111 protein-coding genes (2 of these 111 cut by a window edge) are annotated in these 115343 nt (G+C 40.3%); 69 read left to right on the top strand and 42 right to left on the bottom strand.

Annotated elements, in window-relative coordinates:
• A protein-coding gene (locus tag Q0A08_RS09790) for an SDR family oxidoreductase (protein ID WP_438466763.1) crosses the window boundary here: on the bottom strand, nt 1-661 show its 5' portion. The gene continues 77 nt to the left of window position 1, outside the view; only the first 661 of its 738 coding nucleotides appear in the window; its start codon is at nt 659-661; its stop codon lies beyond the left edge, outside the window.
• 68 nt (nt 662-729) lie between these two features.
• On the opposite strand from Q0A08_RS09790, the gene Q0A08_RS09785 reads away from it, so the two are divergent.
• Nucleotides 730-1386 carry a TetR/AcrR family transcriptional regulator gene (locus tag Q0A08_RS09785; RefSeq protein WP_438466761.1) on the top strand — a complete coding sequence of 219 codons (657 nt, stop codon included), beginning with the start codon at nt 730-732 and terminating at the stop codon, nt 1384-1386.
• 315 nt (nt 1387-1701) lie between these two features.
• On the opposite strand, the gene Q0A08_RS09780 is transcribed toward Q0A08_RS09785, so the two are convergent.
• From Q0A08_RS09780 to Q0A08_RS09770, 3 genes are all read right to left on the bottom strand, one after another.
• A complete protein-coding gene (locus Q0A08_RS09780; protein WP_438466759.1) occupies nt 1702-2079 on the bottom strand; it encodes a DUF427 domain-containing protein in 378 nt (125 codons plus the stop codon).
• Nucleotides 2072-3064, bottom strand: a complete 993-nt coding sequence (locus tag Q0A08_RS09775; RefSeq protein ID WP_438466758.1) for an SDR family NAD(P)-dependent oxidoreductase — start codon at nt 3062-3064, stop codon at nt 2072-2074. The genes Q0A08_RS09780 and Q0A08_RS09775 overlap by 8 nt, the downstream gene beginning before the upstream one ends.
• Nucleotides 3065-3313: 249 nt before the next feature.
• Nucleotides 3314-3997 carry a type 1 glutamine amidotransferase domain-containing protein gene (locus Q0A08_RS09770; RefSeq protein ID WP_438466756.1) on the bottom strand — a complete coding sequence of 228 codons (684 nt, stop codon included), beginning with the start codon at nt 3995-3997 and terminating at the stop codon, nt 3314-3316.
• A 191-nt stretch (nt 3998-4188) separates the two neighbouring features.
• On the opposite strand from Q0A08_RS09770, the gene Q0A08_RS09765 reads away from it, so the two are divergent.
• Nucleotides 4189-5091, top strand: coding sequence for a LysR family transcriptional regulator (locus Q0A08_RS09765; RefSeq protein WP_438466754.1), 903 nt, complete (start codon nt 4189-4191; stop codon nt 5089-5091).
• A gap of 20 nt (nt 5092-5111) precedes the next feature.
• Here Q0A08_RS09765 and Q0A08_RS09760 read toward each other — a convergent pair whose 3' ends face one another.
• Nucleotides 5112-6020 carry a DMT family transporter gene (locus Q0A08_RS09760; protein ID WP_438466752.1) on the bottom strand — a complete coding sequence of 303 codons (909 nt, stop codon included), beginning with the start codon at nt 6018-6020 and terminating at the stop codon, nt 5112-5114.
• A 125-nt stretch (nt 6021-6145) separates the two neighbouring features.
• Between Q0A08_RS09760 and Q0A08_RS09755 the strand changes: the two genes are divergently transcribed.
• Nucleotides 6146-7051 carry a LysR family transcriptional regulator gene (locus tag Q0A08_RS09755; RefSeq protein ID WP_438466751.1) on the top strand — a complete coding sequence of 302 codons (906 nt, stop codon included), beginning with the start codon at nt 6146-6148 and terminating at the stop codon, nt 7049-7051.
• A gap of 82 nt (nt 7052-7133) precedes the next feature.
• Here Q0A08_RS09755 and Q0A08_RS09750 read toward each other — a convergent pair whose 3' ends face one another.
• Nucleotides 7134-7598 (bottom strand): hypothetical protein, encoded by a 465-nt coding sequence (locus Q0A08_RS09750; protein WP_438466749.1) that lies wholly within the window; start codon nt 7596-7598, stop codon nt 7134-7136.
• A 266-nt stretch (nt 7599-7864) separates the two neighbouring features.
• Here Q0A08_RS09750 and Q0A08_RS09745 point away from each other — a divergent pair, with 266 nt between their 5' ends.
• From Q0A08_RS09745 to Q0A08_RS09720, 6 genes are all read left to right on the top strand, one after another.
• On the top strand, nt 7865-8140 hold the full coding sequence (locus Q0A08_RS09745; RefSeq protein ID WP_438466747.1) for a hypothetical protein: 276 nt from the start codon (nt 7865-7867) through the stop codon (nt 8138-8140).
• 188 nt (nt 8141-8328) lie between these two features.
• Nucleotides 8329-9027 (top strand): pseudouridine synthase, encoded by a 699-nt coding sequence (locus Q0A08_RS09740; RefSeq protein ID WP_438466745.1) that lies wholly within the window; start codon nt 8329-8331, stop codon nt 9025-9027.
• A 60-nt stretch (nt 9028-9087) separates the two neighbouring features.
• Nucleotides 9088-9297, top strand: coding sequence for a DUF3565 domain-containing protein (locus Q0A08_RS09735; protein WP_438466743.1), 210 nt, complete (start codon nt 9088-9090; stop codon nt 9295-9297).
• An 85-nt stretch (nt 9298-9382) separates the two neighbouring features.
• On the top strand, nt 9383-9529 hold the full coding sequence (locus tag Q0A08_RS09730) for a hypothetical protein (RefSeq protein WP_438466741.1): 147 nt from the start codon (nt 9383-9385) through the stop codon (nt 9527-9529).
• Nucleotides 9530-9580: 51 nt separating this feature from the next.
• Nucleotides 9581-10309 carry an START domain-containing protein gene (locus Q0A08_RS09725; RefSeq protein ID WP_438466739.1) on the top strand — a complete coding sequence of 243 codons (729 nt, stop codon included), beginning with the start codon at nt 9581-9583 and terminating at the stop codon, nt 10307-10309.
• Nucleotides 10310-10422: 113 nt separating this feature from the next.
• Complete coding sequence (locus Q0A08_RS09720; RefSeq protein WP_046016146.1) at nt 10423-10719, top strand: TfoX/Sxy family DNA transformation protein; 297 nt, start codon at nt 10423-10425, stop codon at nt 10717-10719.
• Between the two features lies 1 nt (nt 10720).
• Here the strand turns inward: Q0A08_RS09720 and Q0A08_RS09715 are convergent, their stop codons facing one another.
• Nucleotides 10721-11419: an NUDIX hydrolase gene (locus Q0A08_RS09715; protein WP_438466737.1), complete on the bottom strand. Its 699-nt coding sequence runs from the start codon at nt 11417-11419 to the stop codon at nt 10721-10723.
• A gap of 116 nt (nt 11420-11535) precedes the next feature.
• Between Q0A08_RS09715 and prs the strand changes: the two genes are divergently transcribed.
• From prs to Q0A08_RS09625, 18 genes are all read left to right on the top strand, one after another.
• Nucleotides 11536-12390, top strand: a complete 855-nt coding sequence (prs, locus tag Q0A08_RS09710) for a ribose-phosphate diphosphokinase (protein ID WP_438466735.1) — start codon at nt 11536-11538, stop codon at nt 12388-12390.
• Nucleotides 12391-12400: 10 nt separating this feature from the next.
• On the top strand, nt 12401-14011 hold the full coding sequence (locus Q0A08_RS09705; protein ID WP_438466733.1) for a nicotinate phosphoribosyltransferase: 1611 nt from the start codon (nt 12401-12403) through the stop codon (nt 14009-14011).
• Between the two features lie 32 nt (nt 14012-14043).
• Nucleotides 14044-14595: an NADAR family protein gene (locus Q0A08_RS09700; RefSeq protein ID WP_438466731.1), complete on the top strand. Its 552-nt coding sequence runs from the start codon at nt 14044-14046 to the stop codon at nt 14593-14595.
• 307 nt (nt 14596-14902) lie between these two features.
• Entirely contained in the window at nt 14903-16093 is a 1191-nt protein-coding gene (locus tag Q0A08_RS09695) for an RNA ligase RtcB family protein (protein ID WP_438466729.1), read from the top strand.
• Nucleotides 16090-16716 carry a peptide chain release factor H gene (gene prfH, locus Q0A08_RS09690; RefSeq protein WP_438466727.1) on the top strand — a complete coding sequence of 209 codons (627 nt, stop codon included), beginning with the start codon at nt 16090-16092 and terminating at the stop codon, nt 16714-16716. The genes Q0A08_RS09695 and prfH overlap by 4 nt, the downstream gene beginning before the upstream one ends.
• 312 nt (nt 16717-17028) lie before the next feature.
• Complete coding sequence (locus Q0A08_RS09685; RefSeq protein ID WP_438466725.1) at nt 17029-18033, top strand: hypothetical protein; 1005 nt, start codon at nt 17029-17031, stop codon at nt 18031-18033.
• Between the two features lie 127 nt (nt 18034-18160).
• On the top strand, nt 18161-18676 hold the full coding sequence (locus Q0A08_RS09680) for a ClbS/DfsB family four-helix bundle protein (protein WP_438466724.1): 516 nt from the start codon (nt 18161-18163) through the stop codon (nt 18674-18676).
• Nucleotides 18677-18962: 286 nt separating this feature from the next.
• Entirely contained in the window at nt 18963-19382 is a 420-nt protein-coding gene (gene rbsD / locus Q0A08_RS09675) for a D-ribose pyranase (protein ID WP_046016149.1), read from the top strand.
• Nucleotides 19383-19426: 44 nt separating this feature from the next.
• Nucleotides 19427-20932: a ribose ABC transporter ATP-binding protein RbsA gene (rbsA, locus tag Q0A08_RS09670; protein WP_438466721.1), complete on the top strand. Its 1506-nt coding sequence runs from the start codon at nt 19427-19429 to the stop codon at nt 20930-20932.
• On the top strand, nt 20929-21921 hold the full coding sequence (rbsC, locus tag Q0A08_RS09665) for a ribose ABC transporter permease (protein ID WP_438466719.1): 993 nt from the start codon (nt 20929-20931) through the stop codon (nt 21919-21921). The genes rbsA and rbsC overlap by 4 nt, the downstream gene beginning before the upstream one ends.
• A 104-nt stretch (nt 21922-22025) precedes the next feature.
• On the top strand, nt 22026-22904 hold the full coding sequence (gene rbsB / locus Q0A08_RS09660; RefSeq protein WP_438466717.1) for a ribose ABC transporter substrate-binding protein RbsB: 879 nt from the start codon (nt 22026-22028) through the stop codon (nt 22902-22904).
• A gap of 226 nt (nt 22905-23130) precedes the next feature.
• On the top strand, nt 23131-24132 hold the full coding sequence (locus tag Q0A08_RS09655) for a substrate-binding domain-containing protein (RefSeq protein WP_438466715.1): 1002 nt from the start codon (nt 23131-23133) through the stop codon (nt 24130-24132).
• A 44-nt stretch (nt 24133-24176) separates the two neighbouring features.
• Entirely contained in the window at nt 24177-24575 is a 399-nt protein-coding gene (locus tag Q0A08_RS09650; protein WP_438466713.1) for an ACT domain-containing protein, read from the top strand.
• Nucleotides 24576-24663: 88 nt separating this feature from the next.
• A complete protein-coding gene (locus Q0A08_RS09645) occupies nt 24664-25365 on the top strand; it encodes a helix-turn-helix domain-containing protein (protein ID WP_438466711.1) in 702 nt (233 codons plus the stop codon).
• 65 nt (nt 25366-25430) lie between these two features.
• A complete protein-coding gene (gene fabA, locus Q0A08_RS09640; RefSeq protein ID WP_438466709.1) occupies nt 25431-25925 on the top strand; it encodes a bifunctional 3-hydroxydecanoyl-ACP dehydratase/trans-2-decenoyl-ACP isomerase in 495 nt (164 codons plus the stop codon).
• 170 nt (nt 25926-26095) lie between these two features.
• Nucleotides 26096-26899: a substrate-binding periplasmic protein gene (locus Q0A08_RS09635; RefSeq protein WP_438466707.1), complete on the top strand. Its 804-nt coding sequence runs from the start codon at nt 26096-26098 to the stop codon at nt 26897-26899.
• 54 nt (nt 26900-26953) lie between these two features.
• Nucleotides 26954-27433, top strand: a complete 480-nt coding sequence (locus Q0A08_RS09630; protein ID WP_438466705.1) for a GNAT family N-acetyltransferase — start codon at nt 26954-26956, stop codon at nt 27431-27433.
• A gap of 177 nt (nt 27434-27610) precedes the next feature.
• On the top strand, nt 27611-28285 hold the full coding sequence (locus Q0A08_RS09625; protein WP_438466703.1) for a DUF6058 family natural product biosynthesis protein: 675 nt from the start codon (nt 27611-27613) through the stop codon (nt 28283-28285).
• A 29-nt stretch (nt 28286-28314) separates the two neighbouring features.
• Here Q0A08_RS09625 and Q0A08_RS09620 read toward each other — a convergent pair whose 3' ends face one another.
• Nucleotides 28315-29097 (bottom strand): substrate-binding periplasmic protein, encoded by a 783-nt coding sequence (locus Q0A08_RS09620; RefSeq protein WP_438466701.1) that lies wholly within the window; start codon nt 29095-29097, stop codon nt 28315-28317.
• 400 nt (nt 29098-29497) lie between these two features.
• On the opposite strand from Q0A08_RS09620, the gene Q0A08_RS09615 reads away from it, so the two are divergent.
• Both Q0A08_RS09615 and Q0A08_RS09610 read left to right on the top strand, forming a co-directional pair.
• Nucleotides 29498-30031, top strand: coding sequence for a cysteine hydrolase family protein (locus Q0A08_RS09615; RefSeq protein WP_438466699.1), 534 nt, complete (start codon nt 29498-29500; stop codon nt 30029-30031).
• A gap of 48 nt (nt 30032-30079) precedes the next feature.
• The gene (locus tag Q0A08_RS09610) at nt 30080-30538 is read left to right on the top strand and encodes a hypothetical protein (RefSeq protein WP_438466697.1); all 459 of its coding nucleotides are present in this window, start codon (nt 30080-30082) and stop codon (nt 30536-30538) included.
• A 31-nt stretch (nt 30539-30569) separates the two neighbouring features.
• Here Q0A08_RS09610 and Q0A08_RS09605 read toward each other — a convergent pair whose 3' ends face one another.
• Nucleotides 30570-31472, bottom strand: a complete 903-nt coding sequence (locus tag Q0A08_RS09605; RefSeq protein ID WP_438466695.1) for a LysR family transcriptional regulator — start codon at nt 31470-31472, stop codon at nt 30570-30572.
• 161 nt (nt 31473-31633) lie between these two features.
• On the opposite strand from Q0A08_RS09605, the gene Q0A08_RS09600 reads away from it, so the two are divergent.
• The 4 genes from Q0A08_RS09600 (at nt 31634) to Q0A08_RS09585 (ending at nt 35899) form a co-directional block, all read left to right on the top strand.
• Entirely contained in the window at nt 31634-31909 is a 276-nt protein-coding gene (locus tag Q0A08_RS09600) for a DUF1330 domain-containing protein (RefSeq protein WP_438466693.1), read from the top strand.
• 181 nt (nt 31910-32090) lie between these two features.
• Nucleotides 32091-32381, top strand: a complete 291-nt coding sequence (locus Q0A08_RS09595; protein WP_438466691.1) for a hypothetical protein — start codon at nt 32091-32093, stop codon at nt 32379-32381.
• 401 nt (nt 32382-32782) lie between these two features.
• A complete protein-coding gene (locus tag Q0A08_RS09590; RefSeq protein WP_438466689.1) occupies nt 32783-34678 on the top strand; it encodes a methyl-accepting chemotaxis protein in 1896 nt (631 codons plus the stop codon).
• Between the two features lie 189 nt (nt 34679-34867).
• Nucleotides 34868-35899 (top strand): oxidoreductase, encoded by a 1032-nt coding sequence (locus Q0A08_RS09585; RefSeq protein ID WP_438466687.1) that lies wholly within the window; start codon nt 34868-34870, stop codon nt 35897-35899.
• A 105-nt stretch (nt 35900-36004) separates the two neighbouring features.
• Here the strand turns inward: Q0A08_RS09585 and Q0A08_RS09580 are convergent, their stop codons facing one another.
• Nucleotides 36005-37438 carry a PLP-dependent aminotransferase family protein gene (locus Q0A08_RS09580; RefSeq protein WP_438466685.1) on the bottom strand — a complete coding sequence of 478 codons (1434 nt, stop codon included), beginning with the start codon at nt 37436-37438 and terminating at the stop codon, nt 36005-36007.
• Nucleotides 37439-37686: 248 nt separating this feature from the next.
• On the opposite strand from Q0A08_RS09580, the gene Q0A08_RS09575 reads away from it, so the two are divergent.
• The 7 genes from Q0A08_RS09575 to Q0A08_RS09545 all read left to right on the top strand — a co-directional run bounded on the left by Q0A08_RS09575 (nt 37687) and on the right by Q0A08_RS09545 (nt 42177).
• A complete protein-coding gene (locus Q0A08_RS09575; RefSeq protein ID WP_438466683.1) occupies nt 37687-37890 on the top strand; it encodes a DUF1127 domain-containing protein in 204 nt (67 codons plus the stop codon).
• Nucleotide 37891: 1 nt separating this feature from the next.
• A complete protein-coding gene (locus Q0A08_RS09570) occupies nt 37892-38503 on the top strand; it encodes a LysE family translocator (RefSeq protein ID WP_438466681.1) in 612 nt (203 codons plus the stop codon).
• Between the two features lie 101 nt (nt 38504-38604).
• Complete coding sequence (locus tag Q0A08_RS09565) at nt 38605-38946, top strand: GIY-YIG nuclease family protein (protein ID WP_438466679.1); 342 nt, start codon at nt 38605-38607, stop codon at nt 38944-38946.
• Between the two features lie 154 nt (nt 38947-39100).
• Nucleotides 39101-39913 (top strand): alkaline phosphatase family protein, encoded by an 813-nt coding sequence (locus Q0A08_RS09560; RefSeq protein WP_438466677.1) that lies wholly within the window; start codon nt 39101-39103, stop codon nt 39911-39913.
• A gap of 2 nt (nt 39914-39915) precedes the next feature.
• The gene (locus tag Q0A08_RS09555; protein WP_438466675.1) at nt 39916-40626 is read left to right on the top strand and encodes an HAD family hydrolase; all 711 of its coding nucleotides are present in this window, start codon (nt 39916-39918) and stop codon (nt 40624-40626) included.
• A gap of 9 nt (nt 40627-40635) precedes the next feature.
• On the top strand, nt 40636-41517 hold the full coding sequence (locus Q0A08_RS09550) for a LysR family transcriptional regulator (RefSeq protein ID WP_438466673.1): 882 nt from the start codon (nt 40636-40638) through the stop codon (nt 41515-41517).
• A gap of 264 nt (nt 41518-41781) precedes the next feature.
• Nucleotides 41782-42177, top strand: a complete 396-nt coding sequence (locus tag Q0A08_RS09545) for a VOC family protein (RefSeq protein WP_438466671.1) — start codon at nt 41782-41784, stop codon at nt 42175-42177.
• A 16-nt stretch (nt 42178-42193) separates the two neighbouring features.
• On the opposite strand, the gene Q0A08_RS09540 is transcribed toward Q0A08_RS09545, so the two are convergent.
• Both Q0A08_RS09540 and Q0A08_RS09535 read right to left on the bottom strand, forming a co-directional pair.
• The gene (locus Q0A08_RS09540) at nt 42194-44215 is read right to left on the bottom strand and encodes a RecQ family ATP-dependent DNA helicase (protein WP_438466669.1); all 2022 of its coding nucleotides are present in this window, start codon (nt 44213-44215) and stop codon (nt 42194-42196) included.
• Between the two features lie 67 nt (nt 44216-44282).
• Nucleotides 44283-45374, bottom strand: coding sequence for a serine/threonine protein kinase (locus tag Q0A08_RS09535; protein ID WP_438466667.1), 1092 nt, complete (start codon nt 45372-45374; stop codon nt 44283-44285).
• A 60-nt stretch (nt 45375-45434) separates the two neighbouring features.
• Here Q0A08_RS09535 and Q0A08_RS09530 point away from each other — a divergent pair, with 60 nt between their 5' ends.
• On the top strand, nt 45435-47192 hold the full coding sequence (locus Q0A08_RS09530; protein WP_438466665.1) for an ABC transporter transmembrane domain-containing protein: 1758 nt from the start codon (nt 45435-45437) through the stop codon (nt 47190-47192).
• Nucleotides 47193-47336: 144 nt separating this feature from the next.
• Here Q0A08_RS09530 and glgX read toward each other — a convergent pair whose 3' ends face one another.
• The 4 genes from glgX to Q0A08_RS09510 all read right to left on the bottom strand — a co-directional run bounded on the left by glgX (nt 47337) and on the right by Q0A08_RS09510 (nt 56803).
• Nucleotides 47337-49424 (bottom strand): glycogen debranching protein GlgX, encoded by a 2088-nt coding sequence (gene glgX / locus Q0A08_RS09525; RefSeq protein WP_438466663.1) that lies wholly within the window; start codon nt 49422-49424, stop codon nt 47337-47339.
• 74 nt (nt 49425-49498) lie between these two features.
• The gene (gene glgB / locus Q0A08_RS09520) at nt 49499-51667 is read right to left on the bottom strand and encodes a 1,4-alpha-glucan branching protein GlgB (protein WP_438466661.1); all 2169 of its coding nucleotides are present in this window, start codon (nt 51665-51667) and stop codon (nt 49499-49501) included.
• A 63-nt stretch (nt 51668-51730) separates the two neighbouring features.
• On the bottom strand, nt 51731-54850 hold the full coding sequence (locus tag Q0A08_RS09515; protein WP_438466659.1) for a glycoside hydrolase family 15 protein: 3120 nt from the start codon (nt 54848-54850) through the stop codon (nt 51731-51733).
• Nucleotides 54851-55168: 318 nt separating this feature from the next.
• The gene (locus Q0A08_RS09510) at nt 55169-56803 is read right to left on the bottom strand and encodes a methyl-accepting chemotaxis protein (RefSeq protein ID WP_438466657.1); all 1635 of its coding nucleotides are present in this window, start codon (nt 56801-56803) and stop codon (nt 55169-55171) included.
• A gap of 283 nt (nt 56804-57086) precedes the next feature.
• On the opposite strand from Q0A08_RS09510, the gene Q0A08_RS09505 reads away from it, so the two are divergent.
• The gene (locus tag Q0A08_RS09505) at nt 57087-57503 is read left to right on the top strand and encodes a YqaA family protein (protein WP_438466655.1); all 417 of its coding nucleotides are present in this window, start codon (nt 57087-57089) and stop codon (nt 57501-57503) included.
• Between the two features lie 122 nt (nt 57504-57625).
• Nucleotides 57626-58468, top strand: a complete 843-nt coding sequence (locus tag Q0A08_RS09500; protein ID WP_438466653.1) for an SPOR domain-containing protein — start codon at nt 57626-57628, stop codon at nt 58466-58468.
• 104 nt (nt 58469-58572) lie between these two features.
• Here Q0A08_RS09500 and Q0A08_RS09495 read toward each other — a convergent pair whose 3' ends face one another.
• From Q0A08_RS09495 to Q0A08_RS09460, 8 genes are all read right to left on the bottom strand, one after another.
• A complete protein-coding gene (locus Q0A08_RS09495; protein WP_438466651.1) occupies nt 58573-59199 on the bottom strand; it encodes a LysE family translocator in 627 nt (208 codons plus the stop codon).
• Between the two features lie 155 nt (nt 59200-59354).
• Nucleotides 59355-60161, bottom strand: coding sequence for an AraC family ligand binding domain-containing protein (locus Q0A08_RS09490; RefSeq protein WP_438466650.1), 807 nt, complete (start codon nt 60159-60161; stop codon nt 59355-59357).
• Between the two features lie 191 nt (nt 60162-60352).
• Entirely contained in the window at nt 60353-61129 is a 777-nt protein-coding gene (locus tag Q0A08_RS09485) for an electron transfer flavoprotein subunit beta (RefSeq protein ID WP_438466648.1), read from the bottom strand.
• Nucleotides 61119-62345, bottom strand: coding sequence for an electron transfer flavoprotein subunit alpha/FixB family protein (locus tag Q0A08_RS09480; RefSeq protein ID WP_438466646.1), 1227 nt, complete (start codon nt 62343-62345; stop codon nt 61119-61121). The genes Q0A08_RS09485 and Q0A08_RS09480 overlap by 11 nt, the downstream gene beginning before the upstream one ends.
• Nucleotides 62345-64327: a (Fe-S)-binding protein gene (locus Q0A08_RS09475; protein WP_438466644.1), complete on the bottom strand. Its 1983-nt coding sequence runs from the start codon at nt 64325-64327 to the stop codon at nt 62345-62347. The genes Q0A08_RS09480 and Q0A08_RS09475 overlap by 1 nt, the downstream gene beginning before the upstream one ends.
• A 144-nt stretch (nt 64328-64471) precedes the next feature.
• Nucleotides 64472-66529: an FAD-dependent oxidoreductase gene (locus Q0A08_RS09470; protein WP_438466642.1), complete on the bottom strand. Its 2058-nt coding sequence runs from the start codon at nt 66527-66529 to the stop codon at nt 64472-64474.
• Between the two features lie 133 nt (nt 66530-66662).
• A complete protein-coding gene (locus Q0A08_RS09465; protein WP_438466640.1) occupies nt 66663-67205 on the bottom strand; it encodes a DUF5943 domain-containing protein in 543 nt (180 codons plus the stop codon).
• Complete coding sequence (locus Q0A08_RS09460) at nt 67205-68179, bottom strand: dipeptidase (RefSeq protein WP_438466639.1); 975 nt, start codon at nt 68177-68179, stop codon at nt 67205-67207. Before Q0A08_RS09460 ends, Q0A08_RS09465 begins: the two co-directional genes overlap by 1 nt.
• Before the next feature lie 442 nt (nt 68180-68621).
• Between Q0A08_RS09460 and Q0A08_RS09455 the strand changes: the two genes are divergently transcribed.
• The 3 genes from Q0A08_RS09455 to Q0A08_RS09445 all read left to right on the top strand — a co-directional run bounded on the left by Q0A08_RS09455 (nt 68622) and on the right by Q0A08_RS09445 (nt 70431).
• A complete protein-coding gene (locus Q0A08_RS09455) occupies nt 68622-69068 on the top strand; it encodes a hypothetical protein (protein WP_438466637.1) in 447 nt (148 codons plus the stop codon).
• A 51-nt stretch (nt 69069-69119) separates the two neighbouring features.
• Complete coding sequence (locus tag Q0A08_RS09450; RefSeq protein WP_438466635.1) at nt 69120-69464, top strand: MerR family transcriptional regulator; 345 nt, start codon at nt 69120-69122, stop codon at nt 69462-69464.
• A gap of 88 nt (nt 69465-69552) precedes the next feature.
• On the top strand, nt 69553-70431 hold the full coding sequence (locus Q0A08_RS09445; RefSeq protein ID WP_438466633.1) for a PhzF family phenazine biosynthesis protein: 879 nt from the start codon (nt 69553-69555) through the stop codon (nt 70429-70431).
• 91 nt (nt 70432-70522) lie between these two features.
• Here the strand turns inward: Q0A08_RS09445 and Q0A08_RS09440 are convergent, their stop codons facing one another.
• The 3 genes from Q0A08_RS09440 to Q0A08_RS09430 form a co-directional block, all read right to left on the bottom strand.
• Nucleotides 70523-72361 (bottom strand): hypothetical protein, encoded by a 1839-nt coding sequence (locus Q0A08_RS09440; protein ID WP_438466631.1) that lies wholly within the window; start codon nt 72359-72361, stop codon nt 70523-70525.
• On the bottom strand, nt 72358-73800 hold the full coding sequence (locus tag Q0A08_RS09435) for a hypothetical protein (protein ID WP_438466629.1): 1443 nt from the start codon (nt 73798-73800) through the stop codon (nt 72358-72360). The genes Q0A08_RS09440 and Q0A08_RS09435 overlap by 4 nt, the downstream gene beginning before the upstream one ends.
• A gap of 171 nt (nt 73801-73971) precedes the next feature.
• Nucleotides 73972-74847, bottom strand: a complete 876-nt coding sequence (locus Q0A08_RS09430) for a carboxylate/amino acid/amine transporter (protein ID WP_438466627.1) — start codon at nt 74845-74847, stop codon at nt 73972-73974.
• 139 nt (nt 74848-74986) lie between these two features.
• On the opposite strand from Q0A08_RS09430, the gene Q0A08_RS09425 reads away from it, so the two are divergent.
• Both Q0A08_RS09425 and Q0A08_RS09420 read left to right on the top strand, forming a co-directional pair.
• On the top strand, nt 74987-75925 hold the full coding sequence (locus Q0A08_RS09425; protein ID WP_438466625.1) for a LysR family transcriptional regulator: 939 nt from the start codon (nt 74987-74989) through the stop codon (nt 75923-75925).
• An 83-nt stretch (nt 75926-76008) separates the two neighbouring features.
• Nucleotides 76009-76623 carry a LysE family translocator gene (locus tag Q0A08_RS09420; RefSeq protein WP_438466624.1) on the top strand — a complete coding sequence of 205 codons (615 nt, stop codon included), beginning with the start codon at nt 76009-76011 and terminating at the stop codon, nt 76621-76623.
• Between the two features lie 61 nt (nt 76624-76684).
• Here Q0A08_RS09420 and Q0A08_RS09415 read toward each other — a convergent pair whose 3' ends face one another.
• From Q0A08_RS09415 to Q0A08_RS09405, 3 genes are all read right to left on the bottom strand, one after another.
• Nucleotides 76685-77404 (bottom strand): hypothetical protein, encoded by a 720-nt coding sequence (locus Q0A08_RS09415; RefSeq protein WP_438466622.1) that lies wholly within the window; start codon nt 77402-77404, stop codon nt 76685-76687.
• A 103-nt stretch (nt 77405-77507) separates the two neighbouring features.
• Nucleotides 77508-78434 (bottom strand): leukocidin family pore-forming toxin, encoded by a 927-nt coding sequence (locus tag Q0A08_RS09410; RefSeq protein ID WP_438466620.1) that lies wholly within the window; start codon nt 78432-78434, stop codon nt 77508-77510.
• 565 nt (nt 78435-78999) lie between these two features.
• On the bottom strand, nt 79000-79932 hold the full coding sequence (locus tag Q0A08_RS09405) for an endonuclease I family protein (protein WP_438466618.1): 933 nt from the start codon (nt 79930-79932) through the stop codon (nt 79000-79002).
• Nucleotides 79933-80393: 461 nt separating this feature from the next.
• On the opposite strand from Q0A08_RS09405, the gene Q0A08_RS09400 reads away from it, so the two are divergent.
• The 3 genes from Q0A08_RS09400 to Q0A08_RS09390 all read left to right on the top strand — a co-directional run bounded on the left by Q0A08_RS09400 (nt 80394) and on the right by Q0A08_RS09390 (nt 83583).
• Nucleotides 80394-80597 carry a hypothetical protein gene (locus Q0A08_RS09400; RefSeq protein ID WP_438466617.1) on the top strand — a complete coding sequence of 68 codons (204 nt, stop codon included), beginning with the start codon at nt 80394-80396 and terminating at the stop codon, nt 80595-80597.
• Nucleotides 80578-81315, top strand: coding sequence for a hypothetical protein (locus tag Q0A08_RS09395; RefSeq protein WP_438466615.1), 738 nt, complete (start codon nt 80578-80580; stop codon nt 81313-81315). Before Q0A08_RS09400 ends, Q0A08_RS09395 begins: the two co-directional genes overlap by 20 nt.
• A 561-nt stretch (nt 81316-81876) precedes the next feature.
• On the top strand, nt 81877-83583 hold the full coding sequence (locus Q0A08_RS09390) for a methyl-accepting chemotaxis protein (protein WP_438466613.1): 1707 nt from the start codon (nt 81877-81879) through the stop codon (nt 83581-83583).
• 52 nt (nt 83584-83635) lie between these two features.
• Here the strand turns inward: Q0A08_RS09390 and Q0A08_RS09385 are convergent, their stop codons facing one another.
• Both Q0A08_RS09385 and Q0A08_RS09380 read right to left on the bottom strand, forming a co-directional pair.
• Nucleotides 83636-84487 carry a substrate-binding periplasmic protein gene (locus tag Q0A08_RS09385; protein WP_438466611.1) on the bottom strand — a complete coding sequence of 284 codons (852 nt, stop codon included), beginning with the start codon at nt 84485-84487 and terminating at the stop codon, nt 83636-83638.
• A 245-nt stretch (nt 84488-84732) separates the two neighbouring features.
• Nucleotides 84733-85230: a MarR family winged helix-turn-helix transcriptional regulator gene (locus Q0A08_RS09380; protein WP_438466609.1), complete on the bottom strand. Its 498-nt coding sequence runs from the start codon at nt 85228-85230 to the stop codon at nt 84733-84735.
• A gap of 155 nt (nt 85231-85385) precedes the next feature.
• Here Q0A08_RS09380 and Q0A08_RS09375 point away from each other — a divergent pair, with 155 nt between their 5' ends.
• The 5 genes from Q0A08_RS09375 to Q0A08_RS09355 all read left to right on the top strand — a co-directional run bounded on the left by Q0A08_RS09375 (nt 85386) and on the right by Q0A08_RS09355 (nt 91397).
• Nucleotides 85386-85997 carry a LysE family translocator gene (locus Q0A08_RS09375; RefSeq protein WP_438466607.1) on the top strand — a complete coding sequence of 204 codons (612 nt, stop codon included), beginning with the start codon at nt 85386-85388 and terminating at the stop codon, nt 85995-85997.
• Nucleotides 85998-86393: 396 nt separating this feature from the next.
• A complete protein-coding gene (locus Q0A08_RS09370; protein ID WP_438466605.1) occupies nt 86394-88385 on the top strand; it encodes an ATP-binding protein in 1992 nt (663 codons plus the stop codon).
• A 28-nt stretch (nt 88386-88413) separates the two neighbouring features.
• Nucleotides 88414-88842, top strand: a complete 429-nt coding sequence (locus Q0A08_RS09365) for a response regulator (RefSeq protein ID WP_438466603.1) — start codon at nt 88414-88416, stop codon at nt 88840-88842.
• A 12-nt stretch (nt 88843-88854) separates the two neighbouring features.
• The gene (locus Q0A08_RS09360) at nt 88855-89574 is read left to right on the top strand and encodes a sensor histidine kinase (protein ID WP_438466601.1); all 720 of its coding nucleotides are present in this window, start codon (nt 88855-88857) and stop codon (nt 89572-89574) included.
• 8 nt (nt 89575-89582) lie between these two features.
• Entirely contained in the window at nt 89583-91397 is a 1815-nt protein-coding gene (locus Q0A08_RS09355; RefSeq protein WP_438466599.1) for an EAL domain-containing protein, read from the top strand.
• Nucleotides 91398-91431: 34 nt separating this feature from the next.
• Here Q0A08_RS09355 and Q0A08_RS09350 read toward each other — a convergent pair whose 3' ends face one another.
• On the bottom strand, nt 91432-92016 hold the full coding sequence (locus Q0A08_RS09350) for a TetR/AcrR family transcriptional regulator (protein ID WP_438466597.1): 585 nt from the start codon (nt 92014-92016) through the stop codon (nt 91432-91434).
• A 163-nt stretch (nt 92017-92179) separates the two neighbouring features.
• On the opposite strand from Q0A08_RS09350, the gene Q0A08_RS09345 reads away from it, so the two are divergent.
• Nucleotides 92180-92545 (top strand): hypothetical protein, encoded by a 366-nt coding sequence (locus Q0A08_RS09345; RefSeq protein ID WP_438466595.1) that lies wholly within the window; start codon nt 92180-92182, stop codon nt 92543-92545.
• A 42-nt stretch (nt 92546-92587) separates the two neighbouring features.
• Nucleotides 92588-92983 (top strand): GFA family protein, encoded by a 396-nt coding sequence (locus Q0A08_RS09340; protein WP_438466594.1) that lies wholly within the window; start codon nt 92588-92590, stop codon nt 92981-92983.
• Here the strand turns inward: Q0A08_RS09340 and Q0A08_RS09335 are convergent.
• The 3 genes from Q0A08_RS09335 to Q0A08_RS09325 form a co-directional block, all read right to left on the bottom strand.
• Nucleotides 92980-94140: a hypothetical protein gene (locus Q0A08_RS09335; protein WP_438466593.1), complete on the bottom strand. Its 1161-nt coding sequence runs from the start codon at nt 94138-94140 to the stop codon at nt 92980-92982. The genes Q0A08_RS09340 and Q0A08_RS09335 overlap by 4 nt on opposite strands.
• Before the next feature lie 247 nt (nt 94141-94387).
• Nucleotides 94388-95764, bottom strand: a complete 1377-nt coding sequence (locus tag Q0A08_RS09330) for a class II fumarate hydratase (protein WP_438466591.1) — start codon at nt 95762-95764, stop codon at nt 94388-94390.
• A gap of 24 nt (nt 95765-95788) precedes the next feature.
• The gene (locus tag Q0A08_RS09325) at nt 95789-96127 is read right to left on the bottom strand and encodes a hypothetical protein (protein ID WP_438466589.1); all 339 of its coding nucleotides are present in this window, start codon (nt 96125-96127) and stop codon (nt 95789-95791) included.
• A 729-nt stretch (nt 96128-96856) separates the two neighbouring features.
• Here Q0A08_RS09325 and Q0A08_RS09320 point away from each other — a divergent pair.
• From Q0A08_RS09320 to Q0A08_RS09305, 4 genes are all read left to right on the top strand, one after another.
• Nucleotides 96857-98218, top strand: a complete 1362-nt coding sequence (locus Q0A08_RS09320) for an 8-oxoguanine deaminase (protein WP_438466587.1) — start codon at nt 96857-96859, stop codon at nt 98216-98218.
• A 184-nt stretch (nt 98219-98402) separates the two neighbouring features.
• Nucleotides 98403-99851, top strand: coding sequence for a uracil-xanthine permease family protein (locus Q0A08_RS09315; RefSeq protein WP_438466585.1), 1449 nt, complete (start codon nt 98403-98405; stop codon nt 99849-99851).
• A 329-nt stretch (nt 99852-100180) separates the two neighbouring features.
• Entirely contained in the window at nt 100181-100513 is a 333-nt protein-coding gene (locus Q0A08_RS09310) for a YkgJ family cysteine cluster protein (protein ID WP_438466583.1), read from the top strand.
• 276 nt (nt 100514-100789) lie between these two features.
• The gene (locus Q0A08_RS09305) at nt 100790-101692 is read left to right on the top strand and encodes a diguanylate cyclase (RefSeq protein WP_438466581.1); all 903 of its coding nucleotides are present in this window, start codon (nt 100790-100792) and stop codon (nt 101690-101692) included.
• Nucleotides 101693-101721: 29 nt separating this feature from the next.
• On the opposite strand, the gene Q0A08_RS09300 is transcribed toward Q0A08_RS09305, so the two are convergent.
• Both Q0A08_RS09300 and Q0A08_RS09295 read right to left on the bottom strand, forming a co-directional pair.
• Nucleotides 101722-103062, bottom strand: coding sequence for a diguanylate cyclase domain-containing protein (locus Q0A08_RS09300; protein WP_438466579.1), 1341 nt, complete (start codon nt 103060-103062; stop codon nt 101722-101724).
• Nucleotides 103049-103966, bottom strand: a complete 918-nt coding sequence (locus Q0A08_RS09295) for a cytochrome-c peroxidase (RefSeq protein WP_438466577.1) — start codon at nt 103964-103966, stop codon at nt 103049-103051. Before Q0A08_RS09295 ends, Q0A08_RS09300 begins: the two co-directional genes overlap by 14 nt.
• Before the next feature lie 285 nt (nt 103967-104251).
• Between Q0A08_RS09295 and Q0A08_RS09290 the strand changes: the two genes are divergently transcribed.
• Nucleotides 104252-104923 (top strand): NADPH-dependent FMN reductase, encoded by a 672-nt coding sequence (locus Q0A08_RS09290; protein ID WP_438466575.1) that lies wholly within the window; start codon nt 104252-104254, stop codon nt 104921-104923.
• A gap of 80 nt (nt 104924-105003) precedes the next feature.
• On the opposite strand, the gene Q0A08_RS09285 is transcribed toward Q0A08_RS09290, so the two are convergent.
• Complete coding sequence (locus Q0A08_RS09285) at nt 105004-105888, bottom strand: LysR family transcriptional regulator (protein WP_438466573.1); 885 nt, start codon at nt 105886-105888, stop codon at nt 105004-105006.
• 142 nt (nt 105889-106030) lie between these two features.
• Here Q0A08_RS09285 and Q0A08_RS09280 point away from each other — a divergent pair, with 142 nt between their 5' ends.
• The 3 genes from Q0A08_RS09280 (at nt 106031) to Q0A08_RS09270 (ending at nt 109393) form a co-directional block, all read left to right on the top strand.
• Nucleotides 106031-106852 (top strand): glutathione S-transferase N-terminal domain-containing protein, encoded by an 822-nt coding sequence (locus Q0A08_RS09280; protein WP_438466571.1) that lies wholly within the window; start codon nt 106031-106033, stop codon nt 106850-106852.
• Between the two features lie 153 nt (nt 106853-107005).
• A complete protein-coding gene (locus Q0A08_RS09275) occupies nt 107006-107290 on the top strand; it encodes a hypothetical protein (protein WP_438466569.1) in 285 nt (94 codons plus the stop codon).
• 405 nt (nt 107291-107695) lie between these two features.
• Nucleotides 107696-109393: a hypothetical protein gene (locus tag Q0A08_RS09270; RefSeq protein ID WP_438466567.1), complete on the top strand. Its 1698-nt coding sequence runs from the start codon at nt 107696-107698 to the stop codon at nt 109391-109393.
• A 143-nt stretch (nt 109394-109536) separates the two neighbouring features.
• Here the strand turns inward: Q0A08_RS09270 and Q0A08_RS09265 are convergent, their stop codons facing one another.
• Nucleotides 109537-110496 (bottom strand): manganese-dependent inorganic pyrophosphatase, encoded by a 960-nt coding sequence (locus Q0A08_RS09265; protein WP_438466565.1) that lies wholly within the window; start codon nt 110494-110496, stop codon nt 109537-109539.
• A gap of 439 nt (nt 110497-110935) precedes the next feature.
• On the opposite strand from Q0A08_RS09265, the gene ald reads away from it, so the two are divergent.
• Both ald and Q0A08_RS09255 read left to right on the top strand, forming a co-directional pair.
• Nucleotides 110936-112054 carry an alanine dehydrogenase gene (gene ald, locus Q0A08_RS09260; protein WP_438466563.1) on the top strand — a complete coding sequence of 373 codons (1119 nt, stop codon included), beginning with the start codon at nt 110936-110938 and terminating at the stop codon, nt 112052-112054.
• A gap of 300 nt (nt 112055-112354) precedes the next feature.
• The gene (locus tag Q0A08_RS09255; RefSeq protein WP_438466561.1) at nt 112355-112762 is read left to right on the top strand and encodes a DUF2007 domain-containing protein; all 408 of its coding nucleotides are present in this window, start codon (nt 112355-112357) and stop codon (nt 112760-112762) included.
• A gap of 97 nt (nt 112763-112859) precedes the next feature.
• On the opposite strand, the gene Q0A08_RS09250 is transcribed toward Q0A08_RS09255, so the two are convergent.
• Complete coding sequence (locus Q0A08_RS09250; RefSeq protein WP_438466559.1) at nt 112860-113735, bottom strand: amino acid ABC transporter substrate-binding protein; 876 nt, start codon at nt 113733-113735, stop codon at nt 112860-112862.
• A gap of 340 nt (nt 113736-114075) precedes the next feature.
• Here Q0A08_RS09250 and Q0A08_RS09245 point away from each other — a divergent pair, with 340 nt between their 5' ends.
• Nucleotides 114076-114621, top strand: coding sequence for a hypothetical protein (locus Q0A08_RS09245; RefSeq protein ID WP_438466557.1), 546 nt, complete (start codon nt 114076-114078; stop codon nt 114619-114621).
• Between the two features lie 123 nt (nt 114622-114744).
• On the opposite strand, the gene Q0A08_RS09240 is transcribed toward Q0A08_RS09245, so the two are convergent.
• A protein-coding gene (locus tag Q0A08_RS09240) for a class II histone deacetylase (RefSeq protein WP_438466555.1) crosses the window boundary here: on the bottom strand, nt 114745-115343 show its 3' portion. It continues 568 nt past the right edge of the window; 599 of the gene's 1167 nt are visible here — the last part of the coding sequence; the start codon falls outside the window, past its right edge — the gene reads right to left on this strand; its stop codon occupies nt 114745-114747.

The following is a 115343-nucleotide window of genomic DNA, read 5'->3' as shown; positions in this document are numbered from 1 at the left end:
CAGGAAATAGATGGAATTGACCTTCTGCTAAGGCTGAAATAACACCTTCGGCAACCGTATTTGCTGATTCACCCTCTGTCATGCCTGCTTTTGCAGCCATATCAGTATCAATAGGCCCAGGGTGTACACTTAAAACTTGAATGTTTTTATCTAAAAGCTGCTCTCTTAACCCTTGAGTAATGGAGTAAGAAGCCGCTTTTGAGGCTGAGTAAGCATCAACGCCTGAGAAGTTACGAATAGAAACGATGGAATTTAATTGTACAAGTGCGCCTCCACCATTTGCTTCGATGACAGGCGTTAATGTTCTTGCAATTCGGACTAAACCAAATAAATTAATATCTAATTGTTGTTCTAATGCTTGATCAAACTCCTCTTCGAATAGATCTGCAAGTTCTAAAATACCTGCATTGTTAATCACGATTTCAACATCCTTTGCAGATGTTGCAAGTGCTTTAATTTCTTCAGAATTGCTCATATCAAGCTTAAGAGTGACGACCTTATCACCATATTTTTCGACAAGATTATAAGTGCTGCTTAGGTCTCTTACGGCTAAATAAACTTTTTTAGCCCCATGTTTTAATAAGCTTTCGGTGATTGCTTTGCCTATGCCACGATTTGCGCCAGTTACTAATGCCACTTTATTTTCAACTAATATGCTCATTTTAAATCCTTAAAATACGAATTGTACCGATCGGTAAGGTTGAGCTATTCTGTACCTATCGGTATAGTTTGGTCAAGTGGTTTGATGAAAATAATTTTGAGGCAAGTATGGCGGGTGGTCGTAAGAAAGAATTTGATAAGCAGGAAGCCTTAGTTGAGGCGATGAAGGTATTCTGGAAAAAGGGCTACCTTGGTGCTTCACTCACAGATTTGATTCAGGCAATGGGTATTAATAAGCCCAGTATGTATGCGACCTTTGGAAATAAAGAGCAGTTGTTTTTAACCGTGACAGAGCATTATCTGACAGATTTTGCTGCGCCTTCTGTTGTTCATTTATCAGATGAAAGTCTGACTCCTAAGCAAGGGTTGAAAGCATTTCTCATGGCAAGTATTGAAAACCAATGTCGTGATGACACACCTAGAGGGTGCTTTATATCCCTTTGTTCAGTTGAGGCAAAAGGAGATAACCTTCCAGAACAGGCTGAGTCTTGTATTAAAAAAGCAGGTGAAGATACCTTATTTACCTTGCATGCTTTTTTTACCAAACATCATTTAACTCATCATCAAGCGAACTCTAATGCAAAGCGACATAGTCAAACACCACAAGATAAAGCATTGGCAGTTTTTACTTTGTTGCAAGGAACCGCAACCATGGCCAAACTAGGAAAAGCCCCCTATGAGTTAGAGGCAATGGTAGACATGTTGTTAGATGGTATGGAGATCTAAGGAGCCTGAGATTAAGTCACCTCTTCTCAGTCTGTTCTTTTTAATGTGTATAGGAAAAAGTATCAAGCAAGGTGTCACTTTGCGTTTATTAATTGAAAATCAGTGTAGGTATCTTTCGAGAAGTAACAACGCAGAATGTTACTTGTTCTGAAATGCCGCTTAACTATTTTTCAAAGACTTGCAGGGCATGGCCTAAAAGTCCTATCTTTACGTTGAGGGCCTTATCAATAGAATGACTATTAAGTTGCACCCCTCGCCATAAACCTAGCGGCTTTTATTCACCCGCTGAGGCGGGTGGATTTATTCGCAGGCTCCTTAACCAATAAGCTCGATTTCTACTTTATTTTGATAAAAAGCGAGATGTCCAATTAAGCTTTCACATTCAAAGAAAGGTGTTTTATAACCCCAAGCAAGGTTTTCGACTGTCTCTTTTTCAAGCTTTAAAGACCAATAGCTTGCATGGCCTTTATAAGGGCAATAGGTAGTGTGCTTATTCTCAGCTAGAAGAGGCATCTTGATATCTTTTATTGGAATGTAAACAACCTTATTTAATCCCGCTTCATCCAAGATAAGTAAATGATTACTCAGTGCAATAACCTCTCCCTTAAAGCTTACTTTTACTGTTTTATCTGATGAGGAGATAACTATTTTATGATGAGGATTATCGATAAATCCCGGTGCCTTTTTAAGCATATTTAACCTCTTCTATATCTGTTAGATAGTCGAAATCAATTGGATAAAGTGTTGTTAAAATTGACCAAAATTCTGCTTGAAGAGCCTTATCGGTAAAGGCTTTGTTCATAGGCTTTTGATCTGTAAGAGGACCAATTGTTTTACCTTCCGGTGCACCAAGTAGATCGCCATTTCTACCTATACTGCCATTGAGGCAAGCGACTAGTTTACTGGCTGCTAGACTTGGGCTTTGCGCCATGCCAAATTTAGCCATTATTTTGAAAGCAACTTTTTGTGCGAACCAATCCTGCCATTTAGGTAATCCCGATGTACCGCCCGTTCCATAAATGAATCCGGGAGTAAACCAAATTGACTCAAAGTGAGGTTGGCAAATGTGACTTAAATGTTGTGACCACAAAGCGGCAAGTAGTTTTGATGCTCCCAAAGCATTCATTGGGTTGTATTTTTCTGATGATCTTGCAAAGACATAATCTTGTAGGGCCTGAATAGAAGCGAAGCTAGGTTTGGTTATCATACCTTTTATACCTCTTGCACCTTCACCACCAATGACAACAACCCTAGCGCCATTAGTAATGAGCTGTCTTTTTAGAAGGTGCGCTAATGTGACATGTCCACCTATAACATTTTGGAAAAGAGTCTTTTCATACTCTTTGCCTTGCCAAGAAATGGTCTGACGTTGATTATCAAATACAGCGCCACCTGCACCTAAACAAACAATATCAAAAGCTTGGGTGGGTAAGAGGTTAATGGCTGTTTCAATTTTAATTGGATTTGTCATATCAAAACCTGCAATAAAATTGAGTTTAGCTTCTATACCTGTGCCTAATTCTTCCACCAGCTCTTGTTTAATTTGTTCTAGTTTGTCTATATTTCTACCCGCGACAGTGATCTTACCTAAATTTTGGGCTAATAAGAGCTTAAGTGTTTCTTTTGCAAGCCCTCCAGTACCACCTGTAAAAAGGATATTTTGTGTGAGTGTTGGCATGATCGCCTCCTATGGTAAATGGTCTAAATAAAGGCAGTCTATGCTCAAAGTTGAATTGTTTTTAAGTATATCGGATTAAAACTAATCCAAGTGTTGCTTAAATGGCTTTTAATGGTTTGAAAATAGACCGTAATAGAACGAAAGGAAGGTGGCTAAGGGGCGGGAAAATATGTTTGATAAATTTTTAATCGGGTAGCAAATGATACTACCCGATCCATAGAAAAATGAGTTTTTTCTATGATTTAAATGCTAAAGGCGTGCAATTAACTTTTCAGCTGCTTGTTCAGAACTTGCAGGGTTTTGGCCTGTGATAACCAATCCATCTTCCAATGAGAACACATTCCAATCATCTGTTTTTTGATAGTTAGCGCCACGTTTGATCAATTCATCTTCTAATAAGAAAGGCACGATATCTGTTAGCTGTACGGCATCTTCTTCTGTATTACTAAAACCTGTTACGGCTTTGCCTTTTACTAGGAATTCACCTTCTGCATCTTTCAGGTTTAGAAAAGCAGCGCTGGCGTGACAAACCGCAGCAATCGGTTTTTGTGCAGCAACAAAGCTTTCCAACAAACGAATAGAGTCAGTATTATCGGTTAAATCCCATAGTGGACCATGGCCGCCTGGGTAGAAAACACCATCAAATTCATCTTGTTTTACATCTGCCAATATTAGGCTATTAGCAAGTTTTGCTTGAGTGTCGCTATCGGCATCAAAACGGCGAGTTGCATCGGTTTGAAAATCCGCTAATTCGCTTTTCGGGTCAATGGGTGGTTGGCCACCTGCTGGAGACGCCAAAGTAACTTCAATGCCTGCATCAATAAAAGCGTAATAAGGGGCTGCAAACTCTTCTACCCAAAAGCCTGTTTTCTCACCTGTATTGCCAAGTTCTGAGTGAGATGTGATTACCATAAGTACGGATTTAGTTGTCATGTTTCTACCCTAATAATTGTTAAAAATTTAAATATGAATATCGAATGACAGGCAGTTTAGAGTTAAGAGGTAAGTTTAACAATAAGAGTAAATTTGACTTCATTGGTTTAATTATTGATACAATGCCTGAGCTATTAAACAAAAGTTCTTTAATAAAAGCCCTAATAAATATGCAGGTGTGAGGTAAGGCGATGGATGTGTCATTTGAGCAGCTAAAAAGTATGGTGGTTTTTGCTCAAGTTATAGAGCAGGGAAGCTTGGTGGGGGCAGCCAAGCATTTATCCTTATCCCGAGCGGTTGTTAGCTATCACCTTAAAAAGTTAGAGCAGCAACTAGGTGTGAAACTTCTGAATCGCTCGACCCGTTCCATTGGTTTAACCCAAGAAGGGGAGGCTTATTATCAAAGATGCCGTGTTATTGCTCAGCAAGCCCATGAAGCCAATCAAGCGATAGAGAACCTAAAAGACGAGCCAGAAGGTTTGCTTAAAATCACCTGTCCTGTGAATGTTGGTTTGCAGCTTATCGTGCCTGCTTTAAACGGTTTTCGTGATCTTTACCCAAAAATAGAGCTCGATCTTATGTTGAGTGATGATGTAGTCAATATTATGAAACAAGGCATAGATTTGGCGATTCGTGGGGCCGAACTAACAGACTCGGGTCTGCAGGCAAGTAAGCTTGCCAGTTTGCAAAACTGTTTATGTGCCGCGCCTGACTACCTTAACAAACAAGGGCGCCCTGATACGCCAGATGACTTGATTCAGCACGACTGGGTTGTTTATAAACTAGCGGCTAACAGCGTGAGTTTAACCAAGGGAAACCGTACTTTTGATATCAAGGTTAGCGGCAGTATTAGCACTAATAATGCCGCAGCACGTACCGCTTTTATTGAAGCGGGCCAAGGCATAGGGCGAGTTCCCTTGTATGATGCTGGTCCTAAAATAAAAGCCGGCAAACTAGAGCGAGTATTAGCCTCTTATAAATTATCTGATATCGAACTCTATGCGGTATTTCCACCAGGAACAGGCGAGACTAAAAAGCTCAGGCTCTTGCTCGATTATTTAAAGTCTCATTTGGCGAAAATAGCGAGTTACTAACTTTCGTTTTGGCTAGGATTTTAGCTCTTAGCCTTTATTTGAGTGGCGTAACTGATACTGATAAATATCAGTGCACCGCCTATTGCTTGTACCCAGGTAAAGCCTTCTCCTAAGAAAATAATGGCGAACAGGGCACCAAATAAAGGCTCGCTTCCCATTAGCAGTGATACTTTCGTAGCTGAAATTCGACGCACAGCATAATTTTGAATGAAAAAAGCGAAGAGAGTGCAAAAAAGCACCAAATACAGGGTTATCATCCAAAATTTGGTATCTTTAGGAAGCTGTATTTGTTCTATCGGTAGGCTGATAAACGCCAAGACTAACGCCCCCAAACCCACAATAAGAGATTGAATCGAGGTTAAGCTTAAGTTTGTAATCGTTTTATTCTGACATAAAGCCTTAGTGAGAATGACCATTAACCCTCTTAGAAACGCCGCTCCTAAAATCAAGCAATCTCCTTGATTCATAGTAATATCCAAGCCTTCTTTATGGGTGAGTGCTATCACTCCCACCAGACTCATCAAGGCTAATAAATAGAGTCTTTTATCCATCCTCTGCTTTGATAAAAAACCTTCTAAGCCAGCTGTAATTATGATGGAAAGGCTAATTAAAAAAGCGGCATTGGCTGCGCTAGTGAGAGAGACCCCATAGACTTCACAGCAAAAAATACCTAAGAGTAAAAAGCCAGTAGGTAGAGCGATCAGCCAATCTTTATTTCGACCTTCTTTAAAGTCTTTCAAGGTGACATAGAGCAAAATTAAATGGGTTGAAAGGAAGCGGATAGCAATAAATAAAAGCACAGAGGTATAAAGCAAAGCCGACTTAGTAAGCCCATAGCTTGTCCCCCAGAATAGGGCGACCAATAATAAAAGTAGCTCCTCTTTAACAAAGAACCTGAGTATAGGATGAGTGATGGTTAAGCTTTTCATATAGACCTCTTGGTAGATCGATGCCTCAATAATTGAGGGAAATCGGCAATCGTGTTTGACAAGAGATAGCTTAATTAATAACTTCAAGGAGATAATCTGGTAAAAATGCAAAGGATAATTGCGATATGGATACAAATAAAGTGATCTCTTTATTAACTGAAATGGCTGTTTTTGTCGCTGTGGTAGAGCAAGAGAGCTTTTCTAAAGCAGGTGAAAAGCTGAATTTAGCACCTTCTTCAATCAGCCGTTCTATTGCAAAATTAGAAGCAGCATTTGGTACAAAACTGTTAGAAAGAACCACGAGAAAAGTAAAACTTAACCCGAAAGGGGCACAAGTATTTGAACAATGCCAGTCTATGCTAGCCTCTGCTAAATTGGCTGCAAATGCTGCTCAGTCTTTGGCGGGGGAAGTCTCTGGTGTGTTGCGTGTTGCAGCGCCAAAAGCCTTTGCAAAACAAGTGATTAGTCCAATAGTGCTAGACTTTGCAGAGGCTTATCCTAAAGTCACGGTAAAGCTAATGGCGGTAGATCATTTTATTGATCCGATCAGTGAAGAAGTTGATGTGATTATTCACTTTACTCACCACCCGATTGAAGGCTTAGTGGCTAAACACTTATCAACAACCAAGCTGATTGTGTGCGCTAGCCCTGATTACCTAGCAAAAAATGGTATTCCCAAAACACCTGATGATTTAAAGCTGCATGACTGTATTACCCTAGGGGAGGTCGCTGGCGATGATATTTGGCGCTTTCAAAAAGCTGGAGAAAAGGTCAAAGTTCAAGTGCCTGAGTCCTTTTCGGTAAACCACACCCAAGTAAGGCGCGATGTGGCATTAAGAGGCCTAGGAATCGCAACGTTTCCAGACTTTGCCATTCAAGAAACAATCGAAAAAGGTGCACTTATTCCTGTGTTAACGGATTGGCAAGTTTTGGAAAGATACCAAGGGGATATTGTCGCTCAATATGCTCAATCTAAATTTGTGCCTGTCCAGATCCGTACTTTTATTGAATTCTTACATGCTAGGTTTTAGTTCTTATTACCTTTCTTCTTTATTTTCTGTTCTTTCTTCAGGTTAATCGCTATTCATCCAACGCTTTTTTATCTATGACTCTTTATAAGCTTTTAGAGGAAAGTGACTTTCTACCTCTTTTTAAGGTCATCGCATCGCGAATATTTAGACCCATTAGAGTTAAGTTAATAAAGCCTGCCAATAGCTCAATAGTCTGAAGGGTATAAAAAAGGCTATTAAATTCACCATTAATAGCCATATTCTTCAGAAAATACGCCGCCGGCAATAAGACCAACAAACCATTTAGCGCCACAAAAGGCATGCGCTTTTTCTTTGCACCAATCGGGCCAGAAGTGACCTTGGGTGCCATCTTCATTCCCGTCATACCTGTGATAGCCATCAGTGGAATAAGAAACCAGATCGCAACAAAAATGTTGCTTTTAACACTGATAACAGCTGTTTTATCACCGAACATATCGACAAAAAGCGAGCTAACAAAAAAAGAAGCAATCAAGATAAAGGCGATTAAACCAGAAATTTTATGAATGAGTGGAAGTAACTTTTTCATCTTAATACCTATGAGAAAAACAGTTGTTAATGCAATTGTTGCTTATGCAACTGTGTTTTGTCAAATCATTTAGGCTCACTTTTTATTGAATTTTTGCCTTTATGAATAAAGATTCACCTTAGGGATAGATAAAAAACAGTTATGAAAGGCAAAGCTTGGTATGCTCAATGAAAGAATTGCAATTAAGTCTTTATCAGCCAGACTGGTTATTTAACTAGAATGAGTTGTTATCAGGTCTGAAGCACTAAACTGGCAAGAGGCAAGTAATGAGACGATTAAAAGCATTTTTGATTTATTTAGCCATGACCAGTTTAAGCACCGCATTAGTTGCTTCTCCGACCAAACATGACTTTGAAAAATGTAAAAAGCTTGCCGTTTCTTATTTAGACTTTTGCTTACAGGGAAGCGAAAATAAATGTTGGGAAAAGTCCAAAGCGAGCCATAAAGCCTGTCGTATTAAAATCATGAAAAGTTATCAAGATATGGGGCCTAAACGTAAAGCCGAAGAGAACAAACTCAAGCTACTCAATAAAATGACCTAGCTAAGTCTAAATAGTTGAGTCGAGGCTGTGAATGAAAGGAGACGAGCCTTCTTGCTTGCCAAAGAGATCTTTGGATAATAGCCCTCTCTAGATAATAACTATTTCAAGATAAAACAGCTTTGTTATCTACTTTTACCCTAATGTTTAATGGTTAAACCTACCCATGATCTGCCCACCAGAGATTCACCATGCGCCTTGATAAATTTGTTTGTAAAAGTACCGAATTAACCAAAGCCGAAGCGCATGCTTTTATCGAACAAGGGTTGGTGCAAGTAAATCATAAAGTAGTGACCGACATTAAGTCTCAAGTACACCAGAATAATCAGGTTAGCCTTAACCAAATAGCGCTTAACTTACGTCCGTTTCGCTATATTCTCATGCATAAACCTGCCAATACCATTTGCTCAAATTTGGATGAGATTTATCCCTCTCTTTTTAACTTTCTAGAAATAGATCATAAAGAAGAGCTGCATATTGTTGGCCGTTTAGATGCTGATACCACAGGTATGGTCTTGATTACGGATGATGGGCATTGGTCTTTTAATATCACAAGACCAGAGAAAGACTGTGTGAAAGAGTATAGAGTCGCTTTATCCCAGCCTCTTGCAGAAAGTGCAATTGAGAGGTTTCAACAAGGGGTTAAGCTTCAAGGAGAGGCTGAGTTAACCTTGCCTGCCAAGCTATCCTTTATCGATGAAAAGAATGTCACATTGGGTATCACTCAAGGAAAGTTTCATCAGGTTAAGCGTATGTTCGCCGCAGTGGGTAACCGTGTTATTCAGTTACACAGACAGAAAATAGGCTCTCTTAAATTAGACCTTGAAGAAGGTCAGTGGCGTTATTTAACCCAAGCAGAAATTGATAGTTTTAAAACCCATGAAACTTAAAACATAATGTTAGGGTCCAACTTATTATCTGAAGTCAGGGGTTAAAGGAGAAGAGTAAGCGTGAAACAAGGTATAAAGGCTTACCATCAAAATGAAGAGGCGGATTGGGTTGCGGTATTAGCGTGTGGCCATTTTCAGCATGTACGCCATAAACCGCCTTTTACTAATCGACCTTGGGTGATAACACAAGAAGGGCGAGACAGTATGCTGGGTTTTGAGCTTAACTGTAAAAAGTGTGACCTTGGTGCACCAAAGGATGAGTCAGATTAACTTATTAATCGAGTGAGATAAGCGGTAGACTCGTTTAACTTTGCATTGTTTTATTAATGACGTTTCAAGGAATGAGGAGAGTTATATGGAAATCATGGGAATACTTGGCTTTTTTTTCGGACTGGTTGCTTTTGCATATGCCCATAAGAGCAAAGCGGATATCGCTAAATTAGAGCAAGACATTGAAGGGCTCAAAGCCATGCTCGAAAAAATTCAAACGGATAAGAGTTAGCGATTAATGATGTGTTTAAGGCTGAACTCTAACAACACGAGGTATTAAATATTGAAAGCAGAGATAAAAAATACCTTGTTAAAGTTGATGGGGAGTAGGTGTTTTAAACCCTTTATTTTGGGTCTGACAATCTTGTTTGCCCCTTTTATCACTTCCAGTTTGTTAGCCGCTGAAGCTGCATCTAAAAAGGTTGAAGATACGCCATGGACCCTATGGAAAGAGGCTGACAAGTTAAGCCTTTCATTTCGGCCTTATAAAAAGACAGGTTTAATCGAAATACAGGCACAAGCTCGTTTACCTTCTAGCCTGTCTGGCTTCTTATTATTTTTACAAGATTACCCACTTATCCCTAATTGGCTAGATAATGCCAAAGAGGCCTATTTGATAGAACAAGTATCAGATACAGAGAACCTCTTTGTGACTCGTTTTAAACGTATTTGGCCTGTTTCGGAAAGAGAAATGGTGATTCGTTCACGTTATTGGCAAAACCCTGATCTCTCGGTAGAGCTAGCGGTACAAGACGCTAGTCACGAAGTCGACAACCCATTAAATATTATTCGCATAAAACTGATTAAAGCCCATTGGTTACTTTCTCCTATTTCATCTAAGGAGATACAGATTCAACATACTATCATTGCGGACCCCGGTGGCAGCGTGCCTTTATGGTTAGCGAATAAAGTTTCTTTAAGGTCCATGTGGAACACGCTAAATGCCATGGATAAACAACTCAGCACATCCCCTTGGCAGCAAATGCCTATCCCTTGGATTAGAGAAAAGTAATAATAAAGCGCTAGACTCTAGCGATAAGACATTAAAGGTTTACTTAACCTAAGTTTTAATAAGCCTCACGCATTTTAATTACAAACAATTTACCTATTACAAAGTATTCTAACATGCCTTCTTCCAATACATTAAAACCTTCGAATAAAAGAATCAGAGACCTAAAAGGGTTTGGACCAAAAAGTGAAGAAATCTTCGCCAAAGTCGATATACATAGCGTTGAAGACTTCATGAATGCAGAACCCTTTGAGCTTTACGCTAGGCTAAAACGTGAAGTAAAAGGCACTGGTCTTAATTCAATTTATGCCATCATTGGCGCAAGAGAAGATCTGCACTGGCAAGAGGTGGCTCGTACACAAAAATCCGAAATACTCATGCGTTTAGATGACATGGGCCTAGCTCCAAAATAAGTTAGCTGCTTAAGTTGCGTTCAAAATTGATAATATCCACACCTTCTTTTAGTTTGTATAGCTGAGCAAGACGCCCACCAGATTTTACTTTTTGATCTAGTTCTTCAAACATGTCAGAGGCTTCAACTCTTCTTATTAAGCTTTTTCTTTGTATTGGCTTTTCAATAATGGCCTCAATAACAGACTTCAATTGTCCAATGGTGAAGGTTTCAGGCAGGCAATAAACAGGCAACATAGAATACAGCGCTTTTTGCTGTAGACGATATTTTGCACTTTCAATTATCTCTTTATGATCAAATGCGATATTTAATTTGTCTATTTCTTCAATATCTATCCATCGTGCTTCTTCTACCGTATCGATATGAGTTGAAACTACTTGCTCAGCGATTAAGGCAAAATATACAAGTGTTACACTGAACCCTCTTGGGTCTCTATCTATGCCGGAAAATGTTTGTAATTGCTCTAAATATTGTGGGGATAGGTTTGTTTTTTCTTTTAATTTTCTTAGGGCTGTTTCATCTGTTGATAGGTCGATTTCAACATCTACAAACCCACCTGGTAATCCCCATTGTTGAGTAAAAGGCTCATTAGCCCGTTTTACCATAAGAGTTTTGAGTCTGTTCTCTGCCACAGTAAATAGAACGCTATCTACTGTAAAAAGAGGGTTTTTAAATTTGTTTATTTCATAAGAATTCATCATAAAGATAATTTTATTATATTTAGTGTCTTAGTGACACAATTTATTGTTGCAAATATTTTGAATGCTTGTTAGTTTATATTGTGTCACTGAGACACAAACTTAATTAAGGGAACAAAATGAAAATATTTAGCTACGACAATAAAGGAAATAAATCATTGATTGAGTTTGATCGCTTTACCTTTTCTGGTGGAGAAGAGCATGTACGCTTTAATCCAGAGGACTTTTTAGCAACAGTTAAAGTTGAGATTTTTGAACGCCTTATTAACTCGTCAAAACTAATGCGTTTAATGCTGGCTGTAGATGCACTAAGAAGACTTTCTCATGATGCTATCTCCATTGAGCTCGTAATCCCTTACTTTCCTTATGCAAGACAAGATAGAGTTTGTGTTGAAGGTGAAGCTTTAGGATCAGCCGTAATGGCAAGCTTTATAAATAATTTAGGTTTTTCAAAAGTAACAATCTGGGATGCTCACAGTGATGTATCCCCAGCCCTATTAAAAAACATTGTAAATGTTTCTCAGATTAGCCTGTTAGAAAAATGTGATGAATTAAGACAACGACTAGCTAGAGGTGAGCTAGCATTGGTCTCACCAGATGCTGGGGCTAGTAAAAAAACCATGAAAATTGCGGAGGAATTTGGTGGTGAGCTTGAGGTTATTCAAGCGCAAAAAATTAGGAATCTAAAGACAGGTGAAATACTTAAAACTGACATTCTTGGAGAAGTCGAAGGTAAAAAAATACTGATTGCTGATGATATCTGTGATGGGGGACGCACATTTATTGAATTAGCTAAAGCCTTGAAAAAAAAGGGGGCTATTGAAGTGTCACTATTTATAACCCACGGTATTTTTTCTAAGGGGTTAAGCGTATTCGAAGGTCTTATTGATGCTATCTACACAACAGACTCTTTTCGGTCAGCTGAAGAGTACCCTTCAAATAGTAAAATCAAACTAAACATTATTGAGATGTAAGGAAGCGACTATGACAATCTCTGCAGCAAGTATGCAAAAAGACGTTTATAAAGAATTTCACAGCCGTGCTTACCATCCTGATGTCACAGAGGTATATGCAAATTATACCTCTCGTAGCGGAAAACTTAGTAATATCGAAAATAATAATAAAGTTGCTTTTGTGGGGCTTCAATATTTTATTAAAAGTTACTTACAAGATGAATGGAGTGAGTTTTTTAATACCGATAAAGCTAGCGCGGTGGCTAATCATCAGCGAATTATGAGCGCAATGTTGGGTTATCAGGTTGATGTGTCCTATTTAGAAGCCTTGCATGATTTAGGATATTTGCCTTTAAAAATAAAAGCAGTTCCTGAAGGTTCTTTAGTCCCATATCTGGTACCGCCTATGACAGTTGTAAATACTAAAGAAGGGTTTCAGTGGCTGACAAACATGATTGAAACTGTTTTAAGTTGTGAAAACTGGCCAATACAAACCAGCGCGACAACCTCTGTGGCTTATTTAAAAGTATTTAAAGAATTTGCTAAAAAAACAGGTCTACCTATGGACTTTGTTCCTTTTCAAGGTCATGACTTTAGCTTTCGAGGAATGTTCGGCAAACAAGCAGCTGCCATGAGTGGCTTTGGGCACTTAGCGTCTGGATTGGTTGGAACAGACACAATCCCAGCAGTCTTATTTGCTGAAAAATACTACGGAGCAGATGTTGATCAAGAGTTAGTTGGATGCTCTGTTGATGCAACTGAGCACTCAGTGACTTGTTCTTGGATCATAGAAGGGGAAATAGAGTTCTTTAAATACTTGATGAGAGAGCAGTCCCCTAAAGGAATTCTCAGCGTTGTTTCTGATACTTGGGATTTTTGGACCTTAGTTACCGATTATCTACCTCAACTAAAAGAAGAAATCATGGCTCGTGATGGAACTTTAGTCATTCGGCCTGATTCAGGTGACCCTGTTAAAATCTTAACTGGTTACAAGGTATCTCCTGTGCCTGATTACAGTGAGTTAGCGAAGACACAAAAAGATGCTGAGCTTGATGTGATAGAAAAAGGATATGAGGCTTATCGCTGGAAAGGTGCGTTTTTTAGTGCTGAAGCTGGCAATGTTGGAAGTGATAAGCCAATCGAGTTAATGGCTTGTGAAGTGAAAGGGCTTATTGAATGCTTATGGGATACATTTGGCGGTTCAGTGACAGATAAAGGTTTTAAATTACTTGATGAGCATATAGGCGCAATTTATGGAGATGCAATTACTCTAGTCCGTCAACGTCAGATCTTACAACGTTTAATGGATAAGGGTTTTGCATCAAAAGTTGTCTTAGGCATTGGTTCTTATAGCTATCAATACGTCACTCGTGATACCCATGGCTCTGCTGTGAAAGCGACAAGTGTTGTTAAAAATGGTGAGCGTATTGCCATATATAAAGACCCTAAAACGGATACTAAGAAAAAGTCTGCTAAAGGCTTATTAAAAATTGAACGAGTAGAGGGTGAACTAACTTTATTCGACGATGTAACCGAAAAAGAAGAAAGTGAAGGGTTGTTAGAGGTTGTTTTTGAAGATGGAAAGTTAGTCAAAGAAACAACACTGAGTCAAATTAGAGATTTGATTAATACACAGTTATAAAAAGGAGGGTGCAATAGCATCGATTATTAATAATGGATATAAGAAGTAATAAACAATTAATTGATGGTCTATCTCAAGGTTTAAAAATAGAATTTATATACTTTTGGGGGCATCGAAATAGCACAAATAAACTAAATAAAAGTTGCTTTAGTCAATGGTATGAATCTGCTTTTGAAGCTGATGGGATTCAATACTTAACTGCTGAACATTATATGATGCATGCAAAAGCGTTATTGTTTGATGATGCTCTGGCTGCTGAAAAAATACTCTCAGTGAAAACGCCTAAGGAAGCAAAATCTATTGGACGTGAGATACAAAACTTTGACAATGAAGCTTGGATATCTCATAGGTTTGATATTGTCGTTCGAGCTAACTTAGCTAAGTTTTCATCAAGCGCAGAGTTAACAAGTTTTTTGTTGAGCACGGGTGATAGTCTTATTGTTGAAGCAAGCCCTGTAGATAAAATATGGGGCGTCGGTTTAGCTCAAAGTGACTCTCTTATAGGGTCACCAGCCAATTGGCAGGGCTTGAACTTATTAGGTTATGCTCTAATGGAAGTGCGAAGTAAACTCGCAAAAAGATAGTATTAATTTTTACAATGTAAATGTTTACTGGGCTAAATGTTTGCAATGTAAAACTAAACTGATTATGATGCGCTCGCCTCTTATTAAGGCATATTCAACATCATCAACTAACTGTAAAGGAGTAAAAAAACATGAAATATACATCATTATCCTTTGCAGGTCTTGTCCGATAAGTAGCAAAAAGCTATCCATTATTTTTAGCTTTTGAAAAAGCTAAGCCCCGGTCACTTCTTCGTTTAAAAAGACCTGCCAATACGTTTTTACGTTTTAAATCCTCATTTTCTAATAAAGAAAAGGAATTGGTATTATGGGCAAATCCGTCCAAAAAATCACAGAAAACGTTAGCCTTATTGCGTCTACAGATACGTGGATCGAAGGGTTAGCAATACAACAACTGATTAAAACATCAGAATTAATAGGTATGCAGCGAGTAGCCGGTATGCCTGACTTGCACCCAGGAAGAGGTTACCCAATCGGCGCAGCTTTTTTTACCACGAACAGAATTTACCCTGCACTTGTGGGCAATGATATTGGCTGTGGTATGTCTCTTTGGCAAACATCAGCGAAAGTATCAAAAGTTAACTTAGATAAATTAGCCAAGAAGTTTGCTCATGTTGAGCAGCCACTGGATGGCAACTGGGCAGAGAGTGTCAAAGCAAGAAAGTTGGAAAAAGGCATAACAACAAATGGCTATGACCAAGCATTTGGCACCATAGGCGGTGGTAATCATTTTGCTGAATTTCAGGCCATTGATGAAGTGTATGATCAAGAGGCGCTTAATGAATTAGGGCTTAACAAAAAGCACCTTCAGCTACTTGTTCATTCAGGGTCCAGAGGTTTAGGTCAATCAATTTTGGTTGAACATGTCACTAAGTATAATCATGAAGGCTTAATTATTGATACTGAAAAAACATACGATAATGGCTTTCAGGATTACATAGATAAACATGATGAAGCTGTTCGTTGGGCTGAGTTAAACCGTGAACTGATTGCTAAACGATTCTTAGAAGCTATTCAAGCAAACGGTGATTGCGTATTAGATATAAATCACAATTTAGTTTCTTCAAAAAACATAGATGGTTGTGATGGTTGGCTACACCGAAAAGGGGCAACACCTAGTGATAAAGGTTATGTCGTGATTCCAGGTTCACGAGGTGATTATAGTTATTTGGTGAAACCACTCGCAGATAATGAAACAAATGCTGAAAACGTCAATATGAGCTTATTTTCTTTAGCTCATGGTGCGGGAAGGAAGTGGAAACGCGGTGAGTGCCATTCTAGGTTAAGCCACAAATATAAGCGTGAAGACTTGTATCGTACAGCACTAGGTAGTCGTGTTGTCTGTGGCAATAAAGAACTTTTGTATGACGAAGCACCTCAGGCTTACAAGAAGTGTGAAACGGTTATCAGGGATATGCTTGATGCTGGGTTGATTGAGGTTATCGCTAAGTTAAAACCAGTATTAACCTTTAAAACCAATGGGAGTTGCTCGTCATGACATTACTGCAATTGTCATCTGGGCAGGGTCCTATTGAATGTTGTCAGGCCATTGGTTTAGCGATTAAAGCAATTGAAAAAGAGTGTCGAACTAAGGGGGTTGAGTTAACGATTGTCGAGACTGTCTTAGCAGAACATAAGGAGTGCTTTAAATCTGCTCTTTTAAAGCTTGAGTCTGAGGAGAACGAGAGAGCTAAGGTATTGGCTCTCTCTTGGCAGGGAGCGATGTTGTGGCATTGCCAAAGTAGTTTTAGACCTAAACATAAACGCAAAAATTGGTTTATTAATGGGCAAATGTTCGAGATCAATGAAACAAGGCTAGATAATGGCATGACATTTCAAGCATGCAGAGCATCTGGTGCTGGTGGTCAGCATGTCAATACTACCGACTCAGCTGTGCGTGCTACACACACTGAAACAGGTATCTCTGTGCGTGTTGAGAGTGAACGTAGTCAGCATGCCAATAAACGTTTAGCGAAAGCTTTGTTATTTCAGAAATTAGAAATGATGAAGCAGGAGCAAATGACTTCTCAAGAGAGAGTACGTTGGCAGCAGCATTGGGAACTTGAGCGTGGGAATCCTGTAAAAATATTTAGAGGGGAAAACTTTGTTCAAGTGATCTGAAAAAGTCGCAAGAACAAGACTGAGCAGGAGTAGATTATGACGAATTTACTTTTTGTTTGTAGTAGAAACCAATGGCGCAATCTAATAGGCGAGCAAGTCTGGAGAAAACATTAGTAGCCCAGCATAAGCTTTAGAATGAAAAAGTAATATTAGCTCGAATCGTGAATGGTCTGACATTTAGAGGAATTTCGAAATGCTTCGAATGGAAAAACTTAAATGAGATGTAAGAAAATAGAAAAGTTTGTCTTTATCTTTTTTATTCTAAAGTGAATTGAGTAGACTTGGAGTAATTCCAAGCTATTGAGACTCACTATGTACACGAATAAAGACTTAAACGATGCGGTGACGCAAGGGACTTTTACCCAGGAGGCGGTCGATAAATTTAAGTCCGATGTGGCGGCAAGAAAAGAGAGCGCCCAAGAGGATAACGAGAACTTTCGGTTAGTTGGGGGCTTTAATGACATCTTTGTTGTGATTGCTTGTGTTTTGCTTTTGAGTTCGTCACTTTGGGTGGTGGATTTACAAAGCAAAGCCCTAAGTTATGTGGTTTTTTCAGTTATCGCTTGGGGCTTGGCTGAGTTCTTTGTGCGTAAGCGTAAGATGGCACTTCCAGCGATTGTTTTATTGCTCTCCTTTGTCAGCGGTGTGTATTTTGCCAGTATGCACTTTTTTAGTTATTTGAGTTTTAACCAAGCATCCATGATATCTGCAGGTCTTGCTGGTGCCTTCACCTATGCCCATTGGCTGCGCTTTCGTGTGCCGATTACCATTGCTGCAGCGACAGGGGGCTTTATTATTTATGTGGTGGTGAAACTCTTACTGAATTATCAAGTAGCGCAAGACTTCATCCTCGCTTTGTTATTCACCTGTGGTTTTGTTGCTTTTGCTTTAGCCATGTTCTGGGATGCAAGAGATAGACGCAGAGTGACTCACAAGTCAGATGTCGCATTTTGGTTACACCTACTTTCGGCACCTCTTATTATCCATCCTGTCTTTACGGGTCTTGGTATTTCACAAGGAAACGAAAGTCTTACAAGTATGCTAATTATCGTTAGCCTTTATGTATTGATGACACTCATTTCTCTTATTGTCGATAGACGTGCTTTCATGGTGTCTTCTTTGGTTTATGTGATTTATGCCATTTTCGACGTGTTAAAAGTATATGGCGATGTGAGTTATGGCCTTGCCCTGACTGGCTTTATCATAGGGGCTGCTTTATTGCTTTTATCTGCACTTTGGCAAAAAGCCCGCGCTGGGGTCGTTGCTCGCTTGCCTGAGCAAGTAAGAAATTATGTGCCTGTTATCCCTAATTCATAAACGCTTTGTGACATTTGGCAATAGGGGCTGCTAGTTAGGTTCGGGTTTTAGCGTTAAGCTAGCACTAGATTCAAACCTAAGCTCAAAGGTCCTAATAAGGACGTTTACTCGCATACAGGATGGCAAAATGTCTACAGTCCCTAAGAACAAAGAAGAACTCGAATTAGCGATAGAAACCGCTTTTGATAAGATCTTTAAAGATTATCAAAGAGTGCCTGCAGAGTTGAGCCGTACCTTAGGTGTTGAGTCAGGCCATAAAGCCGGTTTGATCAGTGTGTCAGATAGCTTGGCTTACCTCATTGGTTGGGGGCAATTAGTATTAAATTGGCATCAACTCAAAGCTGATAATCAAGAGGTCGACTTCCCTGCGACAGGCTTTGCTTGGAATCAATTAGGCGAACTTGCCCAGCATTTTTATCACACTTATCAGGACTGGCAATACGATGATCTGTTGCAGGAGTTTGAATCTGTTACCCAACAGGTACTTTCTCTTATTAAAGCAAGTGATGCGCAAATCTTGTATCAAGCGGGTTGGTATAATGATTGGAGCCAAGGGCGCATGATTCAATTTAATACCTCTTCCCCCATGAAAAGTATGCGCACCAAAGTAAGGCGTTTTATTAAAATTCACAACCTCCCTTAGTTTCTTGATATTCAGTTCATATCTTATTGTTTTTAAATAACTAAATAGAAAACTATTTCGTTAGTTAAAAGCTCGCTCCTTACTTCTTCTGTTTAGTTCCTTCATTTGTTTTTCTACTTTCTTGTAAAAATATTGCAACTTTAAGGTGCATTTAAGAAAAATTTCACTTATATTTCGATTTATCGAAACGATTGCGCAAACGTTTCGACGATGCAAAAAGAGAGATACTTTACGCTTTGTTCCCCAAGAGCAAAGCGGTTTTTTTTAACAGGGTTAGGCCGGATAGATGAAAAAAAGTGCACTGATTAATGCGGAAATATCACACCTGATCGCCAAACTAGGTCATCAGCAAGAGATCACTATTTGTGATGCTGGTTTACCTATTTTAAGTGATAGCAAGCGTATCGATTTAGCCTTAATTCCTGGTGTGCCAGATTTTATTAGCAGTGTTAAAGCGACTTTGAGTGAAATGCAATTAGAAGGCGTAATTTTAGCCGAAGAGTTCATGGTTGAAAGTCCAGAATTGCATCAAGCACTACTCGATCTGATTAAAGAAGAGGAAGCGCTGATAGATAAAAAGATCTCCCTGAAATACGTGTCCCATGAGCATTTCAAAATTAGAAGCGCACAAAGTGAAGCTGTTATCAGAACGGGGGAGTTCACTCCTTACGCCAATGTGATTTTACAAGCTGGCGTCGTTTTCTAGTTTCTCTTTAATCGAATTTATCAAAACAAATAATAAGAATTGATATGAAACAAGCAATTTTAACCCTCAATAAAATTGAAAAATCCTTCCCTGGGGTAAAAGCCCTAGATGGTGCTTATTTGAATGTTTATCCGGGTAAAGTTATGGCTTTATTAGGGGAAAACGGTGCTGGCAAGTCGACCTTGATGAAGGTGCTGACGGGGATTTATCAAATGGACAAAGGTGGGATTGAATATCAAGGAAAGCAGGTTCGCTTTAATGACCCTCGCCACTCACAGCTCAGCGGCATTAGCATTATTCACCAAGAACTCAACCTTCTACCTGAGCTAACCATCGCTGAAAACATCTTCCTTGGGCGTGAAAAGACCAATGTCTTTGGTGCCATTAGCTGGAACAAGATGTACCAAGAAGCCGATGCACTTTTACAAAGATTGAACGTAAAGCATAGTGCCCGCGAAAGGCTAGGTAATTTGAGCCTAGGTGAGCAGCAAATGGTTGAAATAGCCAAAGCGCTGTCGTTCAAATCCCAAGTTATTATCATGGATGAGCCAACAGATGCGCTGACAGATACAGAAACAGCATCGCTATTTGAAGTCATAAAAGAGCTACGCCAAGAAGGCTGTGGTGTGGTCTACATTTCTCATCGGCTGAAAGAAATCTTCGAGATATGCGATGACATTACCGTATTAAGAGACGGTAAGTTTATCGCCGAACATCCTGTTGCCGATATAGACGAAGAAAGCCTGATAGAAAAAATGGTGGGCCGTCGTCTAGACGAGCTTTATCCACGTATTGGTGTACAAGACAGTAAGCCTTCTTTAGAGGTAAAAAACCTTTGTGCAGAGGGTGTAAAAGACGTGAGTTTTCGCCTTAATCAAGGTGAGATTTTAGGTGTATGTGGGCTCATGGGGGCAGGTCGTACCGAATTAATGAAGGTCATTTATGGCGCCCTAAAAAGGGACTCGGGTGATGTGCTCTTAGAAGGTGTGTTAGTAAATGCTAACACACCAAAGCGAGCCCTAGATTCAGGCATTGCTTATATTTCAGAAGACAGAAAAGGTGACGGTCTCGTGCTTGGTTTGTCGGTAAAAGAGAATATGTCTTTATGCTCTTTGTCAGATCTTTCCAAAGGCTTACATCTAAAGCATAAAGAAGAAGCTTCCTCTGTGGCGGAGTTTATCCGTTTATTTAATGTGAAAACCCCAAGTCAAAATCAAATCATTGGTAACTTGTCTGGCGGTAATCAGCAAAAAGTAGCGATTGCCAAAGGACTGATGACAGATCCAAAAGTGCTTATTTTAGATGAGCCAACCCGTGGCGTGGATGTGGGCGCCAAGAAAGAAATCTATCAACTGATTAACCAATTTAAAGCGAAAGGAATGAGCATTATTTTGGTCTCCTCTGAAATGCCAGAAGTGTTGGGAATGAGTGATCGTATTCTCGTTATGCATGAAGGGCGTGTGAGTGGTGAGTTTAACGCAGCGGATGCAAATCAAGAAAAGCTAATGGCCTGTGCTGTAGGTCGTCAATATAGTGAGGTAACCCAATGAGCTTATTGAATAAGCCAGCATCTGTGACTAACGAGTCATTAGGTAAAACAAACCTATTCAGTAAGGCTTGGTTAATCGAGCAGAAGTCGCTTATTGCGCTTATCTTACTGATAGTTATCGTTTCTTTTTTGAATCCTAACTTCTTTACCATGGGGAATATTCTCAATATTTTGAGACAAACCTCGGTCAACGCCATTATTGCTGTGGGTATGACGCTCGTGATTCTCACCGCAGGAATCGACTTAAGTGTGGGCTCTATTTTGGCTTTGTGTGGCGCGTTTGCTGCCACTTTAATCAGTTTAGAAGTCCCTGTCATGTTTGCTGTGCCTATCGCCTTAATTGCAGGTGCAGCCTTAGGAGCTTTTAGCGGCATTATTATCTCAAAGGGTAAGGTACAAGCCTTTATCGCGACTTTAGTCGGGATGACGTTATTACGTGGCATCACCATGGTTTACACAGATGGACGTCCTATATCGACTGGCTTTACCGATGTTTCCGACACTTTTTCCCTAATCGGAACTGGCTACCTTTTTGGTATTCCTGTGCCTGTCTGGCTCATGGTGTTTGTTTTTACCAGTGTTTGGTATCTGCTTAATCACACCCGTTTTGGTCGCTATGTGTATGCAGTCGGAGGCAGTGAATCCGCCACCCGTTTATCCGGCATAAATGTGGATAGAGTCAAAATTGGGGTCTACGCCATTTGTGGTTTGTTAGCCGCTTTGGCTGGGCTCATCGTTACCTCAAGGCTGTCTTCGGCTCAACCGACAGCGGGTATGGGCTACGAACTAGATGCGATTGCCGCTGTGGTACTTGGTGGTACCAGCCTTGCGGGTGGTAAGGGCCGCATTATGGGCACTCTCATAGGCGCGCTCATCATAGGCTTCTTGAATAATGCGTTAAATCTCTTAGATGTGTCTTCGTATTATCAAATGATAGCAAAAGCTGTCGTGATTCTGCTGGCCGTGCTGGTAGACAACAAAAACAAGTAACTCATCGTCACCCTGCCGCATTTATCTGAATGAAGGAATAGGTGGCAGAACCAAAGAGGGTGCCTTATTAGCCCCTTCTCATAACTCTAAAAAAGGTAAATAGAATGAAAAAGTTAGTAAGCATGGTATCTGCTGTTTTGGTGTCTGCCTCTGTCAGCTCAACGGTATTAGCACAAGACACCTTGGCAATGGTTGTCTCGACATTGAATAACCCCTTCTTTGTGGCTATGAAAGGTGGTGCTGAAATCGAAGCCGCTAAACTAGGTTATAAACTGATTGTTTTAGACTCTCAAAATGACCCAAGTAAAGAGCTAGCAAACGTAGAAGATCTAACGGTTCGTGGTGTTAAAGCTATTCTAATTAACCCAACCGATTCTGATGCGGTATCCAATGCTATTCGTATTGCTAACCGTTCTGATATACCTGTACTAACTTTGGACCGCGGTGCGACCCGTGGTGACGTTGTTAGCCACATCGCATCTGATAACGTAGCGGGCGGCGCAATGGCAGGTAAATACATTGCTGACAAGCTAGGTGCTAACGTTAAAGTGTTACAACTAGAAGGTATTGCTGGTACGTCTGCTGCACGTGAACGTGGTCAAGGGTTCATGCAAGCGGTTGATTCAAGCAATATGAACCTACTCGCTAGTCAGCCTGCTGATTTCGACAGAGCAAAAGGCCTAGACGTTATGGAAAACCTACTTGCGGCTAACCCGAATGTAGAAGCTGTTTTCGCTCAAAATGACGAAATGGCATTAGGCGCGCTACGTGCAATTAAAGCCTCTGGTAAAGATGTGATGATTGTTGGTTTTGATGGCACTGATGATGGTATTGCTGCGGTTAAACGTGGACTACTAGCCGCAACGGTTGCTCAACAACCTGGTCTAATTGGGTCTTTAGGTGTAGCAACAGCAGATAAAATTCTTAAACAAGAAACGGTTGCTAAGAACATTGCAGTACCGTTAAAAATTATTGCGAAATAAGCCTTTAGCGGATTAGTAATGAGAAAAGGGCTTTCATTATAAAGCCCTTTTTTTATGTGTGAATTGTGTAATAGATGCCTGTTAAAGAGTGACTATCTTTTTGATATTCGGTACTTTTATTCTGCAAACTACATTAAGTTTGAAGAAACTGGGTATACTGGTTTAATTGGATGAAAAGCGCCAAAAAAACTTAGAACCCTCAAGATGTTTTAAATAAGGTTAATCAATGGCGACAATAAAAGATGTAGCAAAGCATGCTGGTGTATCCACTTCAACAGTCAGTCATGTGCTTAATAAAACCCGCTATGTCAGTGAAGATGTATCTAAGCGAGTATTAGCTTCAGTAGAAGATCTTCGTTACGCCCCATCGGCTTTAGCCCGCAGCCTCAAAGTCAATAATACCAAGACATTCGGCATGCTAGTGACCACCTCTGCTAACCCCTTTTTTAGTGAAGTATTAAAAGGTGTTGAAAGACGCTGTTACGAGCAAGGCTACAACCTTATCTTGTGTAACACAGAAGATGATATCGACCGCATGAACGCCAACCTAGATACGCTGCTTCAAAAGCGTGTCGATGGACTTTTGCTTATGTGTAGCGAAGTAAACACCGAAGGTTTTTCGCTTTTCTCTCATCACAAACCCATACCAACCGTGGTAATGGATTGGGGCCCAACTGATTTTCCTTGCGACAAAATTCAAGATAATTCCCACCATGGGGGTTATTTAGCCACTCAATATCTTATCGAAAAAGGCCATAAAGACATTGGCTGCATCACAGGTGTGCTAGACAAACAAACTGCCATGCAGCGCTATTCTGGTTATCTAGAAGCCATGGAAGAAGCCACGTTAGCGGTCAATCAAGATTGGATTGCAACCGGTGATTTTGCTTGCGAAGGCGGTGAAAAAGCCTTCTTAGAAATCTATGAGAAAGGGCCATTGCCCAGCGCATTATTTGTATGCAACGACATGATGGCCATGAGTGTGATTAACGCTGCCAGCAAGAAGGGCATTCGCGTACCTGATGATCTATCTATCATGGGCTACGATGATATTAATCTTGCTAAATACATCACGCCTTCATTGACGACTATACATCAGCCTAAATACGACTTAGGCAAACAAGCAGTAGACATGTTGTTGAAAAAAATTGAGACTAACTCGGATAATAATCAAATCGTTGAGCTTGAACCTTGTTTGGTCGAACGGGACAGTGTGAAAAGCCTTTAAAGCTAGTTAGAATCCATCATAAACCTATGAAATGAGGCGTTATTATGTCAGGTGAAACGAATCTCGATACCTTGCTTTCAAGCATGCAACCTAATGTATTAGAGCAAGACTATGTTTTTTGTACTGTTCAAAATACTGACCTTGCTAACTGCCTCATCATGAAACCAATCGCCACCTTTATGGAAGAAGAAGGCCTCACCCTAGTGCTAGAACAAGCCATGGCAGATACTCATAAGCTTGCTTACGAATCTGTTTTTAGCTGTATCACACTGACTGTCCACTCAAGCTTAGATGCGGTTGGACTCACCGCCGCCGTTGCCACTAAACTTGCCGAACATGACATTAGCGCGAATGTGATTGCTGCTTATTACCATGATCATATCTTTGTTCAAAAAGAGAAGGCTGATGCAGCGTTGCAGGCGTTAAAAAGCTTTCAAGCTTAATTGCTAACAGAATATGAGTGGTATCTATCAGCCATTTCAGCCTAGCCTAAGCCCGCAAGGGCTCGCTAAGCAGGGCTTTAGATTAAAGATGGCACCCTCTAGCTACCCTCTAAGCCAAGTGGTTTATCGTTATTTACAAATCAGTGTGACTCAGGCTTCGCCATACCCTGTCATGCCTGACGGCACTCAAGCTCTCTACTTTTCAAATACGGGTGTATTAGTTGGAGGGGCATTTGATCATGCCCAGAATATGCAACTACTCGAACCCGGTGATTACTTTGGCGTGTGGTTTTATCCAGCGGCTTTAAGGTCTTTCTTTTGCTTAGACCTTGCTGAGATACAAAACCAATTGGTTGATACGGCTTTCATTTCTAGCCAGCAATTTCATGGCTTACAAGAAGAGATTTATCTGCAAGATGATTTCTCTAATCGGGTAAGTGTTTGTGAGACTTGGCTATTAAAACGTTTTATTCTAGTGAGCCCAAACAAACTTGATCACGCCTTATCTCTTATTCTTCAAAGCAAGGGAACTAGCAAAATACAGCATGTTTCAGATCAAATTGGTTGGAGTAGCCGTCATCTTAATCGTCAGTTTTTACAGCATACTGGGCTAAGTACAAAATCATTTTCACAAATTATTCGTTTACAGGCCGCATGGCGTGATCTGGCGAATGTCTCTCAATCCCCAATAGATACGGCATTAGACCTTGGTTACTTTGACCAAGCCCATTTTATAAAAAGTGTGAAAAAGCACTTGGGTAAAATGCAGTCATCTTTCGATTTTAGTTAATGTCCGATTTTTACAATCCATAAAGAGAATCAAGTTCTATGCTGCCTTTTTTAACGGAGGCAGATATGACATTTTCTAACGAAGCAGTATTAGCTCTTTCACAAGGTGATTATTTTGGCAAAGGCAATGCTCAGCTCCCCAGTGATCAAATGTTGATGATTGATGAGATTGACCAACTCAGCAAAGAAGGAGGGCGTTTTAATCGAGGTTATCTAAGCGCCAAGTTTAAAATAATGCCTGAGCATTGGTTTTTTGCTTGTCACTTTAAAGGTGACCCTGTGATGCCCGGATGTTTAGGTCTCGATGCGCTTTGGCAATTATTAGGTGTGTTTTTAGGTTGGTCTGGCCTGCCAGGAAAAGGGCGGGCTTTAGGCGTTGGGAAAGTGAAATTTAGCGGGCAAATTTATCCAGATGCAAAAGAAATACAGTATCAATTGGATATTAAACGAATCATTAAAAAGCCTTTAGCCATGGGAATTGCAGATGGAGTGGTATTGCTTAATGGGGAAGTGATTTATCAAGCAACCGATTTAAAAGTAGGGTTGTTAAAGCCTCTTTAGTTTTATTATCTCAGCTAAAAACTTTTGAATATCAATATTATATTAGTTAAATTGAATTTAAAGGGTGGATACAGCTTAATGAGTATTGGTTCACCTTTTAATTACTGATAGGATCAAAGAATAAGAGACGATGAACAGCATTCATTAATCCATTATAAATTGAGTTGTTAATGATAAGAAAAATTATAATTACCGGCTTACTCCTCAGCTTTAGTTTAGTGACTCTCGCCACGCAAAAACACACAGTTACCATCTATGGTGATGCTTCATACCGCCCTTATTCATGGGAAGAAAATGGTGTCTTTAAAGGTGTTTATATCGATGTGCTGACGCAAGCCTTTGATAAAATGGATGATTACCATGTGGATTTGGTTGCCGTCCCTTGGGAGCGAGGCTTAAACTTGCTCAACACAGGTAAAGCATTTGCGCTTTTTCCGCCTTATTATTACCCAAATCGACGTCCTTATATCGAGCCTTACTCAGCACCTATCTTCACCGAAAAAACCATCTTGGTTTGTAACAAAAGTGTCGATTCATTCAATCGAAAAAGATGGCCTGAAGACTATTTTGGTTTAACCATAGGGCAGAGCAGTGGTTACTTATTAGGTGGCGATGCATTTTTAGATGCCGTAAAAAATAAAAAAATATATATGTCTGAATCACTACGTGCAGAACAAAATTTATTAATGGTAGGAACAGGCAGAATAGATTGTTACGTGAACGATCAGCTAGCAATTGAAACTGAATTGGAAAGAATTAAAACACGTTTTTCTCATTATAATGCGCTGGAAAATATCGATTCAGGGAAAATGGTTTCTTACGAAGAAAGTTACCTAGGCTTCACCAATGTAAATGAAGGAAAGTACCCTTTCAAACAGGCCTTTATTAAAGAGTTTAATCAAATCATCATTGATATGAAGCTAAACGGCGACATAGACCACATCATCCAAAAGTATATTCAGCAGCCTGAGTAAGCTATTTTATCCAAGATTGATAAAGGTCGTAATTAGATAAGGAAAAAAGGAAGAATGAAAATACGAGAGGCGAATGTCAAAGATGCGAAGTTGATTGCTAGCATCATCAGTGAGTCGAACAAAGATGTCGCTGTTACCTTTAACCTCAATCAAGACAACAATCCAAAACATCCTTCTTTTTGCAGCTCTGATTGGGTAGAGGCTGATTTCGAACGAGGCGAAGAATATTTCTTGTATGAAGACCGCGCTTATTCTGTTGCCTGTGTAGCTTTTGAGAATCCAAGACTTGGCGTAGGTTACTTAAATCGGCTTTCTGTGTTGTCAGAACACCGCCGCCAGGGTATTGGTGAAGCACTGGTGCAGCACGTTATTCAATACGCTAAAACCAAAAAGATAACTCGAGTTAGCATAGGTATTATCGCTGAGCATCATAAGCTCAAAAACTGGTATCTAAAGCTAGGTTTTGTTGAAGGAAATATAAAGACATTCCCTCACCTACCATTCGATGTTCAATATCTACACTATATTATTTAACGTGATGCTTTAACTAGTTTACCTCGTTCCCATGTTCTGCGTGGGAATGCATAGGGTTGAGCTCCTGCTCAACTTTGTACCTAAAACGGTAGCCAAGCTATCACTTCGATCCATATCGAAGTGTCCCTCCTTTTCTGATGTTACTTTTGCCTCCTTTCATTTTAAAAGGAGGTTTAAATGCCATTGGAACTTATCAAATACCTATCAGAATATTTTTACACTAAAGATGAGTTGCTTAGTGCTTCTACGGTTACTGAGATTCAGCTAAAGGAGTATCAAGCTCTTGGTGTTATGCCGGCACCTTCTTATAAAGTGAATTTAGTTGTGAACTGTGACTCATTCTTTGGGGAGCATGAAGAGCTGCAAGAGCTTGAGTTCTATGCCAAAGGTTACGCTTCTTGGCTGGACGACTTACAGATCTTGCAGCATAAGTTTTGCCAAGAGATACAATTTAAGAATGAGGTTTTTAAGCTATTTTATCAGCGGTATTGCTCTGAACAAGAGCGTCTTAAAAGCCTTGGGTATGTGTGTAATGATTTTAAACTGGTGTCAGAACTTGATGCTTATAACAAAGAAACTTGGGATCACTTTATCCAAGGTACCTATGGTTTATGTACTAAATCTGGTTTACCTGAGGATATTGCCGTAAAGGCTGTGGCTATCTTTGAGATTAATCGACTTTCAGAGTCGGGTGAGCTTTCGCAAGCGGTATTAACCTCCCTTGAAAAAGCCGTGAATCTTTTAGATGAATCGAGTGCTTTATTTGCGCCACATGAAAGGCCAAGAAGCTCAAGGCATCGTCTGGTAAATGAAATGCGACGACGCTTTGGGCTAGAAGGTTCAGCTAATTGAGACTAGAAAAAGAAGTGGCAGAAGACTACCTAATTACCTAAGTAATGCTTCTCTAGCGCTTTATATTCTGATGTTTTCTTATAGGCTTCTATCGCGTTATCGTATCTATCAACTTGGTTAACGAGATTTCCAGCATGGGGGAAGGTGATATAGGCTGGGGTGGTATTTAGCGGAGGTGAGAGCACCTCAACTTGATCTAACAAACCAAGCTCTCTTAATTTGTATGCTGATGTTAAATCATTCTCGATATAGGCATCTATGCGGTTTGCCAATAACATCATGATTGCCTGTTCTATTTGATTTACTTCTTCAAGTTTCGCCCAAGGTTGCTTGCGGTAATACTCAAATTTGTCATCCACTCGTTTGTCACGATAAAGGGCGATGTCGTGCTTACGCATGAATGCTTCTAGATCTCCCGAATATTGAATCTTCTTACCCTTGGCTTTAACCAAGACATTTTTTTGATTAATGATATAGGACTTAGGAAAGGTCATATATTCAGAATAATCTCCTTTATTTAGCACTGTCATCATTAGGTCGCATTTACCATTTTTTGCATGGTTAACCACTCTCATCCAAGGGCTGTATATAAAGGTCAGCTTCCAGTCTAGTTGTTTTGAGACTCCTTGAAGAATGCGCACGGCAAAACCATCTGGCTCGCCTTGCTTGTTTAGCATAGTTTGAGGAGGTAGCTGTAATGAGCAAACGCGTACTTCATTTGTCTTTGCTAAAGATGCTGAACTGATAAAGAAAAGGGTGGTTGTTAAGGTGATACTTGAAAGTGTTTTTTTGACTGATTTTTCGAGATTCATAAAGGCATTCTTTCTAACTTTTTTACTTATTTTTCTGCTGTCTTTATTATTCTAACGTGTCTCATTGTAAATTTTTCGTCAGATTTAACGCATTTAGTGCTAAATTCGGTTTGATTTTGATTAAGATATCTCTGCTTTTAACCATTTTATAAATACTTTTAAGCGGGATAGCTTGGCAGAGTGAGGGCCATAAACCATATAGTCTTTTGAAAGTCATTGTGCGTATAAGCTGAATCTTTAAGCTATTTGTAGCCAATTGACCCCTTACATTAAGTGAGAAATATTATGTGTTGAGCAGATGATAATTCTCATGCTTAGCGCTAGAAGGTTAGTAAGCAATTCATTAATATTTAGCTCTATCTATTAGAAACAAACACTAGCCAACGACTAGAAGGATCTTATGAAAGCATTACTTATTATTGATATGCAAAAAGGCCTGTTTGAAACACCGAGACATGATTTTAATGGGGTCGTAAAACGTATTAATTGTCTAGGTGAAACCTTCAGAAGTGCTGGTGAGCTGGTTATTTACATCCAACATAATAGCAGTAAAGAAGAAGGCTTATTTGAAGGTTCTCAAGGTTGGGAGATAATTGATGAACTTGATAAAAGTGAGACAGATTTTAAGCTGACCAAGACAGCCTGTGATGCCTTTTATCAAACTGAGTTGGAGGCTCTGTTAAAATCCAAAGGAATCACTGAGGTGTTTATTACAGGTGCTGCAACTGAGTTTTGTGTTGATACCAGCTTACGTTCTTGCTTGAGTAAGGGCTTTAATGTGACAGCCATTTCTGATGCTCATACCACAGTAAATAGAGACCACTTAAGTGCTGAGCAGATAATTAAACACCACAACTGGAGTTGGGAGAATCTGATCATTCCTCATGTGGGAATAAAGGTAATGGTAGCCTCTAAAGCGATAGAAATGTTTTGAAGCTGATACATAATTTGTTTGCTTTTATTGCGGTATTCGAGGCCAAGGATGTTTAGCTTCCAAGTTGAAACTTTATTAGATGAAGACATACGGGGTGAAGACTTATTAACTATGCAAAGTGTTAATTACGAATTACACCCGATAGTAAAAATGACCTCACCAATTGCTTTTAAGACTAAGAATTTACAGTTCTGGCCAATAAATGTTGAGGCCTTTACCAGTGTGATTTTACTTTTTTGCTTTGTGCCAGTGGATCGACATAAGTTTAAATTAGTAAGAGCAGATGAGACTGGCTTTGAAGAAAGCTCAACAACAATATTTCATAAAGAGTGGCGTCATTGTCGATCAATCAAGCATCTCGATTCCAATAGTCTAGTAACAGATACGCTTACCTTTGTACCAAAGTTAAAATTTATCGGGCATTTAACCTTGCCTATCTATCGATCTTTATTTCGATATCGACATAAACGATTAGCTGCAAAGTATGGTGGTTCGACTAGCCCTTAAACCAACTCTAGTTCTTTTCCCCTTATTTAATTTAACGCATCCTCTTTTGAAAGTAGTGCACAGTTAGCTGGTAAAAACGTGTCACATGGGTGGGCTTTTCGGCCATAAACTGATGTAAAAAGTAAAAGTGCCAAGCTCTCCCTCTGGTCTCTGGTAACAAGAGTTCAAGCTCTTGCTCTAGAAGGTGGGGCTGCAAAAGAAACTCAGGCAATATGGCTATGCCCATATCATTTAACACCATTTCTAGTGCGGTATTTGGCGTATTGGTTTTAGCATAATGTGTTGCTTGGTATGAGATGCTTTTTTCTGTTTTTACATCTAAAAGTTGTAGCTTGTCTTGTTGCCAAGGTGTGGCAATAAACCTGTGTTTATCTAGGTCCTTAAGTTGGTTAGGTATGCCAAACTGTTTCAGGTAACGAGGAGATGCACAAAAGTGTTCGCTTACTTTGCCTATGGATAAAGCACGGTAGTTAGAGTCTTTTAGGTTTCCTCCAAAAATAGCGGCATCTAGGTTGTGTTCGATTAAATCTTGCCAGCGACCATTAACCAATATCTCAGGGCTGATTAACGGAAATTCAGTACACAGCTGAGCCATGGCAGGTACGACAATATTCTTCTCAAAAAAGGGTGGGACTGATACGCGAAAACTGCCGCTGGGCTGTTCTTTTTCACTGTCCAATTCTGTAAGCGTCATGCTTAATTGCTCACTGAGTAATTCACTTTTCGCTAAGAGTTTTTCGCCAACTGAAGTCAGTACCACGCCACGAGTATTTCTTACTAAAAGCTGCTGATCAGTTGCGGTTTCCAGCCGTTTAATTTGCTGACTAATGGCGGACTTGCTCATACCTAGTTTTTTAGCTGCTTGAGTAAAAGAGCGCATTTTGGCCACTTCAACAAAGATAAGTAAGAGCGGAGCGAGTTTAATCGTGTTCATAGCTTTTATACTTCTGCATACATGCTTTGTAATTAAATTTGGTGTTCATAAATATAAACACTGAGTCTATTTTATGGTTATTGTTTAATAGTCTTTGTGTTTCTAAACTAAGTCAACTTTATCGCGCTTTGAACGCTTTTTAACACCTAGGAGTAATACGAATGACTTGTTTAGTGATTGTTGAATCAAACTTAATCGATCTTGAAGAATTAGCTAAATACAGTGAGCAAGCCGTGAAAACGGTTGCTGCTTTTGATGGGCACTTTATTACTAAGGGGGATGTGGAAGTGCTTCACGGTGACGCTGCTTTTGGGAAAAAAGCGGTTATTCAGTTCCCAAATAAAGACGCTGCTCGTAATTGGTACGAGAGTGAAGAATACCAGGCGCTTATTCCACAACGTGAAAAAGGCATGAAGAGCCAGTTCCATCTGGTTTAACTCGATAAAAACGAGACGGTTAGCGGTTCCCTTTTATCTGCTCTCTTTATGATACTAATGAAGAGAGTAGATGTTTGAGGCTCAATAATGTTCAGGCTCAATTGCGACATAGGTTACTATGGGCGATGATTGTAAAACTTGAGGCTTTAATGTGTTTCCCTCAAAAACAAAGGAACCTGACATGATACAACTCATCTTACTCTTACTTGTTGCTTTAGCTATTCTGATGTTGCTAAAAATGGCTAAGAGTACGAAAAGCCAAAAAGCAACCTTGGAGGAAGCCAGAACCTTAGGTTTACAAGAGGCAAGTTTGCATATTAATAACCCCATTTTGTTTGAAGATTATGCTCAAGCTAAAGGTTTGCCTACCGATGTTTTAATCACCTTGATAGAAGAAGGGAAAATGCCTTTTTACGAATGGCGTGGTTATACCTTTGTTGAAAACCGTGAACTTGCTCATGCGAGAAAATAACCTTTATGTGACTCTGTACTCGTGACGTTCTCATTTTTATTTTCTTTTAGCTAAGAGAAAACAAATTTCAATTAGTTAAAGCTATCAATTATTACTGTTTCTATCATGTCTTTTTGTAAAGCTAACATCTGTATTTAAGTTAAGTGATTTCCTATAAGAAAAAGGAAGTTGACGACACCTAGCTTGCATTTAACGACATTTTGTCTCATTTGGCCTATTTATTTTATCCGTTTTATGGGTAAGCTTTAGGGCGTTAATAGACAAATTAATTACGTTTAAGTTACAAAAAGCTGCTTAACTTCACATTACGTTAATTTGAACTATTATTACTTTTATCAGTGCCCTACATGGATGTTTCTGGCTAAGCGCAATCTTTTAGCAGATGATATAGGTGTACGAGTATGTTTGAGAATCTTAGTTTTAGAATAAAACTCATTATTTTACTTTTCTGTACGATAAGTGGGTTCATCGTCGTTACCCTAGTTTCCCTCAATGGTTTAAATACCCAGCAAGCGACCTCTCATAGGTTGCAAACCCTGTCTAATATTGAAAGTAATCTGGACTCTCTTGTCTTTTCTATGATGGAAAAGCATGACGGTATGTCATCTCTTAATGATGATAATTATGCTGCTTATGTGGAGGCGATTAATGCTAACAAAGAAGCCTTTTTAATCAGTTTAGAATTAGACATTGCCAATATAGATACCGAACAAGGGCGAGTTGAACTGGAAAGTACTAAATCGAGTTTGATGAATTACTCTGATTCTCTAACCAATATTATCGAGCAAAGGCATAACTTAGGCTTTGATAGCAAATCTGGTATTAAGAGTCAGGTGCAGGCACAGGGTGATATTGTATTGGCAGAAATTGCCTTTTTAAGCTTGGTTAAGCGTGAGTTCATTAAGGTTCGTGAGGCTGAAAAAATTTATATATTTGAAACCACACCAGATAATTTAGCTTTATTTAAAGAGACCTTTCAAGGCTTTATAAAGCGTATTCAGAACTTTGGTTTAGAAGAAAAGTTTGGTGGCAACATAAACTTATATCTTGCTGAAATTGATAAACTAACTCAGCAAAATAAAGCAACCCATCTTGCTGAAGAGGCCTTTATAGAGCAGAAAAAGCAATTTGTGGATAATCGATTATCTGTTTCTGAATACCTAGGCAGTTTAAATGCAGATGCAGAACGCCTAGCAAATAAGAGCTTTGACAATGCCAGTTATACCTTAATTTTGGTGAGCGTATTGGTTGCCGTGTTCTCTGGTTTGATTATGCTGGCAATTGGTAAAAGCGTGAATAAAACCTTGAGTGAAATCATTAGTGACTTGGTGAAAGTGAAAGAGGGTGATCTTAATGTGAAGCTCTCAATTAATAATAAGCGTAATGATGAATTCGATGCCTTGTGTGGTTCAGTCAATGATATGTCTGAAGGGCTAAATAACGTGGTAAGTGGCGTTGTTAATACCACAACGGATGTGAATGAGAAGGTCGCTAATTTGCATTTGGCAGTAAATAATATTGCTGACAGTAATCAATCTATCAATGCTCAAACGACTTCCTTAGTTGCGGCTACGGAGGAAATCTCTAACAACATTTCAAGTATTTCAGATACAACGGATAACTTGAGTGCCCAGTCGAAAGATACCTATGAGTCAGCTAAGAGTGGTGCTAAAACCATGGAAGAAGCACTCTTTAACTTGTCTAAAACCACTGAGTATGTGAATAAAACGGGCGAGCAGCTAAATGAGTTAGGTCAGTTATCTCTAGATATCGATAGTGTAATTTCAATGATTAATGATTTGGCTGAGCAAACAAACTTATTAGCACTTAATGCGGCCATTGAGGCGGCGCGAGCGGGTGAAGCTGGCCGTGGCTTTTCTGTAGTGGCTGATGAAGTGCGAGCGCTAGCAGAGAAGACAGTAGATGCGACAGCAAAAATTACAGGTATTGTGAGTACAATTCAAAACTCAACTAACTCTGCGATTACGACCATGAAAACAGGTCAGGAAAATTTACTGGCGATTGAGGAGTCAGGTGAAAAAGCAGAAAAAGTCATGCGTGAAATCGAAGACCTTGCTAAAACAGGGGCTGAATCTGCCAACCATATGGCTCAATCTATTTTGGAAGTGTCTAAAACGGCTGTCTTGATGAATGATGATATGGATAAGATAGCGCAGCAACTTCAAGTCGATACGGACTCTATTTCTATTATTTCAGATAATACTAACCAGATTTATCAACTGGTTGAGCATTTAGATAAGAAAACCAGTGTTTTTAATATCGAACAACAAACCTAGTTTTACCTTAATAAATACGTTTATCTTGGCTCAAGGACGAGCCTCATAAAGCCTGATAGGCTTTACCTCTCTTTTTATCTTCTATTTTTTATCCTGTTTTTTTTGTGTAATTAAGAGATACTAGTTCTCTATTCCTTACCTTAAACGCTTGTCTTAACAGCAACTTAAGCACATAAACAGGATTAAAATATGAGCATTAAAACGGCCATTGTTGGTTATGGCTTCTCATCGAAAACATTTCATATCCCTTTTATTACGACCGCAGACTCTTTTCGTTTTGTGGCTGTGAGCAGCTCCAAGAAAGACGCGGTATTGGCTGATTGGCCTGAGATCGCTCATTACCAAAGTGCTGATGAGATGATAATGCAGACAGAGGCTGACTTAATCATTATTACTGCGCCCAATGATGTGCATTACCCTTTAGCAAAATTAGCACTTGAACATGGCAAGCATGTATTAATTGAAAAACCTTTTGTGACTCGTTCACAAGATGGTGAAGCGCTAATCAAGCTGGCTAAAGAAAAGGGTCTGTTACTGAGTGTCTATCAGAACCGACGTTATGATGGTGACTTTCTTACGGTTAAGCGTCTGATAGAAGAGAAAATGCTAGGTGAGGTTAGAGTGTATGAGTCTCATTTTGATCGCTTTCGTCCAAACGTACAGCAGCGCTGGCGTGAAATGGCAACGGATGGTGGCGGTATCTTGTATGATCTAGCGCCACACCTTTTGGACCAAACCTTAACCTTATTTGGCTTGCCGCAAAGTGTGAGTGCTAGTTGTAAGATAATGCGCAAAGGGGGAAGCACAACAGACTATTTCCATTTAACCCTGCATTATCCAGAACGAGAAGTCATTTTAGTTGCCAACCTTTTTTGCTCTGGGCCTAATTTAAGGTTCCAAGTGCAAGGTGATAAGGCAAGTTATGTAAAGTATGGTCTAGACCCTCAAGAAGATTGCTTAAGAGCAGGGGAATTGCCTGTTGGCGATAATTGGGGCGCTGAGAAGTTAACCGAATTTGGTAAGCTTTACGATGACGAAAATGTCGAGCTTATCCCAACAGAGAAAGGCTGTTATCAGAACTTCTTTGCTGATCTGGCTAAGGCAATAGAAACGGGTGATTACCAAGATATGGGGGCAGAACAGAGCTTAAATAGCATTAGATTAATAGAGTTAGTCCTTGAGAGTGAAGCAAAAGGTCAGAGGTTGGATGTGAACTTCTAAGGACTTTTTTAGAGTGAAAAGGCTTTAATCTAAAGGCTTTACACTTAAATTATCTGCTTTAAAGAAGCCCAGTTTTATATCTTGTATGAAACTGGGCTTTTTAGGTTAATGCGCTTCGATTTCTAAATTTTCTTCTTGCTGTTTAATTAAAAAAGCGAGCTTTCTTATACCGTCTTCACGGGTTTTCATGTCCTTCTCGCTAAAATTAAGTCGCATACAGTGACGGTACTTTCCTGTGACAGAAAAGAGTGTACCCGGGGCGATATTAATGTCGTGTTTCTGGCACTCTTCAGAAAGTTTCACTACATCTATGTGCTTGGGTAATTCAACCCATAAAATAAAGCCACCTTCAGGGAGGCTGATTTTAGTTTCAGCAGGAAAGTACTTGTTAAGGGTTTGAATAAAGTGATCTCTGGCTTGTCGGTATTCTTGGCGAGAGCGTCTTATGTGCCTGTCATAACCCCCTGTTTTGATAAAATCTGCAATGGCAAGCTGTGGCAAAGTTGGGCACATAGAATTACTCACATATTTAATATGAGTGACTTTATCGCGATAACGTCCCGGTGCTATCCATCCCACTCTTAACCCCGGAGCGATGGTTTTAGAAAAAGAGGAGCAGAACATGACTCGGCCGTCTTCATCAAAGGTTTTGACCGTTTTTGGCCTAGGGAATTGATAAGAAATATCCCCGTAAATATCATCTTCAATAATGGCAATATCATAGCTCTGGGCCAGTTTATAAAGCTTTTGTTTATTTTCATTTGGCATGGTGTAGCCAAAAGGGTTGTTACAGGTTGGTGTAACCAAAATTGCTTTAATCGGCCACTGGTCAAGTGCTAGCTCTAAGGCTTCTAAACTAAGGCCTGTCACTGGGTGAGTAGGGATCTCAATGGCTTTTAAATTGGCGGCTTTAATCGCTTGAATTGAACCATAAAAACTTGGAGATTCAATGGCGATAATTTCACCTGCATCGGCAACGGCTCTTAGACAAACAGATAAGGCTTCTTGGCAACCAGAGGTTACAACAAGGTCGTTTGGATGAAGATGACAACCAAAACCTAAAGCAAGGCGACAAAGCTGTTCTCTCAGCACAAGCGCGCCTTTTACATCCCCATAAGACAAGCTATCACTAATATTGTGCTTGGTGAGGTCGGAAAGCTTTTTAAGGAGAGGCTTTAGTGAAGAGCTATCCATATTAGGCATAGCATGTTGAAGCTGAATGTTGCCTTTATTCTCTCTATTGATCAGTTGGGTGAGCACTTGTTCCCATTGGGATACTTCCATTGGTCTTTGAGGCGGTCGCGAAACCTCTGGCAAACTATGGTTGTTGCTATTAGGCGTCGCAAAGTAACCAGACTTAGGTCTTGCCTCTACCAGACTTTCCATTTCAAGGTGGCGATAGGCTTCTTGTACCGTTGAAATACTCACCTCATGTTGGCTTGCCAGTTGTCTGACAGAAGGCATTTTATCGCCAGTTTGAAAATAACCCTGTTGGATATGGTCGCGTAATTCGTTGGCCAGTTTTTGATAGAGTTTCATAGTGACTGTCTGTTATCAAAGAGAAGTTAGATTGAATATTAATCAATATTTCGCATTTATTCCAATACAGATTGAGTTTAAAAAGACAATACAGGGTATTTTAAACTCAAACTGTATGGTTTAAATGATCTTATTTTGAGTCTGTATTGTTTCTGTTATGTTTTTTAAACTAGATTCACTTAATCAAAACCCGCTTAATAATGATTTAAGAGGGTAATCATAATGTATGAAACAAGAAGGAGAAGACGATGCTATTAATTGCTTTATTTCACAAGATCCAAGGCGCAATGAAAATTTATTCTACACGCCGTCAACTCTGCCATTTAAGTCAGACTCAGCTTAAAGATATCGCCGTAGCACCTCAGGCTGCGATGAAAGAAGCGAAGAAAGCTAACTTATGGTGTTTTATACATGATGTGATGAAACGACAATCAAAAGGTAAGGAGGATTAATATGGAACTGTCATTTTTCTTTGCCATCGCTTTATTTGCTTTTGTGATGTCGGTAACGCCAGGGCCTAATAATTTAATGTTACTGGCTTCAGGTGCTCAGTTTGGATACATACGTACCTTGCCTCATATGTTTGGCATCATAATTGGTATGGCGTGTCTGATCAGTTCTGTATTGGTTGGATTAGGGGCGGCGTTTGAACTTTACCCTGTGTTGTATGATGTGCTTAAGGTTGTGGGTAGTCTTTACTTATTATGGCTTGCATGGAAGATAGCAAATGCGCCGACTGATGAAAGTGCTTTACAGGCAAGTGATGTAAAAGCCAGACCTATGCGTTTGCATTCGGCTTCCTTGTTCCAGTTTGTGAACCCTAAAGCTTGGACCATGGCGATTGGTAGTGTGAGTACTTTTACCCTTACTGGGGACATGTATTGGCAGTCAGGGTTTTGGATCATCTTAGCGTTTGCAACCATGGGCTTTTTTGCTATCAGTCTTTGGGCAGGTCTTGGGGTTGCTATTAGGCAGTGGCTCACTTCGGTTAAGCGTAAACGTAATTTTAATTGGTTTATGGGGATGATGACGGCGGCAACTTTGATTTTCATTCTAGTAGATTAGTTATATCCTTAAGAACTGACCATTAGGCAAACCTTTTGTAAACCATGCCCATGTAAGCTTAAATACATGGGCTTGATGATGAATACGCGATACAAAAAATTATGACAATAGATGCAGAATCCTCTCAAATTAAGGTAATAACGAGTTCTGAAAATGAGCAAGTATGGAGTGTGTATTTAATACGTACGCGGCTGAATACCTTGTATGCAGGGGTAACAACGGATGTCGACAGGCGCTTCCAAGAACATGCCTCAAATTCTAAAAAGGGTGCTCGTTATTTAAGAGGCAAGGGGCCCTTAGCACTTATGTGGCATCAAGCCATAGGTGATAAACGAGAGGCTATGTCGATCGAATATAAAATCAAGCAAATCGATCGTAAGAAAAAACTCTCCCTGATTCATGGTTCACTCACCTTAGATGATATTTTAGCTTCTAATAAGTGATAGTTTATTTCATAAAATAATTTCAGGTTATAAATATAAGGTTTGCTTGCCATTATTCATAACTAAAGCTTTTGTTTTTATATATTCTGCTCCCCAAACAGTCAGTTTGTCTTTTACAGAAAGCTGGCATACGTACTTGGTAGGAGCAGACAGTATGAATAAAGTGATCTTAATTGTGATTGATGGTTTGAACTATCAAGTCGCAAAAGAATGTATGGGTTTCTTAGCCGCGCTTGAGCAAGCAGGTCAGGGTAAACTCTATAAAATGGCTTGTGAATTACCTTCCTTATCTCGCCCTTTATACGAAAGTATTTTAACGGGCAGAACACCTTTAGAAAGCGGTATTGTCGATAATAATACGATTCGTTTATCCACTGAAAAAAGTATCTTCCATCTTGCGCAAGGTGCCGGGCTTAAAACGGCAGCCGCTGCATACCATTGGATTAGTGAGCTATATAACACTTGCCCCTATGATGCCATTAAGCACAGGTTTACGGATAATGAAGCTATGCCGATCCAACAAGGCATTTTTTATCATCAAGACCATTACCCTGATCATCACACCTTGTTGGATGGCGAGCATTTAAGACAGAAGCATGACCCGGATTTTTTGTTAATTCATACTATGAACGTGGATGATATTGGCCATAAATTTGCGTTAGATAGCCAGCAGTATCGTAACTCAGCCCGCCGTATGGATGGTTATCTATCTCACTTTTTACCTCAGTGGTTAGAGCTGGGTTATCAGATTATGATCACGGCAGATCATGGTATGAACAATGATCATTCACACGGTGGTACCCTCCCTGAAGAAATTGAAGTACCCTTTATGGTCCTTGGTGAGGAATTTCGCCCACAATCAGAGTTGCAACCAGTTAAGCAAACCGATATCTGTGGACTAGCCTGCCAACTGCTCGGTATAGAAGGGCATGATAAGCATTTTGCTCAGAATATTTTGAAGGGTTAAACATGACTGATTTACATATTTTTGATCTTGATGAAACGTTAATCGCAGGTGACAGCTCGTCTTTATTCTGCGAATTTATGTGTGATCAAGGCTGGATGGATAAGACAAACTTTTTGGCAGAAGAAGCAAGGCTGATGGATCTCTACCATAAAGGCGAACTCTTGATGCAGGATTATGTGAATCTTCAGGTTGAACCGCTTAAGCAATTTTCAAAGCCTTTATTGGATGCTGGAATTCAGACCTTTGTCAGCCAAGTGATGTTGCAAAAGTTTTATCCTCAGGCGATTGAGCTAATTAAACGCATTAAGCAGCAAGGTGATGAAGTTTTAGTGATTTCGGCCACAGTGACCTTTTTGGTTAAGCCTATTGCTGCCTTACTTGAGTTAGATAATGTGCTGGCTATCGATCTTGTGATGGATGACAACGATATGCCTACCAAGCAAATTGCTGGGCAGGTGAGTTATCGTGAAGGCAAGGTTATTCGCTTGAAAGAGTGGCTAGCTGAGAGTGGGCGTGAATTTGAACATAGTCATTTCTACTCTGACTCGATTAACGATTTACCGCTACTTGAGCATGTGGACTTTCCTATTGTTACTAATCCTGATGAGCGTTTGGCGAAAATTGCCAATGAGAAAAAGTGGCCTATCTTAGATTGGCGACGTGATGAGGCACTTTCAACAGAGTTGCATCGTTCTCAAGCAACAAGTAATTAATCTTGTAAAATGAGCATTAGTCTGTCTGAAATTCGTGCTTTTAATGCCGTGGTGGAACATGGCAATTTTACACGAGCGGCGAGTGCGTTAGAGGTAAGCCAGCCTGCGGTAACCGCTCAAATCCGTAAGCTAGAGTCTCGTTCTGGTCATTATTTATTGGAACGAACCCCAAACGGGTTTGAGTTAACGAATCATGGTAAGCGCCTTTATCAGGTTTCTAGGCAATATACGGATTTAGGCAATGCCTTAGATGCAGTACTTTCAGCTGAAAACCAAGGCCTTTTACCAAGTATTAAAATTGCCACAGCATCAGCCCTTATCTTTATGCCTTTATTGGCTGAGTTTCGACATCAGTATGGGGAAACCTGTCTAGAGATTAACTCGACAACCAGTGCGGATTGTTTGTCTCAAGTGTTAAATCGTGAAGTGGATATTGGCTTGTTTCCTCTTGCGAAAAAGCACGCGTCTTTATCCAGTTTCGAATTCCATCGTCATAAGTTAGTGGCGATTGTTGCTAAGTCCAGCCCGTTGTATAGGTTAAAAGAAGTGAGCATCAAAACCTTGGCGGAATATCCTCTGATCTTCTCTGCTCATTCTTGTTATACCCAGGTATGCCTAGATAAACTGCTAGCGGCACATGATATTGTGGGTCATAGTCAAATTCGTTTAGATCATAGGCATGAGATTTGTGAGGCTGTGATTCATGGATTAGGGGTTGGTTTTGCGTTTGAGCATGATATTCGTGCCGATGATAGGTATCTCACTTTAGACATTATCGAAGCAGATGAGCCGGCTGTTGAACATGTTGTTTGGCTAAAAAATCGCAGCGTGATGCCTGCCGTACAAGAGTTTGTCCAGCTTGCTCTCGAACAAGTGGCAACGAAGGCGTAGTTAGCTTGGAGTAAGTCCTTCTGCCTTAGACCCTTGATAAAAGCATCTAGATTACTTCACCGCTTAATGACAATCGCCTTTGTCTTATAACCCCCTAAAATGAAACCCCTCATTAACTTGAAATTTGCTCTCATTCAAGGCTTGTTTTGCATACGCTCTGGGCCTAAACTGGAGATCGATAACGATTTAAAAGGCTAGGAAGCCGTCTGATTTTTCAGCGCTTTTTAGTACTGTTTTACACCTTAGGGATAAATTGAGCCTTCTATGATTAGTCATATAGATCATCTAGTGTTAACAGTTTCCGATATTGATGCCTCAGTGAACTTCTTTGTTGAAGTGCTTGGCATGACACCCATTATATTTGCCAATGGCCGCAAGGCGGTGAGTTTTGGTGAACAGAAAATTAACTTTCAAACTGCGGGCCAAGAAATGCGTAATCATGCACTTGAAGGCTCGGGTGACCTTTGCTTGATTGCTAAGATTAGCCTAGATGAAGTCATTGCCCATTTAAAACATAAACAAGTGGATATTCTAGAAGGACCTGTGGAGAAGACTGGCGCTATGGGGCCTATGATGTCTGTGTATATTAATGATCTGGATAATAACCTGATCGAAATAAGCCGCTACCCTGAAGATGAAGCAGCGACTCAGTCTGACTAAGAAGACAGGCCTTAGTTTATAAGTCTTGTACTAATTGTCTTAACTTGGCATAGCTTTGATCTTGATAACGGGCAAAACCTGATAAACGTTTTGCTCGACACTTTGTCAGATAAGGCGTGCTGATCCCTGCTAGAAAGCGGCACTTGGTATCCAGACTCATACTATCTGGATGAAGCTTAAGGGCTGACTGAAAAGTGCTAGCTAACTCGCTGAGGTCTTGTCTAACTTGCTCTGAGTCTATGTCGTTCTCATTCATTTCGTGTCTGCTAAGTTTACCTATGCTATTTCCTAAGCAACTTGAACAGTGGCCGCATTGGGCTTTTATGCCTTTATTCTCAGTGCTTTCATTACCAAAACTTTTGTCTCCAAAACTCTCATCACCAAAACTTTTGTCTCCAAAGTAATGCGCCAAACTTCTGTTTAAGCAGGTGTCTTGTTCAAAGAAGGCAATGAGCTTGGCAATTCGATTAATTTCTGCCTCTTCCTTTTGTTTGAAATAGTCACCAAGTTGAACCGCAACCTGTTCCTTTTGAGAAAGGTCATATACCTCATAAACTTGTGTTAACTGTTTCGTTTCTAGCTCGATTAAACCTTTTTCACTTAAGTAATCTAAGGCTTTAATTGCTCTGTCTTTAGCATCTTGTGCCCAAAACTCAAAGTTAGGTTCGCCCCAAACCTTTTTGAACTTAGTCGCTTCGAAAACTTGCATTAAAAAAGCAGATCTATCGGCATCGAACTGACTGAGTACTTGGGCCATAGGCGTGACAAACTTGTAGCGAAAATGCGCGTAATAGGCGTATTTAGGGCTGATAATGCCCATTAGCTCAAGTTGTACTAGTAGTGTTTTTAAAGGAAGTTGACGAATATTGGTTTCATTAGAAAGCGCATACAGCTGCATTTCCCAAGTCAGAGTACGCTGCATCACACTTTGTTGATCAATCAGATCTAATAAGTAGGCAATGCTTTCAAGTTCTGGCGTATCTCCATAAACAAAGTTTTCTAAGGTCGAAAGGCCTTCAAGGTTTGCCAAGGTGACACAGTTTGAGGCTTGCCCATCTCGACCTGCACGGCCAATCTCTTGGCTATAGTTTTCAATCGATTTTGGTAGATCATAGTGAATGACATGACGAATATTGGATTTGTCGATTCCCATGCCAAAGGCAATAGTAGCGACTACTGTATTGAGCTTGCCTGACATGAAATCTTGCTGAATTTGCTCACGGCGTTCGCTATCTAATCCTGCATGGTAGGCCTGAGCAGAGACTTGGTTAGCTCTTAACCATTGAGCGGTTTCTTCCGCGCTATATTGCAAGGTGACATAGACAATGGCTGGCTCTGCTTCATTTGTTTGAGGCGAAAGGCGTTGTTTCAATGCGTTTAACAAGGCTGCTTTTTTATCCGCTTGAGGGACGCTTAAGACAGCTAAATTTAAGTTAGAACGATAGAAGCCTGTTTGTACTATATGCTGTTCGTCTATGGCAAATTTTGCTGCCATATCTCGTTTTACTTTAGGGGCGGCTGTCGCGGTTAAAAGCAATACTAAAGGAATGTTAAACTGGCGTTGATAATCAGGGAGTTTTAAATAATCAGGGCGAAAATTATGGCCCCATTCTGAAATACAGTGAGCTTCATCTACCACCAATAATGAGATGGATAAGGTGTGCAGGAAATTACGGAAGCTCTCATTGTTAAAACGTTCTACCGACACCATGAGTATCTTGATTTGGCCTTCACGTACTTGGCGCATAATGTCGCGATTTTGATCCGGTGTCTGGCTTGAGTCCAAACTGGCAGCGCCTATGCCTTTGATTTGTAGAAACTCGACCTGATCCTTAATGAGCGCTAGCAAGGGCGATACGACGAGTGTAATACCACTAAGTTGAGTGGCACTGAATTGATAACATAAGGATTTACCTGCCCCTGTTGGAAAAATAGCTAAGCTAGATTGCCCAGCTAGCACTTGACGGACACATTGTTCTTGTCCGCCACGAAATTGATCAAATCCAAAGTGTTGCTGTAGGGCAGGTATGAGATTCATAGTTAGCTAATTTTGTCTTATGTTTGTGTGAATTGGTTTTTAATCTATCGTGCTATCTTAGTATTAATTAGTAAGCAGGCGCAGCGAGTTTGCCCCAGTCTTGTATGATGAGTTCTAGGTCATTTAAGAGGTTGAGCCAATAGTCTTCACCGCTAAACCAAGGGAAGGCCATCGGGAAGGCGGGATCATCCCAACGGGCGTCTAACCAAGCGGCATATTGTACTAAACGAATGGCTTTTAGACTGTCGATGAGTTCTAACTCTTTTTCATTAAACTCAAAATAGCTTTCATAACCTTCAATTAATTCACTCAATTGTTGCTTTTGCTGGGTCAGATTACCTGAGAGGTGCAACCATAAATCTTGTACCGCAGGGCCTGTTTTCGCATCATCAAAATCTAATAAATAGATATCATCAGACCCGTCAACGAGTAAGTTGGATCTGTGGCAGTCCCCATGAATAGGGTATTGCTTAGTAGGCCAATACTTATCAACTTGAGTTTGAATGAGAGGTAATAACTTTGCATTTATTTTATCTAATCTTTCTCTAAGAAATTTAGGTAAATGCTGACACACTTTTAATTGCTCAATCGCCTTGGTGAAGTCTGCAACAGGTGCCATGCTAGGGCGTGTTTTAAACTCTGCTGCTTGCAACCCTTGGTGGATTTGAGCCAAGGTTTCACCGGTAACAAAAAGGTGGTCCATATTGTCCGCATCGGGTGCTTTGCCGATAAGTTTGTCATAAACACAAAAGAAGAAATCCCCATATAAAAACAGGCTTTCTCCTTCTATTTGTTTTGGGGCAATCACATTAATGTCAGCTTGAGCGAGAGCAAAAAGCGCATCATGCTCTTCTAGAATTTGTTCTTTAGTCCAACGGTTAGGACGATAAAACTTTGCGACCAAGGGTGTGCTATCTTCAATACCAACTTGATAAACCCGATTCTCGTAACTGTTAAGTGGATAGATTCTGGCATCGCACCAAAGGCCAATGCTTTCAACGGCATTGATGACAAAATCTGGAGTGAGGGCAGAAAAGGGATGATCAGACATAGGATGCTCAGTTAGCGTAAAAAAATAAAACAAGGAAATAACAAGGTAAAGACTGCCTAGAGTAGCAAGCCCATAGGTATTAAGGCCAGTGTTTGTTACTTTAATCATACCTTCCCCAAAGGGTGTTTTACCTAATTAAGAATTTGGGAAATTGAGTAAGGATTATTAATGAAAAATACTGCAAGTTTGAGCCATTTATTGCCTTTTATTTTGCCTTATAAGAAGCAAATCTTCTTTGCCAGTCTGGCTCTTATCGTGACTGCAGGGGTGACCTTAAGTTTAGGGCAAGGAGTGCGGTTTCTTATTGATAATGGTATCGCATCAGGTTCGAGTGAGGCCTTATTAGACAGCATTGCCATCTTCTTAGGCTTGGTAGGTTTATTAGCATTAGGCAGCTTTATTCGGTTTTTCCTGGTGTCTTGGATTGGTGAAAAGGTTGTTGCTGATCTGCGTAAAGCGGTATTTTCTCATTTGATTAATTTACACCCTGCTTTTTTTGAAGAGCAAAAAAGTGGTGAAATTCAATCGCGAATTACCACGGATACGACACTTTTACAGAGTGTGATCGGATCATCGGTCTCCATTGCTCTGCGTAATATTTTGATGCTTATTGGTGGCTGCGTGCTCTTGATGGTGACCAATGCCAAACTCACTTTTATAGTGCTTTTGAGTGTGCCTCTGGTGATAGTGCCAATTCTATTCTTTGGCCGTAAAGTACGAAAACTCTCACGTGATACACAAGATGAAATCGCCAAGGTAGGCGGTCATGTGGGTGAGTCTCTTCGTCATATCAAAGTCGTGCAAAGTCATAATCAGCAAGATCATGATGTAGGGATTTTTTCTAATGTGGTCGAGCGTGCTTTTAATGTCAGTGTGCAACGCATTAGGCAAAGAGCCTTCCTCTCTGTTGTTGTCATCGTACTCTCTATGTCGGCCATTGCTGCCATGTTGTGGGTCGGTGGTAACGATGTGATGCAAGGGCGCATCACAGGAGGCGAGCTTGCTAGCTTCTTGTTCTACGCCATTATGGTGGCAGCAGCAGTGGCAGCTATTTCTGAAGTGATGGGTGAATTACAGCGTGCAGCAGGGGCCGCTGAGCGTTTAATCGAACTGCTACATACGCCAAATAAAATTCCTCCAAATGCCGATACGCCCACTCAAATTGAAGATGTGCACGGTACTGGGCTTGGTGAAGAAATGATTCGCTTTAATCAGGTTAATTTCGCTTATTCAAGCCGATCTGATAAGGCCATTAGCCAGTTAGATTTAAGCTTACGTAAAGGAGAAAGGATCGCGCTTGTGGGGCCATCAGGTGCAGGTAAGTCTACCTTGTTAGAGCTCTTGTTACGTTTTTATGATGTGGACTCTGGGGCTATCAGTCTATTGGGGCAAAATATTCGTCAGCTTGGCTTAAGTGCTTTACGTGAAAATATGGCCATAGTGCCGCAACATGCAGCCTTATTTGATATTAGTGTGGCTCAGAATATTGCCTATGCAAGACCTGAAGCCAGTATGGAAGACATAGTAAAAGCGGCTAAAGCGGCCTTTGCCCATGATTTTATTATGCAGTTACCAGAAGGTTATGACTCTGATCTTGGTGAAAATGGCGTTAAGCTCTCAGGTGGGCAAATGCAGCGAATTGCCATTGCTAGAGCGATTTTAAAAGATGCGCCAATATTGTTACTTGATGAGGCGACCAGTGCGCTAGATGCGCAAAGTGAGCATCATGTACAGCAAGCGCTTGAGCATTTAATGCAAGGTCGAACTAGCTTAATCATCGCCCATAGACTGTCTACTGTGGTGAATGCTGATCGTATTATTCTGATGGAGCAAGGCAAGCTGGTGGCTCAAGGTACTCATGCGGAGTTGTTAGAAAACTCACCGCTTTATGCCAAGTTAGCCAAGCTGCAATTTCAGCATGCTTAGTGCTCTTTATTAGGGCTTTTTCTTTTCTCGTTTTTTATTGTGTTTAAAGAGCCAGTGAATTCACTGGCTCAGCCTTTCCTTTCTCTCTCTGCTTTTAACTCTCTATTTTAGCGCTTTATTTAGCTTTCTATTCTAGAGAGCGCCTTAGCTTAGTTGGGCCACAAAAACAGATGCATGAGCACACTTAAGGCTAGTGTCATCCAGACTCACACCTTGAGTACCAAAGAGCAGTTTCGTTTGCCATTTGAGTGGTATTTCAAGTGGTGAGTCAGCTAAACGATTTCCTGTATCAGATGGTGCATTAACAAGGCCGCCTCGATAAAAGCCTAACCAGAGCCTGTCTAAGCTACCTGCATCCTTGCGTCTTTCAAGAATCAAAGAGATAAAATCTCTGTCTTCTTGGTGCCAATCATCATGTGTCATGGGTTCGTTTTTCTGATTGAGCCAGATAACATTGTCTTTAATGTCATGATGAAAAAGCGCGTCATCTTCAAGGCGGCATTCGGCTAAAATTGGATGCTGCTTTCTCAGGGCTAAAAGCTGACTTATTTGGCTTTCTAGCAGGTTGCGTTTTGCTGATGTTTTCCAATTTAACCAAGAAATTTCATTATCTTGGCAATAGGCGTTGTTATTGCCCATTTGCGTATTGGATAGCTCATCCCCTGCTAAAATGTGAGGCGTGCCTTGGCTTAAAAGGAGAGTAGCGATCAAGCAACTTTGTTGGTTAAGTCGCTCTTGGTTAATCTGCTCATTATCGGTTTCCCCTTCATGTCCAAAGTTTCGACTAATATTTTCACCATGACCATCGCGGTTACTCTCTTGGTTGGCGAGGTTGTGTCGACTCTCATAGCTCACTAAATCGTGTAAGGTAAAACCATCGTGATAGCTGACATAGTTAACCGACTGCACCGCGCTTTTATGGCCTTTATGAAAGATATCTCGAGACCCCATAATGCGTGTTGCAAACTCTTGCACTTGGGCTTTATCTCCACGCCAAAAGCGCTTGATGTTATCTCTGTATTTATCATTACATTCTAAAAAGGCAGTCGGGAATTGGCCGAGTTGATAGCCATCTGGCCCTATATCCCAAGGTTCAGATATGAGACAAGCTTGTGAGATGATAGGGTCTTGTAGCATGGCGCTTAATAAAGGCGCTCGGCTATCAAAGCCATGTTGAGTTCGCCCGAGATCGACCCCAAGGTCAAAGCGGAAACCATCTACTCCCATTACCTCTAGCCAATAACGCATACTGTCCATAATGAGCTGAATGCTCTTTGGGTGGTAAGTATCAAAACAGTTACCGCAGCCTGTGAAGTTTAAGTATTCGCCTTGTTCTGAGCGATAGTAGCTCTTGTTATCGATTCCCTTAAAGCTGATATTTGCTTGGTCTAATTCGCCTTCGTAGGTGTGGTTATAAACCACATCTAAAATGACCTCAAAACCTGCTTTATGTAAGCCTTCTACCATGAGTTTGAATTCGGCTACTGGGTCTTCAATAGCATATTCATAATCAGGTGTGAAAAAGTTAATAGGGTTGTAGCCCCAATAGTTTGTAAGACCGAGCGCTTGTAAGCGCAGCTCACTGGCAAAGGCGAAGCAAGGCATTATTTGTAAGCTGGTAATCCCCAAGGCTTTTAGATGCGCTAGGCTTTTAGGCTCAATGAGGCCTAGGTACTTACCTTTGAGTCTCTCATCTATGTCTAGCTGTTGGCTAAAGCCTTTAATATGCACTTCGTAAAGGCTACGATTTTCTGCTTTTATCTTTTTACTAAGCGCATGTTTGGCTTTTTCATTTTGCTGGCTAACAATGCATTTAGGTACTGAGTGAGCTGAATCTTGTGTATTCATTGCACCTGTTTTTAGCATGGCGCTTTGGTCTGGATGCCAATGGAGCTTGTCGCTGAGCTTTTTCGCATAAGGGTCGAGTAACAACTTATGAGGATTAAAAAGGTGTTGCTCTTTGGGGTTAAATTCTCCATCAATACGATAGCCATACAATTGGCCGTCTTTTAGGCCGTGTATCTCTGCATGCCAAATACCTTGTGTCTTTTGCTTGAGGGCTATTTGGTGCTCGACTTCTTGATCGTCTGAAGCAAATAAACAAAGACTAACTTGCTTGGCGTGATGAGAGTAAATCGCAAAATTAACACCTGTCTCAGTAAGGCTTGCTCCCAGTGGGTGAGGGTGACCGGGTGTTTGAATGTACGAGGTTTGAGATTTTTGGTTTTGCATTTATCTACCTGTTTTTATCCTTGTTGGCTTGTTTGCCCCTTTCATTGAAAAGGGCGTGTACAAGGACTGCTTCGCTAAGCCTTAAGCTTAAGCGCAATTGCTGCAAGAGGCGGAACCTGTAGGCAAAGGCTTTGATCTTTACCATGGCTCGCAATAGCGTCTGTGTTACAACTTGTCGGAACGGGGTACTGGCTACCTTTATAGGGCTCAGAATCCGTATTAAATACCAATTGATACTCGCCTTCATCAGGCACGCCAACACGGTATTCATTGTGTGGATTTGGGGTGAAGTTGATAAGTACGACTAGTTTTTCATCAGAATCTTTGGCACGACGAATAAAGCTTAGAATACTGTTGCCTTTATCGTCATAACTTATCCATTCAAAGCCTTGATAGCTGTGGTCGTAATGCAGTGCGGCTTCATCTTGATAAAGTTGGTTTAGGTCACGGCAAAGCGACTGCTGAGCTTGGTGATAATCTATGTCTAATAAGTGCCAATCTAGACTCGTATCATGATTCCACTCTCTACCCTGAGCAAGTTCGTTACCCATGAAATTTAGCTTTTTGCCCGGATGGAAATACATATAAGCCGTAAAGGCTCTTAGGTTAGCGAACTGTTGCCAAGTGTCCCCTGGCATCTTAGTGAGCATAGAGCCTTTACCATGTACGACTTCATCATGAGATAAAGGCAATACAAACTGTTCGTCAAAGGCATAAGCCAAAGAGAAGGTCATTTCTCCATGGTGATGTTGACGGTGAATTGGGTCCTTTGAAATGTATTGAAGCGAGTCATTCATCCAGCCCATGTTCCATTTAAAACCAAAGCCAAGCCCGTCTAAATAGGTAGGTTTTGAAACGCCAGCAAAGGCAGTAGACTCTTCGGCTACGGTAAAGCAGCGAGGATGGTTGAGATAGATGGTTTCATTTAGACGACGTAAAAAACTAATGGCTTCGTAGTTATGATTTCCACCATCAACATTGGGAATCCATTCACCTTCTTCGCGGGAGTAATCCAGATACAACATGGAGGCAACAGCGTCGACTCGTAGGCCATCAATATGGAATTCTTCTAACCAGTAAACGGCATTACTGATGAGGTAGTTCACCACATGTTCTTTACCAAAGTCATAGATCAAAGATTTCCACTCAGGGTGAAAACCTTTTTTAGGGTCTGGGTATTCGTACTGCTTATCCCCATCAAAATTCGCTAAGCCATGACTGTCTGCAGGGAAGTGTGCAGGTACCCAATCGACGATCACACCTATGCCGGCTTGATGGAATTTATCCACCAAGAATTTAAAGTCATCGGGATTACCAAAGCGGGAGGTTACCGCATAAAGCCCAACGGGTTGATAACCCCAAGAACCATCAAATGGGTGCTCAGATACAGGTAATAATTCTACATGGGTGTAGGCCATCTCTTTTACATAATTTACCAGTTCGTCAGCATGTTCACGAAAGGTAAGAGGTTGCCCATGTTTACGGCGCCAAGACCCTAGATGTACCTCATAGATACTCATTGCCTTGTGGTAATGATCAGGCTTTTCTTGGGTCATCCAAGGCTTGTCTTGCCAAGCATATTGACCGTTATCCCAAGTCACACTGGAAAAGGAAGGGTACTGCTCAATTAATCTGGCATAAGGGTCTGTTTTATGAGGAATGAGCTCCCCATGTTTATCTCTAATTTCATATTTGTACTTTTGACCTGTGCCTACATCAGGAATAAATAAACGCCACAAACCTTCGCCACTGCTGGCCATAGGATGAGCGCGACCATCCCAAGCATTAAAGTCCCCCACCACACTGATAGAGCGAGCTGCTGGGGCATATACACAAAAGCGAGTGCCATCGATTCTAAGTTCATCACTAACCTGACAGAAAGCGGGATTAGCCCCCTGATTAAGATACATAGTGGCACTGTGGTGTGGTACATCATTAAAGGTGGTATCTGTGAACTGATAGGGGTCTAGGCGAATCAGTTCATGATCTTGATATTGGATCTTAAGGCGATAATGAAAACGTTCTTTTTGCTCAGGCCAGTCTAGGTAAAAAAGGCCGTTATCATCTTTACTTACCATGGTGCCTAGTAGCGTATCGTCTTCAAGGGCGAGGATATCAATCGCCAAAGCGCCAGGTTGCCAAACCGTGAGACTTAACCCTTTGGTCTTTGAGTTGTCTTGTAATCCAAGACAAGCAAAGGGGTCAGCACATCTGGCTTGTTGCAAATCATCTAGTAAATCCATTTCTATCTCCAACTGTTAAATCTGAAAGCATCACCCTCAATCCTTGATTAAGGGTGATGTGTGCTAACCATGTAGTGCTGCCACAGAAAGCAATAAATACTGGTTGATTTTGCTTGGTGGAAGTTGGGCAAATTCGATTAAAGCGGCATTCTCTTCTTCTGCTAATGAGTAATCATGATGACTATTTTGACGTACAAACTCTTCCACGCAATGGCTGACAATCAGTGGCAGATTTACATCGGCTTCGAAAGTACAGTCAGGGTGTGTCTCACAGTAAAGCAAGTAAGCATTTAATGCTTCAAATATCAGGCTCTTGTACCAGCTTGGGTGAATGTCATAGGTTAAACGTTCAATTAAAAGGGCGAAGGTATCTTCCCCTGCGGTCATAGATTTTAAGGTAAGCTGGCAATCCAAGACGGTATTACTTTGCTTATCACCAAAAATAATATGGTTTGCATGTTTAAGGCCAGACCATATTTTGGTTAAGAAGGTTTCTGGTAGCTTGGTGATCATTCCTTGCTCTAAACGCCAATCAAACCAGTCTAGATCTGTCATATCTAGCTCATCTTCATCTCTCTCTTGGCTGAACATTTCTCCGTAAGAAAAGCCCGACATACCTTTATTATGCGCCTGATGCTTTTGATCTAATACGCGTTCAAATATGCGATAAAGCTGGTGGGGAGAAAGCTGGGCCAAAGTTAAAAACGCATCTTCTCCTTCATCCATACCAGCTTGTTTGGCGCAAAGCAGTGCAAAGTGATGTAAGCGAATGGTGCGAACTCCATTGAAATAGTCAGGTTTTGCCCGAATGAGTGCACCGGCTATGGCGATAAGTTCATGGTAAATCACCTTCGCGATGGGGTTAGGTGAGATTCGCTCTATCAGTTCAAAGATTTCATTTTGATGTAATGGGTTGCGAATATGTATCTCGGCCTTATGGGCTTCGCCTAAAATAAGCTGGCGCTGGCGTACTGTGATATCAGCAATGTAGGTCGCAAGGTCTGTGGTTGGCTGCATTAATATTGCGAACAACTGCCTCACCGCCCCCCAGTTCTCGTGAAGCAGGGCTTGGGTGTAAACAGATTCAAGCACCTTATAAGCGGTAATGGCTGGTGAGCTAAAGGGCATGGTTTGCACCAAGGCTTGGCGCTTATGCAGTTCTAGCAAGCAATCAACCGCTAAGGTCATGTTTGGTTTTTGGTTAAGGAGCAATAACAGTTCATCATTAGACTTTAATACTAAGGACATAGAAGGATGTTCAAACTCGTCCTGAGTGACAGGCCAAGGGGCTTGATGCACACTGAGTTTTGCTTCTAAAGAATGGCTTTTATCTTTATCCAGCGTAATACTGCGACGAATGCCAGACTTGAAAGCGTTCTTAGCTGATTGAGGCAGAACGTCATAATTTTCTGTTTCATGATTCTGCAATTGACGCAGAAACTCGAATAGCTGATCACTGTGCTTCATAGCCGCGACGGCATCTTCAATAAAGAGGGTAAACACAGGATTTGCTGGGTAATACCAGTGCTCGTGAATACTGTCTAATTCGTTGCAAATATAGTCTTTTATCAAATCTGGATCTAGTTTGCGATAGTCTTTGTCTTCGTTTTGAATCCACGACAAACACAGATAATTCTGCTCATTAATACAAAAGAGTTGAGAGGTCGCCATGCTGTTTAACGCACGAGAAGGGCGGCCGCTTAAACCTAAGCTGCTAGACACGCCAAGGTGGCGATAAGTATCAATAAGTTGTTCACAACTCATGACTTTTAGAGGGGCGATCTCTTCTAGCGTTTGGCATAAAACACCCGCATCAAGCAGGCGTTTTTTGGTTGCTTCTGTTTGCGCCAAAATGACCATAGACGTCTTAACCGCAGGCTTTTGGTGCTGTCTTGGATGCAAACCGATTGGATCAAGGTCGCGAGTGGTTATCAGCTCTTCATCAAGCATTTTACCCACAAGGTAAAGGCTTTGAGCCCACACAAGTGGTAGGTTGTCATTGGCAACACGTGTTTGAGAGCCTGGGTTTTCTTTCTCTGCTTGTACCTTATCAAAGGGCACAGAATACAATTCAGGCAGTAACATTTGGCCATCTTTTTCTATCATCAAGCTTTCTAGTTTTCGACGATAGTGATTGGCACTCTCCCAGTCTCTGGCAAACAAGCGGTCGATATAAAGGTAAGTGAAAAAAAGCGGCCACTCAGACTCAATATGCTCAAAGTTGATGAGCTCATCGTACTCATAATAAATACGGTTTTGATCTTCAAGAGCCACTTGGTGGCCATCAAGTAAGAAGCGCTTACAACCGTATTCGCCCCCTAGCTTATCGATAATTTCAAGGCGTGTTTTACGTGCAAGTTTAATGTCTCTAACCGCAAAAGCTGGGAAGCTAATAATACTTAAAAGGGCACTGTCTACCTCTTTAGAGCGAGACTCTTTTGGCAATAAGGACGCCAGTACCGATGAGGCACGGGCAACCGCATCAGCAAAGGAATGAATCTCCGCCCACTTAGGGCCATCATCGCCAAAAAGGTTAAGGCCGTCGAGCGCTTCCATTGCGGCTTTTGCCATGCCGACAGAGCTGGCGTTTATCTCTGCTTTACCATTATTTACCTTGTTGCCTCGCTCCCAAATCCCATAATCAGGCGTACGGTAAGTCCTTGAAATGTAATAAATTAAGTTCTGAATAAAGTTAACTTCGTCACGGGAGAAAATGATCTTAGAACCCGCTTTGGTCATTTGTGCCAACATCAATAGATAGAAGCTGGTGGCATCTATTTGCAAATGGCCCCAAGCATCATCCGCCACAGCTTCTAAGCCGGTTTTTGTATCGTATTTAGCGTGCAGCGCATCAGCTGGGTTAAGGCTGTGTTTAAAGGCTTCTACCTTGCGAGTCTGTCTCATCATGGCAGATAAAAGACCACGCATCATTTTGATACAGGAGTGCTCTAATTCGTAGGCACGTTTTTGTGGGTTGCCATTACGTTTATTGGCAAGGTAAAGCGCCCAAATAGCTTGAATACTATAAACGTTATCCCTCACCCAGGCATCGGTATAATTACCATGGTTGTTAATGCTGGTACTGGCAGGAAATAAACCAGTCACAGGGTGCTGCCGAGATAAAATAACCTGATTAATATGTTGATAGAGGGTTTCTAACTTATCAGGTATCGCAGACGTCATTGGTAAGTTCCTTTGATTTGAGAAAAAAGCTTGGATCGAAAAGCAATGATAAAAATTTTCGTAAGCGTCAGTTTAGTGCTGGGCTAGTTATTATTAACACCTAGGTGTTGCAAAAATATGTTTAGCCAGTAGCAATTTGTTATCGACAGACAAATAAGTCTCTACTCAGGTAAAACGATCGAGCCATGTTATCGCATCTTCTTATCTTGCCTGTCTAAAATAGTCTTATGCAAGTTCTATGACAAAGTGTAAAAACAAAAAAAGCGGTTAATCATACGATAAACCGCTTTTTTTATTTTGCTTAATCTTTTCTAAATACTAGGTTGAGAATTCAGTGATTAAGTTTCTTAGCTGGCCTGCACACTGTTTTAATTCTACGATGTTGCTTCCCATCGCCTTGTTATCTTGGGAGGTATCCTCAGTCACCGTATTGATATTGTTTATGTTACGGCTAATCTCTTCTGCAACTTGGGTTTGTTCATGAGAGGCTAAGGTAATCTGCTGATTTAAGTGCGAAATCTCTTTAATACCATGGTTTATATCCGAGAAACTAGAACCCGCTTGAACCGCTTGCTCAACGCCTTCTTGGGCCATGGTTTGTGCTTTTTCCATAATATCTACCGTGGCCAGTGTTTGGTTTCTTAGACTTTCTATCATGTCCTGGATTTCAACCGCTGAACCTTGTGATCTTTGAGCTAGGTGTCTGACTTCATCTGCGACTACTGCAAAACCTCGACCTTGCTCTCCTGCTCTTGCCGCTTCAATGGCTGCATTTAAGGCGAGTAGGTTGGTTTGATCGGATACCTGACCTATTACCTCAAGCACGGTTTCGATATTCATCACGCTATTTCTAAGTTGATGGATAGAGTTGGTAGCATGGGCAACATTTTCAGCCAAGCCTTTGATACTATCGTTGGAGCTGGTGATGATAGCTAGACCTTGTTTTGATTGTTGCTGCACCTCTTGTGCCTTGTTGCTTGCTTCAGCAGAAATGTCATTGGCCTGCTGAGCACTGGCTGCCATTTGGAGCATAGCACTGGCAGTTTGCTCTGTTTCTTTAAGTTGAGTCTCAACCCCTTGTGTCGTCTTGTCACTGATCTGGTTTGATTGCACGACGATATTGTCTAATTGAGAGCTTGAACTGCCTACTTTATTGACTACCTGTTGGAAGGATTCCATCATCTTATTATAGGAAGAGGCCATCACACCAAGCTCATCAGTGCTTGTAAAATCAACTCGTTGAGTTAAGTCACCAGACTCTGCCACACCTAGCATAATGTCTTTAAGCATAATGACCCGAGAGGTCACTAAATAAATAATAAATAAGGCAGTACCACCAATGAAAAGGGTGAGTAAGATAACTGCAATGCCAAAACGTATGAGGTTATGGAAGAACTGCTGATGCAAGGCATCTAGATAAACACCCGTACCGATAATAATATTCCAAGGTTCAAAAGCTTTCACATACGCATTTTTAGCAGTAGCGTCTGTCTCACCTGCTTTAGGCCACATGTAATCGACAAAGCCAGCACCATCTTTTTCGACGACTTTTAAGAATTCTGCAAAGACTCTCACCCCATTCACATCTTCAAACTGGCTCATATCTTTCCCCTCAAGTGCTGGGGTAATAGGGTGCATTAACATGGTCGAGTTCATGTCATTTATCCAGAAGTACTCTTTGCCTTCGTAGCGTAATTCTCGAATAACTTCGAATGCTTGCTGTCTTGCTTGTCCTTGGTCTTTGCCTTGTTTTAGAGCATCTTGATAATAATGATTGAGAGTGCTGTGTGCGACTTCGACCAAATCCTTGGTTCTATCTTGTCTGTCTTGAAATTGGGTCATATACAGAGAGTAAAGCGAGACGCCAATTAAGCCGGATGTGCCTAACGACATCAGTACTATGATGGCCCAGAGCTTGTAACGTATCTGAATATTATTTAAAGCATTAAGCATTTTTTGTCCTACTTGTTCTGTTGCACTAGAGAAACTAGCGAACATATTTCTAGGTTAAAAAGTGAATCACCTATAAGTAATTCTTATTTCTAACCACAAGCTTACTGGTATGTTTGAGCCAAGACTTGATATAAATCAAGCTAAACGCCTTCTTTTATTAACTAGTGGTTTTGTGAAAAGAAATGGCAATTACATAAAAAAATCTTATATCTGATATGTTAACTAAGTTCTTTATTTATGAGAGATGCTAGTATGGCGCGGTCTTAATTTACTGCTTAACACTATGGAATATTTATACCTAGCACTGACGGCTTTTTTAAGTGCAACCTTATTGCCCATGGGGTCTGAAGCCCTGTTATTGCTTTATGCCAATGATACAAACCTGTCTATTGTTGGGCTCGCAATCGTTGCTAGTCTTTTCAATACCTTTGGCTCTTGTGTGAACTGGTGGTTAGGAGGCTACCTTGAGCACTTTCAAGAGAAGAAGTGGTTCCCTGTTTCTCAAGAACAGCTAAATAAAGCTCAAGTAAGATTTAATAAATATGGCAGAGCAAGTTTGCTCTTTGCTTGGTTACCTATCATCGGAGATCCGCTCTGTTTTGTGGCTGGTTTGCTTAAAGTGAACTTTATTACCTTTTTCGTTTTAGTCCTAATCGGAAAGTCATTGCGATACTCAATGCTCTTATTCTTGGTTATTTAGGCTCAATTCATTGTTTGATCACGATTTATTCTAGGCTAAGTGCTTTTTTAGGGTGACGTTAAAATTTAATCCCGCTAGAATCATGATTAAGAATTGAACGCTGATAACGCTAAGGAATTGACGTGAAACTAGAACTCGCTGCTACTTCAACCAAAAAACTGACTAAGCTATCTGCATTTGCACTAGCCGTCACAGCTCTACAGGGCTGTTCTATGTTAACACCAGCAGGCAATGTTGTTGAGACACAACCTATCACCATGGAACAGCAAATGGCACAGTCCGTTGCTGAGTGGGAAAGCATTAAACCTAAAATTGATAATGTACTTCAGCTTGAAGCTAAAATCGCCAAGTTAGAAGGTGAAATTGCTGAGCTTCAATCTGGTAATTCAACAGCTGGTACTAAAATGGTACCTACTGAAAAAATGGCTGCCAGTGAAAAAATGGACACGGAAGAAATGACAGCGGATAAGATTAAAGCAAAAGTAGCGCCGCTGCGTGAAGATCCTGTTGTTGCGAAAATGAATAAAATTGATGCTGAAGATCTGATGATGACAGATCTTGAAATGAGTCTAATGGAAGAAGCGAAAGCAGAAGAAGCCATGACTCGCGAAAAAGAATATGAAGTACCGAATGATAACTATGTTCGTGCTGAGTTCATGAAAAAAGCAGCAGATCAAAAAACAACAAAGCGTAAGAAAACCCCTGGTGAGTATGGTTTACAGTTAGTTTCTCACCGTTCAGAAGCGGGTGCTAACCGGGCTTGGGCGCCAATTTCGACTAAGTTTAGAACCCTATTAGCAGGTAAAGAGCCCGTCATTGAGATGGCCACTGTGAAAGGTAAACAGTACTACCGTTTAAAAGTTGGCCCTTACTACGATAAGCGAATTGCTGTTGATACTTGTAAGCAGCTAGTACTAAGTCGTCAAGATTGCCTTGTTAGCGATTATTATGGCGAACCCTTCTAAGCAAACTCGCTAAGAAACAAGCCAATTAAAAAAGGACCGAGAGGTCCTTTTTTAATATCTGTTGTTTGGTTAACTCTCCAGTGTACATTTGATGTCTTAAATGATTAGTGATTAAAGAGTGTTATCAGCATAGGATTCTCAATCAGTAGCCAAGCACTAACAAGGGCTAAGCTAGCGGCATAAAGGTAATTTAGTGCCATTTCATAGGTAGGACTACGCGATATTTTTGACAATAAATCGCCAATGGAAACCCAAAGAAAATGGATAGAAATGTTTAAGATGGCGAGCCAGATAATTAGTAGCATGATGCCTTGCTGTCCAAATTCTTGTTGGGCTTGATCAGAAAATAACGTGAACATTAAAAAGACCATTAACCAGCCCTTAGAGTTTAATGCTTGCACTATTAACCCATCAATGAACCCAAGAGACTGTGACTCTTTATCAAGTTTAGAAGTGCTGCTCTGAACAAATTTATAGGCTAAATAGAATAAGTAAAAAGCGCCTAATAATTGCATAGTGTTCATCAGTTCAGGCTGAGACTCTAATACTTCGCCTAGCCCAAAACCTATGATGATGGATTTCACTAAAAAGACTGTATCGACACCCGCGATTAATGGAATAGATCGTTTCACTCCAACACTTGCACCTGATGCTGCAAATACTATGTTGGCAGGACCCGGGCTAAACACTAGGGGAAACATCACCCCTAACCAAATTAAAAATAAACTCATACAAATCCTCCTAATAATGAAGGTGAATTTTATTCGATAGAAGCCTGAGTCTCTTGTATGAAATTGACCCTTGAGGTTTGAAGAGATTACTTATGTTAGTGCTGATAGTGTGAAGCGTTACTTATAGAAAACTTAAAAAGTAGAGCGTTTAATAACTAGAGGATTTGATAATTTGATGGAGAAGTACCGAAGGCCTTTTTAAAATTACGAGTGAAGTGGCTTTGATCATAAAAGCCACAGGCGAGCGAAGCCTCTACACAGCTTGCGCCATTAGCGAGTAGACCTTTCGCTTTTTGTACTTTAATGAGGATTAAGTATTGATGTGGCGTGATGCCAAACAGGGTTTTAAAGTGTTTGATCAATTGAAACTTTGAGCAATTCGTGACAGCTTCTAGTTCAGTTAATGATGGGTTAGCGTCAAAATTATCATGGATATAATCTCTTGCTCTATAGCTTGCCGCTTTTGATATCCCTAGATAAGCCTGTTCTTTAGCTGAGCCATACTGAGTGAAAAGTTTATCAAGCGCCAATACAAATAAAGACTCTTTACTTAACAGGAAAGCAGGTTCCTCTAAGGATATATGCAACTGTCGTAAGCTATCAAAGAGTGCTTCATCATAGATCTTTGGAGAATCAATAATAGGGTTAATAGGCAAGTCTCGCTGGGAAAATTGAGTGGCAAGTTCAGCTAAATTAAAGTAGAACATACGATACTGCCAACCCTGCTTTGAGCCTGAGAAGCCAGTATGTACTTCGCCAGGATTAATCGCGACTATATGTCTTTTGGGAATGACTAAGTTTTGGCCGCGATAATATAACCCCTCAGCACCTTCTTCAATCATGCCAATGGCTAGTTCATCATGCCAATGCTTTGAAAACTCAAATTTGTTGTAGCGAGCAGAGAGAAGTTCGACGCCTTTAAAGGTATCACTTCTCCAAATTTTTGATGTTTCCACGCTCATGTTTTTATTATCTCAGTAACTTAAATGACCTCTGTTTAAAGAGATTATAGCCTTGGAACTGGTGAAACTGTATAGGATAAAATTGATCAGTTTGATCAACTTTCAAGACAAATGGTAGGAAATTAACTGGACTCATAAAGCAAAAAACCAGCCGAAGCTGGTTTTACTAATTAGCTTAATTTTGCAAATAGTTAGTTTGTTTTTACTAAGCCTTCTTCTTTTAACAGTTTAAGAATCGCTTCTGCCCCTTCTTGGCTAGTCTTAGGCTCAATTACCTGGCCGCCTTTAGCTTGAGACACAGTTGCTGCTTTAAAGCGATCTGCAGCGGTTTTTGCTTTGATCTTCTTCATACGCTTAGGCTTTTTACGGGCGTCTTCAAAGTTAAAATTCGCCGCATCGGTATCGGTTTCGTTATAACCTTGTAGCTTACCCACTTCGGCACGCATAGCTGCGCCATAGGCGGTTTGTCTGGCTTCAGGCGCACTCTCATCTATGATGAGTATACAAGGTGGTTTAACACTTATTGCGCGTCTTGCCCCTCTTGGTAAAGCCTGAGTAATGTTTAGCCCTGCTTCTGTTTGCTCCACTTCACAAACTTGGTTGATCACAGGTAGATCCAATGATTTTCCGAGTAAGTAGGGTAGCATGCCTGAGCTTTCGCCTCTTTCCGCTTGACTACCTGTGAGTATGATATCGCTCTTAGTTTGCTTGAAATAAGCACTAAGAGCAGCCACTGGATCAGAGTTCTGCTCTATCTCAAGGATGCAAACAGGGGCAATAGACATGCCGGCAAAAGATTTAAGTGCATCAGCATCTTGGTAGTTACCAGCATGTAAGCCTAGGCATTGACCTAGTTTTGCGGCAAGTTCAAAGGCTTTAGCGTCTTGCTCTGCACGGCGTGTTCGACCAGAAAGCGGGTGTTTACCTAAAGAGAGAAGTGTATGTGTCGTTAGTTGACTAAGCGGCATGTGATTCTCCCTCGCTAACTTCTTGGGCCTGCACTAGTTCAACTAGGGCGTTAAGAATATCGGTACTGTCAGCAATGATGCTTAAATCAGCACGTTTGATCATGTCACACTTGGTATTGGTGTTAATGGCAATGACCTTATCTACTTGAGAGATACCTTGGAGATGCTGTACCGCACCTGAAATCCCCACGGCAATATAGACTCGAGCACTCACCCAAATACCGGATGCACCCACTTGGCGATGTCTTGGCATAAAGCCATCATCCACTGCCACACGGCTTGCGCCTTCGGTTGCCCCCAAGACGGTTGCTGCTTGATGGAAAGTATCCCAATCACGAATACCATTACCGCCAGAAAGAATAAATGGTGCAACAGAAAGGCTAATATCGGCAGGGTTAACCGCTAACATACCAAGGTCATTAATCAAGGCTTTAGCAGAAACTGCTAGCTCAAGCTCATCCAGAGTGCTGGCAGCGTGCTGCATTTCGTCAATTGGGTCAGCGACTTCGGCATCAAGCAACATGACTTTGCTTAATGTTTTAGTCAGGTCTTGAGTACCAGCAGAAGCACGACAAATAATGCTGTCTTCTAGTGGTTTCCAGCCGTGAGTCACAGGACGAGAGTCTAGTTCTGCCGCAAAACGACGGCCGAGATCTGCACCACCGTCAATGGAATCTGGGAATAAGAAATGGGCAACATCCAGAGATTGCTCAAGTTGCACCAAGGCTTGGATGCGAGTTTCTGGCGAGAAACCTTGGTAGATATCGTCATTTAATTCTAATAAGCGATCCACGCCAGCATCTTGCCAACTTGATTCTTTATGTTCTCCAAACGCAATGGCTATAACCGCGGTATTTTCATTCGCTAAGGTATGGGCATAACCCAATACATCTTTATCGTGTGACGATAAACGCCCAGCAGCAAGATCAGGTAGTACCACGATATAACGCGTCGGTGACTCAACAGTATGTTTTGGTTTTTGCTCTTCAATCTGCATCTGGCTGACAACATTGCCAGAAGCCTGATTGAGGTTAGCACGGTCAATACGCTTGATACCGTTTGGCCCCATAAAGCCCACTTTGTGAGGGTCTTTACGAATAATGCCATTAGGTCCCATAGAGATAGCCGTCGCAGTTAGCTCTAAATGCCTTGGGTGTAATCGATTACGTTTGATACGCTCTAAATGCGGATCAACGCGTTTAACATGATTAGCCATTAATAAACCTCCGCAGGAGTTTGTTTATTAGATTCAGCAGCATCTTGTATCACTAACTGCTCCACTAATAACTCAGCAATGTCTTTAATTTCAGGTCTAGGGGTTACCACACCTTCTAACATCAGAGCACATTGAGGGCAGGCAACCGCGACTATCTCAGCGCCTGTGGCATTCGCATCGTCGATACGCATATCAGGGATACGTTTCTCACCTGGAATATCAGTAATAGGGGCTGCGCCACCACCGCCACAACAGCGTGAACGGAAATTACTTCGCTCCATCTCAACGAAATCTGCACCCATAGACTTAAGTAGTGATCTCGGTGCTTCAAATTCGCCATTATAACGGCCAAGGTAACACGGATCGTGATAGGTCACTTTGCCGCGTAAATCATCTTTTAAGTGTAGACGACCAGACTCGCTTAGTTCGTTCATAAAGGTGGTATGGTGCAAGACTTTATATTGACCACCCAATTCACCATACTCATTGCCAATAACATGGAAAGAGTGTGGGTCTGCGGTCACTATCATATCAAAGTGATATTGACGCAATGTAGCAATATTGGCATTAGCAAGACGTTGGAAAGTCGCTTCATCCCCTAAACGACGAGCTAAATCACCTGAGTCTTTCTCTTCATTACCTAGTACAGCAAATTCCACATTAGCAGAGCGTAATAGCTTCACTACCGCTCTTAATGTGCGTTGACCGCGCATATCAAAAGCTGCATCACCCATCCATAACAAAACTTGTGTACGTTTAACGTCTTTCATTAGTGGTAGGTTTTGATCTGCCGCCCAGTTCATTCTATGGGTTGGGTTATAACCATTGGGGTTATCTGTGGCAATCAGGTTGTCGATAACCTGCGAACCTTGTCCCGGTGTTTGGCCTTTTTCTAACGTTAAGAAGCGGCGCATATCAACAATGGCGTCCACATGCTCGATGAACATTGGGCATTCTTCAACACAGGCACGACAAGTGGTACAGGACCAAAGTGTTTCAGGTTCGATCAGACCATTGACGATAGGCTGGTGCATATCACCTGTGTGGTCTTTAACTTCAACGCCTTGGTTTTCTGGATAAGGAGAACCATAGTAGTTTGCTTCTGTGGTGGCATCTTGCGCATGGCTCATGCCGATCACAATATCTTGAATGACTTTTTTCGGGTTTAGCGGTTGGCCTGCAGCAAAAGCGGGACACATAGATTCGCAACGTCCACATTGTACACAAGCATCAAAGCCTAATAACTGGTTCCATTTGAAGTCTGATGGCATCTCGACACCAAGTTTGGCATCTTTATCTACCATAGGGCGATTCAAGTCCAAGGCTTTAAGACCTGTTGAGCGACCGCCATTGAATCTATCTTGGCGTGGGTGAAAACCTAAATGTAGCGCACCCGCAAAAGCATGCTTCATTGGGCCACCCCAAGTCATGCCAAATAGCATTTCACTTAAACCCATAAAGCTAAAGGCAGAAAGAATCACCACTAGAACCCAGCCAAAAGCATCCGCCGAAATAACACCGGAAGCGGGTAAGGTCAGAATGAAAAAGCTTAGAGAGAAACTAATTAGGCTCTTAGGTAAACGCATCCAAGGGCCTTTAGATAGACGACTTGGAGGGTTAATGCGACGTTTAGCGACAAAACACGCACCGACAAACATCATTGCAAGGGAAGCCAATAAAAGCTTACCAAGAATCTCTGGTGCCAGTCCGAAAACGTATACAAGAATAATAAGCACCATGGATAAAACAAAGCCGCCAGCGGTGGCAACATGGGTATTACTTATGTATTTATCACGCTCCACCACATGGTGAAGGTCATTGAGATAACGCGGAATAATGGCTTTGATCGCAGGGAAAAAAGCAACGGGATTGTCTTGTCCCTGACGCCACATATTAACGCGACGAATGGCGCCAATCACCCATAAACTTAGGGTTAAGACAACCAAGAAAGGTAGTAATGAAGGTAATAGCGAATTTAGCATGCTAACTCATCCATCTAAAGAAAAGAGCCTTAAAAGCAGGCTCAATTTAGCTGTGTTAAAACTTCCCCTAGGCTGAGTAGTCGCCTAGGAGAAGGGAGTTAAAGCTGTGTTAAGGTACTCACTTTTGTGAGCACCTAGCAGGCTTTAGATTTCTTTACATAAACGTAATGCGTCATAGATAGCTGCGTGTGTATTTCGCTGTGACACACAGTCACCGATGCGGAATAACACCATACCGTTAGCATCTTTAATGGCCGGCTGAAGTTTGCCTTCATAAAGTGCTTCGATATCCATCTGGCCTTTATTGATAGAGTCTGCTTTTAGCTCGTAGTAAAGCACTTCGTTAGGGCGTACACCGTTTTCAACCACAACTTGGTCAATCAAGCGTTCTTCCTGCTGGCCTGTGTATTCGTTCTCAAGCAGCGCCACCAACTTGTCACCTTCGCGGTAAACTTTTTCTAGAATCATATCCGAAGTCATGATGACTTCTTTTTGATACAAGCTTCTATAGTAAGTCGGGAAGGTTGTACCGCCGATACCCACACCTGGTTTAGTATCGTCAGTGACAAGTTCAACTTTCGCGCCATTGCTTGATAGGTAATCAGCCGCAGACATACCTGAGAATTCACAAATCGTATCGTAAACCAAGACGTTTTCGCCCGGTGCAACTGTGCCATTTAGGATATCCCAAGAGCTAACAACCAAGCCTTCTGCCGCACCCCAATGAGGGTTTTGCTCAAGGAAAGGTGTGCCCCCTGTTGCTAAGATAACAAGGTCCGCATTCATATCACGAATCATGGCTGCATCAGCTGCTGTATCCAGTTTCAAATCAACCCCAAGACGTGCTAATTCAAGAGCGAACCAACGCGTAATACCCGCAATTTGGTCACGTTGTGGCGCTTTAGATGCGATCGTGATTTGACCACCTAGTTCTGGTGCTCTTTCGATTAGGGTTACCTTGTGTCCACGTTCAGCCAGCACACGTGCTGCTTCCATACCCGCAGGACCACCACCGACGACAACCGCATTTTGAATTTTGCCTGTGGTTTTTTCAAATAGGTGAGGCATATCCATGTGTTCACGTGATGTTGCTGCGTTTTGAATACAAAGAACGTCCAAACCTTGATACTGACGGTCGATACAATAGTTAGCGCCGACACATTGACGGATTTGGTCCACCTGGTTCATCTTGATTTTGGCAATCAAGTGAGGGTCAGCAATGTGGGCACGTGTCATACCGACAAAATCAACATAACCCGCATCGAGAATACGCTCAGCTTGGTTTGGATCTTTAATGTTTTGTGCGTGAATAACAGGCACATCAACGATTTCTTTAATACCTGCTGCCAAGTGTAGGAATGGCTCAGGCGGGTAACTCATGTTAGGAATAACGTTAGCCAAAGTGTTGTGAGTATCACAACCAGAGCCGACAACACCAAAGAAATCAACAAGACCTGTGTCATTGTAGTATTTCGCAATCTCTTTCATGTCATCTTGGTTAAGACCGTCTGGGTGGAATTCGTCACCACAGATACGCAAGCCAACCACAAAGTCTGGGCCTACTTCTTCACGTACGGCTTTTAGTACTTCCATACCAAAGCGCATACGGTTTTCGAAGCTACCGCCCCATTCATCATCACGCTGGTTTACACGAGGAGACCAAAATTGGTCGATCAAGTGCTGGTGTACAGCAGATAGTTCTACACCGTCTAGACCACCTTCTTTGGCACGACGAGCGGCTTGAGCATAGTCTTTGATGATGCGATGAATTTCTTCTTCTTCGATGACTTTACAGGTAGCACGGTGAACTGGCTCACGGATACCAGAAGGAGAAAGTAGGTTAGACCAATTGCCACCGTCCCAACGAGAGCGGCGTCCCATATGGGTAATTTGGATCATGATGCGTCCACCGTGCTTATGCACAGCATCCGCTAAATTTTGGAAATGGGGGATAATACGGTCGGTTGATAGGTTAACCGAGCTCCACCACCCTTGAGGACTATCAATGGAAACCACACTGGAACCACCACAAATACACAGACCACAGCCACCTTTGGCTTTTTCTTCATAGTATTTAACGTAACGATCAGTTGTCATACCGCCATCTGTTGCATAAACCTCAGCGTGGGCGGTACTGACAATTCGGTTACGAATGGTCAATTTATTAATGTTTAGTGGTTGAAAAAGGGATTCATAAGCCATGTGTACTGTCCTCTAACAAATCGAACGGACTTTATTTTGTGTCCGTCTCAATGACCCGTTGTATTTATAATAGTAAGTAGAATCGTCAGCGAAATCTTAAATTAACAAAAGGCCGCCGCAGCGGCCTTTTGCTTTATAGCGGTGTTACTTCAAATAGACCAAATTCAATGCCTTCTTCGGCCGCACACTGGGTTTGAACCGCTTGAGTTTTCACTTTATAGCCTAAGCTTTGTGCAATTTGATCCATGGCACCGGCAAACCAGCCAGTAAACATGTAATCAACTTTACGATTAACTTGGCCCATTTGTAGAACAAACGCAGAGTGATCAAGACGAACAGTACAAGTACCTGCTTCAAGATCGATAGATTGTGTTGTGAAAATGCCCCAACCACGCTGAGAAAGACGCTTCATATAGTGTTCGAATACATCAACACCGCTAATGCCGTGGCATTCAGCTTCTTTCTCACACCAGTAGTAAGCCGACTTATAACCTGCTTTATATAGTACTTGTGCGTAAACTTCAGCGCCTAACTCTTCTTCAATACCCATGTGGTTATTGATAAAGAAATGACGTGGCACATACAGCATAGGTAGTGCGTCGGTTGTCCATACGCCAGTGTCATTGTTAACTTCGATTGGCATTTCTGGTGCGTGAGTACCTGGTTTTTGTGACATTATTTTTCTCCCCATACATCTTCAAGAACGTTGACCCAGTTACGGCCCATGATTTTTTCAACTTTAGAATCTGACCAACCGCGAGCGCTTAAAGCATCAGTTAGGTTAGGGAATTCGCCAATGGTGCGAATTCCAAGTGGGTTAACGATTTCGCCAAAGCGTGTTAGGCGACGAGCATAGCCTTTGTCGTGTGTTAACCACTCAAAGAATTGTTGGTCTTGGCCTTGAGTAAAGTCAGTACCAATACCGACATTGTCTTCACCACATAGATTTACGACGTATTCGATTGCTTCTACATAGTCATGAACTGTGGCGTGGATACCGGCTTTAAGGAAAGGTGTAAACATGGTAACGCCAACAAAGCCGCCGTGATCGGCTATGAATTTAAGCTCTTCATCAGACTTGTTACGAGGGTGCTCTTTCAAACCTGAAGGTAGGCAGTGTGAGTAACAAACTGGCTTTTTAGAGGCAAGAATCACTTCTTCAGATGTTTTGCTACCTACGTGAGATAGGTCACACATCACACCAACACGGTTCATTTCGGCAACGATTTCATGACCGAATCCAGATAGGCCGCCATCTCTTTCGTAACAGCCAGTGCCAACAAGGTTTTGTGTGTTGTAAGCCATTTGAACAATGCCCACACCTAACTTCTTGAAGATTTCGACATAACCGATTTGATCTTCAAATGCGTGAGCGTTTTGGAAACCGTAGATGATGCCTGTTTTACCAAGCTCTTTCGCTTTTAAGATGTCCTTTGTGGAATGAACTTGCATCACCAAATCATTGCTTTCTTCGATGAGGTTGTTCATCTCAACCAAATTATTAACCGTACCTTGAAATCCTTCCCAAACTGACACCGTGCAGTTAGCAGCCGTTAAGCCACCCTTGTGCATGTCTTCGAATAGCTCCCTGTTAACTTTAGCGATAACAAGTCCATCAATAATAATAGAATCCTTGTGCAAGCTGCTCATAAAAGTCTCCGGTTGTAATTTGCTTGTAATGCAAGAGTGTTTGACCTGTGACAAACATAGCTCAGTTGCATCTTCTTTAGATTGCATCAGTCTGCCACTGCACCTTAATGGTGATCTGCTTAAAAACGACAGAGCTTATCTCGCCTGCGTCAGCGCTAATAAATTTGCGTCAATGCCTTATAAAGAGCGGGCTCTAGGTGAGATGAGTTCTTATTTGATAGGCTTGATGTGCAAAATTAGGTGTGTTTTTTGCCCATTAGCGTCCTAATTTTGTGTGTTTTCAGGTTGTTTGTTGTGCATGATTGATCGATGAAAGTGCGAGCAATATTTGAGTTTGTCGTTTATAGGTAAGTGTAGGGCGTTAATTAGGGATGTCTCTATATTAGAGAGGGCTTGTTTAGTATTATTCCAAAAGTGTATTTGAATAATTTAGGAAAACCTCTTGCTACATTCTTCCCATGATACGGATGAAAATTTTCGACTTACAGTGCAAAAACCGACCCTGTTATGTATTTATATTGTTTTTTTTGCTTTGATGATTTGTCATTGCTTCGTCGCAATCATGGTGCATTGCCTTGATGTGATGCCACGTGATTTTGCCAATCAAGCATTTTTTAACAATACTAGCTTCTTAGTAAAATTTATTGGCAATATTTCCTTAGCTAGCTTGGTGCTAATTTCTTTATATCAGATGAAGCAAAGTGCCATTTTTTGGTGTTTAACCTTACTTGTGTTCGACATCAGCTCTATTACTTTTTGGGTCTTTACTCAAAATTGGTTAGAAGTAGCTGGCAGCCTTGGTATTACTATCGTTAGCATTGTTTGGAGCGGTTGTTTGAGTTGTTTTATTTATTTGAAATATTTAGATAAGCAAGGAAAGCTCTCGTAAGTTATCCATTCTTGGGCCTCTCAAGCATTAAAAAGGATAAAGAATTTCAGAATGAAAATCGCCGATGTAAGCCGTAAAACTGGCCTTAGTACCTATACCATTCGTTACTATGAAAAGCAGGGGTTAGTTAAGACGCCAAATAAAGATGCCAGTGGTCATAGGGCTTTCAGCGAAAAGGAAGTGGAACTATTAAACTGGGTTGCCTGTTTAAAAAAGTCGGGTATGTCTCTGAATAAAATTAAGACCTATGTTGCTGCTTTTGATGCGGATGATAACCCCTTAGCGACAGATATACTGGAACAACATTTGTTAAATCTTAAGAATCAGCAAGAAGATATACATCATTATATTGATGTGACCAGCGAGAAAATTAAACGCTTAAAAGGTTTGACTTAGAGTATGCTCTAACTTGTTAACCTCACTTTATCGCTACTAGAAAAAGCTTATTTCTAGGGCTTAAAACATAAAGTAGGAGTTAATAAAAATGAAACTAGATGTCGCTATTGTGAATGCCTTTGTGACTCAGACTCAGGATGGGCAGTCAGTGGGAGGTAACCCTGCTGGTGTTGTGCTTAATGCGGATGAGTTAAGTCACGCACAAAAATTGAGCATAGCAAAACAAGTGGGCTTATCTGAAACCGCATTTGTTTCTCAATCTGATGTTGCGGACTTTAAATTAGATTTCTTTACCCCAACTCGTCAAATTGCCCATTGTGGCCACGCAACCATTGCGACGTTTAATTTGCTTGCTAGTAGAGGCTTAGTCCCGCAAGAAAATACCTCAAAAGAAACCATAGATGGTATCCGTGCCGTCTCCATTACTAACGGATCCGCTTTTATGGCGCAACTGGCACCAAGTTACCAAGCTTTGCCAGAGTATCAAGCGCGGGTGCTAAGCTCTCTTAACCTAACCTCAGAAGAGGTGAGTGACGAGGCTATTCTGGTAAATACAGGGAACTCATTCTTGTTAGTCGGAGTAAAAGACAAACAAACACTAGCAGATATCTCACCTGATTATGATTTGATTCAAACCATCTCAGAAGCGTTAGATCTGATTGGATATTATGTTTTCAGTCTAGATACCCATCTAGAGTCTTCTGCTGCGACCAGCCGTATGTTTGGTCCGAGATATGGCATTTTGGAAGAGGCGGCAACGGGTATGGCGGCAGGTCCACTTGCTTGCTACCTCTATGATCAGAAAAAGATAAATCAAAGCAGTTTCATCATAGAGCAAGGTTATGCCATGAAAGTCCCTTCCCCGAGCCTTTTAAATGCTGAGCTAGTGCTTGAAGAAGGAGAGATAAAAAGCCTCAGTGTGGGTGGTAAAGCCAAAGTGAGCAGTTGGTTCAGTGTGAATGCTTGAAATGATTAACATAAATTTTTGATCACGAAATACATTTAAAAGCGTGAAAATCATGATTATTTAATCTGACCATGATTTTCACGGTTCTTGCTTATATATCCTGAGGAATATTGTTTATTAGCGCATCCATTTCTTCTTGGGATAAAGGTAGACGTTTAAATTCTTCACCTTGATTTTGCATATTTTCTAAATTCAATACTGTTCCAGGGGATATGTCGCTGTCACTATTTACCGCGCCTTTAACACTGTACACGACCCAATTTGCCCCCTCCATTGATAACACCAAGTAAGATGCGTCACTGACAGCTAATAAGCTATGAGCGGCAATTTGGGATAAAGATGCGTAGCCAAGTACTACTCCTGAACCTAAAGAATAGGAGCTGGGTATTACAACGGATTTTGATACTTGATAAACGCCGTAACCTGCACCGACAGCAGTGGAGGCGACAGTGCCTGTGCCTAGGGTTGCTAAGGCTGCGCCGCTCCCAACGACATTGGCTGAAGCCGCAGCAGCTTCACCTGCAATATAACCACTTCCTCCTGCTATGGCTTCTGCACTAGCAACCGTTGCACCTGTCAGACCGCCTACGACTACAATACCTGATGAAACAATTGGAACACCTATGTATTTAATGCCTTTACCTGAAGCATAGCCAACAGTGGCGACTGATCCCGCCGCGACTTTTGTTCCAGCATATTGAGCACCTGATAATAATGCACCACCTGTTACTATTGCTCCTCCAGCGATACTTCCACCAAGTGCTTCAGTAGACGATATCACACTGGCAAGAGCTGCATGTCCCGTTGGGGCAACAACATCGTATGCCATGGCAGCACTATTCCAACTAACTTTAACCGCCAACTCAGCGGCTGAAGATACGCCATTTCCAACAAATACAATGGGATAGATAACGCCATTGACTGCTACATAGGACAATGTGCCAGTAGTTAATTTGCCAATGGGCTTAATGACACCTTGCCAAACAACGCCATGGATAGCCCATCCTAGAGATTTTAAAACGGCGAGACTGCCATGTTGAGACGTGTCATTTAATTCTTTCTGGCTTTTATCTAAAGATTCATTGATACCGTCAAAGTAAGTATCTCTGGTGTCATTTACATAATTGGCATATTCATCGGAGGTTGTTTTTCGCCACTCTTCTATATCTTGTGTGGTTTGGCTTAGATCCTGCCAAGTCGTTGTGCTGTCCATGTTATCAATACGTTTTGATAATTGGTCGGGCAACCTAATATAACCTTGTACAAAACTCTCTTTACCTTGATCAAATGTCTTTTCGGCCCGTTCAATACTGGATGTGGCTAATGTACTCCCTTTCTGCCATGAGTAATTCAAGGTATTTTGACTACTTTCTTGTCCGGTTTCGTTGATTTCAGAGGCTGTATTAAGTGAGTTTTTTGAGAGAGAATCTCCTGACTCAGACAGGCTATTAGCGACACTTCTTGAGGTGTCCCATGAGGTACCAATAATCTTATTGGCATGATCATAAGAGTTGTAAATTAATTGAGTCGACCCTGGACGAGAGTGCTCTCTTATCCAGTTTGCAAAATCATTACTTCCTTCAAAAATATCCTTACTAAATTCGTAAGTTTTTTGCGTACCAACACTGACTATTGTGACAGAGTCTTTTGCTGCCTTGATTGATTCTGAAAAAGATTGTTTTGCTTTTAATCCTGTAAGCTCCTTCGCTAGCCCTATTGCATCATTGCCTGCAGGGATAAGCTTAATTGAGGTGTTTGGGATCTGTAATGCACCTTCTTTGTATAGTGATGTGTGCCCTTGGGTAACTAGCTTTTTTGTATTTTTTAGTGGGTCAACATTTGCATTTGAACTAGGTGTATTTGAGCAAGCTAATAAAGTAACGCTTGCAGCACATAATATGATTGGTTTTGTTGCTTGATAAATCATCATAAACGCAAATCCTTTGGCAGTTGATCTAACACTTTATCAATTAAGCTAGGGTCGTCACTTAGTACTTCTAATTTACCTGGGTTTTCTGCTTGTAACTCTTTTAAGTCAATGACACTACCTACAGGAATTGAACCTGGGTCCAGTATTTTCCCTTTATAGCGAATTTCACCATTGAGAGTCGCTAAGGTTAACTTTGGTCCATCCCATACTAAAAATATCGCTGAATTCACAGAACCTAGTAGTAATTGGCTTGGGATAGCGGTTAAAGCGTTATAACCAAGAACAACACCTGATTTCATTTGATTGACAAAAACTTTTGTACTGCCTTTAAATGCATCATAAGTAACTAATGCACCATATTCTAATGTATCTGATGCTGTTTTAACTGTGGCTTCGGCTGCTCCTGCCACTGGTGCTGAGACATAAGTGCCAACTTGATTTACCATTCCAAGGCTTGTTCCGGCTAGGTATGTTAAAGGAACCGAACCTGAAGAAAGTAGAGACAAACTGGTTAAATAGCCTCCTTTTAATGTTGGTGAAACGACTTCAATTGCAGTTTTGCCCGTGTAATACACAGCAAGACCTGCTGACTGAACTGTATTTTTAGTTAGTATGTAGCTACTTGAAAGAGGTAAAAATACGGCTTCACCCGCAATGGTTGCTGTGTACTTTGAAACCTGCCAGCTACTTCCTATTGCGGGTTTGACAATGCCTTTGTAGGCACCTGAAACATATCCGCTTAGCAGGGTCCATAGGCCTGACATAGAATTGGTTTCATCTCCAGAATCTAAATAAGCATTTTTAAACTCAGTTTCAGCACTCTCTAAAGCGTCATCCCATTGGACTAGAATTTGAGGGTCATTTTCCTTGTGGAAGGTTTTTAAGTTGTTCCACATTTCAGAATGTTCTTGATAAACCTTGTCTGAATAATTACCGGGTAATTTTTTAATTTCGTTTAAACTTTCCTGACTTGATTGCCTTAAATAGACATAACCTGAAATAACTGATTGCCAAGCTTCCGCAGCTTTCTCTTTACTATATGTCCACTCATCACGAGCGATATTATTGGTTTTATCGAAAATAGTGTCAGTTAATTTTGAGCCTGACTGATAAATAGATTCACTGGTTTTCTTTGAATCAGAAACATTTTGAGATAAGTCTTCTAAATAGTTATTAGATCTTTCTGTAATTGTTTTTGAGGCTTTTTGAATGGCTTGAAAAGATGAATCGATACTTTGTTCTTTAGCATAAATCATCGCTTTCTCACTGGATGTGATGATAAACCATCCTTCTTTATATAAGTTTTTTTGGCCTTCTATATTGGCTACTGTCATAGGGATGACATCTTTAATATTTTGCTTTTCAGCTACTTCTGCATGAGCAAAAGGCAAGCAAACTGTATTGATAGTTAACAGCGCAATACTTAATTTCCTATTCACTGATCTTATTCCTTAAGATGGATTCAGGCATCATAATGCCAATAAGTGAACTTGCTTGGAAGCTTTTTGAGAGGGTTAAGCTTTATTAGACAATGTTTAAACTGATCAAAAACAAGGTGTTAGAGATCAGTTTAAAGGGGGATGTTAAGTATAGATATGGCTCGTAAAGAACTAAGCTTGCTTTGCTGTGTTAAATCTAAAATTGCCTTTAGCCAACCACTGGTTCAATACAAGCGCAAACATTATGATGCCAGCACCTAGGCTGAGCCTTAAAATATCCGCATCACGATTCCAGATAATCAGGTTCACCAAGATACCTGCTGGGATTAACAGGTTGTTCATTACCGCAAGTGCCCCGACATTAACCTTGGTTGCTCCCATGTTCCAAGCAAAATAGCCAAGTCCTGAAGCAACTATGCCAAGGTAAATCAGAACGCCCCACTGTAAGTTAGTACTAGGGAGTTTCTCTGGGTTACCAAAAGCCAGGTAGCAAAGGCTGGCGACGATAAGGGCGCCAATAAAGAACCAGCCAAACACGGTTTTCTGATCTAAATCTGAATCTTGTAAAAGACGTTTGTAACTAACTTGCCCTGTTGCAAAGCAAAGGTTCGCCATCTGCACGATAAGAAAGCCGGTAATAAAGTTTGCATCTATACCTTGATAACGAATCGCGATGGCACCTGAGGTGGCTATCATGGCGGTGATGAGAAAGTTTAAGTTAAATTTACGGTCAAAGGCATCATTTAGAAGTGTGACATAAATAGGGGTCATTACCGTAAATAAGAGGACTTCTGGTACGGATAAATACAAGAAGGAGTGATAATAAAACACATACATTAGGCCCAATTGAATGGCGCCAATCAGCATTAACTTGAGTATGCTTTTAGTCGGGATTTTGCCAAGACGTAAAAAGGGTAAAAAGACGAGGGTGGCTAAACCAATACGCAGTAGTACCGAAAACCATGCATCGACTTGCCCTGCTAAATAAACCCCAATAAGGCTAAAAGAAAAGGCCCAAAGTAGGGTCACGGCGAATAAATAGGGCATGATTTTCATTCCTTTTGAAAAGTGGAGGGCGAACTCTAAATGAGAATGATTGCTAAATAAAGCTTTTTGTATAAAGCCCTGTAAATTTGGCTAAGCTGCAAGGTAAGATAATGCTCATCATCCTGATGGCAGCTAGCTCGTGAATAACTACAAACTTCTTCCCGCACTTGTTTCTATTTTACAAACGCGCAATTTAACCGCTTCAGCGGCAGAGCTTAATGTTACTCAATCCGCCATGAGTAAAACTTTGTCGCAAATACGCGAAGCTTTTCATGACAAGATACTCATACGAGAAGGTAATCAGTTTGTACTTACTCAAAGAGGGGAGCAGCTTAAAACACAACTGCCTGAATTGATGCAAACCCTTGATGGGCTTTATGCCCCAAATACTATGGAGCTTGAGCTTTGCCAGCGCCGCTTCTCAATTGCCTCCAGTGATTATGTGGCCCAAGCGGTCGTTCCTATGATTACCCGTGAAATGCATGATAAAGCCCCTAACGTTAGCCTTGAATTTCAAGCTTGGCAGCCATCAAAACTCACGGAGCTGGCGGACACTCAGATAGATCTTGTAACGACTATTGCAGAGGAAGTGCCGGAAAATTTACAAGGTAGGTGGTTTGCAGAAGATGAACTCGTGGTTATGTTGAGGCAAGACCACCCCATCCTTAACAAGCAGCAAGCTTTTAGTCTTGGTGATTATTGCCAGAGCAAGCACATACTTATTAGCGGTGGCGGCGATAAAAATAGTCCGCTAGATCAGGCGCTTTTAGCACAGGGCCTGCAAAGGCAGGTGCTGATTCAAGTGCCTTTTTATCAGGCTGCGATTGAGTTGGTGTTAAACACGGATGCGTTATTAACCTTACCTATGCATATTGCGGGAGATTTTGCGCAAAGGCATGAGGTGACATTAAGACGATTGCCTATCTCGCTTGCCGCCAATCAATACTATCTACTTTGGCATACGAAACATCACCATGACCCAGAACATAAATGGTTTAGGGAGCTTTGTACTGGTTTGTTACAAAAGCACCTTATTCAGACAATAAAAGATGGTGTGAAATTTATTCATGCTAGTTAGTATTAAATGTGATTTTAACTCATGCTTAGAATGTCATAGGATAGGGCATCGAGTGATTCAAGCTGTTTAATGGAGAATGAAAAATGAGTTTTAGCACCTGGTTAGGGCTACTTGCGATATGTTGTTTAGGTGCCATGTCACCTGGGCCAAGTTTAGCTATGGTTGTGCGTCATACTTTAGGTGGTGGTCGAGCAAAGGGGATTGTTTGTGCTTGGGCTCATTCTCTGGGAATCGGATTCTATGCCTTACTTACCTTGTTAGGCTTGGCAGCAATTTTAAAACACTCACCCTTAATTTTTAATGGTATCGCGATATTTGGTGCTATGTATTTAGCTTGGATTGGCGTGCAGGCATTAAGATCAAAAGGCGGTATGTCTGATAAATTGGCGGCGGGCGAAAGTACAAGCTATTTAAAAGCAGCACAAGATGGCATAGCGATTTCTATTTTTAACCCTAAGATTATCTTGTTTTTCTTGGCCTTATTCAGTCAGTTTGTCAAAGTGGCTGATGACATGTGGGGCAATACCTTAGTAGTGATGACGCCTCTAGTGATTGATGGGCTTTGGTACACGATTATTGCGCTGATTCTTTCTCATAAAGCTGTGCTACCTAAATTGAGAGAAAAGGCATCTCTTATTGATAAGCTATCTGGACTGGTGTTAATTGGTTTGGCTAGTCGTGTTATTTTTACTCTCTAGTTCAAAAAATCGAGTGTTCAAATTAAGCCAGTCAACCGAAAGGTGACTGGCTTTTGTATTTTTAACTATTGGCGTTGGCTTCCTGCTTTTTTTCTTGCTCTTGTTCGAACAACTCAATGGCGAGTTTTACTTTCTCGGATAGGTCTTCTTCACTTTCTTGATCCGATGCTGAAATTGGCAAGACCATGTATTCAATACCGCCATTAGCTAACTTAATGCTGGTGGCTATCGTCATAGAAGATTCAGAACCTGTACCGTAATAGTCTGATACCAGATCACCACTGGTTTTGTTGAATTCCAAGAGATTTTCTTGGGCTTGGGTATTATCAAATAGCAGCATCTTTCCACTATTAGCGTAACGTCTCAAGATTTCATCAGTTTGGGCATCAAAGGGATAATATGATGAGTCTAAATATGCAATATCATGTTCTTCAAGGTATGTGTCTAAATGAGCCCCTGCTGGAGTATAGCTACTAAGTACTCTTGGTAGAGGAGCCTCTTCCTCAATCACTGTGTCATCTAGTTCGGTTAGGCTTAACGCTTCTTCCGCTAACGTGTCATTAGCTGTTTTATCTAACCCAGTCTTATTGTTGATAAAACCACTTGCGGTTTCTGAGTGTGAATCTGTTTGGCTAAATACTTTATCTTGAGCTAACCCTGTTGATGTATCTTGGTTATTAGGTTGGTCACTAGAGAGTAATCTAGCCGCTAAACTCGCTCCTAGAGTGAGGCAGAGCGCTAAAACTACCCAAAATGATCTTGAACTTGTATTAATCCGCATTATGACTCCATGAAATACTTGCTTATCCGTTTTATCAAAGAGCAAGAGACCAGATGTTCTCTTGCTCTTACGCTAACTCGTGGGTGGGAGACGAGTGTTGTTTTTAGTGATAAAGGCTATCGCTCCAACCTATGCTGACAACTCTCTCAGCGGCAGAGGTTTGGCTATAGTCTGAATGGTTCTTCCAGCTAAAGTTTGAATAGAAGGTGCACCAGTCACGGGCGAAGTGATAATGGGTTTTAGTCCAAGCGGCTCTTAGACCTAAACGGGTATTATTTTGTCCGTCTGTGACTGAATCTTTACGATAAAGGACAGAGGCTTCAGGTCTAAAGTCTGAACGCATCACAACGGGTAACTCATTTGTTGGAACTAGGTTGTTAAAGTTACATTTTCCTAAATTCGTCCAAGCATAAATTAAGTTATTTTTAGGGGGCGTTTTGTGTCGAATTGACTGATTTTGAATATTCCAAGTGATAGCGTTTTGATTCTGATTATAATCGGCGATAGTGGTAAATTCAGCCTGATCATAACGTACACTCGTACTCCAAGATGCACCGCCTGAAATAACCGGTATTTGCCCTGAGGTGATACCAAGACTAAATTCAGAGGTTTCAGAAACCGAAGCAGAACTAATGGTATTAGAAGGTTTGTGATCCCAATGCCTTACATTTGCCCCATCATGATAATTCACTTTTAGTTGAAAAGAGGTGGGGATGGAATAGCGATAGTCTGCTGAAGTACCGTATTCATAAAGCGTGGTTCTTTGGGGAACATTAGTCATATCAAAACCAGATCCGCCGGATAAAACTAATTTAACCTCTTTAATTGATTCTGGAATATGATCTAAATTCCACGCATTTTGAACAGCATAAAGTAATCTGATTCTTTTATTGTTAGCGTCCGAATCATCTAAATCATATAAAGTAGATGTATAAGATTTGATAGTATCAGCAGCAATAGTAAAACTACTTGCTGAGCTTAATGAAACGGCAAATATACCTAAAAAGATTGTGGGTTTTATTTTTTGCATTTATCTCTTCCTTGTTTTTTAGCATTGAAATAATTGGCTAGAAAGCCAATCACTTTTAAAGACATAACATCTTTAAATCAGAAATAAGTCGTTCAATGCTAGAAATTGATATCTTCTACTTTTGGCTTGTATTATGCAAAATAATCAAATATATGCGTTTTTAATGTGCGTTATGTTGTTTTTGAGCATTGATCTTGTAAGGATTGTGTGAGGAAAAAGATTGTATGTCTATACTATAAAACTCTAAATGATAATGAATTTCATTATTTCATATAATGAAGTTTTATAAGCTCCTGATTTTAAAAAATTAAATAAAATGTGAATTTTTAAATTCTTTTTATATTTAGGGTGTTGAAGAATGTTTTTGATTAGTTTTTCTAAATAGGTGTTTAGATAAACTTAAATTGCTATAAGAAATACTTTCTTTGTAATAGGTTTTATTTATTTTAAATGTTTATATTGATTATTTTTTGCGCTTCAAAAAGTTTTAAATCGATTTGTTTTTGAGAATAGCGTGTTTTTAAAATGTCGTTTAATAGAAAAGGTCTGTCGTAATTAAGGCGCCTTAACATTGATTCCAGATTTGATTTATCCAATGGCTATTATCAATAAAAGGGTTTCGATTACCTTGTAGTTCTTGCACTCTATCATTACGTCTTTTCTCAAATGCAGTGACAGGGAAAGATTGGTTCCATTCCACCAAGGTACATAAGTCACCTATCCAAGGCTGACCTGCTTGTTTGAGGTTAGTATCTTTTATGTAGAGATCTGGCATCTTCTCCTGTTTGCCATTGTCCCCAAGTTCATATCGGGTTGCCATGTAAAACACCATACGTGCAACTTGACCTTTCGCTCTATCACTTGGCTCAAAAGATTGATTCTTCCTGTCTACAAAAGTGCCACTGGCCTGTTTAGTACCATCTGCTTTCTTATCCATAAAAGGCTTACCGCCTTCGTCATAACCATAATTACTATGGGCGCCATTGATATTACGGTCAGCGGGCCTTAAGTGGTGTAAATCTGTATAGCCATCTTGGCTCTGTTTTTTAAAACCACGTGACTTTGGCCACACATGTTCTCTATCCCAACTGTCGGCGGTTCCTTTTCCGCGATTAGCTAGATCAATATGACGAGTCTCATCTAGGTATAAAAGTTGTATTAGGCCACATTTAGGCTTGTGTCTAGGACAAGCAGAGTCTGTGTAAGTCAGGGCTTCCCATACATCTAGACGTTTACCATCGTACCAATCTGTATTCTTGCTACGAGTATATTTAAGCGGTTTCTGGCCATCAATAATGTCATGCAACTTAGCTTTTAACGTGTTAGAGGTTAAGCCTTCAGTTCCTGACCAATACTGTTTAAGGGACTCTCCTTTCGAGGCGGAGAAAGGTGTTTCAAAAAGGGTCGCACTAAACGCTGGCGTGATACCTTGAGAAAAGATGAGCAGTATGGTCAAGCTGATAAATATGGCTAGACTTGGAGAGAGGTGTTGCTTCATTTGAAAACCTTTTAGTCATGAATAAATAAAAGCAATCAAGGGCGCTAAACGCCGTCATTGATTGACTTATAACTATCCATGTAAAAAGTTCACGCACGTAAAAGTCCCATCTAAGACTTTTTTCTACCCTATATATCCCTAAAAGAGACGTTAGTAGCTGGCGCAATATAACGATAAAAAAGCGGATTGAAAAGGCTAAATATGAGGCTTTTGAAAAGGTGTTCATATTTTTGTTTGCTCTAACAGCTTGGCCTGATTTGATTAAAGGCAAGAGCAAAAAGTCTCTTTCAATAAAAAGCTAATTAAGACATGAAATTAGAGTTAAAAATTTAGAACTCAGGCTTTTTTAGATAGATGCTTGAAAAGCTATTTCTGTTACGCAACTTTTGTTTAATTTTTCTTAGCCCTTCTCTAAGAGAGGAGTGTCTTTTATCTATTTTGATTCGCAAGGAAAAATAACAATGCAAACAACGCTTCTTAATAAATACCTGTTGCCTGCTTCTTTAATAGGTGTTGCCTGTTTTTATCAAAGTTCTGCCTATGCTCTTTGTGGCCTTACTGAGTATGAATTTACGGCATCAGGCACTAAGAGCTCCAAAGGATATGATTATCAAGAAAGTGGGGTTCCCTTCTATGAGAGTGCTGATGCAGGAAATGTTCAGTGAGTCAAAACACGATTTGGTAAAAGACGAAGATAGGCTCAGTAAGCAAGCTTATCCCTATCGTTCAAAGCACTGGCGTGGAGGTCTGACATCTTATGGTGATGGGCTAATGCGTTTATCCGACTTTCCTTTTGATATGGCTAATCGAGATAACAATGACTACCGCTTAGACTCTAATGAATTTGAAGAATATACAGCCTGTCACGGTAATTTATTTGATAACAGTCCAGATTGCTGGACAGAAAAAGGCTTTAGTGTAGCCGTACATGAAATGACAGAAGACTTTTCTGTGCATATCTATAACACCCATATGAATGCTGGCCGAGACAAAGATGATTATGACGCTCGTCGTAAACATTTTTTACAGCTGGCCGACTTTATCAATAGTTACTCTGCCAATGCGACAGTGATTATGGGAGGAGACTTTAATAATAAGTGGTCTGATTACCCTTTTGCTGATGAGCAACGACAAGTTTGGGAGATGTTTTTATCAACCACTGGTATGAGGTTAGCTTGTCAGGATTTCATAGATGGCACAGATGACAGCATAGTTAACTGCGCAACTAGCTCGAGTGAAAGCACGGACCAATTAGCTTATTTGAATCGTGACTTTGCCTCTTACCAACTCGAATTGGCTGAGTATGAAGAGTTGGATACCTTCACTGAATTAAGTGACCATGAACCTATTCGAGCTAAGTTTAATTGGTATAAAAAGGGCTAATCTTACGCTTTAGTTTACTCAAGTTTTGTCTCCTTTCTGATATTAGTCAGCTGTAAAAAATTTAACTTTTTGTGGCTGATACTTTATCCATTTAATAATACAAAAATACTTTTCACTCGGTTTCTGGTATTCAATAAATGGAGTATATTTACTTTATATCTGTATCTTTGTGTAAATGACACATTATTTAATCGTACTTAAGTTCAGAATAACGTTGAGTTTTATGTCATAAATTAAAGTGATTTCTCCCATAATTGTAAATAATCGTAATGGTTTTATGAATATTTATTTGTTAATAATCAATTGGTTAATTCTTTTTAAGATTTTGTAACGGTGCTTTTTATCACCAATTTAACCTTACATTTACCTTGGTTTCTATCAAGATAGATAAAGTTTTCTTATACTCTCTATTCTTAAATTTAAATGTGAAGAAATGTGTCGTTTACTTTGTGATAAATAACATAAAACTGAGCGCTTGTTTAAAAGCGTACTGGAGATAACTTTTATTCATTAGGTTGATTCTATTTTTCGAAAAACCTTTCATTGCTAAAGGATGTTGAAATGAAAATTAAAACACGTCTTATCGCTATTTTAATTGCGATTATGTTACTCATGTTCACTGCCATAATTAGTCAAAATATCGCCACCTTTAAAAACGAAGATCAAAAGCTCAGTAGTCAAACGCGTTACCTCTCATATCTTTTAGCCGACGAATTCAAACACACTTCCATGGATTTAACCCGGTTAAGTCGTACTTATGTAAAAACGGGTGATAAAGCGTATTTTGATGCCTACTGGGAAATCGTTAACTGGCGTGCAGGGAAAGTGAAACGACCGAGCGATTTTCATCCGGACCTGTATCCAGGGCAGTTAAAGAAACAAAGCGAAATTATGGCTGAACTAAACTTCTCTAAACAAGAATTTGACCTCTTAGCGCAAGCAGCAAGTAACTCTAATTTATTGATAGATACAGAGACTCAAGCAATGGAGTCGATTCGTACTGGTAAGATAGTATCAGGTCCTTTTGCACCTAAATCAGGTGAGTCAGTTGAAGAGTTTGCTGCAAGAATTGTATTTGACCAGCAGTACCATAAAGAAGTGCAAGCTATCTTTGTACCAGTTAATGCTTTCTTTGAAGCGTTAGATCAACGTACAGCAGAGCATCTCTTAGACTCCCAAGAAGCTGCTTCATTATGGTTAAAAGCCAGTTTTGTTAGCCAAATTATTGTGGCCTTACTTATTATTAGTTTGATTTTCTTTATTATGCAGGCGCTTTTTAAACCTTTACAGTCTGCTATTAATGCCATGCTAAATATTGGTGAAGGGGATGGTGACTTAAGTAAGCGACTACATGAGGTTGGCAGTAATGAGTTATCAAGCTTAGGTAGAGGCTTTAACCTCTTCGCAAATCAAATACAGCATGTGGTTATTGAACTAAGGCATGTAATTGACGATATCTCCTCATCTTCAAGTCAGCTAAGTGCCACTGCTAATTCGACAGATAAAGCGGTTGCAGAGCAAAAAGTTGGCATAGAGCAGCTTTTAGTCGCGCTTGAGCAGATATTACCTGCGGTTCAAGAAGTCGCTTTGAATGCGGCTAAAGGTGCTGAGCTAGCGAATAACTCGGACAAGGCTGCCTCAAATGGACTCGCCGTAGTGGATGCCAGCATCGATAATATTAACTTGCTACAAAGCGATATTGATACCGCTTCTGGGGTGATAGACAGATTAGCTAATGACTCGGATGCCATCGGCTCAGTATTGGATGTAATTCGAGGAATAGCAGACCAGACTAATTTATTGGCACTTAATGCTGCCATTGAGGCTGCTAGAGCTGGCGAGCAAGGTCGTGGTTTTGCCGTGGTGGCAGACGAAGTCAGAACGCTAGCGAAGCGCACTCAAGATTCCACTTCAGAAATACAAATCATGATAGAAAAACTGCAGCATGGGGCTAAAGAAGCGGTTGAAAGGATCTCGTTAAGTAAAGATCGTGCGATTGCCTGTGTAGAAAATAGCAAGGAATCTGGTGATGCCTTAAATGAGATTACTCAATCGGTGGCGTCTATTAGTCAAATAAACCATCAGATAGCGGCAGCAACCGAAGAGCAGAATAATGCGATTGAAGAAATTCGTCGCACGGTGGAAGTGATTAATGAGCATGTGGAAGAAACCGCAGCAGGTTCAAGAGAAACCGCGAGTAATAGTCAACATACTACTGAGTTAAGTAGTAAGATTCAGTTATTAGTGGGTAAATTTAAAACGGAATAGAGCAGGCAAAAACTTATCATTGGTCAAAGTAGAATAGGGTAGTGTCTACACTTTATTCTGCTTTGCCAAACCATTTTTCATGTATCTGCTGTAATCTACCTTGCTTCATTAAGCGTCTCTTACCAAGATCAAAATCGGCAAGTAAGGCTTTGGCATTGGGATTGGTTTTCAAGGCCGCTAGGTACTCATTAGAACTATCAAAGGCCGGCATCTTTTTAAACTTACCCTGCCAATTCTCTTGCTTAAGGGTGTAATCCCAATTTGTCTCATAACCCAAAAAGCCATCAAGGTAATTAGCTTCTAGCATTTTAAACCCTTGGGTGATGGTGGTGATTTTGATGATATTAATATCTTTTACGGCATCCCATTTATCACCATAGTTAAAGCCTCGCTTTACGCCAATAGAGAGGCCTTTTAATGATGTTAAATCTTGCCACTCTAAAGCAGAATCTTGATTCACATACACTTTGAATTTAGCGCTATTAATCGCTTCTTCTGAAAAGTAAAAAGTGCTGAGTCTTTCTGTATTAATACCAGTCGGAAAGAGAATATCGGCATTGCCTGATCTGATCGTAGATACTGCTCTTGCCCAAGGGACAATCTTAAGCTGTATTGTGTAGCCCATTTCTTGAAAACTTTCACGTAGCACATCCCAACTATAGCCACGAAACCCAATTGCATCTTCGCCTAGGTGTATAAGTTGATCACTTTGATAACCCTCATCTGCCATACAATAAGGTGCATAATCAAACAGGGTCACAATCTTGATGGTTTTATACTTAGCAAAGGCTGGGTTTATCAAGACTAAAAGCAGGCTTGCAACGATACATCTAGCGTTTAATGACGCAAGGCGTTTCAAGTTTTTTGTTAACTCAATAGCTAGAGAAGCCTTACTTGACGCCATAACAAACTGACTCCTAGTATGTCACTTAGATGCAATATTTATGGGGTTCTGAGCTGTAAACCTAGCTATCAAGGCAGAGTCTAATGACTTCTTTATAGAAGTGTTTTTAACGTTCTGATTTTGATTGGAGGTTTATATTAGTCCCATCTCATCCTTTTGATTATCAGGGATAAAATCACATAGAATTTAATTAATACTGACCTTATCTTAGTTAGCAGAGACAGATATGGCTATTTCGTTGTGCATTATTTGCTATTGGCGAGGTGTTTAAGAATTTTTCGGGAAAGAGGCTCTCCATGCATAATTTCTTCTGCTTCTTCTAGTGTTTGCCAAAAGCCTATGCTTTGATCTGGTAAGCTGTCATTCGTGACATATTTTATCGCTTGCCAGATAGGTGTTAATTCGTTTTCAACAAAATCGAGTGCTTGCTGACTGGGTCTTACAATAATAGCTCGTTCGTCTCTGGGATCTGTTTCACGAGTACAGAGTCCGATAGACTCAAGCTTAGTGACAGTTTGGCTAATGGAAGAGTGGGTGAGGCCGGTTTCTTCGGCTAGCTCACGAATCGAAAGCAGCTCGCTACTATGGGCACAAATTAATGACACCACGGGAAAGTGTCTAGGATTAAAGTCTATCCCTTTGGCTTTATAAACAGCCTTAATTTCAACAGATAGATAGTCGCTAAAGCGGCGCATACGAGAGCCCAAGGCAAGCCCTTCCATTTCTGAAATCCAATCTGACATAGTTTCTTTCTCTTTTTCTATTACTTTGGGCCAAACTCTAAAGGGTTTGACTCAGTTTCTCAATATCATTTATATTACTCGTAATATAAATGTTTATACAAAATTATTTTTCACCCACATTGGATGAAAGTCATCAGCAAGATAGAGGAAACGGCATGGATTTTAATACTTGGATCATTTTTACCGTCACCATCGCTTTGGTGATTGCGATTCCTGGTCCTTTAACCCTATTAATGGTGAATAGCTCTATTAACCTTGGGATGCGTAAATCTATGCCGATCATTTTAGGGGGCAGTACCGCCTCTTCTATCTTGATTAGTATCTCTGCCATAGGTTTAGGTGCTGTGATTGCAGCCTCAGAAACCACTTTTTATCTGATTAAATACTTAGGCGCTGCTTACCTTATTTATCTTGGTTTTACTCTTTGGATGTCTTCAAAACCAGCCAGTGAAGAAGGGCAAGAAGAAGCACCTAAAAAGCATCAAAACCTGCTATTAAAAAGCTTTACCTTAGGGATTACTAATCCTAAAGATATTGTATTTTTTATTGCCTTTTTACCTCAGTTTATTTCAACCCAAGAGAGTTATCTCACTCAACTAACGGTAATTGTGGCCACTTGGTTTGCTGTCGATTTTCTATGTAAGGTGCTTTACGGCGTCTTATCTAGAATGATTATCGGGCGTATTAATAGTGTGCGTAAAACCAGTGTGCTTGATAGGGTTTCGGCTGTCATTTTTGTGGCGGCAGGTGTCGCGGCCACTATTTAGTGTTTACTTTTTAAAGAGACCTTAAACGAAAGTTTAGGGTCTCTTCAATTCAGGGTCGATGCTTAGGATGGCTGAGAAGTTACTTAAGCCAATTATTTTAATTCAAAACACGTCTTTATTAGACGGTAATTCGCTCAGTCTAATCCTCTCATTTTTGATTTTTACGCATAAATTGTAAGGTTATTAAAGTCTATCTAACCCCTATATCGCGCTATTTCACGCCTAGTTTGCCAAAGATAAACTAATTTTATGGACAAGGGTTCAGAAGGTGTTTACTCTTTCCCATCGCAATAAAATACCTCCTTTTTTCTAGCAGGAAAAAGTCATTGTTTAACCTAGGTTTTTTGATAAAAAAACACCTAACAAAAGTTAAAAAATAGGGAACAAATTGCTGTGATGGCGTCTAATAAGCTTCATATAAAATGGTATCTTGCAGCCATTGGTATGCTATTACTGGCCATTGTTTTCTATATCAATATTCTTATCGTCAATAATCAGCAGCAAGAGCTTTCTCGTGTTAGCCAAGATCTACGTGCCTCTATCATTGGCAAGCTACAAAGTCATCTAGATTATATAAACCTACTAGCAGAAATGCGTCGTCGTAATGAAGTCGACATTAAGAGTTTTGAAAGCCGAAGTAGTGCCTACTTAAAAGCTCATCCTGAGCTCATTAACTTTACCTGGGTTGACCAAGACTTTTACATACGTTCAGTATCACCTTTAAGGGAAAATCGCCAAATTTTAGGTTTACACCTTGACTTGGCAGAGCCTGCCCGTGTTTCAGCGTTAGCGAAAAAAACCAAACAGGCACATTACACCAAGGCGTTTGAAGCCATCCAAGGGAACTGCTCATTTGAGGTCTGGTACCCAGTTTATCGTGATAACGAGTTCTTAGGTTTAATCGCCGGTGTTTATTCTTGCGAAAAACTGCTTAGGTCAGTGTCTGTCTCTGTCTCTTCAATCTCAAATCATTACTTAGTGGGTTTAACAGACAGCCAAGACTCTTTTTTCGTTTCGTTAAATCAAAATCAAAATGTTGATTCAAATAATAAGCATAAGATTATGCTTGAGTTGGACAATGATCTGGCTATTTCTGTGACTAGGTTAAAAACAAACTTTGGTGATATTAATTTATATATTCTGTTTTTGGCCGTTATTCTCTTGATCGTCCTTGCTTCAATCACAGGCTTAAAGCTGAAGCGTGATATGGCCAAGCGAGAAAGTTTATTAGAAGAACTTAGACAGGCTAACCATTATATTTCTGAGTCAGAGACCCGGTTTAAGCAGATCTTTGACTCTTCCCCAGTGGGCATGATCTTAGTGGATGATGCGGGACACATAGTGGATGTGAACCAGTTTATTTGCCAGATTTTTGGTTACGACGTGCAAAATTTGCTGCAAAAATCCATTGATTACTTAGTGCCAGAAGAACAAAGAACCGGTTACATTTGGGAGCAAGGTAAATACCATCCGATTAACCCAGATGTCGATAAGTCACTTATGTCTGATTTAGATGCTTTTACCGGGCTATGTGCCAATGGTGAAGTTATCTCTGTGCAGGTTGCTCTAGCGCCTATCAAGTTATTAAGTCGTTGGCATACTTTGGTTACCGTGATTGATAACACAGAACGTAACCAGTTATTTGATCAGCTTAAAATACAAAATAATAAGCTCAACCAAAGTAACTCTAGTTTGGTGAAGGTGAATGAGCAGTTAGAGCGTTTTGCTTATATCTGCTCACACGATTTGCAAGAACCTGTACGTATGGTGCAAGGCTTTGGGCCTCTTTTAGAGATGCAATTAGAAGGCAAGTTAGACGAAAAAAGTCAGAAGTATCTTCATTACATGATAGATGGGGCGAATAGAGCACGAGATATGATAGACGATATTCTCGAATACTGTCGCTCTGATAAGGTGATTACCAATTATGAGAGTGTTGATCTTGCTAAAACGTGCCAGCATGTTAATGAAACCCTATTAAATCAGTTTGCTCAACGTAATGGGCTATTTATTTGGGAAGAAAATCTACCACATCTACCTGCTGTGCCATCTCAGTTATTTCAGCTCATTTTGAATATAGTGAACAATGGCCTCAAGTTTAATCATAGTGAAACACCGCTTGTGGCACTTAAAGTGCTTTCAATTGATGACCATTGGCAAATACGTATTACCGATAATGGCATAGGCATTGCACCCCAATATCAAAAGCAAATTTTTAACATCTTTGAGCGGCTGCATGGCAATAGTGAGTTTCCTGGTACAGGGATAGGCTTGGCCAGTTGTCAGAAGATAGTAGAACGTCATTTTGGCTCTATTCACTTAGAGTCTCAATTAGAGCAGGGCAGTACCTTTATCATTAACTGGCCTAAGCAACAGAAAATCGAGTAACAATTTTAAGAGGTGAATAAAAAGGCTGATGGAATCGATAAACATCTTATTGGTAGAAGACAATAAAGGCGATATTGAGTTAACAAAAGAGTCTCTAAGTCGTGGTAAGTTGAAAAACACTCTGACCGTGATTGAAGATGGAGAGTCGGCGTTAAACTACCTAAACAAGCGAGGGCCTTATGAGGATGTTGAACGTCCAGATATTGTGTTGCTTGATTTAAATTTGCCAAAAGTGAGTGGCCGTGATGTTTTAAAATCACTCAAACAGGATGAACACTTAAAGGATATTCCTGTGATTATCCTATCCAGTTCTAAGGATGCTTTTGACATTAAAGAAGCTTATCAACTTCATGCTAACTGCTTTGTTAGCAAGCCTGTGTCTTTGGAGAGCTTTATTCAAGTGGTTCAAAGTATAGAGTCTTTTTGGATTGATATTGTTAAATTGCCAAATAAATAGGTCGCACTAAATATGTCTGAACAAGCCAAGCCTGACGAGATGTATACGCCAAAATTGCAAGAGTTCTCCTATGCCATTTCCCATGATTTAGGGGCGGCCATTCGGGGGATTAGTCAGTTAACTGGTTTGTTAGAACAAGACATAAGTGAAAAGGTGAGTGACAAAGAGCGTTATTGGATGCAGCTGATTAAAGGCAGTGCTGATAAAGCTCAGTCTATGATAGATGCGATGACACTTTATACCCGTTTAGAGTCAAGTCGAGAAGTATCAGTCGAGTTGGAACTCAATCTCTTGATTGAAACAATGCTGTCGAAATGTTTAGATGAAAATGCTGGATTACTGAATGGCAATTCACCTGATGTGAGCTTGAACTTGCAAGCCGTAAAATTGCACGCGACTCCAAACCACTGGAAGCTGCTTTTAACCTCACTAATTAATAATGCTTTGCAGTTTCAACAACCAAATAAAGCGGGTGAAATTAGCATCAGCTTGCAGGTAATCACATCACAAAAGGCAGTTTTGGTCATTGAAGATAATGGCATTGGTGTCAGTGAATCTAAGTTATCGGGGTTAACGAAACCTTTTAGTACGACAAGAAATTATCAGGACTCACCCAATCTAGGCATGGGGCTGAGTTATTGCGCACGCATAGCACAACTTAATCAAGCACGTTTGTATTTTGGTGAATCAGAGTTAGGTGGATTCAAGGTTGAATATGAGTTTTCTATATAGGACGTAAAATGTATAACTCGCTACTAGAGCATGATGGTCATAATGAAAATGTCTTCCTACTCGCCGAAGATAATCCGGTAGATGCCGAAATCGTCAGAGCCATGCTTGATGAGGCCTATGATGGTAAATTCAGCCTTGTTTGTGTCGATAAGTACTCTGAAATAGCAGGTGAGTTAGCGAAACAAGATTTTGATCTGCTCATACTGGATATGAATTTGCCAGATAGTACTGGCTCAAGGAGTGTGACTCTATTAAGAGATGCCTACCCAGGATTACCCATAGTGGTGCTGACAGGGCAAACAGATCTTGAGATAGCGGTAGAGTCATTAAAGCTTGGAGCGCAAGACTTTCTCACTAAGAATGATATTACCCCGCCTTTACTTGCTAGAAGCTTTTATTACGCCAAAGAACGCCGAAAGACGGAACAAGCATTACAGCAATCCCTGATTGATATTGCCGATCGTAATGAACAACTTAATCAGCTAGCTTATACAGATCACCTCACCAAACTCCCTAATCGCACTCAATTTGAAGCAGAAATCAATCACAGGTTGCAAAAAGCACAGGCAGAAAAAAAGCAGTTTGCATTACTTTATTTAGACCTAAATAACTTTAAAACCGTGAATGATAACTTTGGTCATATCGTCGGGGATGAGTTACTGATTCAGGTCGCAAAGAGATTGCAGATAACTCTAGATGCTGGGGATTTTATTGCTCGCATGGGGGGAGATGAGTTTCTTATTTTTACCGACCTTATCGATAGCAGTAATAAGCAAAGAGTTGATCTACTGATTGAAAATATACTGTCGGCTTTTGAAGCGCCTTTTGCCATTGATCGTAAAGAGATACAAAGCCAACCTGCTATCGGAGTGGCTTTTTTTCCTGAAGCATACAGTGCAGAACTACTGATGAAGCATGCAGATTGTGCTATGTATGAGGTTAAAGCTAATCCAGAATCTGGCCAATCAGTACGCTTTTATACAGGGGAAATGGAAGAAAAGTATAACCGTAAAGTTATGATAGCCGCGCAGCTTGATCAGGCGCTTAAGCAAGATGAGTTTGATGTTTTCTTTCAAAGTATTGAAGACATACATCAACCAAACAGCTTAAATTACGAAGCATTATTACGTTGGAACTCACAGTTAATGGGGCCTGTACGTCCAGAAGAGTTTATCCCAGTCTTTGAAGATAGCCCGATTATTAATCAGCTCACTAAGATAGTGCTGAAAAAGTCCCAAAGGCTGATTAACGCACTCGACAAGTCAGATGTGAACTTGGCGAGCATTAAAATTAATGTGACAGCATCACAATTATCCAGTGCCAATTTTAGCCGTTTGTTTTTATCTTGGTTGGACGAGCTAAACCTTTCACCTAACGTCTTTTGTCTTGAGTTAACTGAAAGGCAAATGGTGAAGAATGTGGCTACTTGCATTAACCAAATTGAAGAACTGCGTGACGCAGGGGTAAAAATTGCCCTAGATGACTTTGGTGCCGGTTATTCATCTATCAAACTATTATTAGAGTTTGCCATTGATTATCTCAAGTTAGACATGTCTTTGATTAAAGACATTGAAAAGCATAGACGTAACCAAGCGCTCGTTTCTGGCATAATTGAGATTGGCCACCGAATGGGCATGAAGGTTGTCGCAGAAGGGGTCGAAACTTTAGATGAATACCAAACGTGTAAAAAGCTTAAATGTGACATGATTCAAGGTTACTATTTGCATAGGCCAGAGCCACAAGAAAGCCTTTTAACGAAAACGCTAGAGAGCCAAGTCTCAGACAAAACACGTGTAGACAAGCAGGCACCAGAGTTGGTTTAACTTTGGTGTATTAGCTTGAAGATCTTCATATGAATCACTCATTAAAAATGGCCGCTAGTAGACCCCGGTAAGCTCTGTTACCTGCTTGTTTATTACCTCGGCCACGGTTTAATACAATGGCTCCTCGGTTAACCGAAATGATCATAGCAGCGAGCTCATCTGCTTGCCATTTATGACTGAGTTGACCTTGCTCAATGGCTAGCTGACACCTTTTCTCAAGGCATGTGAGCATATCATCTAAGCCTTTTTTGATTGATTCTTTCGCAACAGACTCTTGAGCGGCCATCTCCAACGCGGCAAGGCTAGCCAAGCAGCCTTGATCCATACTGTCGTCATTAAACCCACCGACTAGATAGTCACAATATTCATAAATAGCTGTTTTAAAATCGGCCTGTTCAAGTTTAGCTAAGGCTTGGCTAGTGTAGTGTAAGCGGAATCTCTCAAGACAGGCTGTGTAAAAACCATCCTTATTACCAAAAGCATTGTAAATACTTGATTTATTAAGCTTTGTAACTTTTTCTAAATCAGAAAGTGATGTGCCAGAAAAGCCTTTATCTTTAAAGAGTGACATAGCTGAATCTACTGCTGTATCAGTATCGAATTGTTTATTTCCACTCATAGTCTGTTTATTCCATTATTAAAATAGTATTGACATCTTGAACTGATCGTTTCAATATGGTCTTGAACTGGTTGGTTCAAGATATGGTTAGTGTAATTTATTCCATTCGCTTTGTCTTTAAACCCCTTCAGTATTTTTAATTTTATGTAAGAGTGGTAAAACTATGACAAGCCCTAATTTGACTCAAGACCTTCCCAAAAAACCTATCCCTTTAAGAGTTACTTTCATTTTGAATGCTCTGATGATGGTGCTGCCTTTTGTATTTTATGGGGTTTTCACTAGTCAAAATATTCAAGTCGGTACGCTGGACCCACAATGGTTCTTGTATACAGGTGCTGCTTATATTACGAGTTTTGCTTTTTTAGTGAACTTTATTTTAAAGCGTAATTTTGTCGGCTTTAGAACTATGTTCTTTGTTAACTTTGTCATTGCTATTCCTGCTGGTGCTTATATAGGAATGGTTATTGCGTTGGTATCTTTTGGATTAAGTTTTAATCAAAAAATCAAGACATACTTTTTGGCAAACTAGATTTTATAACTGATGAATTTTAGCTAAAAGAAGAGGTGAAAAATGGCATCTTATTTACTTGGTTCCTGTATTTGTGAAAAGGTTAAATACCAAGTCAAGGATGACTTTATGAGCTTTAAACTTTGCCATTGTCGCTTATGTCAAAAAGCGTCAGGTTCTTCAAATGTGGCGAATGCCTTTACTTTTGTAGAGAATATAAGTTGGCAGCAAGGAGAAAATCACTTGAAGAGTTTTGACGTACCCAATAGTCAGGTAAGGCGGGTATTTTGCAAAACATGTGGGACTTCCATGCCATTTATAACGCAAAATGAAAGGTTACTTGTTGTACCTGTGGGTACGCTTTCAAGCCAGCCTAAACTTCCTCCTCAGGAAGTTAGGGTCTGGCATGAAAGAATGCCTTGGTATGATGAAATCAAAAATTTAGAACGTCTGATTTAAAAGCGTGGGAAAGATTTAACCACTGAGTTCACTTGAGCTGAGCTATATTGATAACGCAACCAAGCTTCTTGATTTGAATAGACCTGTGCTCCTGTGGCGTCGGTAACATTCCAATCTGCCTCCCAAGGGGCATGAACCCTATCACCATTCACATAAAACTTAACGACATTACGAAGCGGGAAGTTGCTATCGTTCCAATAGCGGCAACAAAAAGCTAACTCAGAAGAGGTGATGGCTACATAATCGTCTTTATTGGGAAGGCTATCCTTTCTGGCCATAGTGCCTAGGTCACCCAAACCATCTAATACAAAGTGTACCTTGGCATCTACATTTCGATAAAGAGGGGAAGATGCAACCATAGCAATACCGCCTTTGCAGGCACGCCTAACCCCTTTTAACATTTTTGCATGGGCCCAATAATGCTGATCTGCTGTACTTCGACCCCTATTCGTATCTGGATGTTGTGTTCGTACAGCGGCTTTGTTCTGATGAGTATCTTTTAATAGTCTTGAGTTTGTCATATTAAAAACGTCCGCAGGATTATAGCGGCTGGCAAGTAAGCCATTTGAGAAGACTTGGCGTGTTGCCTCATTACGAATATCGCCAAGGGGCCCTCCACGACGAATACTGTCCATCGCTTCTTGGCGGGTTACATTCAGCAGACCAGATCCATTCCATTGGCGGCCAAAAGCTAAACCTGTCCCTATATTAGAAGCATTATTAAAGTCGTCACATTGTAAGGGACGACCAACGGGCAAACGATAAGGGGCGTAACTTCTGGCAGGCGCTATGCCATACATAAGGTCAACATAATCGGTGGTAGAGTCCATAGTGGCGTAATAGCCTTGAAAGTCTAATTTGTTGGTTAGACGACCATTAGCGACAACATTAAGTGCAAGGTGCTGTGAGATAGCTGAACAGTGAAACGACACGTATTTTATGACTTTTTTATACTTTTCTTTTTTCACTTGAGACATTCGAGATATTCTTAAGCTTATTTCTTGTTTTTGTACAGGTGGCGAGGTTCTTGTTAGCAGCTCTCGTAAATTATTTAGGCTAGACGCTGCAATTCTAATATTGGGGTGGCACTCTCTAGCGATACGATCAAACTCTGCTATTGAAAAGGTGACAGGGGTGTTGTTGATAGTAAAAGGCATAACCAATCCTTGTAGTGGCAAATGAAAAAGTGATGAAGGCCTTTAATCCAGCAGCCTTAAGTTTGATGTTATTGAAGAACTCTTAAGGAGCGCTTAACTAAATTAGAAAGATCTTATGAAAGCGGTTTTTTATTTTAGTTCATTTCATTACTACAAAAAAAGCAGAAAGCTTTAATTTAATAAAGGCTTTCTGCTTTTCGTAATCTTAGTTTGAAAACTTATTTAGATTAAGCTTCCCTCGCTGTATTTAAAGCCCACCTTGGGTTAATTTCGCTGGGTCTAACAATTGTGTTAGTTCATCTACACTAAGATCTGTATTTTCCTTAACTACATCAATAACCGGACGGCCTTCTTTATAGGCTTGTTTAGCAATTTCGGCGGCTTTTTGATAACCAATAATTGGGTTTAATGCAGTGACTAAAATAGGGTTACGAGCTAGGGCTTCTTTTAGCTTGTCTTCCTTGACGATGAAACTGCTAATCGCTTTATCTGCTAACAAATGGCTCACATTACTAATGAGCTGAATGCTCTCCAGTAGATTGCGAGCAATCAAAGGCAGCATAACATTCAACTCGAAGCTGCCAGATTGTCCGGCAATTGTGATGCTTGTGTCATTGCCTATGACTTGCGCAGCGACCATAGCTGTAGCCTCTGGAATCACTGGGTTAACCTTACCTGGCATAATGGAAGAACCAGGTTGTAGGGCTTCCAATTCTATTTCACCTAGACCTGCAAGTGGGCCTGAATTCATCCAACGTAGGTCATTGGCTATTTTCATCAAAGAGACAGCGGTGGTTTTTAACTGGCCTGAAACTGATACGGCGATGTCTTGGCTAGCAATATGAGTAAATAAATTCGCAGCTGGGGTAAATTTAATCTTTGTTAAGGCTGATAGCTCTTGATTGAAGGTGTTAGCAAAGTCTGGATGAGCATTAATGCCTGTACCGACTGCAGTTCCACCTTGTGCCAAGCTTTGTAACGCCGGCAAGCTTAATTCAATGGCTTGGATATTTTGCTCTATTTGTGTCGACCAACTTAATAGCGACTGATCCAAGCGAACTGGCATCGCATCCATAAGGTGAGTGCGGCCTGTTTTTACATGGTGTTTCACGCTTTCAGCTTTTGCTTGAATACTTGTAACAAGGTGTTTTAGAGCTGGTAGCAGGCTTTGATGTATTTCTAACGTGGCACTTATATGAATACTACTTGGAATAATATCATTGCTACTCTGGCCATAATTCACATGGTCATTTGGATTAACTTCAAAACCCGCAATACGAGAAGCAAGTGTTGCTAAAACTTCGTTAGCATTCATGTTGGAGCTTGTACCTGAACCTGTTTGGAAAACATCAACAGGGAAGTGCTGGATAAAATCCTTTTGGGCAAGCAGTTCATCAACGGCTTGGGCTATGGCTTGGGCAATTTCTTTATCTAGCAGGCCTAACTTTAGATTTGCTTTAGCAGCAGACTTTTTAGCAAGCAATAAACCTCGGATAAAAGCAATTGGCATACCTTGGCCACTAATGGGAAAGTTATTAATCGCACGTTGGGTTTGGGCAGAATAGAGAGCTGATTCAGGGACTTCAAGTTCGCCCATACTGTCACGTTCAATTCGAGTTTTCATCTTGGTTCCTTAAGGTATCTGGCGCTATTTAATAAAACTAGGAGAGAAGTAGTGGGAAATCACATTAATTTCGGATAACAATTCTTGCAGCTCACTTTGTTGCTGGGGGCGTTTAACAATACGATTTAAACTGCATAAGGGCCTGGCGATATGGTCAAGGCATGTCACTCGCCAGTGATCTGGGTTCATAGTATCGGCAAAGGTCTCTAATAAAAATTGCACTATCCCTATGTAGTTATTCCATTGTTCTTCTGCTGTGACTTTTTGGCACCTATCTTCTTCAAAGGCTAGCCATATAGAAAGTAACGCCGGATTATTTGGTTCCATGCCATAACGTATTTTGTTTTTTAGTTGATCTATCATGATTAAGGTTTACTGCTTGAATATTAAACGAATAAAATTAACGATAATGAGAATTGTTATCATTAAATATTAAGCTCACTTAAAGGTCAAGCAAACTCAATAATCAGAGAGAAATCACTATAATTTAGATTTATTCATAATGTGAAATCGATACATTCTGAGTTATATGATAAATACTAAATAGGCATATTTAGAGCCTTGCTACTTGTTTGTTTTTCAGTCAAATTGTCTAAACACAAATAAGGTGCTCGCTTTAAAGGATATTGAATCGCAGTAATGAAATGGTTTTTATGCCCTTGTTTTATCTATTATTGGCCTCTTTTGTTTTTGTCATAAATAGTTTGGGTTAATGTTATTTTATTTAAAAACAAATACTTAGAGTTAGTTTTTAACTGATTTTTAGGTTTTTTTGTGATTTCAGTAATGATTTTCGTTAAACAATTATTTTGATCTAGCAGCAGGTTCAAGCTTAATGTCATCTACTCGCTTGAAAAAGTTAATTTGCCTAGCTGTGAAACAATTGTTTTATATCTATAAATTATAAAAATAATTAAACAAAGACAAAATTGATCTAATTCACGGGTTTTGAACACATGACTTAGTTAATTTGTTTTGCTAATGTTTTTATCTCGATTTGGTAGATCAACACGAAAGTCACTGCCATGTACCTAGAACTGTGGGTGCATGGCCAGATTATATGGCATGCACCCTTTAATAAGAGTGCGTGTTATGACAAAGCAATCTGTTTTATGGATAAAGTCACCTCTTTCGACCTTTACGGCCAATAATGAAGATGCCAGCAATGGTATCTTGATACAGGGCCAAACCATCCTTGAGTTGGTCGCAAAAGGTCAAAGCCCCAAACGTCAATATGATCAAGTTTTTGATGCCAGTGCCCATGTGCTTATGCCAGGTACGGTAAATACTCATCATCACTTTTATCAAACCCTGACTCGAGCTTGTCCACCTGCTTTAAATAAAAAACTCTTCCCTTGGTTGCAAACCCTTTACCCTATTTGGGCCAAGCTCACACCAGAGCAGCATGCGTTAGCCACCGAGCTTGCCATGGTAGAGCTATTGCTTAGTGGTTGTACCACAGTGAGTGACCATCATTATTTATTCCCAGAAACCTTAGTGAATGGCATCGATCAGCAAGTCGAGGTTGCACAGCGTTTAGGTATGCGTGCCACCTTTACTCGAGGTTCCATGAGCTTAGGTCAAGATCAAGGTGGCTTGCCGCCTCAGTCTGTTGTCCAAAGTGAAGACACTATCATGGATGACAGCGCTCGCTTAATTCAGGCTTACCATCAAAAAGATGATCTTATCGAAATTGCACTCGCGCCTTGTTCGCCTTTTTCTGTCACCCAAGATTTAATGAAGAGCACAGCCGCACTGGCAAAAGAGTTCGATGTGAATATTCATACCCATCTTGCTGAAACAGAGGATGAAAATAACTTTTGCTTAGAAATGTTTGGGCAAAGGCCATTGGACTATCTAGAGACAGTGGGTTGGCTACATAACAAAACTTGGCTAGCACACGGTATTCACTTTAATGACGAAGAAGTGAAGCGCCTTGGGGCTGCCAAAGTAGGGATATGTCATTGCCCTTCATCCAACATGGTATTGGCCTCTGGTATTGCCAGAGTAAATGAGCTCAAAGCCGCTGGTGTACGAGTTGGATTGGGCGTTGATGGTTCAGCATCAAATGATCATAGCAACTTGATGCAAGAAATTAGGCAAGCCCTTTGCATACAAAGGCTGAGATACCAAGCAGATGAGTTTACTCACCTTGATGCCCTAAACCTTGCCACAAAAGGCTCTGCTGAGGTGCTTAATCGCCCAAATATTGGGCAGTTAGCCGTGGGCATGAAGGCGGACCTCGCCCTTTATAAATTGGATGAACCAAGATTTAGCGGTAGTCATGATCCGTTAGCAGCCATGGTGTTATGCGGTGCCCATAAGGCCGATGCCGTGATGATTAATGGCCAATGGAAAGTGAAGCAAGGGGTCTGGTTAGAAGGAGATATTGCGGAGTTAATGCAAAAACACACCGCTGCTGCAAAAGCCTTATTTCAATCGGCAGGCTATTAAGACGCTACCGCTTTAAGGCTCATTTTTAATCGGCTTTCAGAAGGAGATGAAGCAACAGATAGAGGATTGAATAGCATTTGGCTGGTTGATTGAATCGACCAGCCACTTAAAACATAAAACGTTAAAAAACCATTAACTCAAACTTGTAAGTATCTCGTAAAAAAATAATAAGCGGAGCAACAGCATGAGTAAGAACAATCAGTTAGATCAACAACCAGGTCAAGAGTCCAGCAATGACAAAAACGAATTAATTTATGGTCTTAATGATAGACCAGAACCTCACAAAGCCTTGTTTGCTGCGTTTCAGCATATCTTAGCAAGCTTTGTCGGCATTACCACACCCGCCCTAATCATTGGTGGTGTGTTAGGTCTTGGCGAACACCTTCCTTATCTCATTAGTATGGCCCTGATCGTTTCCGGTGTCGGTACCTTTATTCAAGCCAAACGCGTCGGCCCTATTGGTTCTGGCCTTTTGTGTGTTCAGGGCACCAGTTTCGCCTTTTTAAGCGCTGTATTAGCGGCGGGTTTTTTAGTCAAAAACCGCGGCGGTAGCTCAGAAGACATACTCGCCATGATTTTTGGTGTTTGTCTTTGCTCTGCCTTTATCGAAATTATCTTAAGTCGCTTCATGCATAAGCTTGGGCGTATCATCACACCTGTAGTAACAGGTATCGTTATTACCACTATCGGTTTATCCCTTATCAAAGTGGGGATGACAGACTTAGCGGGTGGTTTTAATGCGCAAGACAAAGGTGCACTGCATTATCTTGCGATTGGTGGCATCACATTAAGTACCATTATTCTGTTAAACCGTTTTAGTAATCAAACACTGCGTCTTTCAGCTATCATGATAGGTATGGTTGTTGGCTATATTAGTGCCGCTTTCATGGGAATGGTTAACTATGATATTGCCGAAGTGGCACTTATTACGATACCAACGCCATTTAAATACGGTTTAGATTTTGATATTGCGGCTTTCATTCCTGTTGCCATTATTTCAGTCGTGACTGCAATAGAAACGACTGGTGACTTAACCGCTAACTCCATGGTATCTAATGAACCAGTTAAAGGTCCTGTTTATATGCGCCGTATTAAAGCAGGTGTATTGGGTGATGGTACTAACTCGACGATTGCTGCGATTATGGGTAGCTTTCCTATGTCGACCTTTAGCCAGAATAACGGTGTGATTCAGCTTACTGGCGTCGCAAGTCGTTATGTGGCCTTTTATATCGCTGGCTTATTTGTTTTGTTAGGTATGTTCCCAATTATCGGTGCTTTCTTACAAACCATGCCAAAACCAGTACTAGGTGGTGCAACATTGGTGATGTTCGGAACCGTTGCAGCGGCAGGAATTCGAATTCTTGCGACAGCAGAACTTGGCCGTCGTGACCTGTTGATTATGGCTGTCTCTTTTGGCTTAGGTTTAGGGGTAACTGCTGTACCTGAAGTAACAAGCTCTATGCCACCTTTACTTAAAAGCCTAATGGGTTCATCGGTTACTGTTGCTGGCTTATCTGCTATCTTCATGAGTTTGTTATTGCCTATGAGTAAGCGAGAAGAAGAAAAAAATGAAGCCGCTGAAAAGCAAGCTGAAATAGAAGCTGAAGTGCTTGAGAAAGCAGAAAAGGCTTAGATGCTGTTTAACCTTACTTACCAATAAGGGGCGTGTGTTTTTATCCAAAGTGCATGCCCAAGACTATTCGTCTAATAAAGATAAAATCCGTTATTCGGTTTAGGTTGCCTTTTACCTGAGGGCGGCCTTTTTTAGTCAGTTTGATCTAACTGCTTGATCCTAGAGTAGTTAAAAAAATCATGTAAAATTCTTAATAATCATGGCTTTAATTAATCTTTAAAAAATTAAATGAATAGGGTAATAACTCGACGCTTTAGCGTATCATGCCTTACTAATGTAAAAGTGATTCTAGTATTTTTTGAGTAATTGAGATGGTGATTGAGAGAGCAATGAAGATAGAAATTAAAGACATCGGCCATACTGTCAAAACGCCCTCAGCTAGCCTCTCAAGTGATGTAAGTTGCTCGAACTGCAATGCTTCCTGCTGCCATTATGAGGTGATGCTTATTTCGGATACTGGTGTACCTGAAAGACACATTACTGAAAATGAATATGGGGTTGAAGTGATGTTACGTTTAGAAGATGGTTGGTGTTCTGCGATGGATAGGAATACTCATATGTGTACCATCTATGAGAAACGTCCTTGGGTTTGCCGTGAGTTTGAAATGGCCTCGCAAGATTGTGAAACAGCACGTCATCAATATATGAGTCTAAAGTCTTAAATACCTTTGCTTATCATTTTTTTTTATCGAGCACGTTAAACTACTTCACTCAGTTTCGGTATAATTAACTCCTAACGATATCGCTACAAAAAGGCACAAGTAATTGGCCCTAATAGTATGTTTTTATAATAACTCTCCTATCCTTAGAGCTTAACCTAGATGTTTAGATGACTCATCTACCTATCTCATCAAGCAAAAAGCGTCTAAATCATAATGTTATAATCATCTAAGTTTTAAATCTAAAGCGTGCAATAGCATGGAGAAGATACCTACATAATGAAAAATTTTGATTTTGAATTTAAAGATATTGTTGAGACTGCGAAAGATGTTGTTATAGTGACAAAAGCAGATCAAATCGATGAGCCAGGCCCTGAAATAATTTATGTGAATCAGGCCTTTACCGAATTGACAGGGTACTCAAAAGAAGAGGTGATAGGGAAAACACCAAGAATCTTGCAGTCTAAAGGAACCAGCAAAAAAGCAAGAAGTATGATTCGTAAAGGTTTAGAAGAAAAGGTGCCTGTTAGGGTAACCATCAGAAACTATTCCAAAGCAGGGAAAGAGTATTGGCTTGATTTGAGTATTACACCGCTTTTTAATGATCAAGGTGAGGTGACTCACATGGTTTCTATTCAACGTGATGTAACCGAATACATTAATGTTCAGAATAAGTTGAAACTCCTTTCAAGAACAGACTCTCTAACTGGACTGATGAATCGACGTATGTTTGATGAAACGGCAGAGAAAGAGTTCTATCGTTATAAAAACCAGAGTATTCATTATTCTTTGCTAGCGCTAGACATAGACCATTTCAAACGAATTAACGACAAGTATGGCCACTCTATGGGAGATTATGTTTTAGCGTCTTTCTCTTCTTTGTGTGAAAAAAATATTCGCTCTCAAGATAAAATAGCCAGAATTGGCGGAGAAGAGTTTTGTATTATTTTACCTGCAACGGATAAAGCGGGCGCAATGGAAGTGGCAGAAAAATTAAGAGCATCCATATCAAATGCTTGTTTTACTCAAAATGATTATGAAATATCAATCACTGTCAGCATTGGCGTTTCTGAAGTAACAGAGTCAGATTACGACTATGTGGCCATGCTCAAGCGAGCCGACGAAAACCTTTACCACGCCAAGCATAAGGGTCGTAATCAGGTTTATAGTTTAGATAACTAAAGTAGGCCTGTGCATTAACACTTGATAGATTAATTAGCCGACCAAGTTTTCACCTGATTTTTACCATGACTTTTGGCTTGATACATAGCTTCATCAGCATATCTAATTAACTGCTTAGGTGTTTGTGTATGGTCTGGAAAGAGGCTGATCCCAATACTTAGAGTAATATCGCAGATTTTATCATCTAGTTTGTAGGATTTACTGCATTTGGCTAGTATTTCTTTAGCAATGGCTTCAGCAATATCTAACTGTTCTAATTCCTTAATTAAGATAACAAACTCATCTCCGCCGATGCGATAAATACAATCTTGTTTTCTCACATGCTGATTAAATCGAGCCGAAATGCGCTGTAGTAGTTTGTCTCCAATATCATGACCATGGGTATCATTTATGCGTTTGAATCCATCTAGGTCAATAAATAGTAAGGCTAAGTTTTTGCCTGACTTTTGGTGAGCATCCATCAGGGGCTGTAAATTATCAAATAGCTTTTTACGATTATAAAGTCCTGTAAGAGGGTCTGTAATACCAGCACGTCTATGGCCTTCAATAGTGCGGTAAATCCAATACAAGAAACCTAACAAGGTAACCACAGTGATAACTAGAATCGAGGTGATGATTAATATTTGAGATTGTATTGTCTTATATTCAGCCTCGGTCTCAACATAAGCCGTAGAAAGCTCATCTAGCAGAAGTGTTAACAATAAAGTGTGTTCTGGGTTATAAAAATAATCCTTAGCTTGGTTGGATAAAAGGACTTTATCTTTGAGTAAACCAAGGTGTAGATTAACCGTATTAAAGGCCTTTTTCTGATCCATATCGCATTGGTTACAAGTGTCGTAACCTTTATGCTGCTTAAGTTGAATGTTTTGGTTTAAAGCAACATAAATAGAAACTTGGTACTGGGCATAGGCTAAAAATTTTAGAAATTCATCATCATCTTGATAGGTCTCATGTAATGAATACAAAAGGGTGTCCAAGAACTTAAAAGAGTTACGAGTGATGGCAATATCGGAAAGATAGTCATTCATAAGACGTTTTTTTTCTTTACTCAGCTTATTAAGCTCGATGCCAATTTTTTGCAAAGGCCCTTGAATACTAGAAGACATTTGTAAAAACAGATCTAGCTCTTCTTGGTAATCCATTGCCGCCTGATTGACAAGATCATAATGAGGGAAGTTATTGCTATGGATGCGATTAAGCTCGAAATTCCATTTTGCATCAGCAGATCTAAGTTCTACCACCTGAAAAATACTATTCTGGATATCCATTGTATCTTTCAAGTCAGAGTAACGATTGTAAGTACCATAGATGGCTAAAATAATGGCCAAACTCAATAAAACAAAGATAAGAGGTAGCTTAATTTTTTTCATAAGCAGTTGGCTCTGTCAGGCTATTGAGAGACTCTAAAAAAGCTTTAATTTGTTTGATCTCGGTATTAGTGAGAGTTTGTCCAAGTTGATATTGGGCCATAATTTTTATCATAGACTCTAGTGAATCTACTGATCCATCATGTAAGTAAGGTGCTGTTTTGGAGACGTTCCTCAAGGAAGGGACGCGTAACTTCTTAGCTCTGTATTTACCATCTGCTCCCATGTAAGGAGCAACAACCCCAAGTGACTGAAATAAGTTTCCGCCCACATTGGCTCCTTGGTGGCAGGAAATACAGCCATAGTTTTTAAATTTCTCATAACCATATTTAGCGGTCTGACTAATTGCTTGCTCATCACCCAATAAGTATTCATCAAATTTTGAGGGCACGACGAGGTTGGTTTCGAAATATAAAATGGCATCAAAAATAGTCGCTTGCGAAATCTCACCCTGATAAACCTGCCTAAACTGAGGTGTATAGTTGGTGTCCTCTTTGAATGATTTAACCGCTCTAGGCCAGTTTGTACCCATTACTTTAGGATTAGCAAGCACACCAGCGAGATGTTGTCCTAAGCTGCTAAACTGCCCCTGCCAACCAACATAAAAATTCTTACTGGTATTAAAAATAGTCGGGGAGTTGGTTGCAACATTTGCTCGGATTTTTAGCTCATCATCGCCACCCATTTTTAAATCATGGCAAGTATGGCAAGAGGTATCATTATTCAAAGATAAGCGTGTGTCTTTAAACAAGGCTTCGCCTAGCTCAAACTTTTTTAGGTCTAGGCTTTCAACTTTGAAAATTGGCGAGATAGGCTCGTTAGCCCAACTGTTATGCATACCAAAGCTAATCAATAAGACGATTAAAGCGAAGAGTTTCGAATAAAACTGTTTAGCAAATAGAATCAATATATCAATTCCTAGGGAAATCTTTTTTATATTAGAAATTACTAAAATCAATATTTCAAGATAAGTCTGTGGTTTTAGACCATTTTTAATTACGATATGAGAATGATATTTACTTCTCATACTAGAGTGACGAAATAATAAACCTATCTAGAAATACACTATTAAATTATATCACTAAAACAGAGTTCCATTTTCAGAGTATTGTTGTTCAAATGTAGTGCTTTAAGTTGGCCCTTGTAAGAGGGCTAGATGCCTTCATAAATTAATCATGTGATAGGAGATAGAATGAAATTTCTGCTTTTTTTAGGCACCTCAAGAGACAGCTCTCCGCCAAGACCAAAACGCCTCGGTCAAAGGGTTGCAAAGGCTTGTTTTCAACATTTTGAAAACAAGCGCGGTGAAAGCCAATTGCATGATGTGGAAATAGAACTGGTTGATGTATTGGATTATCCGCTAGAGTCAGTTTTCAAACCTCACTTTTCCTATGCCAAAGGCAGATCACCAAGAGCATTAGATGAATTGGCTGAAAAAATACAAGCAGCCGATGGCTACATCATGGTGAGCCCAGAATACAATCACTCAATGAGCCCCGCTTTAGCTAACTTGCTTAATCACTTTGGTAGTTCACTCTTCTCTTATAAACCTAGCATTATTCTGACCTACTCTGCCGGCCAATGGGGTGGCGCAAGAGCCGCCGTTAATATGCGTACTTACTTAGCCGAACTTGGCTGTTTGCCTGTTTCTGCCATGATACATATCCCAAAAGCGCAAGAGGTCTTCACTCAAGAAGGGGCTTATGAAACCAACCAGAGTGAAGCTGAGTGGAGAGGTTATTTTGATAGAGGCTTTTCTCAATTAATCTGGTGGGCAGAGGCGTGTAGGGCGCAAAGAGGGAAACAAAGCCCTAATGATTCTTTTGTGATAAACCCTTCTCAGAGGAATGCTCCCTCTGATTAATTAAGCCTGCTATGCTCGCAACGATTTAGGGAATTGATTTCGTTTAAATCGATAAAGCAGACCTGATAGTGTTTTTCTTTTTAATATTTTAACAGTGTTTTCATCCAAATAAGCAGGGCGTCGTATTCCTCATGTCTTTGAGCCTTATCTCGGGTGATGAGGTAAAAAGCCGCCTTTAGTTTTATTTCGATGTCAGCTAAGGCAATGAGCTCGCCCTTTTCTAGTTCGTGTTTTGATAAGGGTAATATGGCTAACGTAATACCAAGTCCTGCTTTAGCTGCCTGTATTCCTGCTTCATAGGAATCAAAATAATCTGACTCTATCGTCTTATATTCAGCTTGAGTAAGTTTGGTTTCTGATTTGAAGTAATGCCACCAATCATCATATTCTGGGCGGCAATGAATCAAATTTTGCGCTTGCCAGTTTATTTCACCAACAAGCCCTTTTCGCTCAAAATAGTCAGGTGAGCAGGCGAGAATAAGATAAGCAGGGGAGATTAAGCGAGCATTAACATCTGGTTTTGCTGTAAAGCGAATTGCGGCGTCTAGAGTATTTTTTTCGAGAGATACATAACTCTCGGTAGTTTGAAGCGCTAATTTGGTATTAGTGTTATTGAAAGCTGCTAGGTTTGGGATGAGGTGCTGGTTAGCAAGATAGGCGGTTGTGGTGAGCTTTAAAAGTTGTTTATCTTGAGTGGTGATAAAATTTTGAAAGCCTATCTCGTACTCCTGAATCACATGTTCAGCAAGGGCTAAAAAGTTTAAGCCTGATGAGGTTAAATTAAGTTGCTTCTTATCTCGATTAAATAAGGAGATAGTCAGATGACTTTCTAAGCTCTTTATTTGTTGGCTAATCGCGCTGGGTGTCAGGTGTAACTCAAAAGCGGCTTCCTTAAAGCTCATGTGCTTAGCCGCCATGACAAAGGTTTTAAGGTATTGGATGGGCGGTGCTTTTTGCATATCCATTGAGCGAACTTCCTGTTGAGTTAGATTTTCTAATCTCATCATAAAATAAGATCGTTTGTATCTAAAGCTTGAAGGCTTTTATTATCTTTATTCGTAGGTTCCCTAGACCCAATTCAGATAATAAAAGTGCAAAGGAGTTTAAATGCCAGATAACTACGTCACATTCGAGCAAGCTAAGTCTCTTACAGGTATCAAGCTGCAAGTGATAAAAGGTATTCCTAGTCCTTGGAGTGAAGCCGCTAAAGCCATTTTAAATTTGAAAGCGATTCCTTATATCCCCGTTGCCTTTGATGCCTTTAATCCTGAACAGCAAACTTGGTTTGAGGCTGATAATGCGCCTTCTTTAAAACCTGAAAATGGACCTGCTTTAAGTGATTGGCTAGACATACTTAATTTTTCAGAAGCTTATTATAAAAACAGCTCTCAAGATGAAAGCAGCTTATTGCCACGAGATAACGCAGAGAGGGAAGAGCATCTTGCTTTATGCCATACGCTTTGTAGCAAGCATGGTTTAGGTTGGCAACGCCGCTTGCAAAGTGTTCACTTAGGTTTAAATGAAGCAGGTGGTTTCCCCATCAAGATAGCTCACTATTTAGCGGAAAAATACGGTTACCAAGCTGAAGATGCCGCTTTGTATGAATCTGAGATTATTCGTATATTGAACCTATTAACAACAAAACTTAAGCAGAATTCTTTATCGCTTCAAGCACAAAAAAACGATGTTAAAGTAAGAAATGACAGCACAAACCCCATTCATTATTTTGGAGAGGGCCTCACCGCTCTAGACATATACAGCGCTATGTTCATGGTCTTTTTTAAGCCTTTGAGTGAAGAGGTTTGTTCTATGTACCCGAGTATTCGAGCTGCATTTGAAACTTATCCAGGAGCAGTAGCAGAGGCACTTGATCCGATTCTTTTCAGGCATAGGGATTATGTTTTTAACGCTTATTTGTTATCGAGTTAAATCTGCTGTGTTTAGTGATATTTCGTTACAGGACGAGCGCACAATACTCATTTATCTCGATGAGGCAAAATCCTTTATACTTGGGGCTGTTTGAGTAGCTTAGTTTTTTGTGTCTGTTGAAGCGCTCATGAAATGTTGAACTGTAGGAATAGAATGGAATTGAATCAGGTTATTTTTGATGTACTCATGCTTTTAGTGAGCTTTGTCGTGGCTGGGTATGTGTTAGTGTTGCTTGAAAAATTAGCGCAAAAGAACAGTACTTTCTGGTATGTGAAAATGTTGCTGCTTATTTGTGTTGTTTCTTTGCCTATTATCTTTATCGAAATTTTTAACGGCAACTTTTATACGACTCTTATGGCTGGTGCTGGCTCGGCTTACTTTTTGTTTAAAGGCGAGGCTTTAGGGAGGCTCCCTGAAGAGGAAGAAAAACCTTCATAAATGACGGTTTGTTATAAAAGATTGAAGTCTTTCTCAATTAAATAACGATATAAGAACTTGTAAATAAAAAGGCGAACCTTGATTCAAGGTTCGCCTTTTTATTATTAATGCTTTTATCGCAACGCTTACTTTGTTTCTTAGATAAAGAACTTAAGCTGTTAGTGTTGCTTGTACAGCAGGCATTAGTTGGCTCTTACGAGACATCAAGACTGATAGGTACATCAAGTTAGCTTCAGTTGTCTAACCATATGCCGCAGCGGCAAGTTCTGCTTTATCTTCATGTTAACCTCGAAAAACTCGCAAGCACCTGTCGAAATGAAAGTATTTAATATTAGATTGATGAGAATATTAGACTTATTTAGTTTTAAAATATAATGTGTCTGATTTTAGATTAGGGCATTTGAATTGTTCTATAAGAATGATAATCGATTAAAACTAAATATGCTGAAAACAATTATTACAATTAGTACCTTTTTCTTTAGTAAGTTAGCTTTTTCTGAAACGGAAGAGGCATGTCAGATATTTTTTAACTCATCTCAAGTTTATAACCTTGACTCCCTAGATAAAAATCACAGAGTGAATAGTGCTAAAGGCAAAACCATTCGAAAAATTAATTTTTATTTATTAGATGTCTTTGATGAAACAAACGAGGATGAGAATAATTCAGTTTTTCGTTTTTTAAATAAAGTACATGTAAATACACAAGAATATGTCATCAAAGATCAATTGCTTTTTGGTGAAGGAGAAATTGCACAAGTTTCAACACTCGTTGAAACTGAAAGATTACTCCGTAAAAAGCATTATTTGACAGATGCTTTTATTCTCCCTGAAAAGGTGTGTGGTGATTTAGTTGATATTGCCGTTATAACAAGGGATACATGGGCACTAGAGTTAGAAGCCTCATTTGGGGAATCAGGCGGAGAAACAAACACAGGGATTGGATTTAAGAGCGGTAACTTGCTTGGTACTGGCAATTTGTTGACTGTTGAACATGTAACAGAAAATGGCCATAGTAAAATTGTAACTAAGACCCAAAACCCAAGTTTGTTTGGGTCACGTTTTTCCTCTGCCGTTGCTTATGCAGACACCTCAGATGGAGAGGAAAAGCATCTAACCCTTAATCGACACTTTTATTCATTAGACGCTAGATGGAGCTTTGAATCCGCGTTTACTAGTTCTGAGTTATTAGAAAGTGAAAAGCATTTAAATGGGGCTACTGGAAAATATTTTGAAAAGAATGGTTTATTAAATATCGCCTATGGGTTCTCAGATGGGCTTATTAATGGAGAGGTTACTAGATATTTCTTTGGGTTAACTCAGGATAAATTTGAATTTAGAAATGCCTATAATACAGAAGGTTATTTACCTGATAATAGGATAAGAAATTATGGATGGGCAGGAATAAAAACGATTGAAAATAAATATGAAAAATTTAGAAATATCCATCAAATTCAAAGAACAGAAGATATACAGTTAGGTCAAGAATTTGATTTAAAATTTGGTATAGGCCCAAAAGGGTTAAACAACGAAAAAGCATTTCTTCGCTCAGATTCATCTTATGAAAACACAATTAGTATTGGCAAGCATCATTTAACAAAAGTGGGTGTTTCATATGAGGGCAACTATTTAACAGAATCAAGGAAGCTAGAAAACTTTATTGTTGGAACACGGCTAGATTATTACCATTACCTTAATCAAAATCAGCGTTGGTACGCGGGCTTAAAGTTTGATAAAGGTATTGGTTTAACATCAGATCAAGCTTTAACATTTGAAGATAAAACGATAGTAAGAGGTTATCCAAGCTATCATCAAAAAGGAGACCGAAGACTTTTGGCATCTCTTGAGCATAGGCGTTTTTATAATACGCACCTTTTCAATATAGTAAGAGTCGGGCGAGTTTTTTTTGCTGATGTCGCAAGAGCTTGGAATAGTGAAAACAAATCTGAATCACGCCTGCTGTCGGATATAGGTTTTGGGCTAAGGTTTAGTTCAAGCAAGGTAAGAGTTGGCAATGTTGCCCATTTAGATATCGCAATCCCCCTGACAGATAAATCGGCAGTAGATAGCTATCAGTTCACTTTAAAGGCTTATCACAGGTTCTAATACAGAGTGGCTTTCAAACTACAAAAAAGGCGAACCTTGATTCAAGGTTCGCCTTTTTATTAGCACTTATTTATAACAAGGCTTATTTTACTCCTTGGTACAGTAAACGCTTAAGCTGTCAGTGTTGCTTGTACAGTAAACGCTTAAGCTGTCAGTGTTGCTTGTACAGCAGGCATTAGTTGGCTCTTACGAGACATCAAGCCTGGTAGGTACATCAAGTTAGCTTCAGTTGAATAACCATATGCCGCTGCGGCAAGTTCTGCTTCTGCATCAGAGTAGACAACTAGGTGAGCATTTTTGGTTTTAGTATCAACAATCGCGAAGAAGATGAAATCTAAACCTTGCTTGGCTTTTTCACCTTCCATTTCAGAAAGAAGGTCTGCTTTACGTTCTAAAAGCTGTTCTGGAAGTAGCGTTTCTGCGACACCAAAACCCACTTTCTTGCCGTTGATTTCGTAGTGTTTGAAATCGCCTTTTAGTACGTCATAGGTAGAAACGTCCGCTAGGTCTGATTTAGCTTCCATCATTTTTTGGCCGAAGTCATATAGATCTTCGATGCCTGCGATTTTAGCGAGCTTTTCAGCGTATGGCTTGTCGACTGGGCAAGTGGTTGGTGATTCAAAAATCAGAGTATCAGACAAGATGCCTGCTAGAAGTACACATGCTGTTGTTGGGCTCATTTCTTTACCCATTTTTTCAAAGCGATCCGCAAGAATGGTAGCCGCGCTGCCCCAAGGGCGAATATCAACAGATACTGGAGTATTGAATGTAATTGGCTGATCTTGGATCGCGTGGTGGTCGATAATGGCAACGATATCGCTATTATCAACGTCTTTATGTAGTTGTGTTTTTTGGTTGAAATCAACTAGACCGACTTTTTGGCCTTCAACTTTAGAGATTAGTTTAGGTACTTCAACGCCACAGTATTCAACAACAAAAGCGGTTTCTTTGTTTAACTCGCCGGCGCGACGTGCTTCGCCACCAAATAATTCAGCTGCACCAATTGCTGATCCAATGGTATCGCTGTCAGGGCTAAGGTGGCCTAACCATACTAGATTATCTGTTTCGTTGTTTTCTGGTGATTCTAAGTCAAAAAAAGCCATTTCTTACCCTATGTACTGCCCTAAAGCGGGAATGTTTAAAAATTTGAGCAATTATAAGCAAAAAACACGCTTTTGGTTAGACAAATTTTGCCTTGTTCGCTTGGAATTATGACGACTTTATTGCGACTTTAGTCTTGTGTTTTCTGCTTTGCTTTCTGTTATTGGTTCACATTCTTCTTAATTGGGGTTCAACTATAGAAGATTATTTTGGTTGTTGTTTATTCTGTATATAAGGTTGATTTGTAGTGATTTAATCTAATTATAATTTATTTAATAGCTGATATCTCTAGTTATAGATTAAATATAAGTAGGTTATTCTTTTGAAAAATTCCTATACTGATATTAGAAATTTACTCCTGCTCTGAGCAAGTCGCTGTTACTAAGCGCTTCTTAGATAGGTTCTTGTAGCAAATAAAAATAAGTCGTTAGGAGAATAAGTATGTTAATCGGTGTCCCTAAAGAGATTAAAAACCATGAGTATCGTGTTGGTATGGTGCCAGCGAGTGCCCGCGAGCTTATCAGCCACGGTCATCAGGTAATGATTGAAACGAATGCAGGTAGTGGTATTGGTTTTAGTGATGAAGATTACCGAGCGGTAGGTGCGACGATTAAAACAACAGCAGAAGAGATATTTGCTGAAGCAGACATGATAGTGAAGGTAAAAGAGCCGCTAGCAGAAGAGCGTGCGAGACTTCGCCCAGATCAAATTTTGTTTACTTACCTTCACTTAGCGCCAGATCTTCCACAAACAAAAGATCTGATTGCCAGTAAAGCGGTTTGTATTGCTTATGAAACCGTAACCAGTGATAACGGCAGTTTGCCGCTATTAGCGCCTATGTCTGAAGTGGCAGGCCGTATGTCTATTCAAGCTGGCGCGCAATGCCTAGAAAAATCTAACCGTGGCCGTGGTATGTTACTCGGTGGCGTACCGGGTGTTTCTCCTGCAAAAGTTGTGATTATCGGTGGTGGTGTAGTGGGTTCTAATGCTGCACAAATGGCCATTGGTATGGGCGCAAATGTGGTTATTCTTGATCGATCAATTGATGTTTTACGTCGTCTTGATGCCCAGTTTGGTGCTCGTCTTGAAACAGTTTACTCAAGCAAAGACGCTCTAGAAGAACATGTTTTATCTGCTGATCTCGTGATTGGTGGTGTTCTGATTCCGGGTGCCGCTGCACCTAAGCTTGTTACTGAAGATATGATCAAACGTATGAAGCCAGGTTCTGCTGTTGTTGATGTTGCTATCGACCAAGGCGGTTGTTTTGCGACATCTCATGCGACAACACACGCAGAGCCAACCTACATTGTTGATGATGTTGTTCATTACTGCGTAGCGAATATGCCAGGTGCTGTGCCAAGAACCTCTACCTTTGCCCTAAATAATGCCACGCTTCCATACATTATCGCGTTAGCAAACAAAGGCTATAAAGCAGCTTTGGCTGATGATGCGCACTTGTTAAATGGCCTCAATGTACATAAAGGCTTGGTGACTTGTCGCAGTGTTGCAGACAACCTAGGCTTTGAATATGTAGACCCTGAAGAAGCATTAGCTCTATAACCTGAGTCTAAAGGTTTAATTTAACGTTTTTTAAGATTTTGAGCTCACTGCCATTTTATTATGGTAGTGAGTTTTTTTTGCTTTGTACCTCCTTCTTTTCAATGGTTTCTTAGCTTAGCTTTTTAGTCATAGGCCAGAATTTTTCTCTCCACTTGATCAGCAAAACTTGACCCTTTTTATAAGCTCTAATATAACAAGACCTCCCATGAAATGAGGTCTACAGAGTCATAGACTGAGCTTATCAAGTTAGTTTAAGAAATATGAGATAAGCTTAAATGACTCAAAAGAGGAACAAGCGCTATGTTAATCACCATTGCTCATTTTACTTATCCTTATGAAGCTCAAATAGCTTGGTCTAAATTAGATGCTCTTGGTGTGCCCGCTTACATTGCTGACGAGCATACAATCAATATGCAATGGTTATATTCGAACGCATTAGGTGGCGTACGTTTACAAGTGAAAGAAGAGGATGAACAGGCTGCTCTTTTAGCCTTAGCAGAAGATCTTGAAACTGAGTTAATGCAACAAGAAGGCTTTGACGCTGAGCTGTGCCCTGTTTGTGGTAGCTCTAATACTGAGTTTTATCAATTCGGTAAGCGTTGGGCATTTTTAATTTTTTTAGGGTTGGACTTTCCCTTATTTCCCGTCAAAGACGGTATTCAGTGTCGTGATTGCGGTACTAAAAGTAAAATAGATGGACCAAGGTGAATTAGTGTTATCTATTTTACTTAATCAAATACTTCTTCCTCTTGGTACAATAAATCCATTTATATTGTTTGATAAAAATGAGAAGCGGATTTTTCTATTAATCAGGTTGTAAACCAACCTTGGGGAAGTACCATAACTTAGCATCATCGAGGGGGGTATCTTCTGGTAAAAAGGGGTTTTCTAAATGAATAAGCTTGCGTTCTGATAACTTTGCTTTTTGAATTGCTACATGATTGTACTTTAAAAAAATACGGTCAAATGATCCATCAGCAATCATTCTCTTTAGACCAACTTCAATTCTTAGAGCAAGGGATTCATTATTCTTTGAGGTGAAAAAGTAATAAGGCCACGGGTAATAGATAGCAAAACTTTTTTCGATGGCTAGTTTGGGGTTGGCTTCCCCATAGATATCTAACTCTTTATAAATCTCATTGATGCCCCTAGGAAAAAGATCAAACCTTTTAGGAGCAATCATTTTGAATAAAGACTGATAGGGAGCTTGTTCTACAATGATATCGCTGTTTTCGTAGAGACGAATATCGCCCCAGCCCATTCCTTGGCCTATATGGAAGGCTTTTAGATCTGTGATTGTTTGTACCTGATTAAACTTGGCTTGCTCATCTTTATGAATGAAAGAGAGCCTGTATCCAAGTAAACCTTTACGTAAAGGAATACGAATAACTCTTAAGTTTTCTTCTTTTTGCGGGGAAGTAGAACTCCAGATTACATTAACTTTATTTCCAGACTTTACTTCGTGAAGCAATCTAGATTCTGTCATGTCACTTGCAGAGGATCTAAGTTGATAAGAACCAAAGTCTGTTTGGGTTTTAAGCATAGCAATGTCAAGAATCTCAATGAGGTCTTCAAAACGAGAACTTTGCTCTTCTTTAATATAAGGGTGAGTAACGATTTCTTCTGCGAGGGCTTTTAAATTTATGAGGCAAAAACCTAATACAATAAAGCTTTTATACATTATGAATACCAAATAATGCTTTAATCAAACATGTTGACTCTCATTGAGTAAAGCGTGATTTTACCTAGGTATATGGTTCGTCCAATTAATGCTTACTTCTATTATCCTTAAGGTTTATACCTAACTTGTTAGTTTTTATTCTTGTCTAAATTAGATTTTACTAATGTGGAACAAGGTATCACTTTTTATTTTTCCTGTCTTATTTTTTTCTTATTTGAGTTAATTTTTACAAAAAGCTTTCAATTGTGTCTGGCTTTGCTTAAGACTCATATGTCCAATAAAATACTTGTTTTGGGCGTTAACTTTTTAGCGTTTTTTTAGGATGAATTTGGAGAATTAGGTGTCAAAGAATAAGGTTCTGTTTGACCAAATAAGTCGCTATATCAAGGGAAAAGATGCCAATAAGCCGCACTTGTTTGAATCTGTTTTTAGCCAAGATGCTGTCTTAAAAATGATGGTTCAATCCGATAATATTTCCTTTCCGGGAGAGGTGAATGGACTGGATGCCATTACTAAAACACTGTCCAGTGAATTCAATTTAGCTTATGAAAATATCTATACCCTCTGTTTTCTTAATACCTTTAAGCAAAGCGAGAACCTAATAAATTGTCATTGGTTAGTGGGGATGACAAGTAAGGAAACAGGTGAGGTGAAAGTGGGTTATGGGGATTACCATTGGACCTTTGAGCTAGAGAGCGAACATAAGGTCAGTAAGCTCATCATTCTCATTGAAGATATGATTGTGCTGCCAAAAGAGCAGTCATCAGCCATTATGAATTGGCTCGAATCAGGTACTTATCCATGGGCAATGACTGCAGCTACGTTAGAAACCATGCCAGATATTGAGGCCTTATCAGGCGTTGTAACTTTTTTAGAGAAGCTTTGATAACCTGTCTAATGAAGAATTTCGATATTGTCTTTATTGTTAGGGAATTGAGCATGCTAGAGGCCTGTTTAGCTTAATACTCACTAAAGATCTGCTTTAGTGAGTCATTTAAAGTGCTTAAGTTCATTTGGCGAACGATGTTTGTTCCGAATTTGATAAGGCGGTGTTAATCGAAGCAACATTAGGGCTTATCTTATCTAAATAAGGAATGACCTTATCGATAAGCGTTTGTTGGTGTTGTTGGATATCTTGCTGTCCCCATAGGGCAATCTCTTCTCCAAGTTTATCTACTACTGGGCTGCTTTGGCCGCTTAAGGCTTCTATCACGGCAAGCCCACAAAAAGGTACATAACTTTCTGAGTAACCGCCTTCGTGAGAATAAACGAGACGACCCTGACAAAGACGTTCTGCCGCTTCCATCAGTTGTAACGTCATAATGCGATAACAATCTGAATTCACTATCATGGGGCCAAGTGGGTCTAGCGCTGCGGCATCAAAGCCACAAGCGACGACAATCAACTCTGGCTGAAAATTATTAAGCGCAGGCAGAATAACTTGTTCCATCACTTCAAGGTACGCACCATTACCACAGCCTGCGGGAAGTGGTACATTGAGATTATAGCCTTGGCCTTTGCCTGTTCCGTTTTCTTCCAGTGAACCTGAGTTCACAGGAAAATTATTGTCATGGTGAATTGAGATAGTTAATACATCATCGCTTTCAT

This window comes from Marinomonas sp. PE14-40, from assembly GCF_051623805.1.
Lineage (GTDB): Bacteria > Pseudomonadota > Gammaproteobacteria > Pseudomonadales > Marinomonadaceae > Marinomonas.
This window is presented reverse-complemented; position numbering and strand designations above follow the sequence as displayed.

What these genes read in the sequence shown, in the direction of transcription:
- Q0A08_RS09780 (WP_438466759.1), bottom strand. Translation starts at nt 2,079, where the DNA reads ATGCTTAAAAAGGCACCGGGATTTATCGATAATCCTCATCATAAAATA.
- Q0A08_RS09775 (WP_438466758.1), bottom strand. Translation starts at nt 3,064, where the DNA reads ATGCCAACACTCACACAAAATATCCTTTTTACAGGTGGTACTGGAGGG.
- Q0A08_RS09770 (WP_438466756.1), bottom strand. Translation starts at nt 3,997, where the DNA reads ATGACAACTAAATCCGTACTTATGGTAATCACATCTCACTCAGAACTT.
- Q0A08_RS09765 (WP_438466754.1), top strand. Translation starts at nt 4,189, where the DNA reads ATGGATGTGTCATTTGAGCAGCTAAAAAGTATGGTGGTTTTTGCTCAA.
- Q0A08_RS09760 (WP_438466752.1), bottom strand. Translation starts at nt 6,020, where the DNA reads ATGAAAAGCTTAACCATCACTCATCCTATACTCAGGTTCTTTGTTAAA.
- Q0A08_RS09755 (WP_438466751.1), top strand. Translation starts at nt 6,146, where the DNA reads ATGGATACAAATAAAGTGATCTCTTTATTAACTGAAATGGCTGTTTTT.
- Q0A08_RS09750 (WP_438466749.1), bottom strand. Translation starts at nt 7,598, where the DNA reads ATGAAAAAGTTACTTCCACTCATTCATAAAATTTCTGGTTTAATCGCC.
- Q0A08_RS09745 (WP_438466747.1), top strand. Translation starts at nt 7,865, where the DNA reads ATGAGACGATTAAAAGCATTTTTGATTTATTTAGCCATGACCAGTTTA.
- Q0A08_RS09740 (WP_438466745.1), top strand. Translation starts at nt 8,329, where the DNA reads ATGCGCCTTGATAAATTTGTTTGTAAAAGTACCGAATTAACCAAAGCC.
- Q0A08_RS09730 (WP_438466741.1), top strand. Translation starts at nt 9,383, where the DNA reads ATGGAAATCATGGGAATACTTGGCTTTTTTTTCGGACTGGTTGCTTTT.
- Q0A08_RS09720 (WP_046016146.1), top strand. Translation starts at nt 10,423, where the DNA reads ATGCCTTCTTCCAATACATTAAAACCTTCGAATAAAAGAATCAGAGAC.
- Q0A08_RS09715 (WP_438466737.1), bottom strand. Translation starts at nt 11,419, where the DNA reads ATGATGAATTCTTATGAAATAAACAAATTTAAAAACCCTCTTTTTACA.
- prs (WP_438466735.1), top strand. Translation starts at nt 11,536, where the DNA reads ATGAAAATATTTAGCTACGACAATAAAGGAAATAAATCATTGATTGAG.
- Q0A08_RS09705 (WP_438466733.1), top strand. Translation starts at nt 12,401, where the DNA reads ATGACAATCTCTGCAGCAAGTATGCAAAAAGACGTTTATAAAGAATTT.
- Q0A08_RS09700 (WP_438466731.1), top strand. Translation starts at nt 14,044, where the DNA reads ATGGATATAAGAAGTAATAAACAATTAATTGATGGTCTATCTCAAGGT.
- Q0A08_RS09695 (WP_438466729.1), top strand. Translation starts at nt 14,903, where the DNA reads ATGGGCAAATCCGTCCAAAAAATCACAGAAAACGTTAGCCTTATTGCG.
- prfH (WP_438466727.1), top strand. Translation starts at nt 16,090, where the DNA reads ATGACATTACTGCAATTGTCATCTGGGCAGGGTCCTATTGAATGTTGT.
- Q0A08_RS09685 (WP_438466725.1), top strand. Translation starts at nt 17,029, where the DNA reads ATGTACACGAATAAAGACTTAAACGATGCGGTGACGCAAGGGACTTTT.
- Q0A08_RS09680 (WP_438466724.1), top strand. Translation starts at nt 18,161, where the DNA reads ATGTCTACAGTCCCTAAGAACAAAGAAGAACTCGAATTAGCGATAGAA.
- rbsD (WP_046016149.1), top strand. Translation starts at nt 18,963, where the DNA reads ATGAAAAAAAGTGCACTGATTAATGCGGAAATATCACACCTGATCGCC.
- rbsA (WP_438466721.1), top strand. Translation starts at nt 19,427, where the DNA reads ATGAAACAAGCAATTTTAACCCTCAATAAAATTGAAAAATCCTTCCCT.
- rbsC (WP_438466719.1), top strand. Translation starts at nt 20,929, where the DNA reads ATGAGCTTATTGAATAAGCCAGCATCTGTGACTAACGAGTCATTAGGT.
- rbsB (WP_438466717.1), top strand. Translation starts at nt 22,026, where the DNA reads ATGAAAAAGTTAGTAAGCATGGTATCTGCTGTTTTGGTGTCTGCCTCT.
- Q0A08_RS09655 (WP_438466715.1), top strand. Translation starts at nt 23,131, where the DNA reads ATGGCGACAATAAAAGATGTAGCAAAGCATGCTGGTGTATCCACTTCA.
- Q0A08_RS09650 (WP_438466713.1), top strand. Translation starts at nt 24,177, where the DNA reads ATGTCAGGTGAAACGAATCTCGATACCTTGCTTTCAAGCATGCAACCT.
- Q0A08_RS09645 (WP_438466711.1), top strand. Translation starts at nt 24,664, where the DNA reads ATGGCACCCTCTAGCTACCCTCTAAGCCAAGTGGTTTATCGTTATTTA.
- fabA (WP_438466709.1), top strand. Translation starts at nt 25,431, where the DNA reads ATGACATTTTCTAACGAAGCAGTATTAGCTCTTTCACAAGGTGATTAT.
- Q0A08_RS09635 (WP_438466707.1), top strand. Translation starts at nt 26,096, where the DNA reads ATGATAAGAAAAATTATAATTACCGGCTTACTCCTCAGCTTTAGTTTA.
- Q0A08_RS09630 (WP_438466705.1), top strand. Translation starts at nt 26,954, where the DNA reads ATGAAAATACGAGAGGCGAATGTCAAAGATGCGAAGTTGATTGCTAGC.
- Q0A08_RS09625 (WP_438466703.1), top strand. Translation starts at nt 27,611, where the DNA reads ATGCCATTGGAACTTATCAAATACCTATCAGAATATTTTTACACTAAA.
- Q0A08_RS09620 (WP_438466701.1), bottom strand. Translation starts at nt 29,097, where the DNA reads ATGAATCTCGAAAAATCAGTCAAAAAAACACTTTCAAGTATCACCTTA.
- Q0A08_RS09615 (WP_438466699.1), top strand. Translation starts at nt 29,498, where the DNA reads ATGAAAGCATTACTTATTATTGATATGCAAAAAGGCCTGTTTGAAACA.
- Q0A08_RS09610 (WP_438466697.1), top strand. Translation starts at nt 30,080, where the DNA reads ATGTTTAGCTTCCAAGTTGAAACTTTATTAGATGAAGACATACGGGGT.
- Q0A08_RS09605 (WP_438466695.1), bottom strand. Translation starts at nt 31,472, where the DNA reads ATGAACACGATTAAACTCGCTCCGCTCTTACTTATCTTTGTTGAAGTG.
- Q0A08_RS09600 (WP_438466693.1), top strand. Translation starts at nt 31,634, where the DNA reads ATGACTTGTTTAGTGATTGTTGAATCAAACTTAATCGATCTTGAAGAA.
- Q0A08_RS09595 (WP_438466691.1), top strand. Translation starts at nt 32,091, where the DNA reads ATGATACAACTCATCTTACTCTTACTTGTTGCTTTAGCTATTCTGATG.
- Q0A08_RS09590 (WP_438466689.1), top strand. Translation starts at nt 32,783, where the DNA reads ATGTTTGAGAATCTTAGTTTTAGAATAAAACTCATTATTTTACTTTTC.
- Q0A08_RS09585 (WP_438466687.1), top strand. Translation starts at nt 34,868, where the DNA reads ATGAGCATTAAAACGGCCATTGTTGGTTATGGCTTCTCATCGAAAACA.
- Q0A08_RS09580 (WP_438466685.1), bottom strand. Translation starts at nt 37,438, where the DNA reads ATGAAACTCTATCAAAAACTGGCCAACGAATTACGCGACCATATCCAA.
- Q0A08_RS09575 (WP_438466683.1), top strand. Translation starts at nt 37,687, where the DNA reads ATGCTATTAATTGCTTTATTTCACAAGATCCAAGGCGCAATGAAAATT.
- Q0A08_RS09570 (WP_438466681.1), top strand. Translation starts at nt 37,892, where the DNA reads ATGGAACTGTCATTTTTCTTTGCCATCGCTTTATTTGCTTTTGTGATG.
- Q0A08_RS09565 (WP_438466679.1), top strand. Translation starts at nt 38,605, where the DNA reads ATGACAATAGATGCAGAATCCTCTCAAATTAAGGTAATAACGAGTTCT.
- Q0A08_RS09560 (WP_438466677.1), top strand. Translation starts at nt 39,101, where the DNA reads ATGAATAAAGTGATCTTAATTGTGATTGATGGTTTGAACTATCAAGTC.
- Q0A08_RS09555 (WP_438466675.1), top strand. Translation starts at nt 39,916, where the DNA reads ATGACTGATTTACATATTTTTGATCTTGATGAAACGTTAATCGCAGGT.
- Q0A08_RS09550 (WP_438466673.1), top strand. Translation starts at nt 40,636, where the DNA reads ATGAGCATTAGTCTGTCTGAAATTCGTGCTTTTAATGCCGTGGTGGAA.
- Q0A08_RS09545 (WP_438466671.1), top strand. Translation starts at nt 41,782, where the DNA reads ATGATTAGTCATATAGATCATCTAGTGTTAACAGTTTCCGATATTGAT.
- Q0A08_RS09540 (WP_438466669.1), bottom strand. Translation starts at nt 44,215, where the DNA reads ATGAATCTCATACCTGCCCTACAGCAACACTTTGGATTTGATCAATTT.
- Q0A08_RS09535 (WP_438466667.1), bottom strand. Translation starts at nt 45,374, where the DNA reads ATGATTAAAGTAACAAACACTGGCCTTAATACCTATGGGCTTGCTACT.
- Q0A08_RS09530 (WP_438466665.1), top strand. Translation starts at nt 45,435, where the DNA reads ATGAAAAATACTGCAAGTTTGAGCCATTTATTGCCTTTTATTTTGCCT.
- glgX (WP_438466663.1), bottom strand. Translation starts at nt 49,424, where the DNA reads ATGCAAAACCAAAAATCTCAAACCTCGTACATTCAAACACCCGGTCAC.
- glgB (WP_438466661.1), bottom strand. Translation starts at nt 51,667, where the DNA reads ATGGATTTACTAGATGATTTGCAACAAGCCAGATGTGCTGACCCCTTT.
- Q0A08_RS09515 (WP_438466659.1), bottom strand. Translation starts at nt 54,850, where the DNA reads ATGACGTCTGCGATACCTGATAAGTTAGAAACCCTCTATCAACATATT.
- Q0A08_RS09510 (WP_438466657.1), bottom strand. Translation starts at nt 56,803, where the DNA reads ATGCTTAATGCTTTAAATAATATTCAGATACGTTACAAGCTCTGGGCC.
- Q0A08_RS09505 (WP_438466655.1), top strand. Translation starts at nt 57,087, where the DNA reads ATGGAATATTTATACCTAGCACTGACGGCTTTTTTAAGTGCAACCTTA.
- Q0A08_RS09495 (WP_438466651.1), bottom strand. Translation starts at nt 59,199, where the DNA reads ATGAGTTTATTTTTAATTTGGTTAGGGGTGATGTTTCCCCTAGTGTTT.
- Q0A08_RS09490 (WP_438466650.1), bottom strand. Translation starts at nt 60,161, where the DNA reads ATGAGCGTGGAAACATCAAAAATTTGGAGAAGTGATACCTTTAAAGGC.
- Q0A08_RS09485 (WP_438466648.1), bottom strand. Translation starts at nt 61,129, where the DNA reads ATGCCGCTTAGTCAACTAACGACACATACACTTCTCTCTTTAGGTAAA.
- Q0A08_RS09480 (WP_438466646.1), bottom strand. Translation starts at nt 62,345, where the DNA reads ATGGCTAATCATGTTAAACGCGTTGATCCGCATTTAGAGCGTATCAAA.
- Q0A08_RS09475 (WP_438466644.1), bottom strand. Translation starts at nt 64,327, where the DNA reads ATGCTAAATTCGCTATTACCTTCATTACTACCTTTCTTGGTTGTCTTA.
- Q0A08_RS09470 (WP_438466642.1), bottom strand. Translation starts at nt 66,529, where the DNA reads ATGGCTTATGAATCCCTTTTTCAACCACTAAACATTAATAAATTGACC.
- Q0A08_RS09465 (WP_438466640.1), bottom strand. Translation starts at nt 67,205, where the DNA reads ATGTCACAAAAACCAGGTACTCACGCACCAGAAATGCCAATCGAAGTT.
- Q0A08_RS09460 (WP_438466639.1), bottom strand. Translation starts at nt 68,179, where the DNA reads ATGAGCAGCTTGCACAAGGATTCTATTATTATTGATGGACTTGTTATC.
- Q0A08_RS09450 (WP_438466635.1), top strand. Translation starts at nt 69,120, where the DNA reads ATGAAAATCGCCGATGTAAGCCGTAAAACTGGCCTTAGTACCTATACC.
- Q0A08_RS09445 (WP_438466633.1), top strand. Translation starts at nt 69,553, where the DNA reads ATGAAACTAGATGTCGCTATTGTGAATGCCTTTGTGACTCAGACTCAG.
- Q0A08_RS09440 (WP_438466631.1), bottom strand. Translation starts at nt 72,361, where the DNA reads ATGATGATTTATCAAGCAACAAAACCAATCATATTATGTGCTGCAAGC.
- Q0A08_RS09430 (WP_438466627.1), bottom strand. Translation starts at nt 74,847, where the DNA reads ATGCCCTATTTATTCGCCGTGACCCTACTTTGGGCCTTTTCTTTTAGC.
- Q0A08_RS09420 (WP_438466624.1), top strand. Translation starts at nt 76,009, where the DNA reads ATGAGTTTTAGCACCTGGTTAGGGCTACTTGCGATATGTTGTTTAGGT.
- Q0A08_RS09415 (WP_438466622.1), bottom strand. Translation starts at nt 77,404, where the DNA reads ATGCGGATTAATACAAGTTCAAGATCATTTTGGGTAGTTTTAGCGCTC.
- Q0A08_RS09410 (WP_438466620.1), bottom strand. Translation starts at nt 78,434, where the DNA reads ATGCAAAAAATAAAACCCACAATCTTTTTAGGTATATTTGCCGTTTCA.
- Q0A08_RS09405 (WP_438466618.1), bottom strand. Translation starts at nt 79,932, where the DNA reads ATGAAGCAACACCTCTCTCCAAGTCTAGCCATATTTATCAGCTTGACC.
- Q0A08_RS09400 (WP_438466617.1), top strand. Translation starts at nt 80,394, where the DNA reads ATGCAAACAACGCTTCTTAATAAATACCTGTTGCCTGCTTCTTTAATA.
- Q0A08_RS09395 (WP_438466615.1), top strand. Translation starts at nt 80,578, where the DNA reads ATGCAGGAAATGTTCAGTGAGTCAAAACACGATTTGGTAAAAGACGAA.
- Q0A08_RS09390 (WP_438466613.1), top strand. Translation starts at nt 81,877, where the DNA reads ATGAAAATTAAAACACGTCTTATCGCTATTTTAATTGCGATTATGTTA.
- Q0A08_RS09385 (WP_438466611.1), bottom strand. Translation starts at nt 84,487, where the DNA reads ATGGCGTCAAGTAAGGCTTCTCTAGCTATTGAGTTAACAAAAAACTTG.
- Q0A08_RS09380 (WP_438466609.1), bottom strand. Translation starts at nt 85,230, where the DNA reads ATGTCAGATTGGATTTCAGAAATGGAAGGGCTTGCCTTGGGCTCTCGT.
- Q0A08_RS09375 (WP_438466607.1), top strand. Translation starts at nt 85,386, where the DNA reads ATGGATTTTAATACTTGGATCATTTTTACCGTCACCATCGCTTTGGTG.
- Q0A08_RS09370 (WP_438466605.1), top strand. Translation starts at nt 86,394, where the DNA reads ATGGCGTCTAATAAGCTTCATATAAAATGGTATCTTGCAGCCATTGGT.
- Q0A08_RS09365 (WP_438466603.1), top strand. Translation starts at nt 88,414, where the DNA reads ATGGAATCGATAAACATCTTATTGGTAGAAGACAATAAAGGCGATATT.
- Q0A08_RS09360 (WP_438466601.1), top strand. Translation starts at nt 88,855, where the DNA reads ATGTCTGAACAAGCCAAGCCTGACGAGATGTATACGCCAAAATTGCAA.
- Q0A08_RS09355 (WP_438466599.1), top strand. Translation starts at nt 89,583, where the DNA reads ATGTATAACTCGCTACTAGAGCATGATGGTCATAATGAAAATGTCTTC.
- Q0A08_RS09350 (WP_438466597.1), bottom strand. Translation starts at nt 92,016, where the DNA reads ATGAGTGGAAATAAACAATTCGATACTGATACAGCAGTAGATTCAGCT.
- Q0A08_RS09345 (WP_438466595.1), top strand. Translation starts at nt 92,180, where the DNA reads ATGACAAGCCCTAATTTGACTCAAGACCTTCCCAAAAAACCTATCCCT.
- Q0A08_RS09340 (WP_438466594.1), top strand. Translation starts at nt 92,588, where the DNA reads ATGGCATCTTATTTACTTGGTTCCTGTATTTGTGAAAAGGTTAAATAC.
- Q0A08_RS09335 (WP_438466593.1), bottom strand. Translation starts at nt 94,140, where the DNA reads ATGCCTTTTACTATCAACAACACCCCTGTCACCTTTTCAATAGCAGAG.
- Q0A08_RS09330 (WP_438466591.1), bottom strand. Translation starts at nt 95,764, where the DNA reads ATGAAAACTCGAATTGAACGTGACAGTATGGGCGAACTTGAAGTCCCT.
- Q0A08_RS09325 (WP_438466589.1), bottom strand. Translation starts at nt 96,127, where the DNA reads ATGATAGATCAACTAAAAAACAAAATACGTTATGGCATGGAACCAAAT.
- Q0A08_RS09320 (WP_438466587.1), top strand. Translation starts at nt 96,857, where the DNA reads ATGACAAAGCAATCTGTTTTATGGATAAAGTCACCTCTTTCGACCTTT.
- Q0A08_RS09315 (WP_438466585.1), top strand. Translation starts at nt 98,403, where the DNA reads ATGAGTAAGAACAATCAGTTAGATCAACAACCAGGTCAAGAGTCCAGC.
- Q0A08_RS09310 (WP_438466583.1), top strand. Translation starts at nt 100,181, where the DNA reads ATGAAGATAGAAATTAAAGACATCGGCCATACTGTCAAAACGCCCTCA.
- Q0A08_RS09305 (WP_438466581.1), top strand. Translation starts at nt 100,790, where the DNA reads ATGAAAAATTTTGATTTTGAATTTAAAGATATTGTTGAGACTGCGAAA.
- Q0A08_RS09300 (WP_438466579.1), bottom strand. Translation starts at nt 103,062, where the DNA reads ATGAAAAAAATTAAGCTACCTCTTATCTTTGTTTTATTGAGTTTGGCC.
- Q0A08_RS09290 (WP_438466575.1), top strand. Translation starts at nt 104,252, where the DNA reads ATGAAATTTCTGCTTTTTTTAGGCACCTCAAGAGACAGCTCTCCGCCA.
- Q0A08_RS09285 (WP_438466573.1), bottom strand. Translation starts at nt 105,888, where the DNA reads ATGGATATGCAAAAAGCACCGCCCATCCAATACCTTAAAACCTTTGTC.
- Q0A08_RS09280 (WP_438466571.1), top strand. Translation starts at nt 106,031, where the DNA reads ATGCCAGATAACTACGTCACATTCGAGCAAGCTAAGTCTCTTACAGGT.
- Q0A08_RS09275 (WP_438466569.1), top strand. Translation starts at nt 107,006, where the DNA reads ATGGAATTGAATCAGGTTATTTTTGATGTACTCATGCTTTTAGTGAGC.
- Q0A08_RS09265 (WP_438466565.1), bottom strand. Translation starts at nt 110,496, where the DNA reads ATGGCTTTTTTTGACTTAGAATCACCAGAAAACAACGAAACAGATAAT.
- ald (WP_438466563.1), top strand. Translation starts at nt 110,936, where the DNA reads ATGTTAATCGGTGTCCCTAAAGAGATTAAAAACCATGAGTATCGTGTT.
- Q0A08_RS09255 (WP_438466561.1), top strand. Translation starts at nt 112,355, where the DNA reads ATGTTAATCACCATTGCTCATTTTACTTATCCTTATGAAGCTCAAATA.
- Q0A08_RS09250 (WP_438466559.1), bottom strand. Translation starts at nt 113,735, where the DNA reads ATGTATAAAAGCTTTATTGTATTAGGTTTTTGCCTCATAAATTTAAAA.